Origin of the sequence: Rhodococcus sp. NPDC060176, from assembly GCF_042728675.1 — a bacterium.
Classification (GTDB): Bacteria; Actinomycetota; Actinomycetes; order Mycobacteriales; family Mycobacteriaceae; genus Rhodococcus_F.
This window is the reverse complement of sequence record NZ_JBHWYS010000004.1, coordinates 1-115,343: the sequence shown is the minus strand read 5'-3', so window position 1 is coordinate 115,343 and position 115,343 is coordinate 1. Positions and strand designations below refer to the sequence as shown.

The following is a 115,343-nucleotide window of genomic DNA, read 5'->3' as shown; positions in this document are numbered from 1 at the left end:
TTTGGCTTGCCCACCCCTGAACCCGTCAATTACCCGCGGCTGGTCGTCGATCTGGTCCGGTCGTCACGGAACGGCCAGGTTCAGAGCGATTGGCCCGGCAACGGAAGGATGCCGAGATTGGCATCGAGGCCCCCGTCGACGACGAGTGTCGTGCCGGTGATGTAACTCGCCGCGGGGGACGAGAGGAACCAGATCGCCTCTGCCTGTTCCACAGGTTCAGCGAAGCGGCCCAGAGGGATTCGTCGCTCGATAGCGGAAAGCACCGCCGGATCGGAGGTAACGTTCGCAGTGATACCGGTCCTGGTCAGACCGGGCGCGAGGGCGTTGATCCGAACGCCGACGCCGGCGTAGTCGATTGCGAAGGCGCGCACCAGATTCACGAGTGCGCCCTTGGTGGCGTTGTATGCCCAGTTGCCTGGATCGCCCCGCAGGCCGGCGACGGAGGCCGTGAAAACGGCAGAACCCTTGCTTGCGCGCAGGGCCGGAATCGCGGCCCGTAGTCCGTGGATGGGACCCCGAAGGTTGACGCCGATGATGCGGTCGGCATTCTCGACGGCATCGGGAGACTCCAGCGGAGGTGTGCCTCCGGTCCCAGCGTTGAAGACGGCAGCGTCGAGTCGGCCGAAACGTTCGAGTGCGGTATCGACGGCCGCCTTGTTGACCTGCTCCTCGGTGACGCTACCGACCACCGTGACGACGCCGTCGAGTCGATTCAGAGATTCCAGTCCGCGTTCGGAGACATCGACGGCCACAACTGCATGCCCGCGTGAGACGAACAGTTCGACGGTGGCCCTACCGATTCCCGAGGCGGCTCCGGTGACCAGAGCGACCCGACGTGTGTCGGCGGACGATGTATTCATGGTGCGCCCTTCTGCAGGTGGAATGGACCGGGAACAGCCGCTTGCAACGACTCTGCCGTCTCCACCGAGTGATACCACGTCGGCTTCGAGATTGTTCGGTCTCGAATCAATTGCACGGCGCGTGCGGCGACAGCTGCCGTCGCTGCCGACTGGCTCCGCCCCGAAACCCACAGCGCCGGACCGTTATCCGTTCGGGCCATCGCGACCCAACGATCCGAGCCCCACAGCTTCTTCGGTACTACCTTCCGGAGCGCGGGTACCCACGTCATGACGGCGAGCCCGAGCGTCGCAGCGGACGTATCCAATCGCAGGTACGTCCTGACCGGCACGCCGAGGTCGCGCGTCAACGCATGCTGGTCCGAAAAATCTGCCCGCACAGCAGGACCGGTGCGGTACCCGGTCGCGTCGGCCGGCATCCGAAACGTCTTCATCCCGGTGTAGTTCCGGATCGATCGACCGTCAGCGTCGAGAAAGCGGGTGCCCAACATCCCGTAGGTCCACGCCGTAGCGGCCGGCCCGTGTAGTTCTCCGCCGCCAAGTCCGATCACGATGTCCACTGGCCCGTCGCCGAGTCGGTGCGCCGCTGCTGCGAGGACACTGGTCAACCCCGGCGCCAAGCCGACGCCGATCAGAACGGGTCCGTCGACCGCTTCCAATTCTTCGCAGTAGCTCGAGGTCGCCGTGACGTCGACAAATGCTGCCCCACTACGCACCGCTTCTTCGGCCAGGCGAACGTCCTCGAAACCCGACGCGTTCACCACGACATCGAAGTCTCGAACCACTGCCGAAAACGCGCCTGGTTCTTTAAGATCAACGACGACGTCAGCGCGGACTGGATCGCGCCCGGCGGAGAACGCGGAGATTTCGGGGACCTTCGCGAGTTGTCTCATCAGGGGAATCCCGACGGCGCCATAGCCACCGAGTACAAGAACCTTCGTCATTTTTTCGCCTCCCGAGTCGCTAGAGTTCGACTCTAGAGTTAAACTCTAATCATGACTGAGGTTCTTCGGGAAGATACGTCGGCGCGGCGCAAGATCATCGAGGCAGCGCGCGAAGTTTTTGTCGATCCCGGCTACGCGGCCGCCACGATCAAACAACTTGCCGCAGCGGCGGGCGTGTCGGTGCAGAGTGTCTATTTCGTGTTCGGCAACAAGCCGAGCGTGCTGTCAGCACTGCTCGACGTGGCCGTGGCGGGCGATGAAGAAAAGACGGCAACTCTGGACCGACCGTGGGTGGCGGCGGCACTCGGCGCCCCACATCCCCTCGGGCAACTCCGGATTCAGGTTCACCACGGACGGCTGATTCTGGAGCGCACCGCGGACATCCTGTTGGCACTACGCGCCGCTGCTTCCGCGGACGACGATGCCGCCCGCTTGTGGCAAATCAACCGCACGCAGCGACGCACGGTGCAGGAACATCTGATGGTCGGCATCGTCGAAAAGGCGCCGACCGTCGACCTCGAAACAGCCGTGAACGTGGCACTCACACTGCTCAGCCCCGAGACGTACACAGACCTCGTGGTCGGCGCGGGTTGGACCGGCCAACAGTACGAAGAATGGGTGGTCAACACCCTTGCTGCAACCCTCGGCCTGGACCGAACCGTCAAATCCAGGAAGTAACTCGAACTACTTGGTGGGCTTGTCGTCGATGTGCCGTGGGTTGTTCCACAGGCGTTCCGTCAGATCGTGGAGGACGGCAAGGGTGATCGTGTCGTCGTCGCGGCGAAGCAGCGACTGGCTGACCGTCGCCCGCACCAAAGTGCTGTCCGAGTGCACGAACTCCTTGACCGAGCCCGGTTCGGAACTCAGTTCACGATGGGCCTGCTCGGCACTGACGTCGTCGGCATCCTTGTCGTAAAGAATGTCCTGCAAACGCAACGCCGAGACGGCCTTCTTGGGGTATCCCAGCATGTCAGCGAAGGACGGGTTGGCAAAAACGATGCTGCCGTCGCGGTGAACGGCCATGACCGGCACCGGAAGCCTGTCGAGGAGAATCAGGGCAGGCATCTGCTCCAGATCCGCAATCGGCGATTGTGGCGGCTGCGCAACGTTGCGGCGGCGTTCCATAACACGTCCTCTCAAGTTGCCCGAGTCGACAACAGTCTAACTGCCCAGCAAATCGCGGGTTGACTTCCCGCCCGGATGCAGTGACGAATGCCCGAATCGTGCCCGCCTGAGTTACGCCGCGAGCGCCTCCTGGTCCTCCGCCAAGGAACCGTCAACAACACGATAGACAGTATCCATCCGAGACAGGTGACTTCGGTCGTGTGTCACGAGAAGGGTTGCCGCCTCGTGTTCCCGCACAACCCCGATGATCAGATCCATGACGGCAGCACCGCGCTCCTGATCGAGCGCGCTGGTGGGCTCGTCGACCACCAGAAGCTGCGGATCGTTCATCAATGCCCGCGCGAGATTGACCCGCTGCCGCTGCCCGCCCGACAGCTGGGACGGCCGTTTTCCGCTCTGATCCGCCAGTCCGACAGCGTCCAGCAAATCCATCGCTTTTGATTTCACGGCCTTGCGACGGGCCCGCGACGTGAACACGGACTGCCCCAGATGCGCCATCACCTCGAGCTGTTCCAGTGCCGTCAACGACGACACCAGGTTGGACTGCTGAAAGACGATCCCGATGGACGAGCGTCGCAGCTCCGACGCCGCCCGCCGACTCAGCGCCGCGATGTCGGTGCTGCCCTCCGGCGTCCGGAGGTAGACGTGCCCGGAATCCGGACGGATCAGGGTCGACGCCACCGCCAACAGGCTGGACTTACCCGAACCCGAGGGCCCGGTGATCGCGGCGATCTCGCCGCGGTGCAGCCGCAGGGACACGTCGTCCAACGCTGTCACCCGCGATTGCCCGTCGGGAAACGTCAGGTCGACGTTCTGGATGTCGAGAACTGTGGTGCCGGTAGTCATGGTCATCGTGCGCTCCCCAATGCTGTGAGTGGATCGGTGGTCGAGAGGAATCGAAGTGCAAAGGCCGCGCCGAGCAGACCGAGTCCGATCAATGCCACGGCAGGTACGACGGTGGTGGATGCGTCCAGGACGAACGGCATGGCATCACCGATCAGCGAACCGGCAACCGCTGTCAGCCCGATCCCGACGGTGACTCCGGCGATCAACACGATGAGTGCCTGACCCAAAGCGTCGCGCACCAGAGAACCGGTAGTCGCGCCGAGTGCTTTCAGCGTCGCGATGTCCGGGGTTCGCTGGATCGTCCACACCGTGAAGAATGCACCGATCACCAGGGCCGAGATCGCGAACAACATGAGCGTCATCAACGTCAACGACCCGTTCTCCGACTTGTACGAACCGATCGCGTCGAGCGAACCGCTGACCGTAGTCGACGTCGTCGCGGCCGACTTGTCAGTTGCGGAAGCGTCAGAGGCTCCGCTCACAGCCAGCACCGTCGCGACTCCGCCGCGCGGATTGGCCGCCTGCCAGTCGTCAAGCGTCATCCAGACGACGGGTGAATGGCTGTACCAGTCGTCACCGCGAACGGCGCTGACGGTGAACTGCTGCGTACCGACGCTCACCTGATCGCCGGCGCTCGCCGCCAGATCGCGGGCGGCACCTTCGCTCAACACCACCGTGCCTGACGCCGACGGCGTCACGTCCCCGAAACCGCCGTCAGCACCGAACAGGGCGACCGACTTCTGATTTCCGCCGGCCAATCCTGCTTTCCCGCGGCCGATTCCAACGGGATCGACGTCCTTCGACGTGGAGGTCCAGGCGTTGACCTGGTCCTGCGTGAGCGCCGACTCGTCGAACGACGCACCCGCGCCAGTGTCGGCGAACACCACCGTGTCGGCATTCATGGCCTCGATGGCGGACACGTTCTGATGGCGAAGTCCCGCAGTCAAACCGCTGAGAAAACTGACCAGAAGTGCGACCAACAGAACCACCACGGAGATCAACGCGAATCGACCTCGCGCTGCCCGTAAGTCCCTCATTGCGACAAACACTGTGAATTCCTTTCCTGTGCTTGCCTCTACGCTCCCGCGGATGCAGACTCTTTCCATCGCACCTCGGATCGACATTCCAGCGCTCGAAAGAACCATCCCCGTTTACAACTTTTGATGGATGATCCGAGGCCGAACCTCGCTAAGCTGGGCGAGATGCACAGATCTCCGCTCACGCCTGTCTTCGCCGGCCTACAACTGGGCCTGCATGTCCTTGTCATGGCGCTGGCCGGTGTCGTGTTTCTCCGAGCGCTGATCGACGAATCCGACCTGACCGCAACCATCACCGCACTGTCCGTGATCTTTGTTGCCGTCTATCTGTTCGGGGTCGCCAAAAGGCTGCGCGGCAACGCTGCCCGCTGGTGGCTGAGCGTGCTGACCGTCGTCTGGATCGCGACGATGGCGGTATCCGCCGACGCAGCCTACCTCGCGTTCGGGCTCTTCTTCCTCTATCTCCATCTTCTGCGACGCCCCTGGAGCCTTCTCGCCGTCACCGCGGCTACGGCTGTCGCCGTGATCGGCACCGGCCTGCATCGTGGATGGACGATTGCCGGCGCCGTCGGTCCGATCATCGGCGCCGCCGTAGCCGTGGCAATCGGCCTCGGATATCAAGCGCTGTACCGCGAGGCAGCTGAGCGCGGACGTCTCATCGACGAATTGATGAATACCCGTGAAGAATTGGCATCGACGTCTCGCGATGCGGGAAAGTTCGCAGAACGTGAAAGGCTCGCGGCCGAGATTCACGACACCGTGGCGCAGGGACTTTCGAGCATCCAGATGCTCCTTCACGCTGCCGAGCGCGCCGATCCGGACAGCCCGGCCATCCGGCAGATCAGCCTCGCGCGCGAAACTGCCGCAGACAGTCTTGCCGAAACACGCCAACTCATAGCCGAATTGACGCCGGCGGTCCTCGACGGTCAGTCGCTCGCCGACGCGCTTCGTCGAATCTGCGAACGCGCGAGCAGTCCTGAACTGGAAGCTCGCTCCGTGGTCGAAGGCGAGGCCGCCCGGCTGCCGATGCCCCTCGAAGCAACATTGGTACGCATCGCTCAGGGCGCGGTGTCCAATGTTCTCCGCCATGCCGATGCAACCAGAATGGCTGTGACACTGACCTATTCTGACGACACCGTCAGCCTCGACGTGGTCGACAATGGTCGCGGCTTCGACGTGGCGGTTCTCGAACGTGGTCCGGCGGAATCTTTTGGTCTCAATGCAATTCGCCGACGCGTCGAACTGCAGGGCGGGACCTTCTCCATCGAGTCCGAGCCGGGACACACAGCCGTCGCAGTGACGTTTCCCCTCGAAGTCGGTGAACAGTGATCCGCCTGCTGCTCGCCGACGATCACGCGATCGTGCGCGCCGGGCTACGAGCGCTGCTCGAAAGCGAAGCCGACATCGAGGTAGTCGGCGAAGCGGGCACCGCCGAGGAAGCCATAGCCTTCTGCGCCACCACGCCGGTTGACCTCGTGCTCATGGACCTGCGATTCGGCCCCGGGAAGACGGGCGTCGACGCCACCCGCGCAGTGTGCGCGCTGCCGAATCCGCCGCACGTGCTTGTCGTGACCAACTACGACACGGATGCAGATATCTTGAGCGCTGTCGAGGCAGGGGCCAGCGGGTACCTGCTCAAGGACACACCGCCGGTCGAGTTGCTGTCCGCCGTGCGCGCCGCTGCGAGCGGGGACAGCGTTCTCTCCCCCGCTATCGCGTCAAAGCTCATGACTCGCGTACGTAAGCCCGAAACCAGCCTAAGCCCAAGGGAAATCGAAGTTCTGAAGCTAGTGGCGGCGGGTCGGTCCAACCGAGAGATCGGCAAAGAACTGTTCCTCAGCGAGACCACGGTCAAATCGCATCTGGTCCACATCTTCGGCAAGTTGGGAGTGAAGTCGAGGACGTCGGCCGTCGCCCGCGCGCGGGAGTTGGGTTCGATCTGACGTTTTGCCCGAAATGTCGAAAGTCGCTGAACAGCAGGAATTTTCACCTCACATTCTCTTGTGTTCGAAACTTTGTTCGAATATGATTGCTTCATGGACAGTCGGGAAGCGTGGCAGCTGGATGGTGAGGGCCTCAAGAGTGAGGTTCTGGATCTGGTGCGCGTCCGGCACGAGTTGCAGTCGCGGATGGTGCTGCTGATCGTGGAGATGTTTTCCCGGGAAACTGTGGTCGGGAAGGGTTTTCGGGCGATCGCCCAGTGGTTGCATGGTTCGACGAATCTGGAGATCGGTGAGTGCAGTCTGCTGGTCAGTCTGGCGCGGTTGCTGTTGCTCGAACCTGTTGTGGCGGATGCATTCCATCGCGGGGATGTGGATGCGCTAAAAGCCCGTCAGGTGGCGTCGTTTTGTCAGCATCCGCCCAAGAACATGACCCCGGCGGACGTCGACAAGGCCCGCGGGATCCTGCTTGACCTGGCATCGAAGAACATCGCGGATTGCGATGCGGTGCGGGCGGCGATCCGGCGGATCGAGAAGCAGTACGGCAAACGTGAGGACGGCGTCCCGGTCGGGGAGGATTCCGAACGTAACGAGTTCTACGCCTCGAAAGGCCTGTACGGGCGCGTGTCGATGAAGGGCGATCTGGATGCCGTCAACGGTGCCCGTCTGATCACGTTGTTGTCGAGTTTGTCGGCGCCGAAGCCGGAGAAGGACGGCGTGAAGGACACTCGCACTCCGGCGTTGCGGCGGGCGGACGGGTTCTGCGAACTGCTGCGACGGTACGAGCGGGCGGGACTGGGTCCGATCGAGGGTGGGGTGAAACCGCACATCACGGTCACCGCCAGCGCGAAAGACATGACGGATATGCAGGCGCTGAAGGATCTACTGCCGTCGACTCAGGAACTGGGGTTTGCGTGGACGGATTGGGTGGGGCCGATCAGCATCGATACCGCACGAATGTTGGCCTGCGACTGCACCGTAACGCGGATTTTGTTGGATGAGAATGGTGTTCCGCTCGAGTGCGGCAAGGAAGCAAGGACCGCGACGGTACCCCAGCGGCGGGCGTTGGCCGTCCGTGATGGTGGGTGTGCGTTTCCGGGGTGCGGGACGCCGTCGGGGTGGTGCGATGCTCATCATATTGTGCACTGGAACGATGGTGGCCCAACGGATCTCGACAATCTGATTCTGTTGTGTGGTCATCATCATCGGACGATGCACCACACCGAATGGAGGGTGGAGATCGGCCCCGATCGAAAAACGGTGTTCTATCCGCCGATGTCGATTGATCCGTATCAGCAGCCGATCGGCGGGAACAGTCCACCGACTGCGGCGTGAACCGACATAACTGAAAAGGCCAGCGTGTGCACCGGGGAAGAATCATGCCCCGGGGCATACGCTGGCCTTTTCGGCTGCGCTCGATGTCCGTCTTGCGACAGCATCTGTCTCCACTTCGACACGCCGGACCCATAGGGTCGAGGCATGTCTTTCTGCGAACCCGCCCGCGTTGTCACCGTCACGTCCCTGACCCCGCACATGCGGCGAATCAGCATCGAGGCAGAAGGCGACTGGCATTGGCCGACCGGCGGACAGGGCGACGAGCGCATCGACCTCGCGTTCCCGAAACCCGGTGAAACAGAAGCAGAATACGACTACTTCAACAATCCCGACTACGGCAAAGCCGACCTCGGAACCGAGCCACCGTGGCGGCATTACACCGTGCGCAAGGTGCACGACGGCGGCCGACGTCTGGACATCGACTTCGTCGTGCACCCTGGCGGTATTGCAGCAGATTGGGCCCTGCGGGCCGAACCAGGTCACCTACTCGGCGTTTTCTGGTCGGACAGTTCTCGTTCCCATTACCAAGCTCCGGCGGGTCCTCGCTGGCAGCTGCTGGTCGCAGACGCCACGGGTCTCCCCGGACTGGGCAGGATTGTCGAAGAACTTCGTGAAGGCGATGTCGCACAAGCGATCATCGAGGTCGAAACCGAAGAGGATCGACAGGAACTTGTCACTCGCGGCGATGTCACGTACACGTGGCTCGCGGGGAGTGGCCTCGGAAAGGCGCCGAGCGCGCTCTTCGAAGCTGTGGAGAAGGTCGAGTTTCCCGAATCCGAAACGGCCGACGTCTACGCGTGGGTGGCGTGCGAAAGCGCAACCAGCCGTCGTATTCGTAAGCATCTGAGGGAAGTTCGAGGAATTGCTCGCGACAAGCACAATGTTGTCGGGTACTGGCGAGAGGGCGCCGACGGCCACGTTTCCGGCATGAACAGCGAGGAAGTCACCGTCGGCGCCTGAGCGCCGTGATCACTCTGCCGGCAGTGTGTCGGTAGCTTCTGCGTCAGCAGCTTCTGCGGCTGTAGCTTCTGCGTCAGCCGGTTCTCCATCGGCCGGCTTTTCTGCCAGCATCTCGAACAGTGCTCGGCGTGCCTCGGCAAGGATTGCCTCAGCCTTGGCTACCTGCTCAGCGGTCCCACCTGCGGCTACCGCGACAGCGGCACCTCGGAGTAGGCCCATCGCGGGGCGGAGAGTTGCGCCGGCTTCACCGAAGTGAGGGCGGCCGTGTCCGCGCTGGTCGGGTCGACCGAATCCGCGCTGGTCGGGCCGGCCGAATCCACGCTGACCTCCGCGACTGCGTCGGCCTTCGGGGCGTCCTTCTTCTCGGTCTTCGAAGCGACCCTCGGGTCGCTCTCCCTCGAATCCTCGACGGAAACCGTGTCCACGATGCGGGCCTCGGCGGCCATGCTCGCGACGTTCTTGCATTTCTGGGTTGTTGTGTGGGGCGTACATGTTGTCCTCCTGGACTGTCTGTGTTTGTTTGACGTATCGACGATATATCGACAATAGATCGAACGCAAGGGTCCGGAGAATAATTCCCGCACCCTTGTCCGGATACGCTGAGGCCGTGAACATGGATCTACAAGCCCAGGCCGCAGACGTCCTACGCCGCCTCGCACTCGACGAATCCCTGAAAGAACGCACCATGGCGGACGCTGCGACGGCAGCACTCGCACGGAAAGTCGCCGCTCGCTACATCGGCGGCGAAACCATCGACGACGCTTTCGGTCGCCTCCCCTCGATCCTCGCGCGAGGACACAAGGCGAGCATCGAATACACGGGGGAAAGCGTCCGGGATCCCGAACTCGCGAACGCCGAAACCGATGTGTTCGTGGAATTGGCGGAACGGATCGGAACGTCGGGCGTAGACAGCACCGTGTCGTTCGACCTCTCGCACATCGGCTTGGTGATCGATCCGGAGCAGTGCTTTCGCAATGTCGTGCGCCTGGCCGAGACCACGGAACGCGCCGGTGCCGAACTGATCATCTCCGCCGAAGCGTCCGACCGCACCGACCTGGTCCTCGATATGCACGCGCGACTGGCCGAGCGGTTCACTCACGTGGGGATCACCGTTCAGGCCCGACTGCACCGCACCGCAAAGGATCTCGCCGCGCTGCTCGACCGGCCCGGTCGCATCCGGATCGTGAAGGGCGCCTTCCTCGAAGCCGAGTCCGTCGCCTACCCACGCGGTAGTGCCGAACTGCGCGACGCGTATCTCGACTACGCAGCCCGGATCGTCGACTCGGGTCACAAGGTTTCCATCGCGACACATGACCGCGACATCCTCGAAGCACTACGTGCCGAGCATGATTCGAAGCTCAGAGGCGAGCACGTCGAGTTCGAGATGCTGCTCGGCCTCGGCACCGAGCAACTGGACGCCCTCCGAGCAGCGGGCTTCACCACACGCGAATACGTCATCTTCGGAACACAGTGGTGGCTGTACGTACTCAATCGCATCGCCGAAGAACCGGAGCGTGTCTACACCGCGCTCATCGACGCTGCGCTCATCAGCACTGCAAACTAGATCTCCAACAACAGAAGTGGGGCCGCACTCGAATCGAGTGCAGCCCCACTTGTGTCAGTTTTAGCTCTCCAGAAACGCCTTGATGCGCGCCAGAGTAGTTTCCATTCCGGTCTGCATCAGCTGATCTCGACCCCGACCGAGTAGGCCGCTACCCGACATCATGCGCACGTAAAGTGCGGGCGTCGCGTAGATCTCACGAGTCTCGGTGAGCACAGTGCCCGTTCCCGAAGGTTCGAGCACGTAGGTCCACCGCGCTTTCGGCTCGTCCGATTCGAAGGAGAACTTCCGGCAGTCGACCACGTCGACCACCGTGCAGTGCGTGCTCCAGCGAATCAGACCATGTTTGTTGGTGCCCTTGAACTTTGCACCAACAGTGCCCGGAGTTCCGGAAGTCCACGTGCCGCCGGTGTTTTCAGGACTGAAGCGACCCATACCCTCGATGTCGCTGACAACCTTCCACACCGATACCGGCGTCGCCTCGATGTAGGCGCTGGCGGTCTCCACCCGCTACCGGCCCGGAACCCAGGACATGATCTTGATGGCGTGAGGCATGAGCTTTGCCCACACCTTGGCCGGAAGTCCGCGCGGTCCACCGAGATTCATGACGCGAGTGGTGGCAACGGTCTGCGGTTCGGTGTACTTGATCAGACCCTCGGCGCCGTGACGACGACCGACGCCCGAGACGCCCATGCCGCCCATCGGTGCTGCGGTGCTGCCCCAGGTGGGAGCGTAACCCTCGTCGACGTTGACGGTGCCGGCGTGAATGCGCGCTGCGATAGCTTCACCGGCAGCCTTGCTTCCCGCCCAAACACTGGCGTTGAGGCCGTATTCGGTGTCGTTGGCCTGAGCGATGGCCTCTTCGACGTCCTTGACCGGGTAGATCGAGACGAGCGGCCCGAAGGTCTCGTCGCGGTAGCACTCGGCGTCCTCGGGAACCCCGGTGAGCAGCGTGGGCTCGTAGAACAGCGGTCCGATGTCCGGGCGGGCCTTGCCGCCGGCAATGACGGTGGCGCCCTTGACGACTGCGTCGTCGACATGAGCGGAAATTGCCTTGACCTGCGCCTCGGAGACGAGGCTGCCCATCTCGATTCCGAATTCGTATCCGGCGGCGAGGTTCATCTTCTTGACGCGATCACCGAACATGCGGATGAACTCGGGTGCGATGGACTCTTCGACGTAGATGCGCTCGATGGAGATGCACAGCTGACCGGAGTTGGAGAAGCACGCACGCACAGCGGCGTCGGTGACCTCGCGCAGGTCTGCGCCGGCGGCGACGATCATCGGGTTCTTGCCACCGAGTTCGGCGGAGAAGCCGATCAGTCGACGGCCGGCCTGCTCGGCGAGGAGCTGACCGGTCGCGGTGGAACCGGTGAACATGAGGTAGTCGGTGTTCTCGACCAGCGCGGTGCCGACGACGGAGCCCGGTCCGGGAACCACGGCGAAGAGGTCGCGGGGCAGACCCGCCTTGTAGAGCAGTTCGACGCAGGCGAGCGCGCAGTACGGCGTCTGGCTGTCCGGCTTGAGGACAACGGCGTTACCGGCGAGCAGCGCGGCGACGGCGTCGGACACGGCCAGCGTCATCGGGTAGTTCCACGGCGAGATGACGCCGACGACACCCTTGGGCTGGTAGCGGACGACGGTCTTCGTCAGGCCCGGGAGCATGCCGGAGACGCGACGCGGACGCAGCAGCTTCGGCGCCACGCGTGCGTAGTGACGCGACGTCATCGAGATGTCGAGGACTTCCTCCTGAGCTGCGGTACGCGACTTTCCGGTCTCGGCCTGAGCCATGTCCATGAGTGCGTCGCGGTTCTCGAGGATGAGGTCGCGGTAGCGGTGGAAGACGGCAGCGCGATCGAGGACTGAGCGCTTGGCCCATTCCTTCTGAGCGACGCGCGCGCGGGCGATGGCCGCAAGTGCGTCGTCGGCGGTGCCGACGGGGATGGTCGCCAGCTCCTTGCCGGTGAACACCTCGGTGATGGACTTCGTCGGGCGATCGGCAACATTGTCGATGGCGATCAGATCGGCGAGCCGCGAGAAGGTCGCAGCGGACGGAGCAGGCATTTCAGTACCCCTACTGGTGAGTAGTTCTTGGAGTTACACACAACTTACCCCGTCGGTGGTACCGATCACAGTGCCGAATCAGACAGAGTCAACCAATACTGCCTCTTTCGGACGTTTTGCGATCAACAACGACATGACTGCAGCGATCGCGCAGAGCGCGCCGGCCACCAAGAAGGCAGCGTCGTACGAGCCGATCTGATCACGAACGAGGCCGGCCAAGAAGGCCACCAGACCCGCACCGATCTGGTGCGATGCCAGCACCCAACCGAACACGATGGGGGCGTCGGCACCGAAGTGCTGACGGCACAGCGCGACGGTCGGCGGAACCGTCGCCACCCAATCGAGCCCGTAGAAGATCACAAACGCGATCATCGGCGGATTCACGGTGTTGGCGAGCAGCAGCGGCAGGAAGAGCAGCGAGATTCCGCGGAAGAGGTAGTAGATGCCGAGAAGTTTTCGCGAGTCCATCCGGTCGGTGAACCAACCCGAAGCAATGGTGCCGACCATGTCGAGGATTCCGATCAACGCCAACAGGGACGCGGCCGTGGTGATCGGCATTCCGTGATCGTGCGACGCCGGAACGAAGTGCGTTCCGATCAGGCCGTTGGTGCTTGCGCCGCAGATCGCGAAGGTGCCGGCGAGAAGCCAGAACACCTTGGTCTTCGACGCCATGACCAGTACCGAGATCGCGCGGGCTCCGGCGCCGCCGCGCTGATAGACAGGCTTGGCCGGTGGGGTGTAGTCGGCGGGCGCACCGTAGGGCGTCGTACCCACGTCGGACGGGTAGTTGCGCAGGAACAGCAGAACGAACGGCACGACGGCCAGTGCGGCGAACGAGACCGTGAATGCGACGCTCTTCCAGTCGTAGGTTTCGGCGATCTTCGCCAGGACGGGCAGGAACACCAACTGACCGGCCGCACCACCGGCGGTGAGGATGCCGGTCACAAGACCGCGCTTCTCGACGAACCACCGATCGACGATGGTGGCAACAAACGCCAGCGCCATCGAACCCGTACCGAGGCCGACAAAGACACCCCACAGCAGGATGAGCTGCCAACTCGAGGTCATGAATATCGTGAGACCACTGCCGAGTGAAATGAGCGCCAACGCCGAGGTGACGACCGCCCGGATACCGAACCTCTCCATCAAGGCAGCGGCGAACGGAGAGGTCAGCCCGTACAGAATCAGGTTGACCGAGACTGCGGCGGAGATGCTGGCGCGCGACCAACCGAAATCCTCGTGCAGCGGATCGATCAGCACCGAAGGCGCGGCGCGGAAGCTCGCCGCACCGACCAACGCCAGGAACGCCACGATCGCGACGGACCAGGCGCGGTGAAAGCGCGGCGGGCTCACCTGCTGTTGGCCCGATTCGGGGAGAGCGGTCTCAGAAGTCACAGAGAAGATTCTGCAGTTCGGATTCGATCGAGAACAGTGGCCAGATTGCCAATATATGAAAGAATCAAGCCATGTCTGGTCCGCATCGCGTCGTCGTACTGGCTCTGAATGGAGTCATACCCTTCGAACTCGGCATCCCGGCGCGCATCTTCGGGCGCGCCCTCGACGTCGAGGATCGACCGCTGTACGAGATCCTGACCTGCACCGTCGATGGCAATCCCGTGCAGACCGATGCGGACTTCAGCATCTCGGTCGACCACGGGAGCGAGTTGCTCGCCACCGCCGACACCGTCGTCATACCCGCGTCGTACGAGTTGGGTCCGGCCTACGAAGACGGTTACCTCTCCCCCGAGTTGGCCGCAGCTTTCCAACACATCCGGCCGGGCGCTCGGCTGGTCTCGATCTGCACCGGGTCGTACATCCTCGCCGCGACAGGTTTGCTCGACGGACTCCGCGCCACGACGCATTGGCGCAACACCGACCATTTCCAACGTGTCTATCCCAAGGTGAACGTGGATCCGGACGTGCTGTTCGTCGACGAGGGCCACATCCTGACCTCGGCCGGCGTGGCGTCAGGCGTCGATCTCTGTCTGCACATTGTCAGGCGCGACCACGGCATGGAAGTGGCGAACACCGTCGCGAGGCGCTGCGTCGTACCGCCGTGGCGCGACGGCGGCCAAGCGCAGTACATCCGGCGCCCCCTGGCCGACAAGCCATCGGAATCGACTGCCGACGCTCGGCACTGGGCCCTCGAACATCTAGGCGAGCCGATCACCCTGGCGGACCTGGCGACGCGCGCCAACATGAGCGTCCGCACGTTCAGTCGTCGATTCCGCGACGAAGTCGGAACCACACCGAACCGCTGGTTGACCAGCAGACGCGTCGATCGCGCACGGGAACTTTTGGAGGAATCCGATCTGTCGATCGATGCAATTGCCGCTCGAACCGGCTTCGGGACTGCGACATCGATGCGTCAACACATGAACGAGGCCCTCGGCGTTTCACCGAGCGCGTACCGCCGCACGTTCAAGGCACCGGTGTAAGCGGCAGTACCAGGCACTATCCTGGAGGCCATGGCCGAACAGACTCGCCCGAACTTTCCTCAGTACTGCGGATACCTCCTGGGGAAGACGCTCCCCGACCGGTATCAGGACTGGGTTCGGAACGATCTGGTGGGCCCGGGCGCCCAGGCGCGCTACATCATTCGTTTCACCGTGCCGGCGACGCTGATTCTCCTGCTGTTCCTCTTGATTCCCGGACCGATCTGGATCCCCCTGGCCATGATGGCCTTGCTGCTCATCCCGCTCGCGTACTTCGTCGTGGCGCTCGGCACCATCTACCGCCGTCACCGCCTACTGAGCCACGGCCTCGATCCCGAATTGCTCGACGAGAAGGCCCAGCGTCGTGCCGATCGCACTCGCGAGGACTACGAGAAGCGGCACGGTCGCTGAGCACCCCTCAGCGGAACATCGTCACTGCGGCCTTGGCGAGGACCTTCGGATCCTTCTCGTAGTGATGCATCTTGGTGAGCTTGCCTTCCGGAATCCCCAGGAACTTGTAGACGGCCACTTGAGCGCAGCGCACCGAGTACTGCTCGGTGAACACCATGTCGAACGGCAACTCCGCGAACTGACTGATGAAGGCCAGATTCTTGGAGTGCTTCGGCACCACCAGAGGCCGGTCACCGACGGCGCGCCGATTGAACAGCGCACTGGCGTAAGGCATATGGCTGGGAATCGAATTGACGACGCTGCCGGTGATCTCTTGTCGGCGCGCGGCCAGCGCACCGCTCTCGTCGAGCGCCTCGAGGTGTCCGAGCGTCTCTTCCAGCATTTCCCGGCCGGTCATCTCGATGAACGGCTTCTTCACGTAGTCACCGTTCTTGCGCGGGAACAGACAGTAACCCCAGAAGACCCCTTCGTTCTCCTTCTGCGCGTGATAGTGCGGCTGATGGTGAACCACGATCGACAGAAGGACGTTCGAGTCCACGAACGTGTTGAGCGCATTTCCGGGGAGCTGCTTGGTGATTCGGGAAATCTCGTTGATGAGTTCGTGTGACGACGTGGTGACGGTGAAGCTGGTCCACTCACTCTGCTCCCGATCCCCGAAGAACTTGTCGGGATTCCCGAGGTCGTAGAAATGCTCGGTAGCCTGCTTCCACAGCAGTGCACTCGGCGCGTACCTCATGTCTTCCACGATCGAGGTATCCAGATCGCCGATCGACGAGCTGTCGGTGATGCTGCCGTTGGTGTCGAAGACGAAATCGCCCTCCGTTACGTCGATTCGGCCCTTCTCACCGGTGCGAACGTTCTCGTAATCGAGTCCCGTCACGACGATCTCGTCTCGAAGCGGGGTGTCCTTGAACACGAACTCCGTGATCTTCAGTTCGTTGACGAACTTCACGCCCTTGCCTTCGAGGAAGGTCCGCATCGGCAAGATGATGCTCTCGTACTGGTTGTACGGCGACCTGGTGACACCGGCGAGCGTCTGAATGCGACTGAACTCGAGAATCATTCGGTTCATGTACCGGCGAAGCTCCATCGCCGAACTCACCCGCTTGAAAGCAAATGTGGTCTCCCACATGTACCAGAAGTTGGTGGTGAAGAAGTGCGGAGTGTCCTCGAACCACTGCTCGATGCTGATATCGTCCAACTTTGCCTCGTCCGACTCCGGCAACGTCATCAGCTTCGTCAACAAGTAGCGATCCTTGTTGTCGAATTGCATGTGCTTGTAGTCGTTCTCACCCTTGTTGCGGATGCCGTCTCGGTCGATCAACCGTGCAACGTCGTGCGTCGGATGTGCGTGGTCGAAATCGAGGATGTCATCCGTTACCGATTTTCCCGGGTTGTCCAGCGACGGAACCGCACTCAGCACGTCCCAGAGGTTCTCGTAGGTCTCCTCGTTGAGCATACGCCCGCCACGGTTGATGAAACCCGCGTCGTTTCCGAGCTCGCGATGACCGTACTGGTGCTGGAAGGTAGCGGCAGATTCGCCGTCGTTCGCTCCGTGCATGTCCAGACCCATGATGGTGATGTCCGCACCATCCCACTCACCGTCTCGAATCAAATAGATCGCCGCCGAAAGGTTTCCGATGCCGGCGCCGATCATGTAGGCCTTGTGAGACAGCTTGGAAGACATTAGGTTTCGTTCCTTACTCAAGTCGCGGTACGGATACCTTCCAAGCATGGACCCGTTTGCGCGCAGGCGCATCACCCGAACCGGATGACGTCCGTCACGGTCGTCGGTAGCGAACCAGATCGAGCGCAAAACGCGCATAGTCGCGTGCGATTTCCTCGGGCGTTTGTGGTCCGCTCGGCCGATACCATTGCGCGACAGAGACACACATCACGACGATTGCACGCGCAGCCTGTCGCGGTCGATCCGTCCCGAACACACCGGCGGCGATTCCGTCGTCGACTTGCTTCGTCGTCAACCATTGCTGGTAGTTGCGTGATTCCGTGATGCGCAACCTGTTCTCGTCTGTGAGACTGCGCATTTCGCTGGCACCCAGGAAACCTTGATCGCGGCGATAGATATGGAACAAGGTCACACATTCGACGAGCAGAGCCAGCCTTTCAGAGGGACTTTCGCCCTCGTCGATTGCGGCCAACGATCTCGTGTTGAGTTCGGCCATGGTGAGGTCGAGAATTTCGGCCAACATTTGTTGCTTGCTGGAATAGTGGTGGTACAGACCCGGCACACTCATCTGCGCGCGCTTAGCGATCTCACGCATCGCAGCGCCGTGATATCCGGTCTTCACCATCTCCGCAAGCGCGGCCGCCAACACCGGATCGAACGAACTCGGGCCGAACCTTCGCCACACGTTCGGTCGCATAGGTGCGCTCGGGTCCGCGTCGTCGCCACCCCATCGTGGCTGTTCCGGCGGACGCACTATCGCGGCTGGGAGCAGTGCGTCGAAACGCACTCCGAGGATCCCCCCGATCGCCGCCAACCTGTCGACGCTGACCCTGGTCTTTCCGGTCTCGACGGCGCTGAGGGTAGCCGCGCTGACATCGAGACGCCTGGCCAATTCGCGCAGCGAGAGCCCGCTGTGACGCCGTGCCTGCCGGATCGACGCTCCAATCAGGACGGCATTCTCGATTTCGGTCACAGTGTTCAGTATTCCCGAACATTGGATTTCCAACAATGCGATGACCACGGCAATCGGTGAACATGTTGACTACTGATTATCGGCCTGAACATGATGTGGATCACAAAGACCCAGGTCCGCCCGAGCGATCGTTCGGTGTCGGTAGCGAGAGGATCGAATCACCATGACCGAGGCGCCATATCTTGGAGAACTCCTGCGCGACGCACCCAGCAACTGGGGCAAGTGGGGAGAGTCCGACGAGGTCGGTTCACTGAACTACCTCGACGCCGGACAGGTGCTTCGTGGCGTCGGAACCATCAAGCAGGGTTCCGTGTTCACGCTTCAACGGCTCATCGGCGACCCCAAGGGTGATCCGGCGTGGCCGGGACGCAGCCCTGCCGAGCGCACACAGATCTTCGACGAGAGCAGCTGGGACGGCGACGACGCCCCCAACTTCCCCGGCGGCCTGCATTACGCGGACGACAAGATCGACGCGTTCCTGCAGGGTTCGACGCAGTACGACGCGCTCGGCCACGTCTGGTACGACGGCGCCCTGTGGAACGGATACTCCGCTGACACGACTGTCGGCGGCCTCGAGAAGGCCAGCGTCGAACCGATTGCCGACCGTGGCGTCGTCGGACGCGCAGTACTTCTCGACATGGCAAAGTTCCGCGGCAAGGAAAACCTCGACAAGGCCGAAACATTCACGCACCATGATCTTTTGGCCTGTGCCGAAGCGCAGGGCGTCACCATCGAGAAGCGTGACATCCTCGTCATCCGCACCAACTTCCTCAAGCTGTTCTTCGACCAGGGCGAAGCCTTCTACGAGGGCTTCTGCGAGCCCGGCCTGATCTACAGCCCCGAACTCGTCCAGTGGTTCCAGGACATGGAGATCCCGAACCTGGTAACGGATACCATCGCCAACGAGGTCACCACCGACCCCGAAAACGGTGTGGCACTGGTACTCCACAACGCTCTGATGCGCAATCTCGGCGTGGTGTTCACCGAGATCTGCGATCTCGAGAAACTGGCTGAAGACTGTGCGTCCGACGGCCAGTACACATTCTTGTACGTCGCCGCACCACTCAAGGTTGCCAAGGCCAGCGGCTCTCCCGTGAATCCGGTTGCCATCAAATGACATACGAAGATCGCCCTTGGTTGGCGTTGTACCGCAACGACGTTCCCCCCGACATCGAGGTCGAGCACCCCACGATGCTCGAGATGTTGGCGACCACGGTCCGCTCTGATCCGGACGCCACGGCTGTGAAGTACTTCGACGGTCAACTCAGTTTCGCCGAACTGGATCAGCAGAGTGACGCCCTGGCCCGAGCACTCCGAGCCGGTGGACTGGTGGAGGGTGACCGCGTCGCTCTGTTCCTCCAGAACGTTCCGCAGTTCGTGCTCGCGCTCGCCGGAATCTGGAAAGCCGGCGGCGTCGCAGTCTCGATCAATCCCATGAGCCGTGAACGAGAATTGGGATACCAACTCGAAGATTCCGGAGCTGCCGTTCTCATCGCACTCGAGGGGCTCTACGAGTCCGTGGGCCGCAATGTCGTCTCCGACTCGCCGGTCAGGCGAGTTATCACCACCTCGGAACTCGAGTACCAAAGTCGCAACGATCCAAGGATTTTCGACGGAATCGTCAAGAAGGATCTCGGTACCGACGATCTTGCGACCCTGATCGACGAACATCGGCTCGGCGATCCGGTCACCACTGACGTCGCACCGGAAGACCTCGCGGTACTGACCTATACGTCGGGAACCACCGGTCCGCCGAAGGGGGCGATGACCTCTCACGCGAACATGACCTTCAACGCCCAGGTCTACCGTGACTGGCTGGGGCTCACCCCGAAAGACACCGTTCTCGGAGTTGCACCGCTCTTCCACATCACGGGGTTGATCGGTCACATCGCGGTGTCCGTCCTGGCGAGAATGCCGCTGGTGCTGGCCTATCGCTTCCAGCCCGAGGTGATGCTCGACGCGATTCGTGAGCACCAACCGACATTCACAGTCGGCGCCATCACTGCTTTTACGGCACTGCTCAACACTCCGGGATGCGCGCCGGAAGACTTCTCCTCCATGCGGTTGCTCTACTCCGGCGGCGCACCCATCTCGCCGACTGCCGCCGAGGCCGTCCGCGCCATGACCGGTGCTGCGCTGCACAACATCTACGGGCTGACCGAGACCACGTCGCCCACTCACGCCGTTCCCGTCGGGGCGGATACGCCCGTCGACCCCACGTCCGGGGCACTGTCCGTCGGCGTTCCAGTACCCAACACCGTGGTCCGCATCGAAGACGAGGGCGGTGCGGTCCTGCCGATCGGAGAGATCGGCGAATTGGTCGTCCGTGGTCCACAGGTGGTGCGCGGTTACTGGAACAAGCCGGAGGAGAGTGCGTCGGCCATTCGCGACGGGTGGTTCCACACCGGCGACGTGGGGTTCATGGACGAAGCCGGCTGGTTCTACGTCGTAGACCGTAAGAAGGACATGATCATCGCGTCCGGCTACAAGGTGTGGCCACGCGAGGTCGAGGACGTTCTTGCCGAGCACCCCGCAGTCCGTGAGGCGGCTGTCGTCGGTATCGCCGACGAATACCGCGGTGAGACGGTGAAGGCGTTCGTCAGCCTCGTCGCGGGGGCGTCGGTGACGCCGGACGAACTGATCGATCACTGCAAACAGCGGATGGCGGCGTACAAATACCCACGATCTGTGGTGCTCGTGGAGGAACTGCCGAAGACCGTTACCGGCAAGATACTGCGACGGGAACTGCGCACGATCTCTTGATCACAGGGCAGCGGGCGGACTTCGCGGTCCGCCCGCTGTCTGATCGCGCACAGTTTCCGGTCGACCGCGCCATTGGGGTAATGGAACAGTAATATGTGCTGAGTACCCACGGACAAACGGGAGACATCAGTGAGCAAGTTCGGACGTAAGAAGCAGCCCACACCCAAGAGCTACCAGTGGCTGGCCATGACCCTCATAGCGTTGTCGCTCTCCGTGTCGATCGGGATTGCCGCCAAACCCTCCTGAGCTCTCCGAATCCGAAACTTGTAACCCCGCGTCCATCTGCACATGGGCAAATAGGTGCAATTCGGACGCTTAGCTGTTCTAACTTTCCTTCCGTCGTGTCACCTCGGCACCGACGGAGAGGATCAACTCACCATGCGAAGCTCACGCTTCGGCGTGCTGGCCGCTGCCGGCGCTGTCGGACTAGTGCTTGTCACCAGCAGCGTCCAGTCCATCGCCACGGCGTCACCGTTCGGTTCGCTCGACGCTGGTTCGAGTTCCGGCTCGGCCGAGACCCCGGCGTCGACCGACGGCGGTTTCACCTCCAAGACGCCCTACACTCCCGGCCAGCGCATCGCCGACTATCAGGCGCCGCCGACGGGATACTCCCCGGTGTACACGGAAAGCGTTGCGCGCCATGGTTCCAGAGCGCTGTCGAGCCTGAAGTACGACGACCTGAGCCTGCAGCTGTGGGAAATCGCCGAAGCCGAGAACGCATTGACTCCCGTAGGCAAGGAATTCGGCCCGGCCCTTCGTGATCTCATGGCCGCCAACAAGAAGCTGGGGTACGGCAACCTCAGCGGACTCGGGATCACCGAACACAGGCAGCTCGGCGCGCGGGTCACCGAACGCCTCCCCCAACTGTTCGACGCCATCGCAGCGCAACAGGGCACCATCACTTTGACTTCGTCGGGCGTCGACCGTGCCGTGGACAGCGCCGAGAACTTCGCTCAGGGCCTGACCGGTGCGTTTCCGGCCGTCGCCGGCGATGTTGCACCGGTGACGACGGATGCCGATCTCCTCTACTTCCACGACTCGGATGCAAATGCCGACTACAAGGACTACGAAGAGTCCGATCCTCGACTGAAAGCCGTCGACGACCAGATCGCCGATCTTCCCCGCACCCGCGAGGTCTCACGGCACATGATGCTCAAGCTCTACTCGGAGAACTTCGTCAACCGCCTGAGCGCGGGCGAGTTCTCACTCGTCGACCGCGGCAAGGGTTCCAGCACGATCGACAACGAGGTCGACGCTGCATACATGCTGTACAACACGTACATCATCACTCCGGGCATGGCCGAAGAAGGCAAGTGGAATTTCGAGCGGTTCATCGAACCTGCTGACGCGCAGTGGCTCGCATACACGAACGATGCCGAGGACTTCTACGCCAAGGGCCCTGGCTTCACCGGTGAGGACGTCACCTACCGGATGGCTACCGTGCTCCGCGACGAGTTCCTGCGCGGCTTGCAGGAACACAACGGCGACGACGCCGTACCGGGAGCGGATTTCCGGTTCGCACACGCAGAAACGATCATCCCCTTCGCGGCGCTCCTGAAACTGCCGGGAAGCACCGTCTCGCAGGCGGAGGGCGACCTCTACACCTATGCGAACAACCCCTGGCGCGGAGCGCAGGTCAGCCCGATGGCTGCCAACGTGCAGTGGGATGTCTACGCCGGGCCGGACGGCAAGCGTCTGGTCCGAATGCTCTACAACGAGCGTGAGACAGCCTTTGCGGCGCCGTGCGCTCCGGTGAGCGCCGGAAGTTTCTACTACACGCCGGACGAACTGGCCCGCTGCCTACCGGAGATTTCATCGGCGGCCTGAGATCCGGCAACTCGGGATCCGGGCCGAGGTCGACGAGGGCGCGCCCATGCCTGATGCAATGCCAGCATGCGCGCCTTCTCGTCGTCTTCCATCAGCAAGGCGTCGCAGATCCTCACGATGACCGGAGCTGAAACACCCACGGACGTACCCTGTTCCAACCGCTGATAGTGATTGAAACTGATCTCGGCGATCTGCGCGACATCACGCCGACTGAGGCCGTGCATGCGGCGAGCACCCTCGCAGCGCATGCCGACCTTTTCGGGTGCAAGGCTGTTTCGTTTCTCGACGAGCATCTGGCTCATCAACTGACGCGCGCTCGACCCGTTCACGTCGCCACCTTTTCCATCCCTGAAATATGCCTTCACCTAACGTGTTTCAGAATATGGGATGGGATGGGCGCGGCGGTATCTCCGAGATGACAGATAATCACGCGATACCGCCAACTCTGTGCCTGCTCAGGCTGTGAACCGTGTGACGATCAGGCTATGAACCTGCCGATCGTCGGATTCGACTGACAGATGGGACTACTGCCCCAGTTGATCGAACCGAACGCCGTCGCAACGACATTGCCGACGCCGGTATTGACCGTCGCGGAGAGATACGGGTAAGTCCCCACCAGGTCGACGATTCCGGACTTGCCGGTGTCGGTGTTGACCCACGCAACGGTGACCTGTCCGGCCGCCGGGATAGGCGCAGCTGCCGGGAACGAATCGAAGCGAATGTCGCCCTTGGCAATGGGCGGATTGGCCTCCGGTCCGGACTGGCCGGTGAGACCGGTCAACGAGGCCAGCGACCCCTGATTCGGACACCCGATGGTGACGGCGGCGCCGCCGAAAGGATGTGGCGGATCAGCCGAGGCGACTCCGGCGAACATGACGCTCGCGGCAATCGGTAGTCCGATGGCCGCGAAAACCCCGGCCGTGCGTGTGACGCTCATAGCTGCTCCTCGGGTCGACAACACTTTCCGGATACCCCTGGTACAACGCCCGAAACGAAGGAAAGTCGACTATTCACACCCCCTAGACAACGCGTGTTGTCAGAACTACAGTCGGTGGTGCAGCTCACACCTACCTCTGCCGCGCGCAGACCAGTCCCAGGGAGTGTTCAGATGAAGCGCTACGACCTCCGCAGTCGCACGGATCGACTCGATCCCGAAACCGATTACGAAGAGATGTCGCGCATTCTCGCGGCACAGGAGTTTCCCTGGGACATCAATCAGGCGCTCAGCTTCGCGCTGTTTCGCACGTACGCAGTCCCCTCGATCGGCAAGCTCCTCTTCTCCACGGGCGAGTTCACCGACAAGGTTCAGAAGCGTTACGACGACACCAGCCTGATCCTCGACGCCATCCTCGAGCACGGCCTCAGCAGCACCGAAGGCCGCAAGAGCGTGCGTCGAATGAATCAGATGCACGGCTCGTACGACATCTCCAACGCCGACATGCTCTACGTCCTGGCCACCTTCGTCGTCACACCGGTCAGATGGCTCGACGCGTACGGCTGGCGAAAGATGACCGAGAACGAGATCGTCGGGTCGACGAACTACTACCGCCACCTGGGTCGGTACATGAACATCAAGGACACGCCTGACACCTACGAGGGGTTCGTCAAACTTCTCGACGACTATGAGCGCGAACACTTTTCATTCGACCCCGGCGCGCGAGCCGTCGCCGATTCCACCCTCGAACTGATGTGCACCTTCCCGCCCAACAACCTGGCGCCGAAGGCTCTGGTCAAGGGATTCGCGTTCGCCCTCATGGACGATCACCTACTCGACGCCTTCCACTACAAGCACCCGAGCACCGCGATGCGCGTCGTCTCACGCGGAGCGCTGAAAGTCCGCGCACGTCTGCTGCGGTTCTTCCCGGTGCGCACGAAGCGGAAATTCGCCCGCGAACTGCCCAACATCCGCAGCTACCCGAACGGTTACAAGGTCGAAGACCTCGGCACCTTCCCCGCCGGATGTCCGGTCAAGCACCTCCAGGCAGACCAGCAGGCTCAAGCGTAATAACGCTGTGCTGAATAGCCTCTGTCATGCCTGAATTATGGAGGCGTCGCGACCAGTACGACGCAGGGTGATCAATTCATGGTTTGTCTCGGCGTCGTGTCGACGCCCCTCTTCTTCGAAGTCCATCAGCTCATAGAACCTGCGGGCGCGACCGTTGAGGGTGTAGACCTCGAGTGTCACCTCGCCGTGCATGGTTGTGGCGTGTTCGACCAACGCCCGCCCGACACCCAACCCTTGTGATGCCGGCGCGACGAACAGTCCCCCGATTTCGGAGCCGATCATTCCCAACAGGCCAACGACTTCGGAGCTGTGCTCAGCCACCCAATTATCGGCCTGAATCAGATAAACCTCTCGCATCTTCTGCTCCCGTTCACCGGTCCCCTCACCCGCAAGGAACGGATGGGCTTCTCGTGCTGCGCGAGACCACAGGTCGACGACCACGTCCTCATCCGAGGGCTGGTAGCGGCGAATGATCAGATCCTGGTTCACAATCCGACAGTACCCTGCGGCATCAGACCACTTGCTGGTGCCGAACTGAACAATCTCGGATTTACCCAGACCGCGGAAGTCAGCACACTTCAAAAGATTTCGCACCGTTGTGCAGGAAACTGGGTGTCACGCAAAACGATGTGGCCGGTTGGCACGAGCGCGGATCCAGCAGCAAGCCGTAATCGCAATCCCGGTGTCAAGTCTCCGGGCAGTTGTTCACTTTAAGACGCTTTTCAGGTGCGGTAAGCATCGGAGCGGTGCGCGATCGAGGTGACCGTCACCCGGCGGGCGTCATCGTCGATCAAGTACAGCACCCGATACGTACCGCGCCGCGCCGAATACGCCGGAGCCAGCGGCGGATCGAGCCGCTTTCCGACCCGGTGAGGGTTCTCGAGCAACGGACCGGTGATGAACGCGTAGACCGCGACCGCAACCTTCTCGGGCAAGCCCGCTTTCAGCGATCGAGCCGCAGAACGCGCCACCGCCAGGACATAGGGTTCGTCAAAGCCGCTCACTCCTCGCTCTTACCCAGGAACGCAGCCAAACCGGCAGCATCGAGGGTGTCCCCGGCCTGCGCCTCAGCCACTCCCGCCAGATGTCCGGCCAGTAGCGATTCATCGGCCAGCACGGCGATCGTCTCGCGCAACGCGTCATAGTCGTCGGCGCCGAGCAGCACGGCGGCACGATGCCCGTTGCGGGTGATCTCGAACCGTTCGTGTGTGCGCTCGGCCTCGTCGACGAGACGAGAGAGCTGCGCTCGGGCGTCGGCCACCGGGAGAGTTGTCATGTACATAATTCTAGCGCACATAGGCTAAGGTGCGCTCGCCGCGTCGCAGGGCAACCTCCGGGATCGAGGCCCACCAGGAGTTCGATGGAGACCGGTACACCTTCGTTCAAGCGTTTAAGCAGCGTGAAACTAGCCGACGAGCTTTGACTTCAGAAGCGCGATCGTGTCCGGAGCGAGTCCGAGACCTGCGGTGAGATAACCATCGACGGTTCCGTAGTCGCTGACGATCTGCGCGAGACCTGCCTCCAGATACGAAGCGTCGACACCGAGAGCGGGCTCGAGATTGGTCGCCACCTGCGGGCTCAGGGCCTGAGAGATCTGCGCGAGAATCTTCTGGTTGGTCGCCTGAAGGTAGGTGTTGCTCAACAAATAGTCGTCCATGATCGTCTGGGCGGGAACACCGGCGATGGACTGCAGCAACATCGCGGTCCAACCCGTGCGGTCCTTGCCTGAGGTGCAATGGAACAACTGCACCCCGTCACTCGCAGCGATGTCCGAGAGAACCTGCTTGAAGCCGGCGCGGCGCACGGGGTCGGTGACAAAACTGCGGTTGGTGTCGACCAAGAACTGCTTGGCCTCCTCCGGCGACTTGATCGTCGTGGCGAGCTGAGTGAGATCCTTGAACTCGATCGGGATGTTCGTGTACGTCACGCCGTCCGGAAGCTTGTCTGCGCCACCGATGAACGGGTTGGAGATCTCGGTTGCACCGCGCAGGTCATAGGCGTCGGCAAGTCCGAGACCGGTGAGCGTCGTCTTGTCGGCGTCGCTGGTCGCGGTCAGCGCATTGGACCGGTAGATGACGCCGCGCTTGAGATGCGAGCCGTCTGCGGTGGCGTATCCCCTCCCGTCGTTGCCGGCGATGTCGCGAAAGTTGGCCACGGAGGCCAAGTTCGGTGTCGGCGCGAGCACCGGTTCGAGCGAGCCGAGATCGACCGACCCGAGCGATCCCGTGTTCAGAGAACCCAAGTCGAGCGGGATGGCCGTAGCGGGAGCGGCAAACAACAGACCTCCGGTGACAACCAGTGCGGCGGCCTTCGCAGTGCGAGCGAACAACATTCGTGTGCGTGTGGACATGTGGCAGTGCCTTTCTCTGTGTGTGGTGATCTGGAGTTACGGTGATCTGTAGTTAAGGTGCGACGTCACCGATGCCGGTAAATCCGTATCGCTGATGGGGTCCGATGACTGCTACCTCGAACAGGCCTGTCCCGATGCGGGTTACGCCGTCCTCGACGAGGGTGAACCGGGCAAGGTTGTCGACCGGGCACAGCATCTTCTTCCACGGTTCGATGTCCGAAACCTTTTCTCGCAGGCCTTGAACCACCAGTTCGCCCTGCCACATCCCGTGGCGCCAATCCTGCTCGAGTCCGTAGCCCGTGCCGACACCGATGTAGTTGGGCAGTATCGGTTCGCAGGTGATCTCCAGAATATGGTCGGGCTCGCCTGGTGCACCGGGGCGCCGGAAGTACAGAGTTCCGCTCTTCACCTCGCGTGTACCGGAGATGAAGGTGAGTTGGTGGTCCGGTCGACCCAACCACTCCGGCTCCCGCGAGCGGTCCGCCCAGACGCGAGTGGCATCCTCGAGGATTCGGCGGCCCTGCTGATCTTCTTGAACGATCGTGACGACGGTGAAGTCGCCGAATTGCATGATCGAGTAAATCCAGAAGAAGTTCTGACTGCCTGCTATCGCCGGATCCGCCTTGCGCCCAGGTGGTTCCGCTTCACCGACCGGTCGAACACCCCAAGACCGATCGCGATTACCCCGCCACGTCTCCGGCGTGACGGGAATGACGTCGCCGTCCACGGTCAGAGATCCGGACCACGTGCCTGTCTGGACGAATCGTTGGGTGTCGAAGGTGACTCGTTCCAGCTGACGGTGGAAATGCCTGGCCTCGAGATTGGCCGGACCGTCGGACTCGAAGGTGAGGTCGAAGCTCAGATCCGGCGCCTCGGGGCTCGGTTCCAACACCACACGCAGTCGGTGCAGACCCTCGATGATGTCGATTCGCAGCGGGCCTACTGACAGGTCCATTCGATCGTCACCCAAGGCTCGCGATGCCCGGAAGACTATATGGTCTTCGCCGCGCCGAAGAACCGCAAAGCCGTCGCATACACCAAGATTGGGGTACTGACCGAGACCGATGATGAGAAACAGCGGCTCGGTGTCGCCGTCGACGCCGGCATGAGCGTTGAAGTAGTAGCGATCGTAGAAGTTTCGATCCGAGGTGCCCACGTGGCGGATAGTCTCCGCGATCTGATGTACCGGGTAGTCGTCGAGCGGGGACAGTGTCATCGCGCTTCTCCTGTTGTGACCGGGGCTGATGTAACCGGTACTGTTGCGAGCGACTCCCAATAAGTGCCGTCGAGCATGGCTTCGAGCGTCTTGTGGTGCAGGATCATCTCGTCCGGGTTGTCGGGGAACTCTGCCTGACCGAAAGCCACTGCGCGGCTTTGAACTCGGAACATGATCACCGCATGCCGCAACGCGGCGTACACGATGTAGAAATCGAGATCCGCTACCTGGTGTCCGGACAGCGAGCGGTAGGCATCGGCCACGTCCTCACGGCGCAGGAAGTCCGGCATTCCGGGGAGGCCGGCCATGGCCGCAAGATCCTCGAAGAACCTGTGCTGGAAGATCATCCAGCCGAGGTCGAGCTCACGTGGCCCCAGCGTAGCCATCTCCCAATCGAGGACCGCCGCCGGTTCGAAGTCGCGGTAGATGATGTTTCCGATCCGCGAGTCACCCCAACTGAGCACGGCTGCACCGGCATCGGCGGGAAAGTTCGTCTCGATCCAGTCGAAACCACGCTCGATCAACGGGGACCCTGGTCCGTCGGCGGTTGCCCACTCGTAATAGCGGCGCTGCTCCTCTAGGTGCGCGCGAAGTGCCTCTGTGCCAGTCGGTTCGACACCGTCGCGACACAGTTCAGGGAGTGCGAGGTGCGGATCGGCCATCGCGTGCAACTCCGCAAGTACGCGGACCGATGACTGCTGGAGTCGAGAACAGTCGTCGGCTGAAGCCTCCGAGAGCCAGGATCCGAACGTGTACGGCATGACGTCGGGCGGGATTTCACCGTCACGCCGCTCCATCACGAAGAATTCGCCGCCGAGCGCGTCCGGATTGCTCTCGGACCAGTACACCCGCGGGACCGGCACCGAAGTGTGAGCGGCGACGGCGCTCATGACCTGAAACTGCTGGTCCAAGTTGTACGAAGGGAAGATCGGCACCGCACTGTCCCGTGGAGCGATGCGGGCGACAAGGCGGTGCTCGGCTCGAACCCCGTCCTCGATCCAGGTCGCATCGAAGAGCACAGTTTCGTTGGACATGCCGTTCGCGGCCGGCACCTCGACCGAGGTCACGGAAGGTTTCGAGCCTCGCCACAGCACGGTAGCGAGCCAGCTTTCGAGGCTGCGCCGCATCTCGGCTGGGTCGTTGCGGGATTCGCCGGGTCTGGCAAATTCGGCGTAGTCGGGATCTCCGCCTGAGGTTTCTGTTTCGGTTCGAAGGTTCATCACCACTCCTCGTGGTTCGGTGGCGCCGATGCGCACGCGCCGATTGTCGATACAATATGTATCGACTAAAGCCGTGACAGAATGTAACGGCCATCACAGCGATACCGCAAGGGATTTGCCAAAAATGTCCAAAGATTCCGAAACTCAGCACCGCCTGGGACCGCAGCGAAACCCTGCAATCGACGACGCAGTACTGGACGCGACCAGGCAACTGTTAGAAGAAAAGGGGTATGCGGGCACGTCCATCGACGCCATCGCCACCCGTGCGGGAGTGGGGCGCCCGGCGATCTACCGTCGGTGGCCGTCGAAGGCGCACATCGTCAACGACGCGATTTACCCGGTGCTCGACGTCGAACAGGGCGCCGACATCGACACCGAACTCGGCACCGAGGGCACGATCACGGATCAGATCCGCGCGCTGGTGCACGGCGCGGTTGCACTGTTCGCTGCTCCCGCCACTCGAGCTGCTGCACCCGGGCTGATGAGCGAAGTGCGAACAAACGCGGAATTGCGTGAGGTTCTGGTGGTGCGGCAACTGGCCGGAGTCCGCGTCGAGCTGAACCGTCGACTGGAAGCGGCGAGGGAACGAGGCGACATCCGAAACGGCGTCGACGCCGACGCTCTTCTCGACATCATGGCAGGTGCGGCCATCTTCGCGATGTCGGTTCGGGATGTCCCGGACCCGGGACCGTTCGCCGACTCACTCGCCGACATAGTGCTGAACGGCATCCTTCCCGACGACCGCTGAACCCTGAACCGTTGGTTTGCGCTGCCACGCGCGAAACGATGGACATAGGCATGGTCCGGACCAACTGACAGCACGCTCAGTGTTCATCCATCGACGTTCACCCATCGAGTGGGACCGTCTGTCGCTGCCTAACTTCTGCGATGTATTCACGGATGGCGTCGCGATTTTTCACCAGAAAGCTGATCTTCTCGTCAAGTCCCGACGCCTCCGCCTCGAGCATCGACAGCATCTCCGGTGTCACATCGCTCATGTGAATGACGCGTTCTTGGTCCAGGCAAGGAAGGATCTGCCGGATCACTCGCGTCGGGAAACCCATGTCCAACAACCCGCGTATCTGAAAAACCCGATCAACCATTCGTTCGTCGTAGTCGCGGTAACTGTTTTCGGATCGTCTCGGAGCAATCAGGCTTTGCTCCTCGTAATACCGCAAGAGACGGCGGGATACCCGTGTCGCTTCCGACAGCTCGCCGATCTTCATGTGGTCGCCGATGTTTCGAGCGACGCTGTCTGGAGACGCTCTCGCAACGTGCGCACCCGGGTGCTCGCCCCGAAGGCAGCGGGAAACTGTTCGAGGAGAAGTGGGATGTCCCGGCCGTTCACCGCTGGCCGCAGTCGCACGCCATGCGCGCCAGCCGATACGAGTTCGTCGATCCGGTGCATCAGTTCACCCACCGAACCGACAAAAATGTCGGTGTCGGACGAATACGGTCCGCCTGACAACTTGTCGAGGGCACGCTTCTGCTGCACCGCCTCAGAATGGGTCGCGCCGAGGAAGACCACGAGATCCACCAGGATCGCCAGCGGCTCATCGATCAAATTTCGCTGCACTGCAACACATTCAGCGTTGACAGCGTCGAGAACATCACCGATGGTGACACCATTGACACTCGGAGTTGGCGTCACCAGGATGACATCAGCCGAGGCAGCGGCCAACCGATAAGGAACTTGGGCGTGATGCGCCAGCGCGACAACGACAGGTCTCAAGCCTTCGGCAACAGGGACGGCGAGTGGCCCGGAAACCTCGAAATTCGTTGTCGAAATTGACTTGTCAGAGATCTTGTCGATATCGACGAATCGGCCATCGGCGCCTTCTTGGAGTGCGCCTTCGGTCCATGTCGACCACAATGCTCGGAGTATTTCGATCGACTCGGTCGCGCTCGAGAAGACCTGCTCCAGTCGGGTTCCAATCAATTCGGGGAAGTAGATGTCGGACTCTCTCAACTCCGGCACGGGTTGCGGACGAACGAAATGACGTCTGTCGATGCTTCGCGAAGTGATCTGGGCACGGAGGCCGACTCGGCCCCCGCTCAAGAGATTGAGCGATGCGATTTCGGTGGCGATACTGTATGGCTCACTGTGAGTCAGGTTTCTCGCGGCGATCACGCCGACTCTCTGCGTCCCGAAAACAGCCAGTGCCGTCAACGCTACCGGCGACAATCGACCACGGACCTGGTCTTCCTTGTCGTCGATTCTCCTGAAGTCCGACGACTGCAAACCGATCGATTCTTCGAAAGTGACAAAATCGACAACAGATGCATCTATGTCGCGCAACAACTCCGACCAGTAGTGAGCAGTGAAGAGTTCGGCAGGGGCATGCCCCTGCAATCGCCATGCCGCTGGATGCCAGCCGGCTGGTTCCAGCGCGATACCGATGACCGGCGGCGTTCGGATCGGCGACGTCTGGATCGGCGACGCTGCGTTCATGCGTGTACCTGACCTTCCTGATGGATTTGTGCGGGTGACCGGAACCCGTCTCCGCGTGCGGTCCACATGATCACCACGCAGAGCAGGGCGAGTATGGCCGTCCACCACGGGATGGATCGAGCACCGTTGAGAGACAACAGAACTCCACCCATCACCGCACCTGCTGCCATCGCACCGTTCCACAGCGTCGTGAGAACCGCTTGAGCCTCGTCTGCGTGTGAGCCCGCAGCAACCGCTGCCGAAGTTTGCAGCAGAGTCGGAATTCCACCCCACCCCAATCCCCATACGGCAGCTGCCAAGTAGACGAGCAGCGCATCCCCCGTGGTCATTGCCAGTATGGTTGCGGCGACCGCAATCAGGATGGCACCGACAAAGGCAAAGGTCCGTAGTCGCGTGTAGATTTGTTTGCCCACAACAACAATGCTGATCAGGCATGCCACTCCGAAGGTCAATAGAACGAGGTCATTGTCATCTCCCATTCCGATCGACTCGAGGAACGGAGCGATGTACGCATACAGGATGGTGTGGCCCAACACCACCGTGAACGTCACGATCAGAACTGCGTCGACACCGGGAATGCGCGCCGCCTCGAACATGCTTCGCCGTCTACGGTCGCGGGGCCGACCTGGACGATCGGGAACCGACACCGCGATTGCAACGAGTAGCGCAACGGCCAGTATCGACATGAGATAGAACGGTGCCCGCCACCCGGTAGCGTTGCCCAAGTATGTCCCGAACGGAACGCCGAGCGCGAGAGCGAGCGGGATTCCGGCCATCGTGAACGCGATGGCGCGACCCTCGAGATGTTTCGGGGCAAGACTTCTGGCGTATCCGGCGAGCAATGCCCAGGCGATACCTGCAGCAACTCCCGCAATGAACCGGGCGGTCATCGTCAGAAGATAGTCGGAAGAAAATGCAGTGACCGTGTTGGCGAACGCAAACCCGAGAATCGAATTCAGCAGTAACACCTTTCGTGACCAAGACGCCGTCGCTGCGATCAAGGGAATTGTCGTCAGCGCCGTCCCCAGCGCGTAGATCATGATCGTCTGCCCGGCGGCTGATTCACTGACATCGAGACCTTCACTCATTGCCGGCAACACTCCCGCTGGGAGCGTTTCCGTCAGGCTGGTGATGAAGACGGACACGAACAACGCCAGCAGGGGAACGAGCGGAAGTGTGTCCCCGCGATCATGTTCCGCAAGAAACTGTTTCGCTCCTGATGTGTGGTGCTTTGAATCGATGTCGTCTGCCATGAAACGATTGTCAACCTTCACACCAATGTGAAGGTCAAGCTCTCCGCGAAGATCGGACCGCGAATCAATCAATCTGATGCCGTTCAAGTTTGGTCTATCCAGTCGAGGAACTGCCCGTGTCCACCGGCTAGCCCGCGAGGTGTGCCGTCAAGAGAAACAACAAACTTCCCACGGCGCGCCTCTGGTGATGCCGTCAACTTGGCATCGACTTCGGGCAGAACCCCGAGACCTTCGTTCGCTATCCAGCGACATGGCAAAGCGCGAACAGCTTCTGCGAATTCATCTCTGGCAGTTGGGGTCAGGTAGTTGAGTACCGCACTGTGAAAGACCACGATCGTTGTTTCCCGTGGCGCACGTTCGACGAGATCGGCAACAGCTGACGTGAGATCTCCGCGAACCAGATGAGGCGGATCCGCACGAGCGAGTGCCGCTGCGTCGCGCAGTCGCCGCCGGCGGTGGTCCTGTTCCGGCCATACAAGACTCTCCAACCATCTCATGTCGTCAGTGTCGTTTACATCAAGCGGATTGAGGTCGATTCCCGCCCGGTACACCACGTCTGGGACTCTCTCCGGAATTGGCGGACTGCCGGTCGTCGCACACTCCAGCAGAACGGTGGACGGACCATCTACTGGATGCAGATACCTTTCGCCGTCGTAGAGAAAGCTGTAGCGGTCCGGATAAAGGCACAGGCCCGCCGAAGCACCGACTTCGATGAGGGAGAGCGGGCCCTTCAACAACCCGAGAACGGGAAGCAACACAGCAACGCGGTCTGCTTCATTGGTCTGTGTAGTCCGGATCCGCGCAAGTTGTTCCACCTCTGACCAGTTCTCGCTCAACCACCGGCGGAACGACGCGTACGGCTCAACCGGGGCACCGAGGTGACGGCTCGCCCCGAACACCAGGTTGGGTTGCCTGCGGGGTTCTGGAAGCCGATCGATCAGAGCGAGGACTGCTGGATCCTCCGATACGCCGATGCCCCATTCCTCGTAGATCGCTGAGTTCCCTCGAGCCTCCACTTCCGCGAACGATCGGTACCAGCGCGATGTGTCCACCGTCGATGTCTACCGGATGGCGTGTGGTGCGGAAAGGTTTTCGATCACGCCGACGCGTAACTCGAAGACGTCCCCCCCGTCAGGCGTGCGGGCCCGAGCACCCTCCCCGACGACAACCAGGCGCGAACCCCGCCGACTATCCTGTGGGGCATGACCGAGCCTGTAGCGACCGCTGACCTTGCCGACGAGATCGGACCCGACATCCGCAGCTGCGACACGCAGTTCACCCAGTTCGGTGGACGTGAAGTTTTTGCCGGCCCCATCACCACCATCAAGTGCTTCCAGGACAACCTGCTCGTGAAGCAGACCCTCAGCGAACCGGGCAACGGTGGAGTCCTCGTCGTCGACGGTGACGCAAGCATCCACACCGCCCTGGTCGGCGACATCATCGCCGGCCGCGGCGTCGACAACGGCTGGGCCGGCGTCATCGTCAACGGAGCTGTCCGTGACTCGGCGATCCTGCGCACCCTCGACATCGGCGTCAAGGCTTTGGGTACCAACCCGCGCAAGAGCACTCAGACCGGTTCGGGTGAGAAGAACGTGCCGATCGAAATCGGCGGCGTCACCTTCAACCCCGGCGAGATCGTCTACAGCGACCAGGACGGCGTCGTAGTTCGCGAAAGCTAGTCAGACGTCGCGGGATCAGGCGGGGGCTTCCACTTTGGCGGCCATCCCGCCGATCTCGACGACATCGCCGTCACGAAGCTGACGCCCACGGCGATCTTCGACCTCACCGTTGACCGAAACCATGCCGTCGGCGATCACTTCCTTGGCCTCCGCGCCCGATTCGATGAGGTTCGCAAGCTTGAGAAACTGACCGAGCCGAATCATTTCGTCGCGGATGGGTACTGCTGGAATGTTGTCGGTCATGTCAATCATCTTCCTCCTCCCACAAAACTGGACACGACAGACCACACTTAGCGTGAGGATCTGATCGACCGGTAGGAGAGGAAGCTCGATGGCACCATTGACCGAGGTATCGGACACCACTGCAGAGTTGGTGGAATCGCCACCCGAAAATCCGCGCCAGGCGCGTCGATTCCGCAAAGGGCGGTTCAGCCAGGTTCCCCATATCTCGGGACTGATCCTCGGAGTCTTCTCCGTACTGGTGTTCCTGTGGAGCATCTCGCCGGTACTGCGGCACATCCTCCGCGTCCCACGCGAATACATCGACAGCTACTACTTCGACGCACCGGATACGAGCCTGTCGTGGGCGCTCGTCGTCGCCCTGCTCGCCGCTGCCCTCGCGAGCCGCAAGCGCATCGCCTGGTGGCTGCTGACGATCTACCTGGCGCTGATCACCCTCACGAACATCGCCTCCGCGATCGTCGACAAGAACCCGAACAACGCCGTGGCAGTTGTGGTTTTGCTTGTCGTGATCGGAATCCTCATCGCGGCGAGGCCCGAGTTCTACACACGCGTACGACGCGGTGCCGGCTGGAAAGCTCTCGGCGTACTGATCGGCGGCATGGCTGTCGCGACCGTGATCGGCTGGGGCCTTGTCGAACTCTTCCCGGGTGACCTGCCGCAGAACCAACGATTCCTGTGGGCCCTGAACCGCGTCACCGCTGCGGCTTCGGTAGACAACGAGGTGTTCGACGGTCACCCGCGCGTCTTCGTCAACACGGTCCTCGGTCTCCTCGGTGCCATCGCACTACTCGCCGCCGTCATGACGCTTTTCCGCGCGCAACGCTCCAACAACGCTCTCACCGGAAACGACGAGTCCGCGATCCGCGGGTTGATCCAGAACTTCGGCGCCGACGACTCCCTGGCCTACTTCGCCACCCGCCGCGACAAGGCCGTCATCTTCGCGCCGAGCGGCAAGGCGGCCATCACGTACCGCGTCGAGATCGGCGTCTGCCTCGCCAGCGGTGATCCCATCGGCGATCCCGAAGCGTGGCCGCACGCCATCGAAGCGTGGCAGGGGCTCGCGTCGCAGTACGGCTGGGCGACGGCCGTCATGGGCGCCAGCGAAACCGGAGCGACGGCGTACAAGAAGGCGGGCCTGAGCGTCCTGCAACTCGGTGACGAAGCGATCCTGCGCACCCGCGAATTCAATCTCAACGGACGCGACATGCGCCCCGTCCGTCAGGCCGTCACCCGCGTGAGGCGCCACGGCGTCACTGTCCGGATGCGACGCCATCGCGACGTTCCGCCGGAGGACATGTCGGCCGTCATCATCCGCGCCGACGACTGGCGCGACACCGACACCGAGCGCGGCTTCTCCATGGCGCTCGGCCGACTGGGCGATCACCTCGACGGCGACTGCCTCCTCGTCGAAGCCGTCATGGGTGAAGGCACCGAGGACGAAAGCGTCGTCGGCATGCTCTCGCTCGTGCCGTGGGGACCGAACGGCGTTTCGCTCGATCTGATGCGTCGCAAGCCGACTGCGCCCAACGGAGTCATCGAATTGATGGTCGCGGAGTTGGCCACACGCTCGGACGAGATCGGCGTCGTACGGGTCTCGCTCAACTTCGCCGTGTTCCGCTCGGTATTCGAGGAAGGTTCGCGCATCGGCGCCGGCCCGATCCTCCGCATTTGGCGCTCGGTGCTCGTCTTCTTCTCGCGCTGGTGGCAACTCGAAGCCCTGTACCGCTCGAATGTGAAGTACCAGCCTGATTGGGAGCCACGCTTCCTCTGCTTCGAGGACAACCGCGAACTGCCGCGCGTCGGATTCGCGTCGGCCATCGCCGAAGGCTTTGTGGTGCTGCCCAGTTTCGGGCGCAAGTCGAGCCAGGTCGTCAAACACACCGGCACGCATGTGGCGGTGCCCGCCGCTCTGGTGACGTCCGAGGGACTGCACGCCGACGGCAGCCCGCCGGACTCGGCGCCGTCGTTCACGACCAACGGTCCGCGTCGACCCGAACAGGTCCGAGTGCGCATGAACAAGCTCGCGCAACTCGCCGACGAAGGGATCGCCGCCTACCCCGTCGCCTACCCGCCGACGCACACGATCGCTGCCGCAGCAAAGTCACCGGAGGGCACCCGTGTACGAATCGCGGGACGCCTGCTGAGGGTTCGCGACTACGGCGGAGTCGTGTTCACGGACGTGCGCGACTGGTCCGGCGACATTCAGGTCCTGGTCGACCAGGACAACGTCGGCCGCGAGAAGTTGGCGGAGTTCGCCGCCGAGTTCGATCTCGGTGACCTGATCGAAGTCAGCGGAACCATCGGACGCAGCCGCAAGGGCGAGCTGTCGCTCATCGCCGTCGAGTGGCGCATGAACGGCAAGTGCCTGCACCCGCTGCCGGACAAGTGGAAGGGCCTCTCGGATCCCGAGACCCGCGTCCGCCAGCGGTACCTCGACATCGCCCTCAACCCGAAGGCCCGCGAACTGCTCGAGGCCCGAAGCGCCGTCGTGAAGTCGCTGCGCGATTCACTCGGTGGTCGCGGATACCTCGAAGTCGAGACCCCGATTCTGCAGCAGGTGCATGGCGGCGCGAATGCCGCTCCGTTCCTGACACACATCAACGCGTACAACCTCGACCTCTATCTCCGCATCGCACCCGAGCTGTACCTGAAGCGCCTGTGCGTCGCGGGTATGGAGAAGGTGTTCGAGATCGGCCGCGTGTTCCGCAACGAGGGCGTCGACTTCAAACACAATCCCGAGTTCACGATCCTCGAGGCGTACGAAGCCCACAGCGACTACGAGAGCATGATGCGGATGTGCCGCGAGCTGATCCAGGCGGCGGCCGTCGCAGCGTTCGGTCGCGAGATCATCATGCGTCCCGGCCCGGACGGCGAACTGGTCGAGGTCGACATCTCCGGCGAGTGGCCGGTGAAGACGATGCACGGCGCCGTCGCCGAAAAACTTGGTGTCGACGTCTCCCCCGAGACAAGTCTCGAAGACCTGCAGAAGCTGTGCGACGCCAACGAGATCCCGTACCAGTCCAGCTGGGACACCGGCGCCATCGCGCAGGAAATGTACGAGCACCTGGTCGAGGACTACACCGAGTTCCCGACGTTCTACACCAACTTCCCCACCTCGATGTCGCCGCTCACCCGGCCGCACCGCAGCATCCCCGGCGTCGCCGAGAAGTGGGACCTGGTGGCGTGGGGCGTCGAACTCGGAACCGCGTACAGCGAGCTGACGGACCCCGTGGATCAGCGCAACAGGCTTACCGAGCAGTCGATGCTCGCGGCCGGCGGCGATCCCGAAGCGATGGAATTGGACGAGGACTTCCTTCAAGCCCTCGAACACGCGATGCCGCCGACGGGTGGTCTCGGGATGGGCGTCGACCGAATCGTCATGCTGATCACGGGTGGCAGCATCCGCGAGACGCTGGCCTTCCCCCTCGCGAAACCGCGTCAGTAGTCCGGATTCTCGCGTGCCGGAATTGTTCCACGTGAAACCACCGGGCGAGATCTTGCAGGTCGGCGAGAGCCGACTGCATGTTCTTGCCGAAGGCGACGGCCCCGTCGTCGTCCTGTGCGGCGGGCTGGCGGGCAACTGGTTCGACTGGGATGACTGCGCACGTCATCTGCAGTCGGACCACACCGTTGTCCGGTTCGATCGCCCGGGTTTCGGACTCAGTGAGCCGTCGTCCGAAGTGCCGACCGTGCACGGTGAAGCTCAGCGGATCCGCGATGTTCTCGACGCTCTGGGGTTGGCGCGGCCGGCCGTCGTGGTCGGCCACTCCATCGCCGGCTTCTACGTCGAAGGCTTCGCGCGCCTGTTCCCCGATCGCGCAGCGGGCATGCTCCTCCTCGATTCCAGTGCCGAGAAAGAGCCGAAACGTCTTTTCCCCCGCGACCTGCTGCTGATCGCCTCCCGAGCCGCCGCGGCTTCGTTCAGCACCACCGGGCTCCAACGACTCCTCGGCACCACGACGCGCAAGATCCTCAACCAGTCCGTGCCGCCGAGCGGGTCGTCCGAAGCCACTCTCGAATGGGTCCGGAAGATCTACCGCGAGCCTCATTATCTGGAAGCGGCGATGATCGAATACGTCGCGTACACCGATATGGCGCTGGAGCTCACCGCTTTACGACGCTCGAGAAAGCATCCACTGCCCGACATCGACCTCAGCGTCGTCGCCGCGCACACGGGCCACACCACTCCCTGGTCCATTGCCTGGATGGCAAAGCAGCAAAAACTCGCCACCTACCTCGGCGGGAGTTTTCACGTCCTGCGTCCGGCGCATCACCACGCCATGATCGATCAGCCCGAGGAGTTGGCGGACTTGATTCGGCGTCTCACGCAGCCGAACCGTCGAGGATGATGCTTCAACCTACAACTCGGACAGTAGCCGGATCATTGCTAGTCTCGGACAGCTTCTGCTTTCTACGACAGGCTGACCATGGACCGTTCGACACGTCGGGTGCGCTCGTGCCTTATTTTCGTGGCGATCCTCGTTGTCGCCCTGGCGGGCATCGCCGCCCGTCCACCCGGGTTTCTGTCGACCTTCTGGCCCGCCAACGCGATCCTTCTGGGCATTCTCCTCCGTAACCCTCGCTCGTTTGCGCCGATCGGACTCGCCGTCGGCGGCGCCGCGCTGCTGACGGCGGATCTTTCGACCGGAAGTTCGGTGCAGCGGGCATTCGAATTGAACGGCATCAATCTGGTCGGGGTGACGACGGGATTGATCGCCGCGAACTTGCTCGGCTGCTTTCCGAGGCGGATCCCCGAGACCAAGTACACAACCAGAATCTTCCTCGTCTCCGTTCTGGCGTCGTTCACGGCCGGGTCCGCGAGCGCGCTACGCACTCAACTTCACGAAGGAAGCGGTGCGGCAACGGAATTGGTGGGGTGGTTCTTCGCCGACCTGTGTACGTATCTGATCGTGCTGCCGATCGTCCTTTCTGCACCGACGCTCGAACACATTCGTAGGACTTTCGGGCCGTCCGTGCGGCAGAGTCTGCGCTTGCGGCGGCTCGCACAGATCCTGGCACCTCTGGCCGCTCTCCTGGCCTGTCTGCCACTCGCCCTGGAGGTTCAGGGAGCCCTTGCGCTGCTGCTGCCGATGCCGGCGCTCCTGTGGTGCGCAATGCGTGTCTCACTGTTCAGCACTTCACTCCTGGCAGCCGGATGGGGTGCGTGGGCACTGGTCATGGCAGGCCAGGGGCGACTGGCACTCGCAGATCCGGTTCATCTGCTCAGCGAGGGTGTGACCACCCGGATCTCCGTCATTCTGATGGCACTCTCCCCCATCGCCGTAGCCGTCGCCACGGGCGCACAGCGACGCGCCGAGCGAGAACTCCAACGCATCGCCGAGTGCGACGCTCTGACCGGAACACTGAGTCGCCACGCGTTCTGGACCCAATCGCAGGAACTCCTCGACGCCCAGCACGCGGCGCAACGACCGATCGCCGTCATGATGCTCGATCTCGACCACTTCAAATCGATCAACGACAACCTCGGCCACCTCGCCGGCGATTCCGTCCTCGAACAGTTCGGTAACACCCTCCTCGCCACTACCGAAGGCCTGGGACTTTCCGGCCGCCTGGGTGGTGAAGAATTTGCCGTCGCGATAGCCGACTGCACCTTCGAGGAAGCAATCCAGCTCGCGGAGAAGATTCGGCTGACTCAGGAGTCCCACGCGCGATCCATTCGCGGTTTCGCGGGGACGGTCAGTATCGGCGTCGCCTGGGTCGACCGGGCGATGCCGGGGATGGAGACTCTGCTCGACATCGCAGACAACGCGATGTACCAGGCAAAACGCGAAGGGCGAAACCTCGTGGTGGCGTTCGATCTCTACATGGCAAGGTGACGTAGGTGCAACTACTCCTGATCCGACACGCGCTCCCCGAACTGGCCGAGGTCACCGAAGGCCGCGCCGATCCCTCGCTGACCGACGAAGGCCGTGCCCAGGCACTTCGGCTGCCCGCAGCACTGGCGCCGTACCGGATCACCGGACTATTCAGCAGCCCGCAGAAGCGCGCACTCGAGACCGCGGCCCCGGTCGCGCAGGTAGTGGACCTTCCGGTAACCCAGCTCGAGGGTCTGGCGGAATACGACTACGAGCAGCCCCACTACATCCCGATGCACGAGGTCCTGGAGCGAGCGCCGGAAACCTATGCGCGCATCAAAGCCGGCTGGCTCCCGGAGTCGGTGGACGGCGACGCATTTCGTGCGCGAGTCCTCGGTGCGATCGACGAGATAGTCGCGGCGACCGACAACGACGCCACCGTGGCGATCTTCTGCCACGGCGGCGTCGTCAACATCGTTTTGCAGGAACTTCTCGGGCTCGAGCGCCCGTTGACCTTCCCGATCGAGTACGTCTCCGTCACGCGAATTCTTGTTTCCCGCAGTGGAAGCCGAAGGGTCGGGTCCATCAACGAAACAGGTCACGTGCGCAACATGTTGCGCGTCTAGCTCAACTCACACGTGATGGCACGCCACCTGATGGCCACCCTCGACGAGACGAAGTTCGGGAACTTCCTCGGCGCAGAGATCAGTGGCCAGCGGGCACCGCGTGCGGAAGCGGCAGCCGCTGGGCGGATTGAGCGGCGACGGCAGTTCGATGACCTTCTGCTCGACGTTCTGCGCCGCGGTGACGGTAGCGTCGGGATCGGGAATCGACGCCAGCAGTAGCTGCGTGTACGGATGCAGTGCGCGGTTCTGCATGTCTTCTGCCGGAACGATTTCGCACACGCGGCCGAGGTACATGATCATCACGCGGTCGCTGATGTTCTTCACGACGGCCATGTTGTGCGCGATGAACAGCAGAGACAGCCCGTGGCGCTTCTTCGCGTCCTCGAGCAGGTTCAGAATCTGCGCCTGCACGGACACGTCGAGGCTCGAGACCGGCTCGTCACAGATCAGGACCTTGGGGTCGAGCATCAACGCGCGGGCGATGCACACACGCTGGCACTGTCCGCCCGAGAGCTCGCGCGGCGTCCGGTCCCACACCATGTCCGGGTCCAACCCGACCTCGGCAAGAACCTCGCGCGCCCGAGATTCGATGGCGGCCTTGTCTTTTCCGCCCCAGATCGACGGACCCTCGGTGATGAGAGCCTTGACCTTGCGTCGCGGGTTCAGCGAGGAGATCGGATCCTGAAAGATCATCTGCAACTGAGTGCGGCTGCGACGCAACTCCTCCGCCCCGAGTGCCGTCATCTCCGTCTCTCCCAGGCGGATGGAGCCCGACGTCGGCGAAGGCAACTGCATGATCGCCCGGCCCGCCGTGGACTTGCCGCAGCCGGATTCACCGACCACACCCAAGGTTTCACCCGGAGCGACGGTGAAGCTGATCCCGGACACGGCGTGAACCGTCTGCCCCTTGCCGACGTTGAATTCGACGACCAGGTCCTCGACGGTCAAGGCCGCGTCCACCGTCTCGGGCTTTCTGGTATCCACTGATGCAGTCATCAGACCATCTCCTTCACCGCGAGCGTCAGGCCCGCTGCGGTAGTGCCGGCCTTCTCGTTGGCGACCAATGCCGTTGTGCCTTCCGGGGTATCGACCGGGTAGTGGCACGCGAACGTATGACTTTCGGTTGTGTTGTCCCCAGGTCCGCCGGGAGCCAGAGCAGGGTCGCCGGTCAGGCAGTCGTCCTGGGCGTACCGGCAACGCGCGGCGAAGCGGCAACCGGTGATCGGCTTCGTCATGTCCGGGAGTCCACCCGGAATTGTCTGCAGCACTGTGTGCGTCGGCGATTCGAGTCGCGGAATCGCGGCCATCAATGCTTCGGTGTACGGATGACGCGGACGAGTGAACAGCTCTTCGGTTGCCGACGTTTCCACGACGGAACCGGCGTACATGACGGCGACGCGATCCGATCGACCCGAGACCACACCGAGGTCGTGGCTGATCAGGATGACGGCCATGTTGAGCTTGTCGTTGAGCGAGGCGAGCAGATCGAGGATCTGCTTCTGGACCGTCACGTCGAGGGCGGTGGTCGGCTCGTCGGCGATCAGCAGTTTCGGCTCGCAGGCCATCGCCATGGCGATGACCACACGCTGTCGCATACCGCCCGAAAGTTCGTGGGGGTACTGATCGAGCCGACGCTTGGGCTCGGGGATACCCACCATCGACAGGAGTTCCGCAGCGCGATCACGGGCCGCGTCCTTCTTCAGACCAAGGTGGAACTTCAAGGATTCGGTGATGTGCGTACCGATGCGCTTGAACGGATTGAGCGAGGTCATCGGATCCTGGAAGACCATGGCGATCTCGGGTCCCCAGAAGTGCTTCATCTCCGACTTCTTCATCGTCGACATGTCGCGGCCGGCAAACGTCACCGTTCCGGTGATGTCGAGGGCCGGACCCTTCTGGAGCAGACCCATGATGGTGCGCCCGAGAACCGACTTGCCGGAACCGGATTCGCCTACGATGCCGAGAGTTTCACCAGCGGAGACGTGGATCGAGACACCGTCGACTGCTCGCAACTGGCCACGCGGAGTGGCGAATACGGTTCTGATGTTGTCCGCCTGCAGCAGCGGAACGCCGTTCTGAGATGAAGTGGTCACAGCTTACTCCGATACTTCTCACCGATGAGGTTGAAGGAGAACACCGTCAGGAAGAGGAAGACACCTGGTACCAGGACGATGAACGGATGCTTCTCCACGATCCCGCCCTGACCTTCGGCAATCATGTTGCCCCAGGTCGGATCGGGTTGTGCGATACCGAGTCCGAGGAAGCTCAGTGAGGCTTCCGCGACGATCAGACCGGAGACGGCCACCAAGCCGAGCGCAGCGACGGGAACGAGGACGTTGGGAACCAACTCGCGCCAGATGACACGCCATTTGGTGGCGCCCATGGCACGGGCGGCAAGCACGAACTCCCGTTGGGCGACAACGATGGTGTTGGCCCTCGCGATTCGAACCATGCTGGGAATGCAGAGAATCGAGAGTGCGAGCGTGATGTTGCGCAGGTTCGACGTGAGCACCGCGGCCAGTGCGATGAGCAGGACCAGGGAAGGAATGGCCAGCAGCGAGTTGGTCAGGATTCCGACGACGGCGTCGACCTTGCCGCGGAAATAGCCGGCCATGACGCCGATGGTGCCACCGATGATCATGCCGATCAGTACGGCGCAGATTGCCACGGTCAAGGATGCTCGAGCCCCGAACAGGGCGCGGGCGAGGAGGTCGAGACCGAAGTTGTTGGTACCCAACGGGTGCTCGGACAACAGGCTCGGCGAGGCGAAGCCCGGCTCGGCCAAGGTCTTGACCGTGTCCTTGTACTCACCGAGCGGCAACAGCGGTGCGAAGATCGCGGCCAGGATCAGGGCGACCAGCCAGATGCATGCCAACCAGTACGAGAGATCGAACTGACTGCCCCACTTGGACGTACCGAGTTTGCCGAGACCCTTGAAGAGGAAAACCAGAGCAACGAGCGCGAGCACGATGCGGACGGTCATCATGATGGCCGAACCGAAGAGTGCGGTGCCGAGCAGCGCAAAGCCGACCACCGTGAGAATCGACCCGATCAGGACCAGGTTCTTCGGCTGTTCCAGCGTTTCGACGGGACCGGGAGCCAGCAGGACTGTCTGCTGCCGGTATGTCATCACCTCGGACGGGGCCGGCGACGGGGCCGCTCCGTCTGGCGTCACTTCAGACATGGACACGACGACTCCTCGGGTCAAGATAGGTGTACAGAACATCGATCGCACTGTTGACGAGGACGTAGATGACCGCGATCACGACCACCGCGCCCAGCAGCATCGGCGAATCACCCTGCTGCGCTGCGCGGACGATGAGCGTGCCCATTCCGGGCAGTGAGAACAGCGTCTCGACGATCACGGTGCTGCCGATCATGCCGCCGAGAGCCAGACCCATCATCGTGATGAGCGAGAACGACGACGGGCGGAGCGCGTCACTGAAAAGCACTCGCAGCGTGGGCATTCCCTTGGCCTTCGACGCGAGGATGTAATCCTCACGGAGCGTCGTCACCAGGTCGGATCGGAGAACGCGAGTGAACATCGCCATCTCGAGGAGGCTGATGGTGATCGCGGGAAGTATTGCGTGTGAGAGGTTTCCGGACAGGCTGTCGCCGATGCGCACCCACTGTGATCGCGGGAACCAGCCGAGCCAGTTGACGGTGACCATGATCAGCAACAGACCGGCGAGGAAGCTCGGGACGGAAAGAACACCGAACGTCGCGGCGCTGATGACGCGGTCGATGACGCCGCCTTCGTGGTGCGCCGACCAGAGTGCCAGCGGAACTGCGACGACGAGGGCGATGACCAGACCCATCACTGCCAACTGAACGCTGACGGGGAGAGCGGAACTGATCGCCGTGAGGACGTCCTGCTGCGGGGGAACGAGCGAGTTGCCGAGATCGCCCTGCAGAGCACTGGTCAACCAGTCCCAATATCGAACCAGGAGTGGATCGTTGAGGCCGAGCTGCTGGCGAACTTCCTCGTACTCGGCGGGCGTGCGCCCCTCACCGAGGACGGAGACAGCGGGATCGCCGGGGATCAGTGATGCCAGCACGAAGGTTCCGAAGCTGACGATCAGGATCACAATGACGAGCTGGCCCAATTTCTTACCTATTGCGCCGATGTTCATCGATTTCGTCTCCTTCGGACAGCGAGCTCGCAATACACAGCAGTTCCTCTGATTTCATTTCTTCGTTCGCAGCCGGCCCCGATCCGCTGCAAGATGGGCGCGGGGCCGGCCGTGAACTTCAGGCTCTCCAGGACTTCCAGGCTCTCTAGGACTTCCAAGCTCCGTCGAAGAGCACGATTCCGTCGAGGCTCTGCTCGAGTCCGTGAACATTCTGGTTCCACACGTCGAGTGCGGCGACGTTGCCCCACACCTGCCACGGCACCGTCTCGTTGGCGCGTTCCTGGATCTGCGCCAGGACTGCCTTCTTGTCATCGTCGGTGGTAGCAACACCCAACTTGTCCAGGAGAGCATCCATTTCGGCGTCGGAGTAGCCGGTCGCGTTGTTGCGGCCACCGGACTTGATGCCCGTGTACAGACGCTCGTAAGGATCGGCCTCGGCGAGGCTCAGTGCTGCGGTGCTCATGTCGTAGTCGTGATCGGCATACATCCGCTTGACCAGATCACCTGCACCGGTGACGTATTCGATCTGAGCGTCGAAGCCGACTGCGTTGAGCATCGCCTGGATGGCCAGAGCCGTTGCCTGCGCGGACGGTTCCTGGATGGACAGGAACGTGATCTTGCCGTCGTACCCGTCGGCCTTGGCCTGATCGAGCAGTTCCTTCGCCTTGGTGGGGTCGACGCCGATCGGTGCGACGTCGTTGTGCCAGCGCGAGGTGTCCTGGAAGATCTCCTGGCCGGGCAGTCCCTTGCCGTTGTTGACGCGCGTGTTGAGCGTCTCCGGATCGACGGCCAGCGCCATCGCCTGTCGGACACGGACATCCGATCCGGGGCGGCCCGGGGCCATGTTCACGTTCGCGATGTAACCGAGCGACGGGATGTCGACGAAGCCGGGGTAACCCGACTCGATCAGATCCAGGATCGGGGTGAGCGTACGCATGTACGCGGCGTCGATGCCGCCCGTCTTGAGTGCTTCGGCCGTGGGCTGAGCGCCGACTATGCTGATCAGCTTGAGCTTGTCGATGTTCGGTGCGCCGTCGTAGTAGTCGTTGCGAGCAGCCAACAGCAGTTCCTCGTTGGGAGCGAACTTCTCGAGGGTGAACGCGCCGGCGCCGATCGGGGTGAACTGGTCACCTTGCTGGGCGCTCGGGGCGACGATCATGCCGGGTCCGGTGGCGAGCATCGACTGGATGCCTGTCCACGGATCAACGAGGTTGAAGACTACGGTCGTCGCGTCGGCGGTGTCGATCGAGGCAACCTTGGAAGCCCACAGGCTCGACTGCGGTCCCTTGTTGGTGACGTAGCGGTTGATGCTGTCGGCGACGGCCTTCGAATCGAAAGCTGTTCCATCGCTGAACTTCACACCGTCACGCAACTTCAGCGTCCAGGTCTTGCTGTCCGCACTCGCCTCGAGCGACTGAGCGAGCTTGGGCTCGAACTTCTGCCCGATGGGGTCGTAACGCATGAGCACGTCGTAGATGGCGCTGAGCTCGCTGCCACCGGTGGCGCCGGCAACCTGAGCCTTCGCGGGATCGAGAGTCGTGACCGCCGAGTAACCGCTGAACGTCAGCGTGCCGCCCTTGGTGGGAGTGCCGGGATCGGCCTGCTCGTTGACCATGCCGATCTTCAGCGAGGAACCGGAATCAGCGGATTCGCCGCCGCCATTGCTCGAGCCGTTGTCGGCGCACGACGCCAGGAACATACTTGCGGTGATCGCCAGCGCAGCCGCAGCCAATCTGCGACTTCCGCGGCGGGAACTACGACTCATTCGAATGCCTCCAAGGCGGGGTAAGACCATGACGTGATGTTGAACACGAAACAGTCTGTGACGGGAGGCACAGAAAATTGGATCGAGTCTCGCTCAGTGGAATCGGTTAAGTTGCAGGCCTCAACGGTCGGGTAAACCGACCCTGGCCAGCGAATACCCTCGCCGAGATCAGACCAGCCGGTCTAGTCCAGATCTAGTCGCGATCCAGCGTCGCTTCCTCGAGATCGAGCTCTCGAAGTACCTTTCGGAGCACCTCGTCGTCGATCCGGCCGGCATCGCGCTCGGCGATGAAGACACCTCGCTCGGCATCGATCATCTCGAGGCGCAGCGAGCGGAAGGCATTCGACGGGCTCTCCCCCAGATCCTCGTCGCTGCGCCCGAGTCGCTCCCACGCCGAGTTCGCGCGGTGGGTATTCCAGCTTCGCAAGATGTCTGCGGCACGATTGCGGACCTGAGGAACGTCGTCGGCGTCGGCTCCGACCAACTCGTCCAGCCGCGCCGCAGCGGCCCGCGCAGCCTTGTCCTGTGCTGCCGCCTCAGCGCGTGCGTCGGACTGCGCTTCGTTGCCCTGCACGCCGAGGACACGGATGACCCACGGCAACGTCAGACCGTGCAGCAGTAGCGTGCCGACCACAACGACAAAGGTCAGGAAGAGAATCAGCGAACGGCCGGGGAAGTCTTCGCCACTGTTGACCGTCAACGGAATCGCGAAGGCAGCCGCCAGTGACACGACCCCTCGCATACCGGCCCACGACACGACGAACACTGCCCGAGCCGAAATCTCCGGCTCCCTCGCTCGGATGCGAGGAGACAGCCAGCGCGGTACGTACGTGAACGGGAACACCCAGGCGATCCGCACCACCACCACGGTCACGAGAACGGCAACCGACGCCAAGACGACGATCGAGGTGCTGTACCCCTGCAATCCGTTGACGACGCTGGGCAATTGGAGACCGATCAGCAGGAAGACGAACGACTCCAGAATCAGGTCGACGGCCTTCCACACTGCCGTGTCCTGCAAACGCGTCGCATAGCTCGCACGGGTGGAGCGCTGGCCGAGGAACAACCCGGCCACGACAACCGCGATGACGCCCGACGCGTGGACCTCCTCCGCAGCCAGGTAGGTGAAGAAGGGCACCACCAGTCCGATTCCGCTCTCCATCACCGGATCCTGGAGCTTGCCGCGAACCTTCGAGATGACAAACCCCACGGCGAGGCCGATCGCCGTTCCACCGACCGCCGCGACGAGGAAGGTCTCGAAGCCGCCGATCAGCGTCGCACCCGTACCGACGGCAGCCGCGAGAGCGACCTTGTACGCCGTCAGAGCGGTGGCGTCGTTGAGCAGGCTCTCGCCGCCCAGCAGGGTCATGATTCGGCGTGGCAGACCGAGCTTGCGTCCGATTGCGCTCGCGGACACCGCGTCCGGCGGCGCCACGATGGCGCCGAGAACCAGCGCAGCCGCTATCGAGAACTCCGGCACGATCAGATAGGCGACAAAGCCCACCGCGGCCGTCGTCGCCAGGGGAAGCCCCACCGCGAGAAATCCGATCGGACGCAGATTCGAGCGCAAAGCCAGGTATGAACTGTCCAGCGCTGCCGAGTACAGAAGTGGGGGCAACACGACAAACAGGACGAGGTCGGGATCGAGTTCCAACTCCGGAACACCCGGTATCTGGCAGGCGATCAAACCGACCAGGACAAGGATCAGCGGCGAAGACAGCCCGAACCTTCGCGCGACCGCCGCCACCAGCAACGCCGCTACTACAACCCCCAGTAATATGCCGTTCACCCTGGCAGCATGCAGTATGGAAGGCGATGAAGAAAATCCTGAAGCGAGCAGCAGCTCGCACGCAGCAGCCCGCACCCGCTCCGACCGGTTGCGAGGAACTAACCAATGCGCCCGAAACGGACCCGGCGGCGCTGACGCCCGGCGTCTGCCAGGGGTGCGCCGAACTGGGCGAGGATAACTGGTCTCACCTGCGCATGTGCCTGTCCTGCGGCCACGTCGGATGCTGCGATTCCAGCCCTCACCAGCATGCAACCAATCACTACCGTGAAACCGGGCACCCGGTCATGCGCTCGCACGAGCCCGGCGAATCCTGGCGCTGGTGCTACGTCCACGATCTGATGGATTGACCGCGCGCGACTCGCAGTGCACTGAGCATTGTGCCCACCTGTCGCGGCACACAGCCCTCGGTGTTGCGCACATTGCTCAATCCAGTGGGTAGCTATTGCCCAATCTGTATGCCGATGATGGACTTTGACGCAGAATCTGCACAACAGATCGACAGGTGCGGCTGGATTTTGCCGCACCGAACGGTTCGGCCTCAGGAAGTCCTGCCAAACATCACAACCACATCGTCGGCCCCACGATCTGGGGTACAGGCGGTGCGGTGATCGATGTCCACTATTGAAGGCAGGACCGGCCGTGAACAGCCCCAGCATCAACCAGAACGCTCCCGAGTCACTGGCGGAGATCGAGAAGCGCGTTCTGTGGTTGTCGACCGCGATGATCCATCACGCCAACCGTGTTCGGCCGAATCCCAGTGGGCTCAAGGTCGGCGGTCATCAGGCCTCGTGCGCGTCGATGGTCTCGATCATGACGTCGCTGTGGTTCGGCCAACTTCGTTCCGGCGACCGGGTTTCCGTCAAGCCGCACGCGGCTCCGGTGCTGCACGGCATCAATTATCTGCTCGGTGAACTCGACGAGTCCTACCTGACGACGCTGCGCGAGTTCGGGGGCCTGCAGAGCTACCCGAGTCGATCAAAAGATCCTGATCCGGTGGATTATTCGACCGGATCGGTGGGCATCGGCGCGACGGCTCCCATCTGGGGCGCCATCGCTCGCCGATACGTCGACGCCTCCCTCGGCGGCGCCGGAACCGGGCGTCAGTACTCCCTTGTCGGTGACGCCGAACTCGACGAGGGCGCTGTGTGGGAAGCAGTTCTCGATCATTCGGTCGCCGAGCTGGGTGAGATTGTGTGGATCGTCGACCTCAACCGCCAATCACTCGACCGGGTGGTGCCGAACATCGCGGCAACTCGCCTGGAACGCATGTTCTCGGGTGCCGGCTGGCAGGTCATCACCGTGAAGTTCGGCGCTTTGCTGGAATCACTGTTCACCCGGCCAGGGGGCACCGCGCTGCGCGAACGAATCCTGGACATGCCGAATCCGGAGTACCAGCGTCTGCTGCGATGCACGGCCGACGAGGTTCGTCTGAGACTGCCCGGCGACGCGGCGGACGCCGACGCGATCACATCGCTGATCAACGACCTCGACGACGCCACGGTGCTCGAAGCCATCCGCAATCTCGGTGGCCACGACCTCGACGCTCTGCGAGAGGCCTACGCGCAGATCGACGACACCCGCCCCACCGTGATCATCGCGTACACGATCAAGGGCCGAGGCCTGCCGACGCAGGGCCACCCGCAGAACCATTCGTCGCTGCTCACCACCGAGCAGTACGAGCACCTGGCGGCGGAGCTCGGCATGGATCCGTCGAAGCCCTGGGAACGGTTCGAGACCGACAGCCCGTCGGGCCGTATCTGCGCCGAAACCGCTGGGCGCCTAGCTCGCCCGAAGGTGGAGCACCTGGTGCCCCCGGCAGTTCCGAAAGACGTCGGGCGTACGCCCTCCGGCACGTCCACCACTCAGGCAGCACTCGGCCGGGTACTACTCGACCTCAGCCGCGAAGCACCGGACGCCGCGAAACGTGTTGTCACACTGAGCCCGGACGTCAGTTCCACCACGAACCTGGCGGGGTGGCTGAACAAGGTCGGGGTGTGGTCACCCAACGAGCGGCACAACTGGTTTGCCGACGACGCCGAAACGATCATGCACTGGCGTGAGAAGCCCACCGGTCAGCACATGGAACTCGGTATCGCCGAGACCAACCTGGTCGGGTTGATGGGCGAACTCGGCGCGACGTGGAGTCGTTGGGGCCAGCCGCTCTTCCCCATCGGCGTGATGTACGACCCCTTCATCGAGCGGGCTCTCGAACCGTGGTCGTACGGCATCTACGCCGGCGGACAGTCGATCATGGTCGGCACTCCATCGGGCGTCACCTTGGCTGCCGAAGGCGGTGCGCACCAGTCGATCAAGACCCCGTCCATCGGTCTCGAACAGCCGGGATGCGTCAGTTTCGAACCGGCGTTTGCCGTCGACGTCGAATGGACGCTCCTCGACAGCATCGGACGCCTGGGCCGCTCCGATGGCAGCTCGTCGTATCTGCGTCTGTCGACCCGTCCGGTCGATCAGGCCCTGGCCGCAGTACCGACCGATCCGGCGGCGCGAGAACGCCGTCGACGTCAGGTGGTCGCCGGGGCTTACACGCTGCGGCAGAATCCTGATCCTGCCGTCACTCTGGTCGGCATGGGTGCCACCGTCACCGAAACACTTGTCGCAGCCGAAAGACTCGGCGAGCAAGGCATTTCCGCCGACGTCGTGTGCGTGACCAGCCCGGGCTTGCTCTTCGAAGCGCTCCAGTCTCGGCGCGGCCTCGCGGACGGCCCGTCGTGGATCCTGGATCAGGTCTTTCCGAGCAGCCGGTCCGCGCCGATGGTGACCATTCTCGACGGGCACCCGCACACCCTCGCGTTCCTGACGGGAATCAACAACGTCCCGGGCGCTGCGCTCGGAGTGAGCCGGTTCGGTCAGGTCGGTTCGCTCGAGGACGTCTACCGGTACCACGGCCTCGACTCCGACAGCATCGTCCGCGCTGCCCTCGATCTCACTTCTTGATCACTCTGATGCCGAGAAGCGTCCCCCGTGGGGGACGCCTCTCGGGTCTTGTCAGTTCTTCCAGGCCTTGTCGAAGAACATGATTCCGTCGAGGCTCTGCTGAATGCCGTGGACGTTCTGTCCCCACACACCGAGCCAGGGGGTGTTGCCGTAAACCTGCCACGGCACAACCTCGTTGGCGCGCTCCTGAATCTTGGCGAGCACCTCGATCTTCGCGTCGTTCGACGTCGCGACACCCAACTGGTCGAGCAGCGTATCCATCTCGGGGTCGGAGAAGCTCGTGGCGTTGTTCCGTCCACCCGACTTGAGATTCGAGTACAGACGCTCGAACGGATCGGCTTCCGCGAGGCTGGCGGAACCTGTTGCCATGTCGAAGTCGCGGTCGGCGTACAAACGCTTGACGACGTCGGCAACCGAGTTGACGTACTCGATCTGGAAATCGAAACCGACGGCGTTGGCCATCGACTGCAGTGCCAGAGCCATCGCCTGCGCCGAATTCTCCTGCAGCGTCAGGTATGTGATCTTGCCGTCGTAACCGTCGGCCTTGGCCTCGTCGAGCAGCTGCTTCGCCTTGGTCGTGTCGACGCCGATCGGAGCGACGTCGTTGTGCCAGCGGGAGGTGTCCTGGAAGATGACCTGCCCGGGCAGACCCTTACCTTCGTTGAGTCGGTTGTCGAGTGCGACGGGATCGGTTGCGAGTGCCAATGCCTGACGGATGCGCACGTCGGCACCGGGACGACCGGGTGCCGTGTTGACCAGCGACAGGTAGGACAGCGACGGAATGTCGACGAAGCCCGGGTAGCCGGAGTCGATCAGATCCAGCACGTTCGGTAGCGAACGCATGTACGCGACGTCCGTGCCGCCGCTCTTGAGCGATTCGGTGGTGGACTGCGAACCGACGATGCTGATCAACCGCAGCTTGTCCACGTTCGGGGCACCGTCGAAGTAGTCCTCCCGAGCGTCGAGGATCAATTCCTCGTTGGGAGCGAACTTCTCGAGGGTGAACGCACCCGCGCCGATCGGGGTGAACTGATCACCTTGCTGGGCACTCGGCGCGACGATCATGCCGGGGCCCGTCGAGAGCAGTGACTCGATACCGGTCCACGGGTCGACGAGATTGAAGACGACCGTCGACGGATCCGGAGTGTCTACCGACGCGACCTTCGACGCGTACAGACTCGACTGCGGTCCCTTGTTGGTGACGTAGCGATTGAGACTCGCCGAGACGGCCGCCGAATCCACCGGCGTCCCGTCGCTGAACTTCACACCGTCGCGCAGTTCGAGGGTCCACGTCTTGAAGTCCGAACTCGGCTCCATCGACTCTGCGAGCTTCGGAACGAATTCCTTGGACGCCGGGTCGTACCGCAGGAGCGTGTCGTAGATGGCGCCCAACTCCGAACCGGCGACCGAACCGGCGATCTGAGTCTTCGCCGGATCGAGATTGGTGACGGCTGAGTACCCGCTGAACGTGAGGGTGCCGCCCTTGACCGCGTCACCCTCGCCGGACTGCTCGTTGACCGGGCCGATGGACAACCCCGAACCGGAATCCGGTGCGTCTCCGCTCCCACCCCCGTTCCCGCTGTCAGCGCACGACGAGACGAACAGGCCGGCGGAGACTGCCAGCGCGACGGCGGCAACCTTGCGGTGACCGCGCCGAGAACTGCGACTCATTCAAAACCTCCAGGTCAGAAACTGTGATGTGAAGCATTGTCGAGACAGTTTGTGACTTAAGGCACAGGTATTAGTCGCAGGTCCCGCTCAGTGGAATGAAGCGCGACGATTGGTCAGTTTTCCAGCGACATTCGCAGGTCAGGCCCTTAGCGAAGGTCAGGAATTCATTCTGATTCAGGCGCCTTTCAACGGATGAATCGCCGGAGCGCCGTCGAGGAGCGGACCGGCAGCGGCCAGCGCAGCCTGCAAATGCGGGGACTGCATGTGGGCATCCAACTCCTCTTGCCCGCGCCAAGTTTCGATCGTGACGAAGGTGCCGGGCGCAGCCGCTGACTCGAACAGTTCGTACGACACACAGCCGTCCTCGGACCGACTCGCCTCCGCGAGAGTTGTCAGAGCCGATCGGACGTCGTCCTCGGAACCGGACTTGGCCGGGATGGTTGCAACTACACGAAGCTCGCTCATCGGATACCTTTCGCAGAGGGGAAGTCAGCTAGAGACACACGCCACAAACGTACACACGAAAAGGGCAACCAATGGGGCTACTGAAGGACGTCACCGGCTGGCGACGCGGAACGAAGTTGCAGCGTCGACTGCGCGATCTCACCGGCACGCTGGTGGTGATCACCGGTGCGGGCAGCGGCATCGGGCGTGAAACGGCCCTCGCCTTCGCCGCCCAGGGAGCTATCGTCGTGGTCTCCGACATCAATCTCGAAAGCGCGCAGGACACTGCGGCACTTGTAAACATCCCTTCGCAAGCCGGCGGCGCCGAAGCAGTGTTCGGTGGCGGTGCCCACGCCTATCAGGTGGACGTGTCCGACGAACAGGCCGTGATTCGGTTCGCGGAGACGGTCGCGGCACATCACGGTGTACCTGACATCGTCGTCAACAACGCCGGAATCGGGTTCTCGGGAACGTTCGCCGACACCGAGCAGCGCCAGTTCGAGCGCGTCATGGACATCAACTTCTGGGGAGTTGTCTACGGTTGCCGCGCCTTCACCCCGATGATGATCGACCGGGGAACAGGAGGGCACGTCGTCAACCTGTCCTCGGCCGCCGCGTACACACCACAGAAGGCCCTCACCGCGTATTCGACCAGCAAAGCAGCGGTATTCATGCTCTCGGATTGCCTACGGGCAGAGCTGCTTCCACACGGCATCGGCGTCAGCACCATCTGTCCCGGCCTCGTTCACACGAACATCCTCAAGACCACCGAGTTCGCCGGGACCACCGCCGAGGAGCAGCTCGAGAACCAGACCAAGGTCGACAACTTCTACCGCAAACGAAACTTCACGCCTGATCGAGTCGCCAGCGCCATCGTGAAAGCAGTTCGTACGAACAAAGCCGTCGTACCCGTCACCGTCGAAGCCAAGCTCGGACGCACGATCAGCCGGTTGTCGCCCGGATCGATGCGCGTCGGAGCTCGGTTCGAGATCTAGGTCAGCTGCCGAAGCTCAGGCTGCCCGTGAAACCCTGCTGCACATCGGCTTCCGAACGGGGAAGAACCTCGTAGGTGCTGGCGTACTGGCCACTGAAACCGGTGACGGTGATCGGGCGTCCCACTGCAATGGCGTCGACGTCGATTCCGGTCTGGGTGTTGACGAAGATGACAGTGTTTCCGTCGACGCCCGAGACCAGGATCTTGTGGCCGTACGGCAGATCGTCGACGACGGGTCCACTCACGATCCCGGACACTGTCACGAGCCGCCCTTCGCTGGCCTCACCGATTGCATTGAGCGGCAATCGCGCCGGGCTGACCTGGGTGGCTGTACCGATTACCTCGACGGCAGTCGGGCGGACGACGAGCAGGCCCTCCTGATCCGCGAGGACTCCGGTGACCTGAACCTGATCGCCGAGAGCAATCCCGGAATTGTTCGGATCACTGATGTAGATGCCGGAATTGCCGCTCTGGAGACCAAAGCCCTTGTCGTAGAAGCTGGATTCGAATACTCCCGACGGCGTTGTCGCGGTTCCCACGACGGTGACCGTCGTTCCGATGGCCTGAGTGCGCGCCACCGCGATGGAGTCCGCGGACACCTCACCGGCGACCGCTGTGGGCTCCGCCGTTGCTGCAGTGCCGACAAACATCGTGGCCGCGGCCGCCACTGCCAGTGCCGTCACACCCCGACGCAGGAGCGGACTGGCAAGAACGCTGTCTCGAAACATGTTTGAGGACTCCCCTGTGATTTCGTGGCCGCGCAGATCCTCCTGATGGAGTGCCGCCTTCGCCCACCCTGAGGCACAGGTTATTACAGGTCGGACGCCGCAGCGGTGGTGACATTCCGTCACCATCGCTGCGTTTGGGCATCCGAATTTCTAGGAACCGGAGCTTCCGGACGAACCGCTCGAGCCGCTGGAACCGCTGGATCCTGTTCCGCCGCCGAGATCGTCGAGAGGATCGCTACCGGTGAGCCCACCCGGGTACAGGTAGGCGTCGGAGATCGTGCTGAGCGAGGTTCCGGACGTGGCCGGTACCTTTGCTCGCCAGTTGACGATCGGATTCAGCACTCCGAACGGTCCGCAGCCACTGGCGGCGGGGAGCGCGAAGCCGGTGGCCTCGTTCCCAACCGGGCTCACCTTCAGCGCAGTCGACGGCAGCACCGTGTAGGTCGGTACCACCGACGGGTCAGGCGCGAGACGGAGATTCACCGGCGCAGCCGCGGAGCCCAGGTAGCAGTTGTCACCGAGGAACGCGTTGTTGATCTTCATCCGCACCGGGATGCTCAGATCCATGTCGGTGATGATGCCGTTGAGGGTCGGGGCAGCGGTCGCCTCCACCTCGGCGGTGACTGCGGCGAGGCCGAACAGATTGCCGAACGGCAGGTCGATTCCGAGAACTCCACCCGGAACGGTCAACGGCTTGGAGTAAACACCGTTATGTCCGTCGTCGCGAGGGAGTAGAACGGTGGACTCACCTTCACCGGAGCCGGCCTCGGCGGCGATAATCATGTCGCCTTTTCCGATCGGGAGGTTGAAGCCGTTGTTGTCGAAGGTTCCGCTCTGAACCACAACCGACACACAGGATTCGGCAGCAGCCGGACACACTGCGGCACCGGGTACCGAATTGTCGACCGGATCCTGAGCCGAGGCCATCGGCGCCGCGAACGCGAGGACCGCACCTGCGGTACCTGCAATAACGGCCACGCGCGTGCCGAGACGTCTGTTGCCGTTCTTGTGAGATTTCTGCACTGATTTCTCCCTGCCGTTTATGTGATGGGGGACGAAACTCGCAGTCATTGCTTGTGTTTCGACCGCCGCCGACAAGGTCTTGCGGTGTGCTCCTACTCACAAGTAACAACTGAACAGATGTATATCACAGGACTTCGACTTAAAAACAGGGCAAAAGGGAGTTTCCTTAAAACGGACAAACTAAGCGGTACGGTGTGTAACACTCACGGGTGATGAACACGAACAGACTGGTCCTCTGCGTCGCGGCAGCGGGCCTACTCCTCAGCGGCTGCAGCAGCCAATCCGACAGCGATGCAGCGGAATCCACATCTGCTGCTACCAGTACGTCGGTGGCGGCGACGTCGAGTTCGACTGCCCCCAGTACGCTGTCCGAGCTGCCGACCAGCCCGCTTGCCGTAACTCCGGAAGCCGCGCCGAGCGTCGTCGAATCGACGCCCCCACCGGTAGCGCCACCGGCAAACGCAGTGCCACAGCCAAACGCACCCATCGACGCACGGTCACCGGAAGAGATCGTCGCGAACGCAGGCGAGAAGGGGCAGCGGTACATCGCCGCTCTGCGCCTGGCCGGGATCCCGCCCGCCGGAATGGATTCCGCAGAGATCCTCTACGCCGACGGCACCTGCAAGGCTCTTGCCGACGGCATGCCTCGGTCCGAGGTGCTGGCGGAGTTCAACTCCGTGGGCGAGGTGTACTCGCAGATCACGCCGATGTCCTCGCAGCGCATCGCCGAGATCTACGTCGACACCGCGCAGCAGACGTACTGCTGATCAGGCCTTGCCGGCCAACCAGCCGTGCAGCCAGGATGTAGCCGAATTGCCCGCGCCGTCAACGACGTAACGCGTGTAGTCGGTGTGGACTTGCGAGCCGTAGAAGTCGACCAACTGATCGACGCGTCGCGAATTCGCGCCCGGATCGAGCTGAGCGATCAGTGCGGGGAGCCCGCCAGCGGTCACCAGATCGTTGACGATCACGGCGGCCTCGTCGCGCAGCGCGAGCGCACTTGCGGGAGTGGGATCGGACGCCTGAGCCATGAATCCAGCCAGACGCATCACAAAATCGTCCTTGGGCGTCGAGCAGTACAGGTCACCGACCGCGCACAGCGTCACCGTTTTGCCTGACAGCCAACCGAACCCGCCGATGCGCGGGCCACTTGCACCACTACCACCGACAGCAGGTCCGATCAGGACGTCGGACTCGGAACGACGGGGATCGGACAGCAAGCCGACGCCCTCCACGCGAGTCGGCGGAACAACGCCGATGCCGGTTCCGATCTCGGCGGCGAGATCGCCTGCCGCGTCGGCACCCTGGCTGTATCCGACGATGGCGAAGCGAGTGTCACCGCACGAGGCGGCCATGGCGCCGATCATGCCGCGGGCATTGTCGACAGCCTGCTGCTTCGACCTGGCGTAGACGTTGGATTCCCAGGGGAACGCCGTCGCCGAGTAGGTGACGTAGTCGGTGCGCACCGAGCCCGGAAGCCCGTTGGTCACCGGGGCGAGCATGCCGGCGCCGGGCCTGGTGCCCGAGGGCTCCCACGTTCCTGGGATGGCCACGACGTAGAGGCTGGGGCAGGGATCAGCCGACGCCACGGGAGCACTGACAACCGGTACCACTACTGCCGCAGCAAGTGCCGACAACACCGCAACGAGACGCCTCGCACGCATGAAACTCCCCTGATTTACCTGAAACAACCCTTACACCACTGTCGATGCTCAGGAATCATACTGCCTGGGCGGTATGTCTGTCCGATGCACGATTGATGAAGGTTTGTTACAGATCGTGCGAATTGCGGGCAGAAACAACACCGCACCCCACCGAATGCGGTGGGGTGCGGTTTGTAAGAGCCTCTAGCGCTGCGGAGCCGCTGTCGGGTGGATCGGTGATGGAAGGGCGGTGACACCCTCGAGGTAGGTGTCCACAGCCGCTGCTGCGGAACGTCCCTCGGCGATGGCCCAGACGATCAGGGACTGACCGCGGCCCATGTCGCCGGCCACGAACACGCCGTCGACGTTGGTGTTCCACTTCGACGTGCGGGCGACGTTGCCGCGCTCGTTCAAGTCGACACCGAGATCGGTGAGCAGACCCGGCTTCTCGGGACCGACGAAGCCCATGGCCAGGAGCACGAGATCGGCTTCGAGCTCGAAGTCCGAGCCCTCGACCTTCTCGAAGCGACCCGACTTCATCTCGACCTCGTGGGCCTTGAGTCCGGTGACCTTGCCGTTTTCACCGACGAAGTTCTCGGTGTTGACGGAGAACAGACGCTCGCCGCCCTCCTCGTGAGCTGAAGCCACGCGGAACATGAGCGGGTACGTCGGCCACGGAGTCTGCTCGGCGCGAGTCTCCGGCGGACGCGGCATGATCTCGAACTGGTGGACGCTGGCCGCGCCCTGGCGGTGCGAGGTGCCGAGGCAGTCGGCCCCGGTGTCGCCGCCGCCGATGATGACAACCTTCTTGCCCTCAGCGGTGATGGTGGGAGCGTCGAGGTCGCCCAACTGCACGCGGTTGGCGATCGGCAGGAACTCCATCGCCTGGTGGATGCCGTCCAGCTCGCGGCCCGGGATCGGAAGATCGCGAGCAGCGGTGGCGCCACCGGCCAGAACCACTGCGTCGAACTGCTCGCGCAGCTCGTCCGCGGTGATGTCCACGCCGACATTGACGTTGGTCTTGAAGACGGTGCCTTCGGCTTCCATCTGCTCGAGACGGCGGTCGATGTGCCGCTTCTCCATCTTGAACTCGGGGATGCCGTAGCGCAGCAGGCCGCCGATGCGGTCCGCCCGCTCGAAGACCGTCACTGCGTGACCGGCGCGGGTCAGCTGCTGCGCTGCAGCCAGACCGGCCGGACCACTGCCGACAACCGCGACCCTCTTGTTGGTGGCGTGCGCGGCGCGAACCGGCTTGACCCACCCTTCGTCGAAGGCCTTGTCGATGATCTCGACCTCGACCTGCTTGATGGTGACCGGATCCTGGTTGATGCCCAGGACACAGGACGCCTCACAGGGTGCGGGGCACAGGCGACCGGTGAACTCCGGGAAGTTGTTGGTCGCGTGCAGACGCTCGATGGCGTCGTGCCAGTGGTCCTTGTAGACCAAGTCGTTCCACTCGGGAATCAAGTTTCCGAGAGGGCAACCGTTGTGGCAGAAAGGAATTCCGCAGTCCATGCAACGGCTGGCCTGGGTCTTGAGGGTTTCCTTCGGGAACTCCTCGTAGACCTCTTTCCAGTCGAGCAGGCGCAACGGCACCGGCCGGCGAACCGGAAGTTCGCGCGACGTGTGCTTCAGGAAGCCGCTTGGATCACCCACGAGCTGCCTCCATAACTGCCTCGTCCACGTTCTTGCCATCCTTCTCTGCGGCCGCGATGGCCAAAAGAACCTTCTTGTAGTCGCGGGGCATCACCTTTGCGAAGTGACCCACCTGCTGCGACCAGTCAGCGAGGATGCGCGTGGCAACCTCGGAGCCGGTTTCGTCGCGATGACGTTCGATAGCGCCCTTCAACCAGGTGAAGTCGTCGCCCGAAAGATCCTCGAGGTCCACCAGTTCGGTGTTGAGGTTCTTCTCGAATGCCTTGTCGGGGTTGTAGATGTACGCGACGCCACCGGACATGCCGGCGCCGAAGTTACGTCCGGTGGCTCCGAGGATGACCACCTTTCCACCCGTCATGTACTCGCAACCATGATCGCCCACACCCTCGACGACGGCAGTGGCGCCGGAGTTACGGACTGCGAAGCGTTCGCCGACGACACCGCGAAGCAGAGCCTCGCCACTGGTGGCGCCGAACAGGATGACATTGCCACCGATGATGTTGTCCTCGGCGACAAAGCCTTCCGCTGCATCGAGCGGCGGGCGTACGACGATGCGTCCACCCGAGAGGCCCTTGCCGACGAAGTCGTTGGCGTCGCCGTGCAGGCGCAGGGTCATACCGCTGGGCACGAAAGCACCGAAGCTGTTACCGGCGGAACCGGTGAACGTGATGTCGATGGTGCCCTCGGGCAAGCCCTCTCCACCGAACGCCTTGGTGACCTCGTGGCCGAGCATGGTGCCGACCGTGCGGTTGACGTTGGTGATCGCGGACTCGAAGGAGACCGCCTCACCCTTGTCGAGTGCGTTGCGGGCCGAGACGATCAGCTGCTGATCGAGCGCCTTGTCGAGACCGTGATCCTGCGTTCCGGTGCAGTGGACGTCCTGGTCCATGAACGCGGACTCGACCTGGGTGAGGATCGGCGACAGATCGAGATTGCCTGCCTTGCTTCCCTTCCAGTGTTCGAGGGCGCGCTTGGTGTCCAGCATGTCGACCTGGCCGACCGCTTCGAGCAGCGTGCGGAAACCGAGTTCCGCGAGAAGCTCGCGAACCTCTTCGGCGATGAACATGAAGAAGTTCTCGACGAATTCCGGCTTGCCACTGAAACGCTGACGCAGCAACGGGTTCTGCGTCGCGACACCCACGGGGCAGGTGTCGAGATGGCAGACGCGCATCATGATGCAGCCCGAGACCACCAGCGGTGCGGTGGCGAAACCGAACTCCTCGCCGCCGAGCAGGGCAGCGACGACGACGTCGCGACCCGTCTTGAGCTGGCCGTCGACCTGCACGACGATGCGGTCACGAAGACCGTTGAGCAGCAACGTCTGCTGGGTCTCGGCGAGGCCGAGCTCCCACGGTGCGCCCGCGTGCTTGACGGAGGTCAGCGGGGTGGCACCGGTGCCACCGTCGTGACCGGAGATCAGAACAACGTCGGCATGTGCCTTGGAGACACCGGCCGCGACGGTTCCGACGCCGACCTCGGAGACCAGCTTCACGTGGATGCGGGCCTGCGGGTTGGCGTTCTTCAGGTCGTGGATCAGCTGAGCGAGATCCTCGATCGAGTAGATGTCGTGGTGCGGAGGCGGCGAAATCAGGCCGACGCCAGGTGTGGAGTGCCGAACCTCGGCCACCCACGGGTACACCTTGTGAGCCGGAAGCTGGCCGCCCTCACCGGGCTTGGCTCCCTGCGCCATCTTGATCTGGATGTCGGTGCAGTTGCTCAGGTAGTGCGAGGTGACACCGAAGCGTCCCGACGCGACCTGCTTGATCGCACTGCGTCGCAGATCGCCGTTCTCGTCCGGCGTGAAGCGCGACGGGTTCTCGCCGCCCTCACCGGAATTGGAGCGAGCGCCCAGACGGTTCATCGCGATCGCGAGCGTCTCGTGAGCCTCGGCGGAGATGGAGCCGTAGCTCATCGCACCCGTCGAGAAACGCTTGACGATCTCGCTGGCCGGCTCGACCTCGTCGATCGAGATCGACGGCCGCTTGCCGATGTTGAAGTCGAACAGACCACGCAGAGCGGCAAGGCGCTCCGACTGGTCGTTGACCATGGTCGTGTACTCCTTGAACACCTCGTACTGGCCTGTGCGAGTTGCGTGCTGGAGCTTGAAGACCGTGTCCGGATTGAACAGGTGGTACTCGCCTTCACGACGCCACTGGTACTCGCCGCCGACCTCGAGCTCGCGGTGAGCACGCTCTTCGGGGCGATCCAGGTATGCAACGGCGTGACGTGCCTGGACGTCGGCTGCGATCTGGTCGAGGCCGATGCCACCGAGCTGCGACTGCAGACCGGTGAAGTACTCGTCCGTCAGCTCCTGCGAGAGGCCGATGACCTGGAACAGCTGAGCACCGGTGTACGACGCGAGCGTCGAGATGCCCATCTTGGACATCACCTTCAGGACACCCTTGCCGGCTGCCTTGATGTAGTTCGCGATGCCCTTCTCGAGGGTCAGACCCTCGAGCTCGCCGTTCTGCAGGAACTCGTCGATGGTCTCGAAAGCCATGTACGGGTTGACCGCTGCTGCACCGAAGCCGATGAGGAGCGCCATGTGGTGCACCTCGCGGGCGTCGCCGGCCTCGACGATGAGGCCGACCTTGGTGCGCGACTTCTCACGAACCAGATGGTGGTGCACCGCTGAGGTGAGGAGCAGCGACGGGATCGGCGCGTAATCCTCGGTGGACTCACGGTCCGAGAGCACGACGATGCGCGCGCCACCCTCGATTGCCTGCGAGACCTGGTACTTGATGCCCTCGAGCGCACGACGGATACCGTCGCCGCCTTCCTTGACGGGGTACAGGCCGCGGATCACGACACTGCGGAAGCCCGGGAATTCGCCGTCGTCGTTGACGTGAACGAGCTTCGACAGATCGTCGTTGTGCAGGATCGGCTGCGGGAGCGCAATCTGCTTGCAGGAGTCCGCATTCGGGTGCAGCAGGTCGCCCTCGGGGCCGATGGTCGCGCCGAGGCTGGTGACAACCTCTTCACGGATCGCGTCGAGAGGCGGGTTGGTGACCTGAGCGAAGAGCTGCGAGAAGTAGTCGAACAGCATCCGCGGACGTGACGAGAGCACGGCGATCGGAGTGTCGGTACCCATCGAGCCCAGAGCCTCGGCACCGGATAGTGCCATCGGCTTGACCAGCAGGTTGACCTCTTCGCTGGTGAAGCCGAAGAGCTGCTGACGCAGAACGACGCGCTCGTGCGACATGTACGTGTACGGGCGGTCCGGCAGGTCGTCCATGTGGATCAGACCTTCGTCGATCCACTGCTGGTACGGGTGCTCGGCAGCGAGTTCGGACTTGAGCTCGTCGTCGCTGATGACCCGGCCCTGCGCGGTGTCCACGAGGAACATGCGGCCGGGCTGGAGGCGGACCTTGCGGACCACGGTGGACGGATCGATCGGCAGGACGCCGACCTCCGACGCCATGACGACGAGGCCGTCTTCGGTGATCCACAGACGCGACGGACGCAGACCGTTGCGGTCCAGCACGGCGCCGATGACGGTGCCGTCGGTGAAACACACCGACGCCGGTCCGTCCCAGGGCTCCATGAGGGCCGAGTGGTACTCGTAGAACGCCCGACGAGCGGGGTCCATGCTCTCGTGCTTCTCCCAGGCTTCCGGGATCATCATGAGAACTGCGTGCGGCAGGCTGCGGCCGGCGAGGTGCAGCATCTCGAGCACCTCGTCGAAACGAGCGGTGTCACTGGCGCCCTGGGTGCAGATCGGGAAGATCTTGTCCAGGTTCTCGCGGCCACCGAAGACGTCGCTGTCGATGAGGGACTCGCGAGCGCGCATCCAGTTCTCGTTGCCGGTGACGGTGTTGATCTCACCGTTGTGAGCGACCCGGCGGAACGGGTGCGCCAGCGGCCACGACGGGAACGTGTTGGTGGAGAAGCGCGAGTGGACCAGGCCCAGTGCGCTCTCGACACGATCGTCCTGCAGGTCGAGGTAGAAACCCTTGAGCTGCGGGGTGGTGAGCATGCCCTTGTAGACAAACGTCTGGCCGGACAGGCTGGGGAAGTACACGGTCTCGCTACCCGGGCCACCCTTGCCGGCGCCTTCGGAGCCGAGTTCGTGCTCGGTGCGCTTGCGCACCACGTATGCACGACGCTCGAGATCCATGCCGGTGTACTTGTCACCCTCGGAGCCGATAAAGATCTGACGGAACGTCGGCATCGCGTCGCGCGCCAGTGCGCCCAGCGAGGAGTCGTCGGTTCCGACCTCGCGCCAACCGAGAACCTTCAGGCCCTCTTCGACGACGATCTTCTCGACTGCAGCAGCAGCCTCGTGTGCATCGGCGTCGCCCTGCGGGAGGAATGCGATACCGGTTGCGTACGCGCCTTCGGCGGGCAGCGCGAAGTCCACGACAGCTCGGAAGAACTTGTCGGGAACCTGCAGCAGAATGCCCGCACCGTCACCCGTGTTGGGTTCGGATCCGGCAGCGCCGCGATGCTCGAGGTTGACCAGAGCGGTGATCGCCTTTTCGACGATGTCCCTGCTGCGGCGACCATGCATGTCGACAACAAATGCGACTCCACAGGAGTCGTGCTCATTGGACGGGTGATAGAGGCCCTGGGGGCCTGGAAGTTGCTTCATACCCAGCCTTCGTATGCCATAAAGATGCACCGACGACCAGCAGCGCTGATGGCCATCAACTTGCAATGCAAGTCCTTCAAAGCACCGACACGACGATGTGTTCGGTACCACCGAAGTAGCCGCCCTGCGCAGACGCGATGGTGTGCGTTCTGGCACCCGGCGACGTGAGTCTTCGGTCGGTTGAAACTTTTGTGAGTCAACCGTGTAACGAAAACGATAATTCAGAACCCCGGCACGGGCGCAACTAAGGTAGCCCTATAATTGCTCTGAACTGCGGCGATGCAGGGAGCCAGAAGGCCCCTCGACAGATTTCGGAGCTGCGTCTGTGCAGAGAAGTTCCGATTCACAGGATACCGAATCCGCAGGAAACAGGCGCGATGGGCGATGAATGCAACAACTGGCCGCAGCGATAAGAATCAGCTGCGGCCAGTGCGCCTCGAACTGTAACAAAAGTTGATCGATCAACCAAGGTCTAGGCCTGAATTGTTTGCTCGCAGAATGCCATCGCTGTAATTTCCGTAGGCTCACCCTTGAGAAGACGGGTGGCGAAGAGCAAATGACAACAGCAGTAGTGGTGGGCAGTGGCCCCAACGGCCTCGCGGCGGCGATCGAACTCGCCCGCGCCGGAATCGACGTCCATGTCATCGAGGGTGCGGACAAGATCGGCGGTGGCACCCGCAGTAGCGAATACATAGTCGACGGACTCGTCCACGACGATTGCTCCGCCTTCCATCCCACGGCCTTGGCGTCTCCCTACTTCAAGGAACTCGACCGCGAATTCGGGCTCGCCAAGCACGGCCTGACGTGGCTGTGGCCCGAGATCCAACTGGTCCACCCACTCGACGACGGCACCGCCGGGGTTCTGTGGCGCGACATCAACCGGACCGCTGACGGATTGGGTGTCGACGGTAAGCGCTGGCTCGACGTCTTCGGATACCTCGCCGAGAACTTCGACGAGTTGGTGCAGGACGTCTTCCAGCCGATCGTGCACGTTCCGAAGCACCCACTGATGCTCGCGCGTTTCGGGACGGGCGCTTTGCTTCCCGCGACGGGTTTCGCTCGGATGTTCAAGACCCCACAGGCGCGGGCGCTGTTCGGTGGCGTCGCGGCACACATGTTCGGGCGGTTGGACCTTCCCATGTCTAGCGCTGTCGCGTCGATGCTCACTGCGGCCGCTCATGCTCACGGTTGGCCTGTGGCACAAGGTGGTTCGGGCTCAATTGCAGCCGCCCTCGCGTCGATCCTGCGCAGCCTCGGTGGCACCATCGAAACCGGGAACTGGGTCACCAACTACTCCCAGATCGCCGACTACGACATCGTGATGCTCGATATCGCACCAGACGCGGCCGGTCGTCTGCTCGACGGCCGGCAGCCTGACCGCATTGCCCGGGCCTATCGCAAATTCCGCTACGGCACCGCCGCCTACAAGGTCGACTACGCCGTGCGTAGTGACTCTGACGGAAGCGTCGTGCCGTGGACGAATCCGCATGCCCGCAAGGCCGGCACCCTGCATCTGTCCGGGACGATTTCGGAAACTGCTGCTGCCGAACGCCAGACCGTTCGGGGTCAGATGCCGGACAAGCCCTTCATTCTGTTGGGTCAGCAGTTCTTAGCCGACCCCTCCCGATCTGCGGGAGACATCCATCCCGTGTGGGCGTATGCGCATGTGCCGCATGGCTATCCGGGTGACGCTACCGATGCGGTGACGCGTCAGATCGAGCGTTTTGCGCCGGGGTTCCGGGACCGGATCGTGGGCGTCCACGTGCGCAATGTGCCGCAGATGCAGGCGTACAACCCCAACTACGTGGGTGGCGACATCTCCGCGGGGGCGAACACTGCGCGGCAGATCATCGCGCGCCCCCGGTTCGGGCTGGACCCCTATGCCACCGGGGCCCCGGGCGTCTACCTCTGCTCGTCCGCGACTCCCCCAGGCGGCGGGGTCCACGGGATGGGTGGGTTCAATGCTGCGCGGGCGGCGCTGAAGGCGCGGGGTTGAGGCGTCCCCGATGGGGACGACATTTCGGACATACGTGAACCCATCGTCACTGTCCAAGGAAAAACGAAGAACTTTTGTCCGCCACTACCGATGATCCAAATACGGGCCGTAACTCGAGTGCGAATGCGTTCCGGCCGCCCCTCTGAACAAGAGGTTGAACTGACCCTGTTTGCGCGCTGGCTGCGTCGCTTCAGATCGAGCCCGGCGTAGCGACCGCTGGCGAGAAACTACTGGTATTGGTCCACATCGAGGACGAACCGGAAACTAGCGATGCCATCGCCCGCGAACGTTGTAGGGGTCCGAACGCCCGATCCCCGATGCGCTTCCCAGGTTCTCAGCTCGGTTCAACCCTGCCGTGTTGCCGCCGAGTAATGGCTTCGCCGCGGTCCAGATGGATACAAGATTTCGCACCTTCACAATGATCGAATCGGATCACGAAGTTAGAGCCGACCCTCCGTCGCCATGGCCACTCAAATATTCAGGTGGAGGATGACCGCTCACCAATCGCTTCTGTCCATCTCTGCCACACCGCCTCTGCGCGCTGACATGCGAACTGATCTGCAGCGACCGGGTTCGATCCCTTTAATGCCGTCGGAAACCCCGGACGCCCGCAGCGATTCGACGTTGATTGTCGACACGGGTTTTCGACACACTCCACCTGCGCAATCGCCGCGGCTGACCAGATGGCGAATATCGATCGATTTTCGACTGACGGTTGCGGATTCGGGTTCCTTCGTAATCGATCATCCCCAACGGGGCAAAGCGCAATCGCTGGGACAGTAGGTTGCGGCCGGCGCTGGTTGAAGCACTGTTTGCATTGTGAATTTTCATCTTGACTGAACTGTCGGTTAGTTCCAGAAGTTGTCTTCGCCGCGGTCAGCGAGATCACCGTGCATGATCAAGTACTTCTGGTTCTCGCTGGCGATCATGTCGAACGCGGCTGTCGCGGACATGCCCTCGACAGCCATCAGAACCATCCGGCGCGCAAGAGCGTTTGCGGCATCCTGATCTGCATCATCGAGCCAACCGAGCTGTAGCGCTTCTTTGTCGTCCGTCCACAGGACACCCAAGTGCGGAATCCGCTGCCAGCGACCCTCGCCCTCGGGCATTCCACCGAAACGTCGACCGACAGTCACATCCTTCATGGGGTAATCGATCAAAAACTTGTTGCTCCGCCGCCCGTGCGGTTGCGTGTCCATCGTTGCGTCCTCTCGGTGGTCAAGGTTTCGATCGTGTCAACGAGGGATCGACCCAAGGCGGGTACGACAAATATGCCACCTTCTCGGGCATAGTCGAGGGCAGCAGGAGAGGCCAGGACGATCCGAGCGGGTGCCGGCACATGATGTCGTCGAGCGGCCCGCGCCGAAATGTTGTGCCATCCTGTTGTCCGTCGTGGGGTCTCATAAGTCGTCCCATTGAACAACGGCGAGACGCCAGTTTTGGTACGCACTTCTGAGACGGGGTGAGCTGGGGCAACACCCGACTCCACACGCGAACGGGCTGGTGTCTCAATTCCAAGGGATGAGACAGAGACCTTCAGTGGTACCACTATCAGGCGCCTGGGCATCGGCAGTCTGGATGCAGTTGACCGCAACGACCACCTGATAGGCCCCGACCTGAGGTTCATTACTAGGCTGACGGCCGTGATCACCGGAGAGCTGAAGAGCAAGATCGACCGTGTATGGGACTCGTTCTGGTCTGGAGGCCTCTCCAACCCACTCGCGATCATCGAGCAGATCACCTACTTGCTCTTCCTCCGCAGACTCGACGACCTGCAGACTCTTGCTGAGAAGAAGGCCCGTGTCACCGGCGTTGCTATCGAGGACCCGAAGTTCCTGCCCGGCCAGGAGCATCTGAGGTGGAGCAGGTTCAAGAACAACGACCCTGACGTGATGTTCAAGGTCCTCGACGCAGAGGTCTTCCCGTTCCTCCAGAAGTACGGCGATCAGGTAGGCGGTGATGACTCCACCTACTCCGTCCATATGAAGGACGCCCGCTTTACTATCCCGACGCCGGCGCTGCTGAGCAAGGTCGTCGACATGCTCGACGACCTCCCGATGGCCGACCGGGACACCAATGGCGACCTCTATGAGTACATGCTCAGCAAGATCGCGACCGCCGGAACCAACGGCCAGTTCCGCACGCCACGCCACATCATCCAACTGATGGTAGCGCTGACCGCACCCACTCCCATCGACGAAATCTGTGACCCCGCCTGCGGCACAGCAGGCTTCCTCGTCGCTGCTTCAGAGTACGTGCGGGAAAAGCATCAGTCCGCGCTGACGGACGCCACCCAGCGAGCACACTTCCATCACTCGATGTTCCATGGCTACGACTTCGACCCCACCATGCTGCGCATCGGCAGCATGAACATGCTGCTGCATGGCATCGAGTCACCCGATATCCGCTATCGCGAATCGCTGTCGGAAGGCGCTGCCACGGACGCGGAGAAGTACACACTCATCCTCGCCAACCCGCCCTTCGCTGGGTCGCTCGATTACGAGTCCACCGCCAAGGACCTACAGCGGGTGGTGAAAACCAAGAAGACCGAGCTGCTATTCCTCGCTCTTTTCCTCAAGCTTCTCAAGCCCGGTGGTCGGGCTGCGGTTATCGTGCCCGATGGCGTGCTCTTCGGCTCATCGAAGGCGCACAAAGACCTGCGCAAGATGCTCGTCGAGGACCAGAAGCTCGACGCGGTGGTGAAGCTTCCACCCGGTGTATTCCGCCCATATTCCGGTGTCTCGACTGCGATCCTGTTCTTCACGAAGACCAACTCTGGCGGCACCGACGACGTCTGGTTCTACGACGTCCGTGCCGACGGGTTTTCACTCGACGATAAGCGCAACCCCATCGAGTCGAACGACCTGCCCGACGCACTCACTCGATGGTTTGCGCGGGCGACAACCGAACGCGGCCGCAACCGCACCGAGCAGTCGTTCTGTGTGCCTAAGGCTGACATCGTCACTCAGGGATACGACCTCTCTCTCAACTGCTACAAAGAGTCCGAGTACGACGAGATCGAGCATCGCCCCCCGCTCGAAATCATCGCCGACATCGAACAGCTCCAGGACGAGATCTCCAAGGGCCTGACTGAACTGAAGGCAGTGCTCTCGTGACCAGCGTGGCACTTGGAGAGGTTGTCGACTTCTACAGCGGTGGGACCCCCTCGAAGGGTAAAGCGGAGTTCTGGGACGGCGATGTTCCTTGGTTCAGTGCCAAGGACATGAAGCATCGGCGATTGACAGACTCCATCGATCACATTTCCGACGCGGTGTTTAGTTCGACCTCTTTACGCAAGCTTCCAGCAGGAACCGTCGCTATGGTCGTGCGCGGAATGATCCTCGCGCACACGGTTCCGATCGCGATCCTCGACGTGGATGCGGCGATCAACCAGGACATGAAAGCTCTTCTACCCCGCCGGGAAATCGAGCCTTCGTTCCTCGTCGCCATGCTCAGGGCTCAGCACGCCACGATTCTGGCTCAGGTAAGCACGGCTGCCCACGGGACCAAGAAGCTTGATTCCAGGGTCCTTGAGGAAGTCAGAATCCCGCTCCCACATCCAGACGAGCAGCGCCGCATCGCCGCGATCCTCGACCAGGCTGACTTCCTTCGCGCCAAGCGCCGCCAGATCCTGGCCCACCTCGATACCCTGACCCAGTCGATCTTTCACGACATGTTCGGAGCAGAGTCTTTCCCGGCGGTGACGGCCGGCGAGTTGATGCCCAAGATGCGAAACGGCCTATCTCCAGCAACGGCCGGTGAGTACCCGGCGGAGGTGCTGACACTTTCTGCAGTCACCCGGGGAAAGTTCAACCCGGCGGCGGTGAAGCCTGGAGCCTTCGCTATCAACCCCCCGGACGAGAAGCGTGTAACAGCGCTGGATTTCTTGATGTGTCGCGGTAACGGCAACAAGGCGCTCGTCGGTGCGGGAGCCTTCTCGCCAGAGGACCGCCCTGACCTTGTGTTCCCAGACACGGTGATCGCCGGGCGGGTCGACCGTAGCAAGGTCGCAATGCCATTCCTTAACGTGGCGTGGAAACAGTCGGGGGTGCGCCGCCAGATCGAGTCCGTAGCGCATACGACCAACGGGACGTACAAGGTGAACCAGCAGTCCCTATCGACCGTGACCTTGTTCCTGCCGCCGTTGAATTGCCAGCTTAAGTTTGCCTCCCGCATCGAGCACGTGAATGCCCAAAGTGAGGCAGTCGCCAGGGCTTGCATGGCTGATGACGAGATGTTCGACTCTCTCCAATCCCGCGCGTTTCGAGGTGAGCTCTGACATGGGTAACTTCGATTTCATCCGGGCTGAGTGGCCCGCCATCCACCATGACTGCGCCCGGGCAGAGTCCTACCTCTCGTCGGATCCGCGTTCGGCGTGCTTCTACAGCCGCCGCGCCGTGGAGGTGCTAGTTTCGCATCTTTTTGATGTATTCGATCTTCCTACGCCGTACAAGGATGACCTCGCTGCTCGTGTCAACTTCCCCGAGTTCAAGGCGCAGACCGGTAATGGAATTAACCAGAAGCTGAATCTGCTTCGCAAGCTCGGCAACACCGCCGTCCACGACACCAAGCCGATCCCGAATCACGCTGCGGTGCATGCATTGAGGGAGCTGCATCACGTGGTGGTGTGGGCGGCGTTCCGCTACTCGACGAGCCCGCAGGCGGTGCCGACGCAGGCACCGTTCGACCCGGCGTTGGCGGCAAAGGCGGCCCCGCTCGCGCGCCACGAAGTGGCGCAGCTGGCGGCGAAGTTCAAGACACAGGACGAGGCACACGCGAAGGATCTGGCTGAGAAGGACGGTCTGCTCGCCGCGCACGAGGCCGAAATCGCGAAGCTGCGCGAACAGATCAAGGCCGCCCAAGCCGCCAACGTAAAGAGCGACGATCACGACTACTCCGAGGCGCAAACTCGCGACCTGTTCATCGACGTGCTCCTCCACGAGGCAGGCTGGCCGCTCACCGATGACCGCGACCGTGAATACGAGGTCGCCGGTATGCCGAACGCCGACGGCAAGGGGTATATCGACTACGTGCTGTGGGGCGCCGACGGCCTGCCGCTCGCCGTGGTAGAGGCCAAGCGCACCACCAAGAGTGCAGCCGTCGGCCAGCAGCAGGCCAAACTGTACGCCGACTGCCTGGAGAAGCAGTTCGGCAGGCGTCCTACGATCTTCTACACCAACGGCTACCAGCATTGGATCTGGGACGACGCGGCCGGCTATCCGCCGCGCGAGGTGCAGGGTTTCTACACCCGCCCCGAGTTGGAGCTGATGCTTCAACGCCGCAACACCCGTTTGCTGCTCTCGTCGGCGCCGGTGAACGCAGAGGTGGCCGGACGGCCCTACCAGGTGCGGGCGATCAAGGCCATCGGCGACGTGTTCGACCGCAAGCAACGCGAGGCACTGTTGGTTATGGCCACAGGGTCGGGCAAGACCCGCACCGTCATCGCGCTGGCGGACCAGTTGATGAAGGCCAACTGGGTCAAGCGAGTGCTGTTCCTCGCCGACCGCACGGCCTTGGTCAACCAGGCCACGAACGCATTCAAGGCGCACCTTCCGGCAGCGACGACGGTGAACCTGGTGACCGAAAAGGTGACGGACGGGCGGGTCTACGTATCGACATACCCGACGATGATGAACCTGATCAACGAGGTCGACGAGTCGGGACGTAGGTTCGGGCCGGGCTACTTCGACCTGATCGTGATCGACGAGGCCCACCGATCCGTGTACGCCAAGTACGGCGCGATCTTCGACTACTTCGACGCCATGCTCGTCGGGTTAACCGCCACCCCGAAGGACGAGATTGACCACAACACCTACCGCCTGTTCCACCTTGAGGACGGCGTCCCCACCGATGCGTACAGCCTCGATGAAGCGGTCGCCGACGAATACCTGGTGCCACCCAAGGGGATTGCGGTCGGCACAAAGTTCCTCCGCCAAGGCATCCGATACGACGGTCTGACCGAGGAAGAGAAGGACCAGTGGGACGCTCTCGAATGGGGTGACGACGGGCCACCGACAGAAGTCGGCGCCGAGGGGATCAACCGGTTCCTGTTCAACGAGGACACCGTCGACAAGGTGCTCGCCAACCTGATGACCCAGGGCTACAAGGTCGCAGGTGGGGACCGACTCGGCAAGACGATCGTCTTCGCCAAGAATCAGGCCCACGCCGAGTTCATCCAGAAGCGGTTCGACCTCGGCTGGCCCGAGTACGCCGGCCACTTCGCACGGATAATCACCCACAACACCCCGTATGCGCAGAGTCTCATCGACGACTTCTCTATCAAGGACAAGGCGCCACACATTGCGATCAGCGTCGATATGCTCGACACCGGCATCGACGTGCCCGAGGTTGTCAACCTCGTGTTCTTCAAGATGGTCCGGTCAAAGTCGAAGTTCTGGCAGATGATCGGTCGAGGCACCCGACTCTGCCCGGACCTGTTCGGGCCGGGGCAGGACAAGAAGGACTTCTTCGTCTTCGACTTCTGCGGCAACCTCGAGTTCTTCAACCAGGATCTGCCGGGCTCGGAAGGCTCAACCCAGAAGGCGCTGTCGCAACGCATCTTCGAATCCCGGCTCGGCCTGGTCACCGCGCTCGGTAAAGCCGGAGCCGAGTCCGCCCTTCGCGTCTCGACCTCGGATGCGTTGCACGAGTTCGTCGCCGGGATGAGCCTCGACAACGTTCTCGTCCGGCCCCACCGCAAGGCGGTCGAGCGCTTTGCCGTGCGTGAGGCATGGGACACGCTGAACCCGGAGACCACGGAGGTTGTGCTGAGCCTCGCCGGGCTACCAACCGCGGCCAAGGACTCAGATGAAGAGGCCAAGCGCTTTGACCTGCTTATCCTGCGCAGGCAGCTCGCCCAGTTGCAGGGCGATGCGGTCACCGCAGAACAGATCCGGGAGACCCTGCAGGCCGTCGCCTCCGCCCTTCTGTCGAAGACCGCAATCCCGTCGGTGGCCGAGCAGGCGGTGTTGCTCGAATCCGTTGCAGGTGACGAGTGGTGGGTCGACGTCACTCTGCCGATGTTGGAGCTCGCGCGGTTGCGGATCCGTGGGTTGGTGCGCTTCGTGGAGAAGACGAAACGCAATCCCGTCTATACCGACTTCGAAGACACTTTCGTGGAAGCCACCGAGATCTACCTGCCCGGCGTGACACCAGGGACAAACTTCGAACGCTTCCGCGCCAAGGTCGCCGCGTACCTCGAGGAGCACGAGGACCACATCGCTCTCCAGCGTCTGCGCCGCAACAAACAACTCACGCAGGACGACCTCACCTCCCTTGAGGACATGCTCGCGGCGGCTGGCGGACAACGCATCGACATCGCCTGGGCGTCCGAACAGAATGGAGGGCTCGGGCTGTTCATCCGCTCGCTCGTGGGCCTCGACCATGCCGCCGCAACCGAAGCCTTCGCGGACTACCTCGACGACACTAAGTACACGGTCGACCAGGTGCGATTCATCTCCCTGGTCGTTGACGAACTCACCGCCAACGGCGTCATGGAGCCCGAGCGGCTCTTCGAGTCGCCCTACACCGACCACGCCCCAACCGGCCCCGACCACTTCTTCCCTGACGCCGACGTCGATGTCATCGTCGACATCCTCCGCGGCGTCAAAGCTCGTGCCCTGCCAACCAGCGTCGCCTGACCATACAGCCGACTCCGCTGAAAACTGTTCTGACACAATCGCGTGACGACTACACGGCAATCTTCGGTAAATGCGGATTGCGCTGTCAGCCTGGCCAGAAGCTCAACGTGAGGATGCAGAGACAGTGGAGGGCACGTGCAGATAGTTACTGTCCGGTTGAGTAACTTCCAGTCCTTTGGTCCCGGACCAACGTCGATACCCCTCAACGACATGACGTACGTCCTTGGGCCAAACGGTTCGGGCAAGACAGCTGTTCTCGAGGGGCTGTCGCGACTGTTCAGCCCGCTGTCGACCCAACGGAAGATCCACGTGGAGGACTTTCATGTCCCTGTCGGCCGTAGTGCCGGTGAAGTACATAGCGAAGGGCCGACGCTGTGGATCGAGGTCGATGTCGAGTTCCCTGAGGCCGGCACCGACGGGCAGCATGCATCTGTTCCGCCGAACTTCGCTCACATGGCGATCGACTCGGTCGATCGGGTACCTCGCATCCGGGTGCGACTTACCGCTGTGCTGGCTGCAGACGGGGAAATCGACGAGAAGATCGAGTACATCCTTCAAGTCGATGAAGCGGGTGAGCCGACTGATCGTGCCGACATGTCCCGCTACGACCGCGGGAACATCGAGGTGCACTATCTGCCAGCACGTCGTGACCCGGCTGATCACATCGCATACACAGCGTCTTCGCTTCTAGGGCGCACACTTCGGGCCGCCGACTGGACGCCGGAACGCGAGACCCTGAGGGATCTGTCCACTCGGATCACCGAGGCGATGGTCGGCAATAGCGCCGTGAAGAGCGTTGGTGTCCAGCTCGCGGGCGAGTGGAGCGGCCTGCATCGCGGAGTGTTCTTCAACGACCCGTCGATCGCTTTCGGGCGAGGAGATCTTGACGGGGTTCTTCGGCAGCTCACGGTCACCTTCTCGCCATCACCACACGGGGAGCCCTTGTCGTTCGAGCGTTTGAGCGATGGCCAGAAGTCGCTGCTCTACATCTCACTCGTCCTGGCATGGCAGTCCCTGGCCAGGCGAGTGCTTAGAGGGGACGAGGCCTCTCTCGACCCGAACCGACTGCGTCCCCCGGTCCATACGGTCGTTGCTCTCGAAGAGCCAGAGAACAGCCTCGCTCCGCAGTACCTCGGCCGCATCATCCGCCAGCTTCGCAATGCTAGCGATCAGGGAGACGTTCAAGCACTGATCGCGACCCATGCTCCGACTGTTCTCCGACGAGTAAACCCAGAAACGATCCGCTTTTTGCGACTGAACGGTCAGCGGGAGACGACGATCCATCGGATCGTGCTACCTGAGAACGACGAAACGGCGGCCAAGTACGTTCGCGAGGCCATTGAGGCGTACCCAGAGCTGTACTTCTCCCGACTCGTGGTGCTCGGCGAAGGCGACAGCGAACAAGTGGTCTTACCCCGAGTGCTGGCAGCGGCGGGGATCACGGAAGACGACGCCTCGGTGTCGGTCGTTCCGCTCGGCGGACGTCATGTCAACCACTTCTGGCGACTGTTGGCCGAACTCGAGATCCCGTTTGTCACCCTGCTCGATCTCGACTCTGGACGTCATTCTGGTGGGTGGGGGCGCATTCGCAACGCACTGAAGCAAGTCAACACCATCCGACCTGGCAAGTTCGCGGTTCGGAAGATCACCGATCTTCCGAAGTGGGACGCAGACCAGGACTTTCCGACTCTCATCGACCCGCTCTTCAAAGACGGTCACGGACCTATCGAAGCTCTGGAGGGAGAGGGCGTCTTCTTCTCAGGGCCCGTTGATCTTGATCTGATGATGCTCCAGGCGTACCCAGAGGCCTACAAGGTGGAGCGCGTCGAGCCTGACGTCACGACTGTCGTGGCTGTACTGGGCAAAAGCCATATCAACGAAGATCGACTAGGCAAAGAGGCGTTGACGTTGTTCGACGACTATCACGCGAAGTTTGATCTGAAGAGCAAGCCCGCCATGCACTTGGCGGCCCTGGCGAAGCTCAGCGACGAGCAATTGCTGGAGGACTTGCCCGATGTGCTGGAACGGCTGGTTGGGCGTGTGCGAGCGACGCTCGACGAGCTCCCCGAATGAATCACACAGAGATCTGGCGGCCGGTAGATGGCCTGGTTCTCGAGCCCAACGCATTCACAGCCGCCACCACAACGGACCAGAACGTCGTCGTCGCCGCAGGTCCCGGCTCGGGCAAGACGGAGCTACTTGCCCAGCGCGCCGACTTTCTGTTACGTACAGGCGCATGCCCGTATCCCCGTCGGGTCCTAGCGATCTCGTTCAAGGTTGACGCCGCCCGCAATCTCCAAGATCGTGTCCGTCTCCGTTCAGGCGGGCAGTTCGCTGTCCGATTCGACAGCTTCACCTTCCACGCGTTTGCGAAGCGACTCATCGACAACTATCGGCACGCACTGATTGGCCAAGACGCGCTAGGCCCGGATTATCGGATCGATCCTGACACTCGAATCCATGGTGAGCAGATCACCTTTCGTGACTTGGTCCCGCTCGCACGAAAGATCTTGGACACCAATGTGCATGCGCGGGGCGCGCTGCGCCAAACCTACAGCCACGTTTTCCTCGACGAGTTTCAGGACGCGACCAGTGATCAGTACCAGCTCGTCGTAGACGCGTTCGGTGAATCCGGTGCGTTCGTGACTGCAGTGGGGGACGTGAAACAGCGCATTATGGCGTGGGCAGGGGCACTTGACGGGATCCTGCAAACCTTCGCTGACGACTTCGATGCGATCCCTCTTCCTCTCTACCAGAACTTCAGATCAGCGCCGCGGCTACGCCGCATGCAGAACCGCATGATTGCGCAGATGGACCCGGCCGCCGTCAGCCCTGACGAAGACCTTGTCGGTGACAAAGGAACAATCCGTGTCTTGCATTGCGCGACTGATATTGAGGAAGCTCGCACGATCGCAGGTCTGGTTGAGCAATGGTTGTCAGATGGTGTGCCGCCGAAAGAGATCGCCATCCTGGTCCGGCAACAGGCCGGCCTGATTGCAAAGCCACTCATTGCAGAGCTGCGAACGCGCGGCATCCCCTGCCGGAATGAGCAAAATCGTCAGGATCTCAGTGCCGAACCGGCGGCAGACCTGGTTTTCAACTTCATCCGTGTGGTGGCCGACGACCGGCAGCCGCAGGCATACACCGAACTCATGCGGGTAGCCGGCCGCACCAGCATCACTGAGGAAGCGGCACTGCGCTTCGACAGTGAATTCAAGAGACTCCTGCGCGAAGCACGAAGCACAGCACGTAATGCGGACTTCGCCTCCGGCAGCCTGACCGCATGGGCCGCGCTCATCCACAAGTTCCTGCAATTCATCTCCAAGCCGGTTCTTGTTGCGCTCTCCTCGGCCTACCAACAGGGGACACGGCTCAACGATGTCCTCAATGAAGCGGTCGAGGCGTTCGGGCAGGAACTGGCCGCCGACGGGGACCCCGTCGAGGCACTCAAGCGACTGTCTGATCTGGACGCAGTGCGGATCCTGACCATCCACAAGTGCAAGGGGCTCGAGTTCGACAAAGTCGTGGTCCTTGGAGTCGAGAGGCAACTCTTCTGGGGTGACCCGACCGCGGCGATATCTGAATTCTTCGTCGCCACCTCACGCGCCAAGAACGAACTGGTTCTCACTCATGTTGACTTCCGAGCACGCCCCGATGAACCAGTGCAAGTTTGGAACCAACAGCGGATGGGCTACATCGAATTTATTGACTTCGCCGTCGGTGACTGACTCGACACCACATGGTGCTGGTGCAACGTCCAGACGTAGGACCTGACATAAGGGACGGTTATCGGCCGCCGGTCCACAGACTGAGGAAGGGCCTGACCTACGGGGCACGCCGCACTTGCCATGTGCAAGTGCGGGTGAACTATTTGGATGTTATCGAAGGTCCGATTCACGGGAAGGTCGACCCGTTCGAGTATCAGCTGTGGAGGATCCAGAGAAATGCACCGAACTCGGCGTCGGATGGGATGAGTCTTTCAAATCTGCGCGCGAACGTTCGATCGCACCCGTTGTTCGGTGCGTCGGCTGAAACCTGTCGGACTTATCTGCTTAAGTGAAGTTCTCATTAACACCGCCATAATTGGCGATCTGAAGAAGAGACCTATGAACTCGTTGAAGATCTTTGCCGCTGTCTCTGCTACTGCCGCGCTTCTCGTCGTATCGGGTTGTTCGTCCGATTCCTCCGATGGTGCTGCGGCTTCCTCCGATGAAATTACGACTACCTCCGCTGAAGCTACATCCGCCTCCTCTGGAGCTACGACGCCAGCAAGTGTGTGTTCACAAATCGAAGACGCCGGCATCGGCAAGAACTGCGTACCAGGAAGCACCACGGGGCTCGCAGTGGCAGCAACCGGTGCCTACGATTTCGATCTCCCCTCGGTGCCGGGCGAAGGCGGAACCGTCATGATCTTCGACAATGCCGACTTGTACCACAAAACAGTAAAAAGCTATGCCGATGCCGCTTTTCTGGCCGGACCACACCGCTACGGTTCGGAAAATGCGTTGATCTTCGTGCAGATCAACGAAGGACTCTCATCGAGTGATGGAGAAAAAGTCAAGGACATCGTTGACTCCCTGTAGCTCGATTTTGACGCAGCAATCATTTCCGAACTCTCTATCGGATGGTTCATAAACGAACATATTTGAAACACGGGAGAAGATTCTGGCCACCAGAACGAAGATATTCCTGGCCCCGTGTCCAAAACTGATGGTTCATTCACGAAAAATCTAGGCTACCTATTAAAGGGCCTTCGTTCACGCGAAAACTCGCGCGCAGTCCTCGCTCGACTTGAGAATCGACTCAGATCCGTTGTCCAAGCAACCGGTGCCGAACCACCCCACCATGGGGTGAATGTCCGTTATCTTCCTCGATAGTGGTTGCAATCTCCTGGCTGCTTGGCGTCCCGTGCAGGGATGCTGTCACCACGAAAGGGAGCACATCTGTGAATAGACCCGAAACGCCTACTCGTTTGTCCCGGACCACCGCGGCCCTCGGTGTCGGCGCGCTCGCTGCCGCGATCACCTTCGGCAGTGCAGTTGGTACTGCATCAGCCGATAGTCCGGTCGTCGACTTCGGCAGTATCTCGTTCTCGGTGACCAACGGTCCCGACAACACCATCTACGACATCAACGCCATCATTAATCTCCCGCCCGGCACACTGCCGCCAGGGATGATGAACCCTCAGATCACTGCGCCCGCCGAGACCCCTCAACCAGTCGGCGACCCGTTTGCGGGCACCGCATTGGACTTCGTTCTGAGCTTCATTGAGGCTGCGGCCAGTTAGCCGACAACAAAAACGAGGCTACAAACTCGCTAGAGTTTGTAGCCTCGTCTTGTGGTGGGCGAAGGGGGACTTGAACCCCCACGTCCCTAAGGACACTGGCACCTGAAGCCAGCGCGTCTGCCATTCCGCCACTCGCCCGAGCAACGCCGAAACATTATCACGACAAACTTTGAAAGTTCTATTCGTGCAGATCAGGGCACGAATCGATGAACACCGAGCACCCAAAAGCCCAGAACCGATACCATGCTGAAACAGCGGCCAGGTACTGCCGAAGCGACATTTGACAGTACCGTGGAACCTGTACAGCAGTTTGGACGACACGCGACAAGGCGGTGCCGGCGCTACTTGCCGAGCATTTTGCCGTCGTAGATGCGAGGCGAGAGGAGGGCCCGATGGGCATCGTGCAGCGTTTCGAACGAAAGCTCCAAGGAGCTGTCGGCGACGCATTCGCGCGGGTCTTCGGTGGTGGTGTTGTGCCGCAGGAAGTAGAGGCGGCGCTCCAGCAGGAGGCACGTGACCGCGTCGAGCACCTCGGCGGCGGAATCCTTCTCGCCCCCAACAACTATGTGATCACCATCAACAACTCCGATCACGAAGAGTTGGCAGCTGATCGCGAACTGACGACCAAAGCTTTCAGCCGACACCTGCAGGATTTCATCCGCGATCAGGGTTGGCAGACGTACGGCGACATCTCGGTCACTTTCGAGCCTTCGCCTACGCTCCACACCGGTCAGTTCCGCACCCGCGGAACCGTCGACCCGGATGGTGACGCCGAGCAGGCATCGCCGCCGTCGCATGTTCCGCAGGTTTCGTCGCGGCCGCCACAACGGCCGCCTCAGCGACCCGCACCGATTGTTCCCCCTGTTTCCAATCCAGTCCCGTCACAACCAGGAGCCGGCCCCATGACGCAGAACTCAGGCTACGAACCAAGCCGCGAACCGGCGGGTCGCCAGCCCGAACCGCAGCAGCCGGCACGGAACGGGTACTCCCACGACGACGGCGGTTATGCCGCTCCGCAGGGCCAGGAAGCGCCGTACCAGAACGGTTACGACCGCGGCGACGGTTACCGCACGGGCGACGACCAGCAGGGCTACAACCAGCAGCAGGGTGGCTACGACCAGCAGGCGTACCCGAACCAGCAGCAGCCGTACGAGCAAGCCGGTTACGACCAGCAGGGTTATGACCAGCAGGGCGGCGGCTACGACCAGCAGGGTTACCAGCAGCAGCCTTACGACCAGCAGGGCTACGGCCAGCAGGCGTACCAGGGTGGGTACGACCAGCAGGGCTACCAGCAGGGCGGTTACGACCAGCAGGGCTACCAGCAGCAGCCGTACAACGGCCAGTCCTACGATCAGCCGGGCTACGACCAGCAGAGCTACCAGCAGGGCGGCTACGACCAGCAGGCGTACACACAGCAGCCGTACGAGCAGGCCGGCTACGAGCAGGGCGGCAACTTCGAGCAGACGCAGGCCTACCCGCAGCAGGGCTATGCCCAGCCGCAAGGCGGTTACGCACCGACGGCCCAGAGCCTGACGGCAACCCTGCAGCTCGAGGACGGCAGCGGACGCCACTTCCAGCTTCGCGACGGCAGCAATGTCATCGGCCGCGGCCAGGAAGCTCAGTTCCGCCTCCCGGACACCGGCGTCTCACGTCGCCACATCGACATCCGTTGGGACGGCCGCACCGCGATGCTGTCCGATTTGGGATCCACGAACGGCACCACCGTCAACGGCGCACCGGTCCAGGACTGGCAGCTGGCAGACGGCGACATCATTCGTGCAGGTCACTCGGAGATTCTGGTTCGCATTCTCTGAGCTGAGAAACGGACGCCAGGATTTTTCCGATAACAATCGAACATTCGGCGGTCCGTCGGCGCGCCGCCGTCACGCGGCTGTCAGTATCGTGATCTTCGGGGCCCAGAGCCCCCTATGATGCTGCCAGTCGACAATGCTCGAACCCCGCTGCGGCGGGGCTCGAGCCATAGAAGGAGGTGGACAGCCGTGCAGGGCCTGATTCTGCAACTCACACGGGCGGGCTTCCTGCTCCTACTGTGGCTGTTCGTCTGGGCAGTCCTCCGCACTCTCCGCTCCGACATCTATGCCGGCTCCGGGGTCAGGGTTCCGCCGCGGTACACCCGCGCCGGAAAGGTCCTGCCCTCGCTGGGCAAGGCGAAGGTGCCTCGGTACCTGGTGGTCACGCAGGGCGCCCTCGCCGGTACCCGCATCACCCTGGGTTCTCAGCCGGTCATGATCGGCCGCGCCGATGATTCGACGCTCGTTCTCACCGACGATTACGCGTCGACGCGCCATGCGCGGCTCTCGCAGCGCGGCGCCGACTGGTACGTCGAGGATCTCGGTTCGACCAACGGCACCTATCTGGACCGCGCCAAGGTCACAACTGCGGTGCGCGTGCCGCTGGGCACTCCGGTTCGCGTCGGCAAGACGGTAATCGAGCTACGCCCGTGACCCTTGTTCTCCGCTACGCGGCGCGCAGCGACCGCGGTCTCGTGCGCTCCAACAACGAAGATTCCGTGTACGCCGGTGCCCGTCTGCTGGCCTTGGCCGACGGTATGGGCGGGCACGCGGCCGGTGAGGTCGCGTCACAGTTGATGATTGCCGCTCTGGCGCATCTCGACGACGACGAGCCCGGCGAGGATCTGCTCGGCAAGCTCGAGGCAGCCACCCGCGAGGGCAACGATTCCATCGCCGATCACGTCGAGGAAGAACCCGAACTCGACGGTATGGGCACCACGCTCACCGCGATCCTCTTTTCCGGCAGCAAGCTCGGTCTCGTGCACATCGGCGACTCGCGCGCCTACCTGCTGCGCGACGACCATCTGACGCAGATCACCCGCGACGACACGTTCGTGCAGTCGCTGGTCGACGAGGGCAGGATCACCGCCGAACAGGCACACACGCACCCGCAGCGATCCCTGATCATGCGGGCGTTGACCGGCAACGAGATCGAGCCGACGCTCACCGTGCGCGAAGCCCGCGCCGGCGATCGTTACCTGCTCTGCTCCGACGGCCTCTCCGACGTGGTCAGCGACGAGACCATCGAGAACACGATGCGCGAGGGCTCGCAGGAGCAGTGCGCCGACCGTCTCATCGAATTGGCGCTGCGCAGCGGCGGTCCCGACAACGTCACCGTCGTCGTCGCAGATGTCATCGACCTCGATTACGGCCAGTCGCATCCCATCGTCGCGGGTGCGGCGTCGACGGAAGAGGAAGAGGACTCCCCTCCTCCCAACACCGCTGCCGGCCGCGCCGCTGCCATGCGCCCGCCGCGCGCGACGCCCAAGCGAGTTGTCTCCCAACCCGAACCGGAACCGAAGAAGAAGCGGAACCGGTTGTGGTGGGTGGTCCTCGCCGTGGTGCTGATCGCACTGGTCGGCGTCGGCGCCGTGATCGGCCGCGCCGTCATCCGCAACAACTACTACGTCGGCGAAGACAACGGCCGCGTGACGGTGCTGCGCGGAATCCCCGGTTCGGTGCTCGGCTACTCGCTGCAAGACGCGGATCTGGTGGGTTGCGTCGGCGACGACGACGTCCTGACCCTCGTCTCCCCCGACGCGATTCCCAGCAACTGCAACATCCTCGAGGTCACCGATCTGCAGCCGTCGGCGCAGGAGCAGGTGCGCGCCGGGCTGCCGTCCGGCAAGCGTGAAGATGCGCAGAGCCAGATGATCCGTCTCATCGGCGGCGATCTGCTGCCTCGTTGTGAGCCGGTTCCGACGACGACGGCCGCGCCCACTCCCCCGCCGGCACCGGAGACCACGCCGCCCCCCGCACCGCCCGGCGAGCCTGCTGCGCCGACGACGGCAGCACCCACGAGTACGCCTACGCCGACCGAAGTTCCCGGTCAGACTTGCAGGACGGTCAACTGATGTCGTCCAACGCAGCTGCGGGGACGGCTTTTCCGAGTCCGCCCGGAGGTTTTGCCCCGGCGCCGGTCCAGTCGACCCGTCGAAACATGGAGCTGCTGCTCCTCGGCTTTGCCGTCATCATCACGACGGTCTCGCTTCTGCTCGTCGAGGCGAGCCAGGAACAGAAGATCACTCTCGACCTGGCCAAGTACGCGCTTGCGTATACGGGCTTGTTCCTGATCGCGCACTTGGCAATTCGGCGGTATGCGCCGTACGCCGATCCGCTGCTGCTGCCGATCGTCGCCCTGCTCAACGGCCTGGGGTTGGTGCTCATCCACCGACTCGACCTCGCCGACGAACAGACAGCGCTCTACAACGGCGTCGAGGCACCGTCACCGGATGCGAACCAGCAGGTCATGTGGACTGCACTGGCGATCACCGGTTTTGTGCTGCTGCTCGTGTTCTTGAAGGACTACCGCCTGATGGCGCGGTTCAGCTACACGCTCGGCCTCGCAGGCCTGGTGTTCCTGGCGATTCCCGCGATTCTGCCGGCGAAGTTCTCGAGCGTGAACGGCGCGAAGATCTGGATTCGCCTGCCCGGATTCAGCATTCAGCCAGGTGAGTTCGCGAAGATCCTGCTCATCATCTTCTTCGCGTCAGTGCTCGTCGCCAAGCGCGACCTGTTCACCTCGGCCGGTAAACACTTCCTGGGCATGGACTTTCCGCGTGCCCGCGACCTCGGCCCGATCCTGCTCGCCTGGATCGTCTCGGTGGGCGTGCTCGTCTTCGAAACCGACCTCGGTACGTCGTTGCTGCTCTTCAGCACCGTGCTGGTGATGCTCTACATCGCGACCGAACGTGTGGGCTGGCTGGTGATCGGCGGCGGACTGCTCGCCATCGGATTCTTCTTCGCCTACAAGATGTTCGGTCACGTGCGCGTGCGCGTCGACACCTGGCTCGATCCGCTCGGCGACTACGCCAACACCGGTTATCAGATCTCGCAATCGCTGTTCGGCCTGGCCACCGGTGGTATCGCCGGAACAGGTCTGGGCAGTGGCCGGCCCAACCAGGTCCCGTTCGCGAAGACGGACTTCATCATCGCGACCATCGGCGAAGAGCTCGGCCTGATCGGCCTGGCGGCTGTGCTGATGCTGTTCCTGCTTCTCATCGTGCGCGGCCTGCGTACGGCATTGGCAGTGCGCGACAGCTTCGGCAAACTGCTCGCTGCGGGTCTGTCGTTCACGATCGCGATCCAGATTTTTGTCGTCGTCGGCGGCGTCACCAAGCTGATCCCGCTGACGGGTCTGACAACACCGTTCATGTCGTACGGCGGCTCGTCGCTGCTCGCGAACTACCTACTGCTGGCCATCCTCGTCCGGATCTCGGACGCGGCTCGTGCGCCGGTAGTGACGAAGAAGAAAGGCCCGCCCCCAATCGCTGACGCCAATACCGAGATGATGCCGCGCGTATGAACACTCCACTGCGCCGCGTCGCGATGGCCGTCATGGTGATGGTCGTCGCGCTCCTCGCCAACGCCACGTACGTACAGGTCATCAAAGCTGACGACCTGCGAGCCGACCCGCGCAACTCACGGGTGCTGCTCGACGAGTACTCACGCCAGCGAGGTCAGATCTCGGCGGCCGGACAGGTACTGGCGGCCTCCCAGGCCACCGACGACCGGTACAAGTACCTGCGCCAGTATCCGAATCCGTACCCGTACGCACCGGTCACGGGCTTCTACTCGATGCAGTACGGCAGCGCCGGCCTCGAGCGCACCGAGGATCCGATTCTCAACGGCTCGGACAACCGGCTGTTCAGCCAGCGCTTCTTCGACTTGGTCTCCGGACGCGATCCGCGCGGTGGCAACGTCGTCACGACGCTCAATCCGGCGATGCAACAGGTGGCGTACGACCAGCTGACCAGCAAGGGCTACACCGGTTCCGTCGTCGCCATCGAGCCGAGCACCGGACGCATCCTGACGATGGTCAGCACCCCGAGCTACGACCCGAATCTGCTCGCCAGCCACGACGGCGCCGAAACCACACAGGCGTGGGACGAGCTCAACGCCGACCCCAACGATCCGCTGGTCAATCGCGCGATCTCGCAGACCTACCCTCCCGGCTCGACGTTCAAGGTGCTCACCACGGCCGCAGCTCTGGGCAACGGCGCGACCCCGGAAGACCAGCTGACCGCGGCGCCGCAGATCACGCTGCCCGGCACCAGCACGACCCTCGAGAACTACAACGGCAGCACCTGCGGCCCCAACCCGACGGCGTCGTTGCGTGAAGCGTTTGCGCGCTCGTGCAACACGGCCTTCGTCGAACTGGGCATCAAGGACGGCGCTGACGCCATCAAGGACGAGGCCAGCGCCTTCGGCATCGGACCCAACACTCCCGCGATCCCGCTGCCGGTCGCAGACAGCACCGTCGGCGACATCTCCGACGACGCTGCCCTCGGCCAGACCAGCATCGGCCAGCGTGACGTTGCGGTGACCCCGCTCGAAAATGCGGTGATCGCCGCGACCGTCGCAAACGGTGGTGTGCGGATGCAGCCCAACCTGATCTCCCAGTTGCAGGCACCCGATCTGACCGATCTCAGTACGCCGTCACCGGTGTCGATGGGTCAGGCGATCTCGCCGGCAGTGGCGGCAACGCTGACCGATCTGATGATCGGCTCGGAGAACTTCACCGGCGGCGACGGCAAGATTCCCGGCGTTCAGATCGCGTCCAAGACCGGTACCGCGGAGCACGGCGTGAACCCGCGCGAAACCCCGCCGCACGCGTGGTACATCGCTTTTGCACCGGCGCAGAATCCGACGGTCGCTGTGGCCGTCATCGTCGAGAACGGTGGTGACCGCGGACTCGCCGCTACCGGTGGCTCGGTTGCTGCGCCGATCGGTCGTGCAGTCATCGCAGCCGGAATCCAAGGGGGCTGAACCGTGGCGTTGAACAACGGCGCTTTGATCGCCGATCGTTACCGATTGATCCGTCTCATCGCCACCGGTGGGATGGGTCAGGTGTGGGAAGCCACGGACTCCCGGCTCAACCGTCGCGTCGCCGTCAAGGTACTCAAGTCCGAGTTCTCTTCCGATCCGGAGTTCTTGGAGCGCTTCCGCTTCGAGGCCCGCACCACCGCACAGCTCAACCATCCCGGTATCGCCGGAATCTACGACTACGGCGAGACCCGTGACAGCTCGGGCGATTCCACGGCGTACCTGGTGATGGAACTCGTCAACGGCGAGCCGCTCAACGCTGTCCTGGCACGCGTCGGCCGCCTCGCGGTTCCGCATGCCCTCGACATGCTCGAGCAGACCGGCCGCGCTCTGCAGGTCGCGCACGACGCCGGTGTCGTGCACCGCGACGTGAAGCCGGGCAACATCCTCATCACGCCGACGGGCCAGGTGAAGATCACGGACTTCGGCATCGCCAAGGCCGTCGAGAACTCACCTGTCACGCGCACGGGAATGGTGATGGGCACTGCCCAGTACATCGCGCCCGAGCAGGCTCTCGGTCAGGACGCGACCGCGGCGAGTGACGTGTACTCGCTGGGAATCGTCGGATACGAAGCACTTTCGGGTCGACGCCCGTTCACCGGTGACGGCGCGCTGACCGTCGCGATGAAGCACGTGCAGGAAACCCCGGCGCCGATGCCGGCCGACCTGCCGCCGAACATCCGCGAGCTCATCGACATCACGTTGACCAAGGATCCGGCCGGCCGTTACGCCAGTGGTGGCGAATTCGCCGACGCCGTTGCAGCCGTTCGGGCAGGGAGGCGTCCACCGCCGCCCGGTCTGCTCGCTACCGGTGCCGCGAGCGCGTTGCCGGCAACGGGTGCCACGCAGGTCATGCCGCCGACGTACGCGGGCCCGGCGACGGGCGCAGCTGTTGCGGACGACGCGGCAGCCGGCGGAATGACCAGTGGGCAGAAGGCCGTGGCATGGGCCGGCGGCGGATTGATCTTGTTGGCGTTGATCATCGGCGGAGTCTGGATCGCGACCGACGGTCCGAGCGACCCGACGCCGCCCGTCGTCACGTCCACGACATTGCCGACCACGACGACGACCAAGCCCACCACGACGACGACTCGGCCGACGACGACCACCACCGAGCCGACCACCACCACGACTCGGCCGACGACAACCACGACCGAGCCCACAACCACCACAACAACGCCGACCACGACAACAACCACTCCGACGACCACAACCACCACCACGACGACAACGACGACCACAACGACCACTGAGCCGTTGGCGGATCCCGGAGACGCTGAAGAACCGCTAGGACAAGACCAATGACGACACCCCGCAATCTCTCCTCCCGCTACGAGCTGGGTGAGATTCTCGGCTTCGGCGGAATGTCCGAGGTTCACCTGGCGCGCGACCTCCGACTCAGCCGCGACGTCGCGATCAAGGTGCTGCGTGCAGACCTCGCGCGCGACCCGACGTTCTACTTGCGGTTCCGTCGTGAGGCGCAGAACGCTGCCGCGCTGAACCATCCCGCAATCGTTGCCGTCTACGACACCGGTGAAGCCGAGACCGACGCCGGGCCGCTGCCGTACATCGTCATGGAGTACGTCGACGGCGACACGTTGCGTGACATCGTGCGCAGCACCGGGCCGATGACTCCGCGCAAGGCGATGGAAGTGATCGCGGACGTCTGTGCCGCTTTGGACTTCAGCCACCGCAACGGCATCGTGCACCGCGACGTCAAGCCCGCCAACATCATGATCAACCGCGCCGGCGCCGTGAAGGTGATGGACTTCGGTATCGCCCGTGCCATTTCCGACGCGTCGAGCCCGATGACGCAGACGGCGGCCGTGATCGGCACCGCTCAGTACCTGTCGCCGGAGCAGGCGCGCGGTGAACAGGTTGACGCGCGTTCGGACGTCTACTCGCTCGGTTGTGTGCTGTTCGAGATTCTGACGGGCGAGCCGCCGTTCAAGGGTGATTCACCGGTCGCCGTGGCGTACCAGCACGTTCGTGAAGATCCGCAGACGCCGTCGGAGATCAATCCCGACATTCCGCGCGAGCTGGATTCGATCATTCTCAAGGCGATGAGCAAGAACCCGGCCAACCGCTACCAGAGCGCCGGCGACATGCGCAGCGACTTGGTACGCGTCCTGGGCGGTCAGCGTCCGAGTGCGCCGATGGTGATGAACGACGAGGACCGCACCACCATCCTCGGCGCCGTCGGCTCCGACACCGGGAACTACCGCACTGCTCCCGATCCGGTCGAGCCGGTTCCTGCGAGGACAACTCGCGCTGCCGAGCCGCCCGCCAAGAAGAAGGGCGGACGTTACGCCCTGATGGGCATCGCGGCGCTTCTGGTGATCGGTCTGGTGACGTTCTTCCTGATCCGGGTGAACTCGCCGAAGGTCGAGATGGTGACCGTTCCGGGTGACCTGACCAACCAGCCCGCCGACGTCGCCGAGGCGACGCTGACCAACGCCGGATTCCAGGTGGAGCGTCAGCAGAAGACGGACAAGGTGATCGCCGCCGGAAACGTCATCACGACGCGTCCGGTTGCCGGGGTGCGTATCGAGAAGGGCAGCACCGTCACCATCGACGTGTCCACCGGCCCCGAGCAGGTCGCGATCCCGCGCCTGACCGGCCTGAGCCAGGACGACGCCGAGAAGAAGCTCAACTCCGTCGGACTCCGACTTGATCCGACCATCGGTAAGGCCGCGTCGACCATTGCCGAGGTCGACAAGATCGTCAATCAGGATCCTGCCGTCGGAGTGTCGGTTGTTCTCGATTCCGCAGTCTCGATCACCGTCGGCACCGGTCCGGAGCAGGTTCGTGTCCCGGATGTCACCGGTCAGCGTGAAGAGGTGGCGAGGCCCAACATCGAAGGTGCCGGGTTCGTCGTCCAGATCACGGAGATCGATTCGGGTCTGCCCAAGGGACAGGTTGTTTCGACCGACCCGACCGGTGGGACGTCGGCCACCAAGGGTTCGACCGTGACGCTGCGAGTGTCCAACGGCAACCAGGTCTCGATGCCTGATCTCACGAACAAGACTATTTCGGAGGCGTTGACCGCGCTTCGGGCCGCCGGCTGGGCGGGAACCGCATCGCAGCTGGTGCAGAACCAGACCACGACGCTCGTCCCGGAAATGGTGGGCAAGATAGCCTCGCAGACGCAGCCTCCGGGCTCGGAGATCTCCAAGGACGCGGTCATCACCGTCAGCGTCGGAGCGCTCGGAATCCCCGGCCGCTAGCAAAGTGAAAAAAGTGCCTCCCGGAGATTTCCGGGAGGCACTTTTTGTGGACAGGTGTCAGAGAATTGCGGGCAGGGCTCCACCGAGCGCCGACGCCACCTCGGCCTCGAGGGCTGCGACGAGCCCTTCCGGGGGCGCCTCACCGCAGACTGCGAGCCAGTTCGCGAGCATCCGGTGTCCACCCTGGGTGAGGACGGATTCGGGGTGGAACTGGACGCCGTGAATCGGCAGTTCGCGGTGACGCATCGCCATCACAACGCCGCTCTCGGTGTGGGCAGTCACCTCGAGTTCCTCGGGAATGGTGTCCTCGAGAACTGTCAGCGAGTGGTAGCGGGTAGCGGTGAACGGATCGGGCAGTCCGGCCAGAACACCGACGTCCTTGTGGTGCACCAGGCTCGTCTTGCCGTGAAGCAGTTCGGGCGCGCGGTCGACGGTTCCGCCGAAAGCCGCACCGATCGCCTGATGGCCGAGGCAGACGCCGAGCAGCGGGGTCTTGGTGTCGGCGCAGACCTTCACCAGATCCATCGTGGCTCCCGCGCGCTGCGGAGTTCCGGGGCCCGGGCTCAGGAGAATGCCGTCGAACTGAGCTACTGCACCCTCGAGGTCGGCCGTCAGTTGTGGATCGTCGTTGCGCCAGACCACGGCTTCGGTTCCGAGCTGGCCGAGGTACTGCACCAGGTTGAACACAAAGCTGTCGTAGTTGTCGACGACGAGAATCCTCATGAGAGCAGGGTAAACGCCTGTGCTATCCGCCGGTATAGGCGGGGACCGTGATCTGCGACGGCGTTGCCTGCGTGTACCCGAGGCCGAAGCGGGTCGCGTACTGCTTGTAGATCCGAATGCCCGGTTCGGCAGCGAGTGCCGCCTCGAGGCGCGCGACGTCGCCGATGGCACTCATCACGTAGGGCGGACTGTAGGTGCGACCGTGCAGAAGCAGAGTGTTTCCGATGCACCGCGGCGCCGACGTACTGATGATCCGTTGGTCCTGCATGCCCACCGCTTCGGCACCGCCCGCCCACAGTGCGTTCAGGACGCTCTGGACGTCCTGCTGATGCACGACGAGGTCGTCCGGGGTGGCGTCGACCGGATACTTGCCGTCGGCGTTGCGCGGAGCGTCCGTCATGGTGACCACGACGCCGGGGCCGGTCATCTCCGTCAGTCCCGCGTCGGCGGAGATGTTCTTGATGTCACCGAGCGCGGCGGCCACTCCGGCGTCGGACCGAGCGGCGTCTTGCTGCAGCGAATCGAGCTGGGCGGCAAGTTCGTCCCGGTCGGCCGAGACTTTTTCGGCATTGGCCTGGGCGCTGCGGACCAGATCGGAGAGCCTGGTGCTTTCGGTGACCTGGAGCTGGTTTTCCTCGGCGGATCGTTGCGCCGTGGCGACCATCAGACCGGCTACCAGGCAGACGGCAAGTACACCGATGTGCCAGACGGTTCGTGAAGATTCACCCGAAGACACGTGGCTCCTCCCGGATTGTGCAGGTCGGCCGGTGACCAACTGGACACAGCTACGTTAGCGTGTAGGTAACACATGCAGGTCACACCGTAGAGCGAGGACGTCATGCCCAAGTCGAAGGTCCGTAAGAAGAACGACTACACAGTCAACCCGGCAAACCGCACTCCGGTGAAGGTGAAGATGGGTCCGTCGAGCACGTTGTACGTCTCGGTGATGCTCGGATTCATGCTTGTCGGCCTGGCATGGCTGATTGTGTACTACTTGGCCGCGGATTCGATCACGTGGATGAACGACTTGGGAAACTATAACTTCCTCGTCGGCTTCGGTTTCATGGTTGTCGGCCTTGTCATGACCATGAGATGGCGCTGACCAGCGAGTATCTGATTCGACCCGGATCGTGACCGTCATTCAATTACATGGGTGTCATTCATCCCCATTGTGGATAACTCCTGTGGACAACCTAGGAAGTTATCCACATGCTCGAGGATGAATTTCATCCACAGCCTCGTGACAACGTCACGGAGGTCGTCTCGTGGGCCACTCCGATGGGTGTTGTCTACGCGATGTTCGGCGGCGGAATTGCCCTCGCGATCGCCTCGATCGTCGCGCCCACGGAGCCGGCCGGACGCTTCCTGCTCGCCCTCGCGGTGATCGGGCTGTTCGTGATGGGCGGTCTCGCTCTGCGTCAGCGTCCCCGCCTGGCCGTGATCGAAGACGGGGGAACCAAGTCGATCGCGGTGCAGCGACTGCGCGCCCGGCACACGTTTACCCGCGAACAGATCGACCGCGTGCGGCTTGTCCGCTACCCGCGTCTGGGTCGACGCGTCCCGATGCTCGAGATCGACATCGTCGACCGGCCCACCGACACCGAGAAGCTGTTGATCTTCGGACGCTGGGATCTCGGTACCTCGCCGGAGGACGTCCTCGACGTGCTCGCTATCCACGGATTGGTACCGCCCGAGAAGTAGGGTCGAGCGGTGAGTAGTCCAGAAGTTTCAGAGCGCGGTTCAGAGCGCGCGGAGCGCGGTTCAGAGCGCGCGGAGCGCGGCCGCCTTCTCGACCTCGCCGCCGACTACGTCCTCGAGTTCGGTGTCTCCTCGGCAACGCTTCGGGGGCTCAGCCGCGCACTCGGCTCCAACAATCGCATGCTTCTTTACTACTTCGGGAGCAAGGCCGGACTGCTCCTCGAAGCACTGCGCCGCGCCGGGCTTCGCTTTCCCGGGATCGCCCACCTCCTCGATCTGATCCGCGATTCCGAGATCCCCATCGCGGACCGTCTACACGACGCGTGGGGCATCCTCGCCGACCCCGAACTTGTTGCCTACCATCGGCTCTTCTTCGAACTCTTCGGTGTGGCCGCATTCGACTCGGAGCAGTACCGCCCGCTCCTCGAGGGCGTTGCCAACGAATGGGCCGACGAAACTGCCCGCGCCATAGCCGAAACCGGCGTCGACGCCGAGCTTGCCGAAACTCTCGGACACGAGATCGTCGCCGCCTGGCGCGGTTTCCAGATGACTCTGATCGGTGGCGGCGACCGCGCAGTGGTCGACCGTGCCGCCCGGCATCTGACGGAATCGATTGTTGCCACCGTGCAATCTGCGGCGAGGCCGATTACATAGCGAGCGCCGCCAGGTCTGGTTGCACGATGTCGAGAGCCTGCTGCGGCACTGCCACGGCGTCGCTCGACCATCCCCAGATCGAGTACAGCTCACGGCCGGGGTCGGTGTATCCGTCGCGGCCGTGCAGTACCCGGTAGTTGTCGATGCAGATCATCTCGCCGGCTTCGGCGCGGAACATCGGACCGCTGTCGCGCACGTGAATCACAGCCTCACTCCACTGCTTCACCAGCGGCCACTGCGCTACTTCCGATTCACCGGCGATCGGCGCGAGATACGGGTGATACCGAACCTGGTTGCGTCCACTCGGGACCGTCCTGGCGATCGGCGCAAAGGAGTTCTGCGGGAAGTTCGGCTCCGAATGGTCGATGTCTGTGCTCCAACAGAATTCGGCCAATTCAGCGGTTGCGGGATCGAAGGCGAGCAACCGCGTCAGTTTGAGCGCGTCAATGAGAAACGAGTCGCCCCCACTCGGATACGCCGGACGCTTGCACCACAGAAACAGATAGTCGGGCGCGTAGTCACCGAACGCAAAACCGTCGTTGTGGGCAGTCATCCGCTCGCCGGAGATGCCGAACGAGCGCTTCCTGCCGCGTTCGTCCACCGGTTGGGTGTCGACGACGGCGGCCTCGGCATCCTGACTTCTTGCGCTTGCCTCGAACTGTCGGCCGACGCGAATGTACTTCTCACCGAGCAACTTCGACGCAAAGGCAATCGCGTCCTCCTCGGTGTGCAGCCCGCCGTAAACCGCGGCGCCGTCGAGTGCGATCGCAGCCCGGACAGCCTCGACCGTGTCCACGCGCCGGGGAACGACACTTGCCTGCGTCAAGTCGGAAGAGAACATCCGTGACTCCTTACATCGAGTTGAACCAAGTGGTTCAACTCAGCGTAGGGACTCGCCGTTTCAGCGGTGTAACTGCGGAAACCGATTCGGTTACGGAGCTGGCTCTTCAGATCACCTTGCCGGGGTTCATGATTCCGTGGGGGTCGAGTGCCCCCTTGATTGCATGATGCATCGCAACAACCGCCGGTGACAGTTCTTGCGCGAGGCCGCCCATCTTCAGCAGGCCGACTCCGTGTTCACCGGTGACGGTTCCGCCCAACTCGAGAGCACTGTCGATGATCTCGGCAAAAGCGGCCTGAGCGCGTCGACGTGCCGCTTCGTCGTCGTGTGGCGTGATCAGCAGCGGATGCAGGTTGCCGTCACCCGCGTGCGCGATGTTCGCGATGTGCGTGTCGTGGCGGGCCGAGATGGCCTCGATGCGCGCCAACATTTCCGGGACCGCAGCCTTGGGAACACAGATGTCCTCGGTGAGCACCGGGCCGAGCCGCTCGAGGGCGGGGTACGCCAACCGCCGGGCGGAGAACAGTGCGTCGGCTTCCTCCTGGTCGGTGGACCTCGCGCTCCAGGTTGCCCCGGAACGGTTGAAGCAGGCCAACATTCGCTCGGCTTCGGCGTCGCCGATCTCGCCGGGTGTGTCGATGCGGCCGAGCAGTACTACCTCGGCGTCGGCCGAGAGGCCCATATTCTTCCAGGCATCGACGGCAAGCAGGCACTGTCGGTCGATCAACTCGAGGGCGGACGGCGTGAGACCGTCGGCGGCTACAGCTTCGACAGCCTTGCCCGCAGCGACGATGGAGTCGAAGTACCCGACGATGGTGCGTTCGGGATCGCGCTGAGGACGAAGTTTGACGGTCACCTCGGTGATCACGCCGAGAGTTCCTTCGGAGCCGACCATGAGCGCCGAGAGATCGAACCCGGCCACTCCCTTGGCAGTTCGACGCCCGAGCCGAACCAGCTCGCCGGTTCCGGTGACCACCTGCATGCCCAGCACGTAGTCCTTGGTGACGCCGTACTTGACGCAGCACAGGCCGCCGGCATTGGTCGCGACATTGCCGCCGATCGTCGACCAAGGCGCGCTGGCCGGATCGGGCGGGTACCAGAGTCCGTGCTCAGCGCAGGCGTCGCGGAGGTGATCGTTGACCACACCGGGTTCCACCACGGCCAAACGCTCGAGGGTGTTGATCTCCTTGATGGCATTCATCGCGTCGAAGGCGATCACGACGCCACCAGCGACCGCGTTGGCTCCGCCCGACAATCCGGTACCGGCGCCGCGCGTCACGACGGGCGCACCGTGGGCGATGCACGCCTGCACAACGGTCTGTACCTGCTCGGCTGTGCGCGGACGGACCACGGCGACCGGCATCTCGTACGGAGCCCACTCGGCGTCGTCGTGGATGTAGCTCGTCATGATGTCGGGGTCGGTGATCAGTCGATCCGCATCGATCTGCGAGCTGAGCGCCTCGAGGAGTGTCATGCCTCCACGATAGTGACGGCGGCTACACCGCCCCATGTAGATTTACTCCGAGAAACCGGAAACTGTATGGACATTCTCTCCATAGTCACCAGTGGTCTAACAAGGGAGCGCGGATGCACGAGAACTGGCTGCAGCTTCTCCTGGCCGAGGCATCCACCGAGGAACTGATCGAGCATCGCGATCAACTGGCCGCAGGCTCAGGCCCCGAGGCCGCCGCCGAGATCGAGCGAGAAGCCCGCTCGGCACTTCAGCTACGAAGTCTCCTGGCTCAGCGCCGACAGCGCGCCACCGAACTGGGAGCGCTCAACGACATCGCGTCTCTGCTCACCACGATGCACGATCACCATGCCCTCCTGCAAGAGATCGTGGACCAGGCCAAACGACTACTCGGCGTGGACCTTTCGTACCTTGCTCTGATTCACGACGACATCTTGATCATCGAGGTTACGAGTGGGGCGTACACGTCCCAGCTACTCGGCCTCACGGTTCCCTTTCGCGAAGGTCTGATTGGTCGCGTAGTCGAGAACTCTTCTCCCGCTTGGTCTTCCGACTACCGCAACGATCCCTCGTTTGCACACATCGGACCGGCCGACGACGCAGCGCGAGCCGAGAACATGCGCGGCCTGCTGGCCGTGCCACTGACATTGAACGGCAAGATCCTGGGTGCGCTGTGCGCCTGTAAGCGTCAGGAGCGTCGATTCGGCAATGAAGAAGTTGCGTTGCTGTCCGCACTCGCAGCCCATGCCTCGGTGGCCATCGAGAATGCCCGTTCTCTCGAACGCTATCGCGCGACGGTTGCGGAAGTGAACGCCGCGAACACCGAACTTGCTAAGCGCACAGCACTTCTCGAACAGACACTGACCTGGGACCGCTCGCTCACTCAGGTTGTCCTGCGCGGCGGTGGAGTCCGTGAACTCGTGGAGGAAACCTCGGCGTCGACGGGCTCACCGGTGTTCTTCGTGACCGGAACATCCGAGATCCCGCCAGGGTTGCAACGGGTGAGCGAGAGCGTGCATCAAGTCTTCGACATACTTTCCGCAGACCGACGCGAGCAGGAAGTGACGCTCGTCGTCGGTGAGCAGTTCCTGTTCGCCACCGAAGTGCGCAGTGCCGGTGACCAACTCGGAGTTCTGTTCCTGCTCGCACGGCAGGAACCCACTGCCGCCATGAGGTTGGCACTCGAAAGGTCTGCTCCCGCCATTGCGCTGGCGCTGGTCGGCGAACGGGCAGCCAGGGAAGCCACCCGCCGAGCACGCGACGCATTTCTGGTCGATCTGATTACCAGGCCTGCACCGACGCCGGCCGAAGTCACCGGGCAGTTCCGCCTGGCCGGACTCAACCCCGACCGCTCGTACACCGTCGTGGTGGCCCGCCCGGCCGATGCCGTCGACCGGACGCGTCGTAGCATCGAGGAAATTGCTTTTCCATCGGGAACCGTTGTTGCCGAGCATGGTTCACGGGTCATTGCACTCATTCCCGGAATGTCACCAACAGAGGTTGCGGCGGCGTGGGTGCAACCCTCAGAGAACCCGACCGTCGGAATCGCCGATCCGGCGGTTGGAGCAGAAGGACTGGCGCGGGCCTATGTCGAGGCGCAGCACACCGTCGACGTCCTCGAGACGCTCGGACGGGCCTCACACGTGGAACCGGCAAGTTCACTCGGCATCTACCGGATTCTCCTCAGCCGCACCGGCCGCGACGAACTGGAAGCGCTGACGCAGCGTTCCCTCGGCCCCCTCCTCGAGGAGGAGCAACGACGCGGGGTTCCATTATTGGACACCCTGGCGTCGTACCTCTCCCACAATTGCAAGCACTCCGCGACCGCCGCCGCGCTCGCGATTCACGCCAACACCCTGTACCAACGCCTCGAGTCCATCGACCGGTTGATCGGAACACAGTGGCGTCAGCCGGACCAGGCGCTCGATCTTGCGCTCCTGATCCGGCTGCGTGCCAGTGCGGGGAAACTCGGTCAGATCTGAGCAGGCTTGCTCGATCGTTTGGCCAGCACTACAACAAGGATTGCGGCACAGAGCATCACGGCGCCCACCACCCACAGCCCCGCCTTGGCATTTCCGGTCACATCGGTGAGCCAGCCGGTGATGTACGGAGCACCGAAGCCCGACGCATTGCCGATCGAGTTGATCATGGCAATACCCGCGGCCGCGCTGGCGCCCGTCAGGAACGTAGTGGGCAGGTACCAGAAGACGGGGAGCGCACACAGCACGCCGACAGCGGTGAGCGAGACGGCGATCATGACGGTGAACGGTGAATCCAGGTACAGCGCAATCGGAATGGACACCGCACCCAGAAGCGTCGGCGCTGCGACGTGCCACATTCGTTCACCGGTCTTGTCGGAATGGCGGCTCCACAGCACCATCGCGACGGCGCCGATCGCGTAGGGGACCGCCACGATCAGACCGGTCTCGACGAGCGAGAAATCGGTGTTGAACGTCTGCTTGAATCCCGCGACGATGCTGGGCAGGAAGAAGCTCAAAGCGTATAGACCGTAGGTGATTCCGAAGTAGACCAGACCGAAGCCGATGACGCGGGGATCGCGCAGGGTCTTACCGGCCGACTGGTGACCGGCGTCGCCGAGTTCCTTTTCCTCGTCGGCCATCGACTTCATCAGCCAGGTTCGTTCCTCGAGGGTCAACCACTTGGCGTCGGCGGGACGGTCGGTGAGGTAGAACCAGACGACAAACGCCAAGATCACGGCAGGCAGACCCTCGATCAGGTACATCACGCGCCATCCGGCCAGGCCGAACAGACCGTCGCCGTACTGGATGATGGCCGCCGAGAGTGGGGCGCCGAGCGCCGACGAGAGCGGAAGAGTCAGCAGGAACAGGCCCATCAGGCGTACGCGGTACTTCTTCGGGAACCAGAAGGTCAGGTAGAGAAGAACTCCGGGGAAGAAGCCGGCCTCGGCGATGCCCAGCAGGATGCGCAGGAAGTAGAGGCTGCCGACATTCGGCACGAATGCGAGCGCAGCGGCGAGGATGCCCCAGGTGAGCATGATGCGTGCGATCCACAGCCGGGCGCCGAAGCGGTGCAGGGCCAGGTTGCTCGGCACCTCGAACAGCAGGTAGCCGACAAAGAAGAGCCCGGAGGCGAGCCCGAACATCGTCTCGGTCATCCCGAGGTCGGCGCTCATGGTGAGCTTCGCGAAAGCGATGTTCGTACGATCCAGATAGTTCACGAAATAGAGCAGGATCAGGAAGGGAATCAGCCGTCGCGCTACCTTCTTCACCACGCGAGATTCGATCTCGCTCGGCGCAACCCCACCGTCAGTGGTGGTGCTATCGGTGGAGGTCATGGCAGGGGTACTCCTCGGAAAAGGTCAGCGGTGCTATCTACGAAGTGACTCAAGCCACAGTAGAAGCACGACCGAGCCCAACCTATGTGGACAATCTCTACAGAAGCCGTCTCTGCATGTGCGATTGCTCCCAAAGATCCGGCAGATAATCCCGGGCAGCCCGACGAACGTCCCTGAACAGTCGAAGGCGACAAACCCGTCTGAGCTGGGGGTTTAGAGCTACGAGCACCGAGTCAGTGGTTAGTGTTGTCGCCGAAATAGCCAGAGCAAGTGCGGACGCACCGCGTGACTTGAAGGACAGAACATGACGAAGATGGTTCGGACCACGATGACCCGCCGGTCCTCCACCGCTTTCGCTGCCACCATCGCGGCGGTCGCTCTATTCGCCTCCGCCTGCGGCAGCGACTCCGACAAGACTGGCTCGGACAAACCTGCCGCCGGCGCTTCGTCCGCTACGTCCTCGGTCACCGTCGGCGGGAAGGCGCTTGACGCCACGTTCGAGACGAAGTGCGCAAAGGACGGCGGCACGACAGTTATGACACTGCTCGACGCGGAAAATCCCACCTACGGCATGTTGACCGTCTCGGCCATCGTCGATGAATCCGGCACGGTTCAGACTGCTGGAATCGCCGGAAGCGAGGGTGGATCGAACGGTCTGCCGTACACCGCCGGATACGCACCGGGACTGCCCGGCGGATCTGCCAGTGCCAAGCAGAACGGCAATACCTTCGTGGTGACGGGCGAGGGAATCGGCGCCCGGGACAAGGGCAACCCGACGGAGACGTCGAGCTTCGAGATCACGTTCGCCTGCGAGTCCATCATCGGCGGCTGAGCCATAGAACGGCTGGGCCCTAGGATTCTTGCTAGCTGATTCCCAGCTGTTCGCGCAGTTGGACGACGCGGAGCACGATGACTCCGATTGTCACCACGGTGACGGCACCAAAAGCGATCCAGCCGATCCGCACTGCTTTCACGCGGTTCTCACCGGCGCCCAACCACTGCGGGGCGTACAGGAATGCAGCGGCCGTTGCGGCACCTGCCACCAGACCTCCCGCGTGACCCCAGAACGAGATCCCGGGCAGCGAAATGCTGATGATCACATTGATCGCGATCACCGAGATGATCGGGACCGGGCTTCGACGCAAACGCAATAGAAGGACTGCCTGTGCGCCCATGATGCCGAAGATCGCTCCCGACGCCCCAGCAGTCCAGGACAGGGCCGTGAGCGAAGAGAACACCGGCTGGAACGCCATCACCGAGGCGGAACCGCCGAGAAGCGAAACCAGGTAGATGCCGATGTACCGGGAGCGGCCCATCACAATTTCGGTGTCGCGGCCCAGGATGTAGAGGGCGTACATGTTGACCGCGAGGTGCAAGATGCCGAAGTGCAGGAACCCGGAGCCGATGAGCCGGAACCAGTCACCGCTGGCGACGAGCCCCGGATTGAGTGCCCAGTTCGCGAAGATCGACGAGCCGACCTGATTGTTCATGATGCTTCGCGACTGCGCGAAGGTGGCGAGGAACGCCAGGACGTTGAGCCCCATCAAGGTGTACGTCACGACCGGGACCGCGCGGGTCGGACTCACAGTGTTTCCGGCGACGCCCCGAACGGGACGGACATCACGCTGACCGGCAGCTACACAGTCAACACATTGGTATCCCACCGCCGCCTCGCGGAGACAATCCGGGCACGCGGGACGTCCACAACGATTGCAGGAAAGTGCGGTAGGTCGATCTGGATGGCGGACGCACCGCGGTTGGGGCGGGATGCCCTCACTCGCACCGCCGCCCCAACCGGGGTTCGTCATCTGCTTGTTTTACCTGTTCAGGAGATGGTGATGCTGTTGATCACGACGGGCTCGACCGGACGATCGCCACGATCGACCGAGGTGGAGGAGATGGCGTCGACAACCTTCTTGGAATCGTCGTCGAGAACCTCACCGAAGATGGTGTGGCGACGGTTCAGGTGCGGCGTCGGGCCGGTGGTGATGAAGAACTGCGAGCCGTTGGTTCCCGGGCCTGCGTTGGCCATGGCCAGCAGGTAGGAGCGGTCGAACTGCAGTTCCGGGTGGAACTCGTCACCGAACTTGTAGCCCGGGCCGCCGGTGCCGGTGCCGGTGGGGTCGCCACCCTGGATCATGAAGCCGTCGATGACGCGGTGGAAGATGGCACCGTCGTAGAACGGGCCGGTCTTGGTGCCGGCGGCGTTTGCGGTGGTGTACTCCTTCGAGCCGTCGGCGAGGCCGACGAAGTTCTCGACGGTCTTCGGCGCATGGTTGCCGAACAGAGCGATCTTGATGTCGCCGCGGTTCGTGTGCAGCGTTGCGGTTGCGGTCTGATGAGTTGAAGTCACACCACCATCGTGCCATTGCCGGCGTTCTCGCGGATGTCGCCCCGTAAAACTCTCCCTGTCCTCGCCTCGCTGTTATGGCACAGTGAAGTCATGACACGAGTGACCGAGTCCCTCAGCACGCAGTTGCCCGACACCTTCGATCACGCGCGCGCCCGCGTCGAGGACACCTTCGACGAGACCGCCGCCTACCTCGAAGAGACAGCGGCTCGTATCAAGGAGTCCGAGGCAGCCGACAACGCTCGCCGTATCGCCGCGGTGGTCGCGACGTCGGTCGCTCGCGGCGCTGGGCAGGTCGGGTTGTTCCTGGGCCGTCAGGGCAAAGTCCTCGCCAAGAAGGGCGTCGAGCGCGCAAAGGCTATCCCCACGAAGTCCGCGGAACGCACCGAGAAGCCTCGCGGCCGCAAGCGCGTCACGGTGTTCGTCATCGCCGGTGTCGCGGTGATCGGTGGCGCGGTGTTCTTCAAGAGCCGCCGACGCGAGCATCCGCCGGTCGCTTCCGCACCCCCTCGCCTCGAGGAGAACTCGGCCGAGAAGACCGCTTAGTCGAGATACGAAAAGCCCCGGAACAGATTGTGTTCCGGGGCTTTTCGATGTTCACGTTCAGCAGTTGGACGGTGCCGGGACGTTGTTGAAGCGATCGATCATGTACCCGACGGATTCGGGGGTACCGACCAGATACGGCGTCGCGTGATTAATTGCCAGTCCCGGAATGATCGGGGGCAGTTCGTTGACGGAGAACTGCACCGTCGCGCCCTTGCCGCACCAGTCTTGCGCCAATTGCTGTCCCTGGCCGAACGGAACGATGTCGTCGGAGCGGCCATGCTGAATGAGCACGGGCGACTCCGGCGTCAGCTTGCCGATCTTCTGCTCGTCGAGGATTGCCTGCGCCATGGGTAGACGCGCCAGAACTGCGGAGAGTGATTCACCGGAATTGGTGAAGCTCGACGACTGCTGGAAGCCGAACTGCAATCCACTTTCGGCGACACACTGGTTCTTGGTGGCGGCCAACATCTGTCGGCCGCGATCGTTGATCTCGGCGTCGAGCAGCGGCTGAACCTCGGGGTACTGCGCAAGGATCCCGTTGAGCGCGTAGCCGATCACTCCGGTGAGGAACGTGCCGTCGACCTGCTGCAGCGTCGCCGCCAGATCGGCGGGCGGTGCACCTGCGTACGTGCCCTTGAGATCAAGCTCAGGAGCATACGACGGCTTCAATTCCGTTGCGGCAGCGGCAGCTCCACCACCTTGCGAGTAACCCCACAGTCCGACGGGGCCGTCGGCGGGAATGCTCGTGCTCGGGAGTTGCTGAGCGGCTCGCACCGAGTCCAGAACGGCGTGCGCTTCGGCTTCACGGTTGACGTAGGTGTGATCGCCCGGAGTTCCGAGGCCCTCGTAATCGGTGACAACGACGGCAATGCCGTTGAGCAGCAACGTGTTCACCCAGATGGACTCGTAGCCGACCATGACGTCCGTCGGGAACTGGTACTCGATACCGGTGTTGAACAGCTTGGACGGAGCGCATTGATCGCCCTGCCCGTGCGTTCCCACCGCTGCGGCAACCAGTGGACGCGCCCCCTGCCCGGTCCACGGGTTCGACGGTTCGAGATAGGTGCCCGTCACGGCAACGGGGGCGCCCTTGGCGTCCTCGCTTCGGTACATGATCTTGGTGGCGGTTGCCGGCCACGCACCGTTCGATCCGGGCACGCTCAGCAGCAGTGGTGACGGCTCACTCTTGATGAGATCTCCGTTGGCACCTGCCGGAAGCTCGACCGGCGGCGTGTAGAAATCCGCCGGCTCCGCCGTTGCGGCAGGGGCCGTCACAGCACCCATGACCAGTGCCGCGACGGAGACCCCGGCCGCCCACCATGCTCTGCTCTTCACGTTTCGATCTCCCCACGTTCGCTTGCGCTGTGGCTTGGCACACAGCGAACGCAGAGTAACACATACCTCACGTAACACTTTTTCGTGAGGTTTTCGCCTTAACAGGCTGAATTACAACCGTTTACGACTACTTAGTGGGCTCCAGATTGGTGGTCAGCAGCGCACGAAGCTTGTCGGTATCAGCAGAGGTCCAGGCCTCGGGGTGCAGGATCTTGGCCCACATGTCCGCTGCATCCTCGCCGTAATTGTGACCGTGCCCGGACGGGACGTCAGCCGAGAAGACCATGTCGAGGGTTACCTGCCAGAAGGTCACGAGAGGAACCCATGTCATTCCCGGATCCACGTCGCGACCCAGCGGTTCCTTGAGCCAATCCGGCTTGTTGAGCAGCAGGTCGAAGGACCACCACGTGATCGGGTCGCTGGCGTGCTGCCAGTACACGATGCGGTCGTCGTCCCAATCCGACTTCAGCTCCAGATCCTCCGGATCACCGGCAAACCGAATGGCGCGTCCACCGTCGATCACCGGCAGAATTTCCTTCGAACCCGAGTCACGACTGTCCGTGATTTCCTGCCACTGAGCAGTGAAGTTGGGGGTTCCGACCCACAGTGCGCCGTCGACACGCGTCATCATGTCCTGAGCGCCGGCAAATGCGGCCTGGCCACCGTAGGAGCCGAGGCTCTCACCGAAGACAACCAACTCGGGGCGCGTCTCCACAGGCAGGTCGATCCACTTGGCGTACACCGCGTTGAACAGCGCGCGCCCGGCGATCATCGGCGTCTCGCGGTCGGCGATGAAGGCCAACGGACTAGGAAGGAACGAGTACTGCATCGACGCGATCGCCGTGTCGCCGCCCTCGACGTACTCGAACGCCGACGCGACGTCCTCGTTCACCCAACCGCGGCCGGTGGTCGTCACGACTGCGAGGGTTCCACGGTCGAATCCGCCGGTGCGCTCCAACTCGTCGACGACGCGCTGTGCCACCCCGTTGATCGAGTCCGAGGATTCCCGTCCGGCGTACACGCGGATCGGTTGCTTCGCTTCACGTCCGGTCAACGCAGAGATCTCGGCTGCGGTGGGACCGCTGCCCATGAAGGTTCGCCCCTCCTGGCCGAGAGAATCCCAGGCCTCGGCGGACATCGGTGAACCACTGCGCTCGGCGATCAATGGTTGTTCGATGCCGTCCGGAGTTTCGTGATCGGCGCCGGAGAAGCTCCAGTTCGCGAACGCGATGAGCCCGTTGTACAGCGCACCGTTCACGATGAAGATGCCGAGAGCGAAGATGACGATCAAGCTGCCGACCTTCGCCGCTTCGAGGGGAACGAACCGAAGCGCGACTGCGGTGAGCTTGTTGGTGGTGAACCTAAGACCACGACCAGCCTCGAGCAGGATGAACCAGATTCCGAGCGAAATCATCAGCACCAGAAGATAATTCGCCTGATTGGTGCGTGGAGCTTCCACGAGATCGCGAACGATCTGCTGCCACCACGAACCGAGGACCAAGAACGTCGGAACCAGAATGACGGCCGCGACCAGCAGGATTCGCCAGCCGATCTTCTTGGTGCGATCGGACCATTGCGGTTCGACGCCGCACTTGCGGATCATCCAGGCAACCGTGACGCCGACGCCGTATCCCATCGCGAGCGAGATGCCCGTCGCAACGCCCTGGAGGTACCACGCGCGCGGCAACAGGGACGGACTCATCGACCACGTGAAGAAGACCAGAGCAAAGGCAAGCCCGACCGGGTGCAGCGTCTTGCAGTAGAGGCGCAGCCGTTCCCACACACGTTTCATGCCGGAATCGTATGCGCCCGTGCCCGAATCAGGTCACGAGGCGCACACGCGTCCAGTCTGTTTACGGAGCGAAGCGCAAAATCGCGGCAACTGCGCCGCCGCCCGGAATGTCCTCCGCGCGAACAGCGAGCACCCGAGCGCCCGTCAAGAGCGAACGACGAGCGATCTCGTCGACGACACCGTAGGTGCTTCCGTTGGTCGACTCACCGGTCGTGAGAGCGCCTGTCTGGGGATCGAGACTTCCGGGTACGACGGAATCGATGTCGATGAAAACGGTGTCGACCTGTCCGTACGTCGCGGCTGTTGCCACGTCGGCGACGTCCGTCTGAGTGCGTCCCTGTTCCGTGCGCACATTGAAGGTGTCCCGCACCGCCGCCAGCTGCTCGGCGTGGAAGTCGTCGAGCGCCGGACGCGAACCGTCCGCCACTTCCTGCGTCGACAAGGCTTCCGGGTTTCCCTCGACGGTTTTGTCGACCAGGTGGCGGTACGAATTCACGGAGCGATACACCGACGCGATGGGTTCGGCAGCGGCCAGGATCAAGGGGACGTCACGGCCGGCGAGCACACCGCGGACCTCGTGATCGACTGCGCGGGCGTACTGATTGACGCGCAACTTTCGGCTGTCCGACCCCGACAACCGACCCGCTTCGGTACGGCTGTTGATCGACGACTTGCCCGCGTGATCCGCAGCGTTCTTCGGCATTCCCTGAACACGGACCTCGTCGGCGGGCTGATCGGCGGCGATCTCGATCAGCCGCACCGAACCCTCTGCCAGAGCGAGAACAAACGCCGTCTGGGGGAACGTCACCGAACGGAGCAGTGGCTTGAGGTGGAACCGATCGCTGACCGTTTCGAGCGCCTGCAGACGGTTGGGGAGACGGAAGGTCACCAGACGCTCCGGCGTCGCGTACGTGACCAATGAGCGCGACTGGAAGCGCCAGAAATCGTCGTCGTCGTCGAGCTCTGAGTATTCGGCCTCGAACTGCTTGCGCTCGGCGGGATCCTCCACCGACGCGAGTGCCGAGCGGACCTGGTCCTTGAAGGCTATGCGCGCTTTGTCGTATTCCTGAGGCGCATCTTCAGTCGGAGTAACGATGGTGATGCAGGTGGGCCCCTCCACCTCCGCGAGTGCGGCAATTTCACCGTGGCTGGGAATGTCGTTGTGAAGCACTACGAACCTCCTGAAATTGGGTTCTCCCCACGGTACGCCCAGCTGGTTATGACCACTAGACTTTCCGGAGAATTCGGGACGAACGGTCCATAGTGGGCGCGGTTCTGGCCACCCCACTCCGAGCGAACGGCATGTTCATCGCCTTCAGTGCGCCGAAAGTGCCGTTCGCTCAAAAACGGGGGCACACAAGTCGGGCACGACTGGGCAGACACGGGGTACATCGGCATACAAAAACACCCTCCCGGATCCCGGGAGGGTGTTTTCTTACTGTGGAGCCTAGGAGATTCGAACTCCTGACATCTGCCTTGCAAAGGCAGCGCTCTACCAACTGAGCTAAGGCCCCGTTCGGTTTTCTGACCGGAGTCAGAGTACCTAGGTTCTATCCTGTTTCCAAATCGTGCCAAACCTTGTCTCCGCGCTGACTTTTGATCAGCTTGGTGACCCCGAGAGCTACCAGAATTCCGGCCCCGACAAGCAGGAAAACCTTCATTCCAGCAACCCTTCTTCGGCACATGGGAGTGGGCCTAGGAGGACTTGAACCTCCGACCTCTTCATTATCAGTAAAGCGCTCTAACCACCTGAGCTATAGGCCCCTGAACCGATTCCAAAGATTACCCCACCGGGCCGCTGACACCAAAACGGGCCCGGCGGAGCAATGTTTTCGCAGGTCAGTCGCGGTCGGCGAGAGTTACCTCTACGCCGCCAACCAGGTCGCTGCAGAGGTTGTAGATGAACGATCCGATCGTGACGAGTGCCGTGAAAAGCACCATGTTCGCGATACCGATCAGCGCCGCGTAGCCGAACACCTGGCCCGCCGTCACCAGACCGTCGGAGCCGCCGTCGGCAACGATGTCGGTGAACGCGTTGTTCAGGCGATCCCAGACGCCCATGCCGTCGAGAACGACGTAGAGCAGTCCGACGGCCACCATCCACACGAAGAACAGCGACACCGAGATCACGGACGTGATCTTGAGCGTGGACCACGGGTCGATACGACGGATCTGCACCGTTGCGCGCAGCGGCGCACCGTCGACGGCCGAAGCTGATACGGCGTGAGTTTTCTCACCCTTCACCGCAGCAGGCAACGGATGCTTGGCCTCGGAGAGGTCAGGCATGTCCTTCGGCAGATCCTTGCGATCGATGTGCCGAGTGGGCCCGTCGATCGCAGCAGCCTTTGCTTTCGGATTCGCGACCGTGGGATTGGCGACTGTGGCGTTTGCAGCCTTGGGATTTGCGCCCGAGGGTGTAACAGCCTTGGCTGCTGCCGCGCCGGCGACGCCACCGGTAGCTGCGGCCGCCGCCGTTCCCGTCACGACGGGACGCGCCGAAGGGTTGCCGGCAGGGCGACCTGCCTGTGCACCGGCGGCAGGACGACCCGCTTGGGGCTGTCCCTTCGGCGCACCACCCTGCGCGGGGTTTTTGGCCGGGCCACCCTGCGCCGGGCCGGCCGCTGCAGGACGCTGCGGACCGGCAGGTGGCTTACCCCCGGCAGGAGCTGCCGGTCGACCCGCCGGAGCACCAGCGCCGGCTGGGCGCGTGATGTTGGTCTGCGGCTGACTTTGCGGAGCCTGATTCTGCGGTGCCTGAGCCTTGGATGCCGGACTCTGAGCGGCCGGACTCTGGGCAGCCGGACTTTGAGCTGGCTGCCCCTGCGGCTGCCCTGACGGCTGGGGTCCGCGCTGCCAAGGCGGTGCCTGGCTGCCACGAGCCTGATTGGCAACCGGTTGCGGCGGCGGAGCCTGACCGTCACCCTTCGCCGGAGTTACCGGCGCAGCCGGAGCCACAGAAGGAGCGGAAGGAGCCTGACCCTTGGCCGCACCCGCAGCGTCGGAAGCCCCACCCGCCGGCTTCTGAGCCGACGGGCCGCGAGGCGGCTCAGGTGCCTTGGGCGCCGGAGCTGCCTCGGAAGCTTTGGGTCCGCCGTCCGCTGGAGCTGCAGGTTTCGAGGTCTGCGGCCCCGCCGGAGCAGTTGCCTGCTCCGGCTTCGGTGGCGTCGAACCTGAAGGGCTTCCGCTCTTCTGGTCACTGCCCGGCTGGTTGGGAGTGCTCACTAGGACTCCTTAGCTCCATCGGCATTGTCTGCGTTGTCGGTGGTCTCTGCAGCGAGCTCTTCGGGCTCGTCGGCGTTGCGCGCAATCGCGAGCAGTGTGTCGCCTTCGCCGAGGTTCATCAGACGCACGCCCTTGGTCTGGCGTCCTGCCTTACGAACCTGCTTGGCCGCCGTCCTGATGACGCCGCCGCCCGAGGTGATCGCGTACAGCTCGTCGTCGTCGTCGACGATGAGCGCACCGACCAGAGTGCCACGTTTCTTGTCGTACTGAATCGTGAGCACGCCCTTGCCGCCGCGACCCTGCACCGGGTAGTCCTCCATGCCGGTTCGCTTGGAGTAACCGCCCGAGGTGGCGACCAGGAGGAACGTGCCTTCACGAACGACGTTGAGCGAGAGCAGCTCGTCGTCACCGTTGAAGCGCATGCCCTGGACGCCGGACGTTGCGCGACCCATCGGACGCAGTGCCTCGTCGGTGGCCGAGAAGCGGATCGACTGGCCCTGTGCCGAGACGAGAAGCAGGTCGTCGTCGGCGGAGCAGAGAACAGCGCCGACCAGTTCGTCTTCACCACGCAGGTTGATGGCGACGATGCCACCGCTGCGGTTGGAGTCGAAGTCGGTGAGCTTGGACTTCTTGACCAGACCGTTGCGAGTGGCGAGCACCAGGTAGGGCGCGTCTTCGTACGTCTTGATCTGGATGACGGACTGGATGCGCTCGTCCGGCTGGAAGGCCAGCAGGTTGGCCACGTGCTGACCGCGAGCGGTACGGCTCGCCTCGGGCAGTTCGTAAGCCTTCGCGCGGTAGACGCGGCCCTTCGTGGTGAAGAACAGCAGCCAGTCGTGCGTCGAGGTGACGAAGAAGTGCGAGACGATGTCGTCCTGCTTGAGGCCGGCGCCCTGAACACCCTTGCCGCCGCGCTTCTGCGAGCGGTAGAGGTCGGTCTTGGTGCGCTTGGCGTAGCCGGTCTCGGTGATCGTGACGACGACGTCTTCGCGGGCGATCAGATCCTCGTCGTTGACGTCTCCGTCGGCGGCGATGATGCGGGTACGACGGTCGTCGCCGTACTTGTCGACGATTTCCTTGAGCTCGTCACGAACGATCGCGCGCTGACGCTCCGGGCGAGCCAGAATGTCTTCGAGGTCCGCGATTTCGAGTTCGATCTCGGCCAACTCGTCGACGATCTTCTGACGCTCGAGGGCGGCGAGACGACGCAGCTGCATGCCGAGGATCGCGTCGGCCTGGATCTCGTCGACGTCGAGGAGTTCCATCAATCCGGCGCGAGCGATGTCGACGGTCTGCGACGCACGGATCAAGGCGATGACCTCGTCCAGAGCGTCGAGCGCCTTGACCAGACCGCGCAGGATGTGGGCGCGCTCTTGTGCCTTGCGAAGCAGGTACCTGGTACGACGAACGATGACCTCGAGCTGATGCGTCGTGTACAGACGGATCATCTGGTCGAGGCGCAGTGTGCGCGGCACTCCGTCGACGATGGAGAGCATGTTGCAGCCGAAGCTGGTCTGCAGCTGGGTGTGCTTGTACAGATTGTTCAGCACGACCTTGGCAACAGCGTCACGCTTGACGGTGACGACGATGCGCATGCCGACGCGGTCCGAGGACTCGTCGTGGATGTCGGAGATGCCACCGATCTTGGCGTCACGAACCTGCTCCGCGATGGAGGTGATCAGGTTGTCCGGGTTGACCTGGTAGGGCAGCTCGGTGATGACGATCGTGGTGCGGCCCTTGGCATCTTCTTCGATCTCGACGACGCCGCGCATACGAACGGATCCACGACCGGTGGTGTAGGCGTCCTGGATGCCCTGTCCACCGACGATGAGACCGTGCGTCGGGAAGTCGGGTCCCTTGATGCGCTCCATGACGGCCGCGAGGGTGGCTTCCTCGTCCGCCTCGAAGTTCTCGAGCGCCCAGTAGATGGCGTCGGCAACTTCACGCAGGTTGTGCGGCGGAATGTTGGTGGCCATACCGACGGCGATGCCGTTGGAACCGTTGATCAGAAGGTTCGGGATACGGCTGGGCAGAACCGTCGGTTCCTGCGTCTTGCCGTCGTAGTTCGGGGTGAAATCGACTGTCTCGTGGTCGATTTCGCGCAGCATTTCCATCGCGAGCGGCGTGAGCCTGCACTCGGTGTAACGCATGGCGGCTGCGCCGTCGTTGCCTCGGGAGCCGAAGTTTCCCTGACCGTCGACGAGCGGGTAACGCAGCGACCACGGCTGGGCCATACGGACCAACGTGTCGTAGATCGAGGAGTCGCCGTGGGGGTGGTAGTTACCCATGGTCTCGGCGACCGGTCGGGCAGACTTCACGTATCCGCGGTCGGGGCGATATCCGTTGTCGTACATCGCGTAGAGCACGCGGCGGTGCACCGGCTTGAGTCCGTCGCGGACATCCGGCAGAGCGCGACCGACGATGACGCTCATGGCGTAGTCGATGTAGCTGTTCTGCATTTCCTGCTGGATGTCGACCGGTTCGATCCGGTCGTGTTGCGGACCGTCCGGTGGCAACGTGGTGTCGGTCATGAGCTCACTTTCTTAAAAGAGGGGGCAAGCCCTTGTGCGCGGAAAAGGAGTCCGGGGACTCCTCAACCGATCACAGGGCCGCAGGCCCTACACGTCGAGGAAACGAACGTCCCGGGCATTGCGGGTGATGAAGCTGCGTCGTGCTTCGACGTCTTCGCCCATCAGCACGCTGAACAGCTCGTCGGCAGCAGCCGCGTCGTCGAGCGTGACAAGACGCAGAACGCGCACCGTCGGGTCCATCGTGGTTTCCCACAGTTCCTTGGCGTTCATCTCGCCGAGGCCTTTGTAGCGCTGGATGCCGTCGTCCTTGTTGATCTTCTTGCCGGACTCGAGGCCGGCCTTGACCATCGCGTCGCGCTCGCGGTCGGAGTACGCGAATTCCGGCTGCGCACCCTTCTGCCACTTGAGCTTGTACAGCGGCGGCTGCGCGAGGTAGACCTTGCCGTGCTCGACGAGCGGCCGCATGAAGCGGAACAGCAGCGTGAGCAGCAGCGTTGCGATGTGCTGACCGTCGACGTCGGCGTCGGCCATGAGCACGATCTTGTGATAGCGCAGCTTGGCGATGTCGAACTCGTCGTGGATGCCCGTGCCGAACGCGGTGATGATCGACTGGACTTCGGTGTTCTTGAGGACGCGATCGATACGCGCCTTCTCGACGTTGATGATCTTTCCGCGGAGCGGGAGGATCGCCTGGTACATCGAGTCTCGGCCGGACTTGGCCGAGCCGCCTGCGGAGTCGCCCTCCACGATGTAGATCTCGGACTTCTCCGGATCGTTGGAGCGGCAATCGGCGAGCTTGCCTGGCAGGCCACCGAGGTCGGTCGCGCTCTTACGACGGACCAGCTCACGCGCCTTACGTGCGGCGACGCGGGCCTGCGCCGACGAAACAGCCTTGTTCACAATGGTTTTCGCGTCGGCCGGGTTCGCCTCGAACCAGTGCGCGAGGTGCTCGTTGCACGCCTTCTGCACGAAGGACTTGACCTCGGTATTGCCGAGCTTGGTCTTGGTCTGACCCTCGAACTGGGGTTCGCCGACCTTCACCGAGATGATGGCCGCGAGTCCTTCACGGATGTCGTCACCGGTGAGCTTGGGATCCTTGTCCTTGAGCAGCTTCTTTTCGAGCGCGTACTTGTTGACCGTTGCGGTCAGTGCGGCGCGGAAGCCCTCTTCGTGGGTACCACCCTCGTGGGTGTTGATGGTGTTGGCGAAGGTGTGGACGGACTCCGAGTAACCGGAGTTCCACTGCATTGCGACCTCGAGCTCGTGGCCGGTGCCCTTGGCGGTGAATCCGACGACCGAGTTGTGGATCGGGGTCTTGCTCTTGTTGATGTGCCGGACGTAGTCCTCGAGTCCACCGGGGTAGTGGTAGACGCGGGTCTTGGACTTACGCGGCGCTGCATGAGCAGCTTCTTCGGCTTCTTCGGCAGCAGACTTGGGAGCCTCGGCCACCTCGGCAGCTTCGTCGTCGATGACCTCGGCGCGCTCGTCGGTCAACGTGATGGTCAAGCCCTTGTTGAGGAAGGCCATTTCCTGCAGACGACGCGCAACGGTCTCGAAGTTGTAGCGGGTGGTCTCGAAGATCTCGGGATCAGCCCAGAAACTGACGGTGGTGCCGGTCTCCTTCGTCGGATCGCCCTGTACGAGCTCTCCCGGCTTGGAATCGGTGTACGTCTGCTGCCACCGGTAGCCGTCGACCTTGATGTCGACGTCGAGCCGGGTGGAGAGCGCGTTGACCACCGAGATGCCGACGCCGTGCAGACCACCGGAGACGGCATAGGAGTCGGAGTCGAACTTGCCGCCGGCGTGCAGCTGGGTCAGCACGACCTCGACGGTGGGTACTCCGGAGGCGTGCATGCCGACCGGGATGCCACGGCCGTCGTCGATGACGCGGATTCCGCCGTCTTCGAGGAGGGTGACCTCGACTTTGGTGGCGTGTCCGGCCATCGCCTCGTCGACCGAGTTGTCGACGACCTCCCAAATGAGGTGGTGCAGGCCGCGTTCACCGGTGGAACCGATGTACATGCCTGGACGCTTACGTACCGCCTCGAGTCCTTCGAGGACGGTGATGGACGACGCGTTGTAGTCCTTGCTGGAAGTGCTTGTATCTGACTTCTGGGCAGCCACGGGTGGGTAGCTCTCCTTCTCCGTCAATACTCGAGCGCAGCCGTCAGCAAGCCCTTGCGGGTGTCGTCGGAGCGGGTTCGAGAATGTTGCCGCTAGTTACCGTTGACCATCTTACTGGTAAGCACCGACTAGAAGCGGCCAATGACACCCCTGGCTGCGCCGCAGACGAATTTTTACGATCCCCTGAAGGTGAAACGCTAGGAACTTTGCTTCTCCGAGCGACGCTCTCTCAGGCTCGCGATAAATGCCCGCGCATGTTCGGCAACCTCGCCCGGATGTGAAAACGGCGACCAGTGTCCCGCGGGAATTTCACGTCGCTGCAGGTCGGAGACCCATTTTTCGGCGTCCTCGTATCCCACCGGACGAACGGCTTTGTCGTACTTGTTCAGAATGAGCTGAACGGGCACGTCCGTGTACCGATCCCGCGGCTTGCCGAGAGACGGCCGGATGTTCGCGCGATAAAGCTTGAGTCCGTTCACCATGTCGTCGGCGATGGTGGGCGCGGTGTTGACCACACGGGGGTCCAGACCGTCGAAGAACCCCAGAAATGCCGGCCAGTGCTTGGAGAACCACAGACGCAACGGAAGGGTGCACAGGCCGGGAATCTGGAACAGAACGGTGTAGGCCGACGCGATTCCCTGCGCCGCCGGGCCGAGGAAACGACGCTTGGATGCGCTCGCCCGGATCCACTTACCGAGATGATCGAGATTCGGGCCCGAGATGGAAGAGAACGACGCGATCTTCTCTTCGGCACCCGGCTCGCAGACTGCCTCCCAGGTTTCGACGGATCCCCAGTCGTGTGCGAGGACGTGCACCGGCTTACCCGGGCTGACCGCGTCGATGACGGCGAACAGATCGCCGGCCAGTGCGCTCAGTTGGTAGTCCTGCACCCTCGAGGGGATCGTGCTCTCGCCGGCCCCGCGGCTGTCGTAGCTGACGACGCGGAAGTCGTCTGCGAGCAAAGGCACGACGCGGTTCCACAATTCATGGGTGTCGGGCCAACCATGCACCAGGACGATGGTCTCGCCGTCCGCCTTGCCCTGCTCGAACACGGCCAGGCTGACGGAACCGTTGGTCACCCGACGCGCGGTCACGGCATGGACAGGAGAGTGCTTGGACATTGTTGAACCCTTCGGAGTTAATCCTTCGGACTGGGAAATCTAGAGATCGAGAACGAGACGTCCACCGTCGGAACGGGATACGCAGATGAGCATCTCCGTTTCCTGCTCGGTGTCGGTCAGACGCCTTTCGCGGTGATCGGGTTTACCCGCGAGCACCTTCACACGACAGGTTCCGCAGAAACCCTGCTGACACGAGTACCCGACCCCGGGCAACGTCTTCTTGATGATGTCGAGCGCGGACTCGTCGGCCGGCACGGTGAGCACCTGACCCGAATTGACCAGCTGCACTTCGAATTCCTTGCCGTCGATCACCGGCGGAGCCCCGAACCGCTCGAAATGCAAAGCGGCAGAGGGTGTATCGCGGAATCCACGACGGACGGCGTCGAGCATCGGCGTCGGGCCACAGCAGTACACGGCACCGCCGACCGGCGCTCGTCCGAGAAGATCTGCGGTGGTGGGCAATCCGAATTCGTCGTCCGGGCGCACGAAAACACGTTCGGGATCCCAGGTCGCGATCTCGTCGAGGAACGGCATGGATTCACGGGATCGGCCCGAGTACACGAAGTACCAGTCCATCCCCAATTCTCTTGCCGCACGGACCATTGCGATGATCGGTGTGATGCCGATACCGCCGGCGACGAACAACGCGCTGCCTTCTCCCACAAAGGGGAAGCCGTTGCGAGGTCCGCGTACCGTGACGTGCTCACCGGGCTGCAGGGCGTGCATCTCGATGGAACCGCCACCGCCGTCGGGGATCCGGCGCACCGCGACGCTGTATCCCGTGCGATCGGCCGGGTCGCCGCACAGCGAATACTGACGCCGCAGACCCGAAGGTAGATGGAAGTCCAGGTGCGAACCCGGATGCCACGGCGGAATCGGTGAGCCGTCGGCGGATTCGAAGCGCAGGCGAACGACGTTCTCGTCGGTAGCCACCACCTCACGCGTGCTGACCACCATGTTCATGGCCGTGTCAGGGTTGTGGCCCGCGATCTCGGGGTTGTAGTCGTAGGCCGTCAACACCCGAAGGTACTTGTCCGCCAACAACTCCGTGATGCGCATGGCGCGGTCGGGACGGTTCTTACCGGACAGATCGGGTGGCGCCGGAAACCGCGGCAACCCGTCGTGACCGGAAATGACGTCCTTGACCCTCGAGAGTGAAATCACCGTGCAGCCGCCTGTGCTGCGGGTGACGACGCGAGGTACTGCACCGCCTGGGCGGTCGAGCCCTCTTTGCTGGGGTGGTACGACTTGCTGAAGTACGTCGACATCCGCTTGACCAGCTCGAACGAGGTGGGAACCGTGCCTCGCTTACCCGCCGCGATGAAATCGGACAGGTGGGGGCGTCGACGGCTGGGAGCCTGAGCGGCAAGTTCGGGATCGTTGCGCATGAGGAACCTGGTGCCACGAATCCACAGCCACACCAGTACCGGTGTGACGACGATCTGCGTTCGGATGCGGCGTGTCTCGCGCTTGTCGAAGTAGCGCATGACGTCGTACGCGACGGAGCGGTGTTCGACCTCTTCGGCGCCGTGCCAGCGGAGCAGATCGAGCATGGTCGGGTGCATGCCGGCTTTGTCGAGTCCCTTGGCGTTGAGCAC

General features: G+C 62.8%; 98 protein-coding genes and 3 tRNA genes. 43 read left to right on the top strand and 58 right to left on the bottom strand.

The genetic code is table 11. From position 1 onward, the window contains the following. Positions 1-80: 80 nt before the first annotated feature. On the bottom strand, positions 81-860 hold the full coding sequence (locus ACFWEM_RS20160; protein WP_378536353.1) for an SDR family NAD(P)-dependent oxidoreductase: 780 nt from the start codon (positions 858-860) through the stop codon (positions 81-83). After that, entirely contained in the window at positions 857-1,801 is a 945-nt protein-coding gene (locus ACFWEM_RS20155) for a hypothetical protein (RefSeq protein ID WP_378536351.1), read from the bottom strand. The genes ACFWEM_RS20160 and ACFWEM_RS20155 overlap by 4 nt, the downstream gene beginning before the upstream one ends. A gap of 51 nt (positions 1,802-1,852) precedes the next feature. On the opposite strand from ACFWEM_RS20155, the gene ACFWEM_RS20150 reads away from it, so the two are divergent. Then, entirely contained in the window at positions 1,853-2,479 is a 627-nt protein-coding gene (locus ACFWEM_RS20150; protein WP_283305739.1) for a TetR/AcrR family transcriptional regulator, read from the top strand. Between the two features lie 6 nt (positions 2,480-2,485). On the opposite strand, the gene ACFWEM_RS20145 is transcribed toward ACFWEM_RS20150, so the two are convergent. The 3 genes from ACFWEM_RS20145 to ACFWEM_RS20135 form a co-directional block, all read right to left on the bottom strand. Beyond that, the gene (locus ACFWEM_RS20145; protein ID WP_003943598.1) at positions 2,486-2,926 is read right to left on the bottom strand and encodes a PAS domain S-box protein; all 441 of its coding nucleotides are present in this window, start codon (positions 2,924-2,926) and stop codon (positions 2,486-2,488) included. Between the two features lie 111 nt (positions 2,927-3,037). Continuing rightward, entirely contained in the window at positions 3,038-3,778 is a 741-nt protein-coding gene (locus tag ACFWEM_RS20140; protein ID WP_214887181.1) for an ABC transporter ATP-binding protein, read from the bottom strand. Continuing rightward, entirely contained in the window at positions 3,775-4,821 is a 1,047-nt protein-coding gene (locus ACFWEM_RS20135; RefSeq protein WP_378536349.1) for an ABC transporter permease, read from the bottom strand. Before ACFWEM_RS20135 ends, ACFWEM_RS20140 begins: the two co-directional genes overlap by 4 nt. A 114-nt stretch (positions 4,822-4,935) precedes the next feature. Between ACFWEM_RS20135 and ACFWEM_RS20130 the strand changes: the two genes are divergently transcribed. The 4 genes from ACFWEM_RS20130 to ACFWEM_RS20115 all read left to right on the top strand — a co-directional run bounded on the left by ACFWEM_RS20130 (position 4,936) and on the right by ACFWEM_RS20115 (position 9,044). Then, entirely contained in the window at positions 4,936-6,138 is a 1,203-nt protein-coding gene (locus ACFWEM_RS20130) for a sensor histidine kinase (protein ID WP_378536347.1), read from the top strand. Then, positions 6,135-6,752 carry a response regulator transcription factor gene (locus ACFWEM_RS20125; protein WP_003943536.1) on the top strand — a complete coding sequence of 206 codons (618 nt, stop codon included), beginning with the start codon at positions 6,135-6,137 and terminating at the stop codon, positions 6,750-6,752. Before ACFWEM_RS20130 ends, ACFWEM_RS20125 begins: the two co-directional genes overlap by 4 nt. A gap of 93 nt (positions 6,753-6,845) precedes the next feature. Then, on the top strand, positions 6,846-8,084 hold the full coding sequence (locus ACFWEM_RS20120; protein WP_378536345.1) for a DUF222 domain-containing protein: 1,239 nt from the start codon (positions 6,846-6,848) through the stop codon (positions 8,082-8,084). A 144-nt stretch (positions 8,085-8,228) separates the two neighbouring features. Continuing rightward, on the top strand, positions 8,229-9,044 hold the full coding sequence (locus ACFWEM_RS20115; RefSeq protein ID WP_378536343.1) for a siderophore-interacting protein: 816 nt from the start codon (positions 8,229-8,231) through the stop codon (positions 9,042-9,044). 9 nt (positions 9,045-9,053) lie between these two features. Here the strand turns inward: ACFWEM_RS20115 and ACFWEM_RS20110 are convergent, their stop codons facing one another. Both ACFWEM_RS20110 and ACFWEM_RS20105 read right to left on the bottom strand, forming a co-directional pair. Continuing rightward, complete coding sequence (locus ACFWEM_RS20110) at positions 9,054-9,263, bottom strand: hypothetical protein (RefSeq protein WP_378536341.1); 210 nt, start codon at positions 9,261-9,263, stop codon at positions 9,054-9,056. After that, positions 9,230-9,490: a hypothetical protein gene (locus tag ACFWEM_RS20105; RefSeq protein ID WP_378536339.1), complete on the bottom strand. Its 261-nt coding sequence runs from the start codon at positions 9,488-9,490 to the stop codon at positions 9,230-9,232. The genes ACFWEM_RS20110 and ACFWEM_RS20105 overlap by 34 nt, the downstream gene beginning before the upstream one ends. A gap of 167 nt (positions 9,491-9,657) precedes the next feature. Between ACFWEM_RS20105 and ACFWEM_RS20100 the strand changes: the two genes are divergently transcribed. Beyond that, a complete protein-coding gene (locus ACFWEM_RS20100) occupies positions 9,658-10,608 on the top strand; it encodes a proline dehydrogenase family protein (RefSeq protein ID WP_378536337.1) in 951 nt (316 codons plus the stop codon). Between the two features lie 60 nt (positions 10,609-10,668). Here the strand turns inward: ACFWEM_RS20100 and ACFWEM_RS20095 are convergent, their stop codons facing one another. The 3 genes from ACFWEM_RS20095 to ACFWEM_RS20085 all read right to left on the bottom strand — a co-directional run bounded on the left by ACFWEM_RS20095 (position 10,669) and on the right by ACFWEM_RS20085 (position 14,064). Beyond that, positions 10,669-11,112: an SRPBCC family protein gene (locus tag ACFWEM_RS20095; RefSeq protein WP_019746286.1), complete on the bottom strand. Its 444-nt coding sequence runs from the start codon at positions 11,110-11,112 to the stop codon at positions 10,669-10,671. A gap of 3 nt (positions 11,113-11,115) precedes the next feature. Beyond that, on the bottom strand, positions 11,116-12,669 hold the full coding sequence (locus tag ACFWEM_RS20090) for a succinic semialdehyde dehydrogenase (RefSeq protein WP_378536334.1): 1,554 nt from the start codon (positions 12,667-12,669) through the stop codon (positions 11,116-11,118). Positions 12,670-12,747: 78 nt separating this feature from the next. Continuing rightward, positions 12,748-14,064: an MFS transporter gene (locus ACFWEM_RS20085; protein WP_378536332.1), complete on the bottom strand. Its 1,317-nt coding sequence runs from the start codon at positions 14,062-14,064 to the stop codon at positions 12,748-12,750. A gap of 71 nt (positions 14,065-14,135) precedes the next feature. Between ACFWEM_RS20085 and ACFWEM_RS20080 the strand changes: the two genes are divergently transcribed. Both ACFWEM_RS20080 and ACFWEM_RS20075 read left to right on the top strand, forming a co-directional pair. Next, the gene (locus tag ACFWEM_RS20080; RefSeq protein ID WP_378536326.1) at positions 14,136-15,107 is read left to right on the top strand and encodes a GlxA family transcriptional regulator; all 972 of its coding nucleotides are present in this window, start codon (positions 14,136-14,138) and stop codon (positions 15,105-15,107) included. Positions 15,108-15,137: 30 nt separating this feature from the next. Then, complete coding sequence (locus ACFWEM_RS20075) at positions 15,138-15,515, top strand: DUF5313 family protein (RefSeq protein WP_003943558.1); 378 nt, start codon at positions 15,138-15,140, stop codon at positions 15,513-15,515. Between the two features lie 7 nt (positions 15,516-15,522). Here ACFWEM_RS20075 and ACFWEM_RS20070 read toward each other — a convergent pair whose 3' ends face one another. Beyond that, positions 15,523-17,202: an oleate hydratase gene (locus ACFWEM_RS20070; protein ID WP_378536324.1), complete on the bottom strand. Its 1,680-nt coding sequence runs from the start codon at positions 17,200-17,202 to the stop codon at positions 15,523-15,525. Between the two features lie 94 nt (positions 17,203-17,296). Continuing rightward, positions 17,297-18,175 (bottom strand): TetR family transcriptional regulator, encoded by an 879-nt coding sequence (locus ACFWEM_RS20065; protein WP_378536322.1) that lies wholly within the window; start codon positions 18,173-18,175, stop codon positions 17,297-17,299. Positions 18,176-18,338: 163 nt separating this feature from the next. Here ACFWEM_RS20065 and ACFWEM_RS20060 point away from each other — a divergent pair, with 163 nt between their 5' ends. The 3 genes from ACFWEM_RS20060 (at position 18,339) to ACFWEM_RS20050 (ending at position 22,765) form a co-directional block, all read left to right on the top strand. Beyond that, the gene (locus tag ACFWEM_RS20060; RefSeq protein ID WP_378536320.1) at positions 18,339-19,292 is read left to right on the top strand and encodes a cyclase family protein; all 954 of its coding nucleotides are present in this window, start codon (positions 18,339-18,341) and stop codon (positions 19,290-19,292) included. After that, the gene (locus tag ACFWEM_RS20055) at positions 19,289-20,938 is read left to right on the top strand and encodes a class I adenylate-forming enzyme family protein (protein WP_378536318.1); all 1,650 of its coding nucleotides are present in this window, start codon (positions 19,289-19,291) and stop codon (positions 20,936-20,938) included. The genes ACFWEM_RS20060 and ACFWEM_RS20055 overlap by 4 nt, the downstream gene beginning before the upstream one ends. A 378-nt stretch (positions 20,939-21,316) precedes the next feature. Then, entirely contained in the window at positions 21,317-22,765 is a 1,449-nt protein-coding gene (locus ACFWEM_RS20050) for a histidine-type phosphatase (protein ID WP_378536316.1), read from the top strand. Here ACFWEM_RS20050 and ACFWEM_RS20045 read toward each other — a convergent pair. Next, positions 22,711-23,094, bottom strand: a complete 384-nt coding sequence (locus ACFWEM_RS20045) for a helix-turn-helix domain-containing protein (RefSeq protein WP_378536314.1) — start codon at positions 23,092-23,094, stop codon at positions 22,711-22,713. The two genes, ACFWEM_RS20050 and ACFWEM_RS20045, sit on opposite strands and share 55 nt — an antisense overlap. 149 nt (positions 23,095-23,243) lie before the next feature. Beyond that, entirely contained in the window at positions 23,244-23,702 is a 459-nt protein-coding gene (locus ACFWEM_RS20040; RefSeq protein ID WP_230816135.1) for a hypothetical protein, read from the bottom strand. Positions 23,703-23,873: 171 nt separating this feature from the next. On the opposite strand from ACFWEM_RS20040, the gene ACFWEM_RS20035 reads away from it, so the two are divergent. After that, on the top strand, positions 23,874-24,770 hold the full coding sequence (locus tag ACFWEM_RS20035; protein ID WP_378536312.1) for an oxygenase MpaB family protein: 897 nt from the start codon (positions 23,874-23,876) through the stop codon (positions 24,768-24,770). A 24-nt stretch (positions 24,771-24,794) separates the two neighbouring features. On the opposite strand, the gene ACFWEM_RS20030 is transcribed toward ACFWEM_RS20035, so the two are convergent. The 6 genes from ACFWEM_RS20030 to ACFWEM_RS20005 form a co-directional block, all read right to left on the bottom strand. After that, on the bottom strand, positions 24,795-25,259 hold the full coding sequence (locus ACFWEM_RS20030; protein WP_378536310.1) for a GNAT family N-acetyltransferase: 465 nt from the start codon (positions 25,257-25,259) through the stop codon (positions 24,795-24,797). A 233-nt stretch (positions 25,260-25,492) separates the two neighbouring features. Next, positions 25,493-25,774 (bottom strand): type II toxin-antitoxin system RelE/ParE family toxin, encoded by a 282-nt coding sequence (locus ACFWEM_RS20025; protein WP_378536308.1) that lies wholly within the window; start codon positions 25,772-25,774, stop codon positions 25,493-25,495. After that, positions 25,771-26,046 (bottom strand): type II toxin-antitoxin system Phd/YefM family antitoxin, encoded by a 276-nt coding sequence (locus ACFWEM_RS20020; protein WP_374105663.1) that lies wholly within the window; start codon positions 26,044-26,046, stop codon positions 25,771-25,773. Before ACFWEM_RS20020 ends, ACFWEM_RS20025 begins: the two co-directional genes overlap by 4 nt. Before the next feature lie 129 nt (positions 26,047-26,175). Next, positions 26,176-27,120 carry a tyrosine-protein phosphatase gene (locus tag ACFWEM_RS20015; RefSeq protein WP_378536305.1) on the bottom strand — a complete coding sequence of 315 codons (945 nt, stop codon included), beginning with the start codon at positions 27,118-27,120 and terminating at the stop codon, positions 26,176-26,178. A gap of 52 nt (positions 27,121-27,172) precedes the next feature. Next, entirely contained in the window at positions 27,173-28,336 is a 1,164-nt protein-coding gene (locus ACFWEM_RS20010; RefSeq protein WP_378536303.1) for a hypothetical protein, read from the bottom strand. Beyond that, on the bottom strand, positions 28,333-29,556 hold the full coding sequence (locus tag ACFWEM_RS20005; RefSeq protein ID WP_378536301.1) for a phosphotransferase family protein: 1,224 nt from the start codon (positions 29,554-29,556) through the stop codon (positions 28,333-28,335). Before ACFWEM_RS20005 ends, ACFWEM_RS20010 begins: the two co-directional genes overlap by 4 nt. Before the next feature lie 124 nt (positions 29,557-29,680). Between ACFWEM_RS20005 and ACFWEM_RS20000 the strand changes: the two genes are divergently transcribed. Then, the gene (locus ACFWEM_RS20000; RefSeq protein WP_378536299.1) at positions 29,681-30,304 is read left to right on the top strand and encodes a TetR/AcrR family transcriptional regulator; all 624 of its coding nucleotides are present in this window, start codon (positions 29,681-29,683) and stop codon (positions 30,302-30,304) included. Positions 30,305-30,401: 97 nt separating this feature from the next. Here ACFWEM_RS20000 and ACFWEM_RS19995 read toward each other — a convergent pair whose 3' ends face one another. The 4 genes from ACFWEM_RS19995 to ACFWEM_RS19980 form a co-directional block, all read right to left on the bottom strand. Next, positions 30,402-30,782, bottom strand: coding sequence for a MerR family transcriptional regulator (locus tag ACFWEM_RS19995; RefSeq protein WP_007735825.1), 381 nt, complete (start codon positions 30,780-30,782; stop codon positions 30,402-30,404). Beyond that, positions 30,779-32,008 (bottom strand): LLM class flavin-dependent oxidoreductase, encoded by a 1,230-nt coding sequence (locus ACFWEM_RS19990; RefSeq protein ID WP_378536296.1) that lies wholly within the window; start codon positions 32,006-32,008, stop codon positions 30,779-30,781. Before ACFWEM_RS19990 ends, ACFWEM_RS19995 begins: the two co-directional genes overlap by 4 nt. Next, entirely contained in the window at positions 32,005-33,261 is a 1,257-nt protein-coding gene (locus tag ACFWEM_RS19985) for an MFS transporter (RefSeq protein ID WP_378536294.1), read from the bottom strand. Before ACFWEM_RS19985 ends, ACFWEM_RS19990 begins: the two co-directional genes overlap by 4 nt. 83 nt (positions 33,262-33,344) lie before the next feature. Then, positions 33,345-34,313 (bottom strand): DUF2332 domain-containing protein, encoded by a 969-nt coding sequence (locus ACFWEM_RS19980; RefSeq protein ID WP_378536292.1) that lies wholly within the window; start codon positions 34,311-34,313, stop codon positions 33,345-33,347. 150 nt (positions 34,314-34,463) lie between these two features. On the opposite strand from ACFWEM_RS19980, the gene rraA reads away from it, so the two are divergent. Next, a complete protein-coding gene (rraA, locus tag ACFWEM_RS19975) occupies positions 34,464-34,940 on the top strand; it encodes a ribonuclease E activity regulator RraA (protein ID WP_003943552.1) in 477 nt (158 codons plus the stop codon). 15 nt (positions 34,941-34,955) lie between these two features. Here rraA and ACFWEM_RS19970 read toward each other — a convergent pair whose 3' ends face one another. Further along, complete coding sequence (locus tag ACFWEM_RS19970; RefSeq protein ID WP_003943569.1) at positions 34,956-35,183, bottom strand: RNA-binding S4 domain-containing protein; 228 nt, start codon at positions 35,181-35,183, stop codon at positions 34,956-34,958. Positions 35,184-35,271: 88 nt separating this feature from the next. Between ACFWEM_RS19970 and lysX the strand changes: the two genes are divergently transcribed. The 4 genes from lysX (at position 35,272) to ACFWEM_RS19950 (ending at position 41,625) form a co-directional block, all read left to right on the top strand. Continuing rightward, positions 35,272-38,628, top strand: a complete 3,357-nt coding sequence (gene lysX / locus ACFWEM_RS19965; protein ID WP_378536290.1) for a bifunctional lysylphosphatidylglycerol synthetase/lysine--tRNA ligase LysX — start codon at positions 35,272-35,274, stop codon at positions 38,626-38,628. 13 nt (positions 38,629-38,641) lie between these two features. Further along, entirely contained in the window at positions 38,642-39,532 is an 891-nt protein-coding gene (locus ACFWEM_RS19960; protein WP_378536288.1) for an alpha/beta fold hydrolase, read from the top strand. Between the two features lie 78 nt (positions 39,533-39,610). Continuing rightward, entirely contained in the window at positions 39,611-41,020 is a 1,410-nt protein-coding gene (locus tag ACFWEM_RS19955) for a diguanylate cyclase (protein ID WP_378536286.1), read from the top strand. Positions 41,021-41,025: 5 nt separating this feature from the next. Then, on the top strand, positions 41,026-41,625 hold the full coding sequence (locus ACFWEM_RS19950) for a histidine phosphatase family protein (protein ID WP_378536281.1): 600 nt from the start codon (positions 41,026-41,028) through the stop codon (positions 41,623-41,625). A 6-nt stretch (positions 41,626-41,631) separates the two neighbouring features. On the opposite strand, the gene ACFWEM_RS19945 is transcribed toward ACFWEM_RS19950, so the two are convergent. The 6 genes from ACFWEM_RS19945 to ACFWEM_RS19920 form a co-directional block, all read right to left on the bottom strand. Beyond that, the gene (locus ACFWEM_RS19945; protein ID WP_378536279.1) at positions 41,632-42,621 is read right to left on the bottom strand and encodes an ABC transporter ATP-binding protein; all 990 of its coding nucleotides are present in this window, start codon (positions 42,619-42,621) and stop codon (positions 41,632-41,634) included. Next, on the bottom strand, positions 42,621-43,718 hold the full coding sequence (locus tag ACFWEM_RS19940; RefSeq protein WP_378536277.1) for an ABC transporter ATP-binding protein: 1,098 nt from the start codon (positions 43,716-43,718) through the stop codon (positions 42,621-42,623). Before ACFWEM_RS19940 ends, ACFWEM_RS19945 begins: the two co-directional genes overlap by 1 nt. Beyond that, complete coding sequence (locus tag ACFWEM_RS19935; RefSeq protein WP_378445764.1) at positions 43,715-44,809, bottom strand: ABC transporter permease; 1,095 nt, start codon at positions 44,807-44,809, stop codon at positions 43,715-43,717. The genes ACFWEM_RS19940 and ACFWEM_RS19935 overlap by 4 nt, the downstream gene beginning before the upstream one ends. Next, positions 44,802-45,758 (bottom strand): ABC transporter permease, encoded by a 957-nt coding sequence (locus tag ACFWEM_RS19930; protein ID WP_003943571.1) that lies wholly within the window; start codon positions 45,756-45,758, stop codon positions 44,802-44,804. The genes ACFWEM_RS19935 and ACFWEM_RS19930 overlap by 8 nt, the downstream gene beginning before the upstream one ends. Before the next feature lie 145 nt (positions 45,759-45,903). Beyond that, positions 45,904-47,523, bottom strand: a complete 1,620-nt coding sequence (locus ACFWEM_RS19925) for an ABC transporter substrate-binding protein (RefSeq protein ID WP_378536274.1) — start codon at positions 47,521-47,523, stop codon at positions 45,904-45,906. Positions 47,524-47,716: 193 nt separating this feature from the next. Beyond that, positions 47,717-49,312 carry a Na+/H+ antiporter gene (locus tag ACFWEM_RS19920; protein WP_378536272.1) on the bottom strand — a complete coding sequence of 532 codons (1,596 nt, stop codon included), beginning with the start codon at positions 49,310-49,312 and terminating at the stop codon, positions 47,717-47,719. A gap of 26 nt (positions 49,313-49,338) precedes the next feature. Between ACFWEM_RS19920 and ACFWEM_RS19915 the strand changes: the two genes are divergently transcribed. Together ACFWEM_RS19915 and ACFWEM_RS19910 are read left to right on the top strand one after the other, a co-directional pair. Continuing rightward, positions 49,339-49,659: a UBP-type zinc finger domain-containing protein gene (locus tag ACFWEM_RS19915; RefSeq protein WP_317553788.1), complete on the top strand. Its 321-nt coding sequence runs from the start codon at positions 49,339-49,341 to the stop codon at positions 49,657-49,659. A 292-nt stretch (positions 49,660-49,951) separates the two neighbouring features. Further along, positions 49,952-52,264: a pyruvate dehydrogenase gene (locus ACFWEM_RS19910; protein WP_378536270.1), complete on the top strand. Its 2,313-nt coding sequence runs from the start codon at positions 49,952-49,954 to the stop codon at positions 52,262-52,264. 51 nt (positions 52,265-52,315) lie between these two features. Here ACFWEM_RS19910 and ACFWEM_RS19905 read toward each other — a convergent pair whose 3' ends face one another. Then, positions 52,316-53,935 carry an ABC transporter substrate-binding protein gene (locus ACFWEM_RS19905; protein ID WP_378536268.1) on the bottom strand — a complete coding sequence of 540 codons (1,620 nt, stop codon included), beginning with the start codon at positions 53,933-53,935 and terminating at the stop codon, positions 52,316-52,318. Between the two features lie 174 nt (positions 53,936-54,109). Then, positions 54,110-54,400 (bottom strand): putative quinol monooxygenase, encoded by a 291-nt coding sequence (locus ACFWEM_RS19900; protein ID WP_003943546.1) that lies wholly within the window; start codon positions 54,398-54,400, stop codon positions 54,110-54,112. Between the two features lie 71 nt (positions 54,401-54,471). On the opposite strand from ACFWEM_RS19900, the gene ACFWEM_RS19895 reads away from it, so the two are divergent. Continuing rightward, the gene (locus ACFWEM_RS19895; protein WP_003943614.1) at positions 54,472-55,374 is read left to right on the top strand and encodes an SDR family NAD(P)-dependent oxidoreductase; all 903 of its coding nucleotides are present in this window, start codon (positions 54,472-54,474) and stop codon (positions 55,372-55,374) included. 1 nt (position 55,375) lies between these two features. Here the strand turns inward: ACFWEM_RS19895 and ACFWEM_RS19890 are convergent, their stop codons facing one another. Then, positions 55,376-56,101, bottom strand: coding sequence for a hypothetical protein (locus ACFWEM_RS19890; protein WP_378536266.1), 726 nt, complete (start codon positions 56,099-56,101; stop codon positions 55,376-55,378). A gap of 150 nt (positions 56,102-56,251) precedes the next feature. Next, positions 56,252-57,124 carry a hypothetical protein gene (locus ACFWEM_RS19885; protein ID WP_378536264.1) on the bottom strand — a complete coding sequence of 291 codons (873 nt, stop codon included), beginning with the start codon at positions 57,122-57,124 and terminating at the stop codon, positions 56,252-56,254. Between the two features lie 212 nt (positions 57,125-57,336). Between ACFWEM_RS19885 and ACFWEM_RS19880 the strand changes: the two genes are divergently transcribed. Then, entirely contained in the window at positions 57,337-57,891 is a 555-nt protein-coding gene (locus ACFWEM_RS19880) for a DUF732 domain-containing protein (protein ID WP_378536262.1), read from the top strand. On the opposite strand, the gene ACFWEM_RS19875 is transcribed toward ACFWEM_RS19880, so the two are convergent. The 3 genes from ACFWEM_RS19875 to gltB all read right to left on the bottom strand — a co-directional run bounded on the left by ACFWEM_RS19875 (position 57,892) and on the right by gltB (position 65,014). Next, positions 57,892-58,788 carry a cutinase family protein gene (locus ACFWEM_RS19875; protein ID WP_378536260.1) on the bottom strand — a complete coding sequence of 299 codons (897 nt, stop codon included), beginning with the start codon at positions 58,786-58,788 and terminating at the stop codon, positions 57,892-57,894. A 183-nt stretch (positions 58,789-58,971) separates the two neighbouring features. Beyond that, the gene (locus tag ACFWEM_RS19870) at positions 58,972-60,423 is read right to left on the bottom strand and encodes a glutamate synthase subunit beta (RefSeq protein ID WP_378445324.1); all 1,452 of its coding nucleotides are present in this window, start codon (positions 60,421-60,423) and stop codon (positions 58,972-58,974) included. Continuing rightward, positions 60,416-65,014 (bottom strand): glutamate synthase large subunit, encoded by a 4,599-nt coding sequence (gene gltB, locus ACFWEM_RS19865; RefSeq protein WP_378445322.1) that lies wholly within the window; start codon positions 65,012-65,014, stop codon positions 60,416-60,418. The genes ACFWEM_RS19870 and gltB overlap by 8 nt, the downstream gene beginning before the upstream one ends. Before the next feature lie 556 nt (positions 65,015-65,570). On the opposite strand from gltB, the gene ACFWEM_RS19860 reads away from it, so the two are divergent. Then, positions 65,571-67,010: a phytoene desaturase family protein gene (locus ACFWEM_RS19860; protein WP_378536258.1), complete on the top strand. Its 1,440-nt coding sequence runs from the start codon at positions 65,571-65,573 to the stop codon at positions 67,008-67,010. A gap of 848 nt (positions 67,011-67,858) precedes the next feature. Here the strand turns inward: ACFWEM_RS19860 and ACFWEM_RS19855 are convergent. After that, on the bottom strand, positions 67,859-68,209 hold the full coding sequence (locus ACFWEM_RS19855; RefSeq protein WP_378536256.1) for a hypothetical protein: 351 nt from the start codon (positions 68,207-68,209) through the stop codon (positions 67,859-67,861). A gap of 444 nt (positions 68,210-68,653) precedes the next feature. On the opposite strand from ACFWEM_RS19855, the gene ACFWEM_RS19850 reads away from it, so the two are divergent. From ACFWEM_RS19850 to ACFWEM_RS19820, 7 genes are all read left to right on the top strand, one after another. Further along, entirely contained in the window at positions 68,654-70,126 is a 1,473-nt protein-coding gene (locus ACFWEM_RS19850; RefSeq protein WP_378536254.1) for an N-6 DNA methylase, read from the top strand. Further along, positions 70,123-71,289, top strand: coding sequence for a restriction endonuclease subunit S (locus ACFWEM_RS19845; RefSeq protein ID WP_378536252.1), 1,167 nt, complete (start codon positions 70,123-70,125; stop codon positions 71,287-71,289). The genes ACFWEM_RS19850 and ACFWEM_RS19845 overlap by 4 nt, the downstream gene beginning before the upstream one ends. Position 71,290: 1 nt before the next feature. Further along, positions 71,291-74,650: a DEAD/DEAH box helicase family protein gene (locus ACFWEM_RS19840; RefSeq protein WP_378536250.1), complete on the top strand. Its 3,360-nt coding sequence runs from the start codon at positions 71,291-71,293 to the stop codon at positions 74,648-74,650. Positions 74,651-74,860: 210 nt separating this feature from the next. Further along, the gene (locus tag ACFWEM_RS19835) at positions 74,861-76,723 is read left to right on the top strand and encodes an ATP-dependent endonuclease (RefSeq protein WP_378536248.1); all 1,863 of its coding nucleotides are present in this window, start codon (positions 74,861-74,863) and stop codon (positions 76,721-76,723) included. Beyond that, positions 76,720-78,378 (top strand): UvrD-helicase domain-containing protein, encoded by a 1,659-nt coding sequence (locus ACFWEM_RS19830; protein WP_378536246.1) that lies wholly within the window; start codon positions 76,720-76,722, stop codon positions 78,376-78,378. The genes ACFWEM_RS19835 and ACFWEM_RS19830 overlap by 4 nt, the downstream gene beginning before the upstream one ends. 378 nt (positions 78,379-78,756) lie before the next feature. After that, positions 78,757-79,233 (top strand): hypothetical protein, encoded by a 477-nt coding sequence (locus ACFWEM_RS19825; protein ID WP_290283649.1) that lies wholly within the window; start codon positions 78,757-78,759, stop codon positions 79,231-79,233. A gap of 362 nt (positions 79,234-79,595) precedes the next feature. Next, positions 79,596-79,937, top strand: coding sequence for a hypothetical protein (locus ACFWEM_RS19820; protein ID WP_378536243.1), 342 nt, complete (start codon positions 79,596-79,598; stop codon positions 79,935-79,937). A 52-nt stretch (positions 79,938-79,989) separates the two neighbouring features. Here ACFWEM_RS19820 and ACFWEM_RS19815 read toward each other — a convergent pair. Further along, a tRNA-Leu gene (locus ACFWEM_RS19815) sits at positions 79,990-80,075 on the bottom strand. Positions 80,076-80,329: 254 nt separating this feature from the next. Between ACFWEM_RS19815 and ACFWEM_RS19810 the strand changes: the two genes are divergently transcribed. The 7 genes from ACFWEM_RS19810 (at position 80,330) to pknB (ending at position 90,021) form a co-directional block, all read left to right on the top strand. Then, positions 80,330-81,751: an FhaA domain-containing protein gene (locus ACFWEM_RS19810; RefSeq protein ID WP_378536241.1), complete on the top strand. Its 1,422-nt coding sequence runs from the start codon at positions 80,330-80,332 to the stop codon at positions 81,749-81,751. 186 nt (positions 81,752-81,937) lie between these two features. Continuing rightward, positions 81,938-82,402, top strand: coding sequence for an FHA domain-containing protein (locus ACFWEM_RS19805; RefSeq protein WP_003943418.1), 465 nt, complete (start codon positions 81,938-81,940; stop codon positions 82,400-82,402). Beyond that, positions 82,399-83,823: a protein phosphatase 2C domain-containing protein gene (locus ACFWEM_RS19800; RefSeq protein ID WP_378536239.1), complete on the top strand. Its 1,425-nt coding sequence runs from the start codon at positions 82,399-82,401 to the stop codon at positions 83,821-83,823. Before ACFWEM_RS19805 ends, ACFWEM_RS19800 begins: the two co-directional genes overlap by 4 nt. Continuing rightward, the gene (locus ACFWEM_RS19795) at positions 83,823-85,274 is read left to right on the top strand and encodes an FtsW/RodA/SpoVE family cell cycle protein (RefSeq protein WP_007735775.1); all 1,452 of its coding nucleotides are present in this window, start codon (positions 83,823-83,825) and stop codon (positions 85,272-85,274) included. Before ACFWEM_RS19800 ends, ACFWEM_RS19795 begins: the two co-directional genes overlap by 1 nt. Continuing rightward, positions 85,271-86,737 (top strand): peptidoglycan D,D-transpeptidase FtsI family protein, encoded by a 1,467-nt coding sequence (locus tag ACFWEM_RS19790; protein WP_378536237.1) that lies wholly within the window; start codon positions 85,271-85,273, stop codon positions 86,735-86,737. The genes ACFWEM_RS19795 and ACFWEM_RS19790 overlap by 4 nt, the downstream gene beginning before the upstream one ends. Before the next feature lie 3 nt (positions 86,738-86,740). Beyond that, a complete protein-coding gene (locus ACFWEM_RS19785; RefSeq protein WP_378536235.1) occupies positions 86,741-88,099 on the top strand; it encodes a protein kinase in 1,359 nt (452 codons plus the stop codon). Then, the gene (pknB, locus tag ACFWEM_RS19780; RefSeq protein ID WP_378536233.1) at positions 88,096-90,021 is read left to right on the top strand and encodes a Stk1 family PASTA domain-containing Ser/Thr kinase; all 1,926 of its coding nucleotides are present in this window, start codon (positions 88,096-88,098) and stop codon (positions 90,019-90,021) included. The genes ACFWEM_RS19785 and pknB overlap by 4 nt, the downstream gene beginning before the upstream one ends. Positions 90,022-90,078: 57 nt before the next feature. Here pknB and ACFWEM_RS19775 read toward each other — a convergent pair whose 3' ends face one another. Then, positions 90,079-90,744: an aminodeoxychorismate/anthranilate synthase component II gene (locus ACFWEM_RS19775; RefSeq protein WP_003942537.1), complete on the bottom strand. Its 666-nt coding sequence runs from the start codon at positions 90,742-90,744 to the stop codon at positions 90,079-90,081. Between the two features lie 22 nt (positions 90,745-90,766). Beyond that, positions 90,767-91,480, bottom strand: a complete 714-nt coding sequence (locus tag ACFWEM_RS19770; RefSeq protein ID WP_003942461.1) for a DUF881 domain-containing protein — start codon at positions 91,478-91,480, stop codon at positions 90,767-90,769. Positions 91,481-91,582: 102 nt separating this feature from the next. On the opposite strand from ACFWEM_RS19770, the gene crgA reads away from it, so the two are divergent. The 3 genes from crgA (at position 91,583) to ACFWEM_RS19755 (ending at position 93,096) form a co-directional block, all read left to right on the top strand. After that, positions 91,583-91,846: a cell division protein CrgA gene (crgA, locus tag ACFWEM_RS19765; RefSeq protein WP_003942576.1), complete on the top strand. Its 264-nt coding sequence runs from the start codon at positions 91,583-91,585 to the stop codon at positions 91,844-91,846. Positions 91,847-91,953: 107 nt separating this feature from the next. Further along, on the top strand, positions 91,954-92,445 hold the full coding sequence (locus ACFWEM_RS19760) for a PH domain-containing protein (protein ID WP_378536231.1): 492 nt from the start codon (positions 91,954-91,956) through the stop codon (positions 92,443-92,445). A 9-nt stretch (positions 92,446-92,454) separates the two neighbouring features. Further along, complete coding sequence (locus tag ACFWEM_RS19755) at positions 92,455-93,096, top strand: TetR/AcrR family transcriptional regulator (protein WP_378536229.1); 642 nt, start codon at positions 92,455-92,457, stop codon at positions 93,094-93,096. Here the strand turns inward: ACFWEM_RS19755 and ACFWEM_RS19750 are convergent. Then, entirely contained in the window at positions 93,089-93,937 is an 849-nt protein-coding gene (locus ACFWEM_RS19750) for a TauD/TfdA family dioxygenase (protein ID WP_378536226.1), read from the bottom strand. The genes ACFWEM_RS19755 and ACFWEM_RS19750 overlap by 8 nt on opposite strands. Positions 93,938-94,043: 106 nt before the next feature. After that, the gene (locus ACFWEM_RS19745) at positions 94,044-95,411 is read right to left on the bottom strand and encodes an FAD-binding oxidoreductase (protein ID WP_378536224.1); all 1,368 of its coding nucleotides are present in this window, start codon (positions 95,409-95,411) and stop codon (positions 94,044-94,046) included. Between the two features lie 113 nt (positions 95,412-95,524). Between ACFWEM_RS19745 and ACFWEM_RS19740 the strand changes: the two genes are divergently transcribed. Continuing rightward, positions 95,525-97,390, top strand: coding sequence for a helix-turn-helix domain-containing protein (locus ACFWEM_RS19740; protein ID WP_378536222.1), 1,866 nt, complete (start codon positions 95,525-95,527; stop codon positions 97,388-97,390). Here ACFWEM_RS19740 and ACFWEM_RS19735 read toward each other — a convergent pair. Next, on the bottom strand, positions 97,381-98,724 hold the full coding sequence (locus ACFWEM_RS19735; protein WP_095969324.1) for an MFS transporter: 1,344 nt from the start codon (positions 98,722-98,724) through the stop codon (positions 97,381-97,383). The two genes, ACFWEM_RS19740 and ACFWEM_RS19735, sit on opposite strands and share 10 nt — an antisense overlap. 304 nt (positions 98,725-99,028) lie before the next feature. Here ACFWEM_RS19735 and ACFWEM_RS19730 point away from each other — a divergent pair, with 304 nt between their 5' ends. Continuing rightward, entirely contained in the window at positions 99,029-99,556 is a 528-nt protein-coding gene (locus ACFWEM_RS19730) for a lipoprotein LpqH (protein WP_378536221.1), read from the top strand. 31 nt (positions 99,557-99,587) lie between these two features. Here ACFWEM_RS19730 and ACFWEM_RS19725 read toward each other — a convergent pair whose 3' ends face one another. Further along, the gene (locus tag ACFWEM_RS19725; RefSeq protein WP_042453365.1) at positions 99,588-100,532 is read right to left on the bottom strand and encodes a rhomboid family intramembrane serine protease; all 945 of its coding nucleotides are present in this window, start codon (positions 100,530-100,532) and stop codon (positions 99,588-99,590) included. A gap of 17 nt (positions 100,533-100,549) precedes the next feature. Next, entirely contained in the window at positions 100,550-101,077 is a 528-nt protein-coding gene (locus ACFWEM_RS19720) for a peptidylprolyl isomerase (protein WP_283305660.1), read from the bottom strand. 90 nt (positions 101,078-101,167) lie between these two features. Here ACFWEM_RS19720 and ACFWEM_RS19715 point away from each other — a divergent pair, with 90 nt between their 5' ends. Continuing rightward, positions 101,168-101,620 carry a hypothetical protein gene (locus ACFWEM_RS19715; protein ID WP_042453366.1) on the top strand — a complete coding sequence of 151 codons (453 nt, stop codon included), beginning with the start codon at positions 101,168-101,170 and terminating at the stop codon, positions 101,618-101,620. Positions 101,621-101,677: 57 nt separating this feature from the next. Here ACFWEM_RS19715 and ACFWEM_RS19710 read toward each other — a convergent pair whose 3' ends face one another. From ACFWEM_RS19710 to ACFWEM_RS19660, 11 genes are all read right to left on the bottom strand, one after another. Beyond that, complete coding sequence (locus tag ACFWEM_RS19710; RefSeq protein WP_378536218.1) at positions 101,678-102,955, bottom strand: lipase family protein; 1,278 nt, start codon at positions 102,953-102,955, stop codon at positions 101,678-101,680. 127 nt (positions 102,956-103,082) lie between these two features. Further along, on the bottom strand, positions 103,083-104,747 hold the full coding sequence (locus tag ACFWEM_RS19705) for an alpha/beta hydrolase (protein WP_378536216.1): 1,665 nt from the start codon (positions 104,745-104,747) through the stop codon (positions 103,083-103,085). A gap of 61 nt (positions 104,748-104,808) precedes the next feature. After that, a complete protein-coding gene (locus ACFWEM_RS19700; RefSeq protein ID WP_378536214.1) occupies positions 104,809-105,918 on the bottom strand; it encodes a hypothetical protein in 1,110 nt (369 codons plus the stop codon). Between the two features lie 270 nt (positions 105,919-106,188). Then, positions 106,189-106,261: transfer RNA gene (locus ACFWEM_RS19695), tRNA-Ala, on the bottom strand. Positions 106,262-106,437: 176 nt separating this feature from the next. Then, positions 106,438-106,511: transfer RNA gene (locus ACFWEM_RS19690), tRNA-Ile, on the bottom strand. A 75-nt stretch (positions 106,512-106,586) separates the two neighbouring features. Further along, the gene (locus tag ACFWEM_RS19685) at positions 106,587-107,969 is read right to left on the bottom strand and encodes a DUF3566 domain-containing protein (RefSeq protein WP_378536212.1); all 1,383 of its coding nucleotides are present in this window, start codon (positions 107,967-107,969) and stop codon (positions 106,587-106,589) included. Beyond that, positions 107,969-110,500: a DNA gyrase subunit A gene (gyrA, locus tag ACFWEM_RS19680; protein WP_378445279.1), complete on the bottom strand. Its 2,532-nt coding sequence runs from the start codon at positions 110,498-110,500 to the stop codon at positions 107,969-107,971. Before gyrA ends, ACFWEM_RS19685 begins: the two co-directional genes overlap by 1 nt. An 87-nt stretch (positions 110,501-110,587) precedes the next feature. Beyond that, positions 110,588-112,624 carry a DNA topoisomerase (ATP-hydrolyzing) subunit B gene (gene gyrB, locus ACFWEM_RS19675; RefSeq protein WP_378445277.1) on the bottom strand — a complete coding sequence of 679 codons (2,037 nt, stop codon included), beginning with the start codon at positions 112,622-112,624 and terminating at the stop codon, positions 110,588-110,590. Positions 112,625-112,821: 197 nt separating this feature from the next. Then, positions 112,822-113,745 (bottom strand): alpha/beta fold hydrolase, encoded by a 924-nt coding sequence (locus tag ACFWEM_RS19670; protein ID WP_378445275.1) that lies wholly within the window; start codon positions 113,743-113,745, stop codon positions 112,822-112,824. A gap of 39 nt (positions 113,746-113,784) precedes the next feature. After that, on the bottom strand, positions 113,785-114,906 hold the full coding sequence (locus ACFWEM_RS19665) for a PDR/VanB family oxidoreductase (RefSeq protein WP_378537143.1): 1,122 nt from the start codon (positions 114,904-114,906) through the stop codon (positions 113,785-113,787). After that, positions 114,906-115,343: metal-dependent hydrolase (locus ACFWEM_RS19660; protein WP_378536210.1), on the bottom strand; the 438-nt coding region annotated here is incomplete at its 5' end. The genes ACFWEM_RS19665 and ACFWEM_RS19660, both read right to left, overlap by 1 nt.

Bases quoted from the DNA above. Each gene is read 5' to 3' on its own strand.
- ACFWEM_RS20010 (WP_378536303.1), bottom strand. From the start codon at position 28,336: ATGACACTGTCCCCGCTCGACGACTACCCGGTACATCAGATCGCGGAG.
- ACFWEM_RS20160 (WP_378536353.1), bottom strand. From the start codon at position 860: ATGAATACATCGTCCGCCGACACACGTCGGGTCGCTCTGGTCACCGGA.
- ACFWEM_RS19670 (WP_378445275.1), bottom strand. From the start codon at position 113,745: ATGTCCAAGCACTCTCCTGTCCATGCCGTGACCGCGCGTCGGGTGACC.
- ACFWEM_RS20100 (WP_378536337.1), top strand. From the start codon at position 9,658: ATGGATCTACAAGCCCAGGCCGCAGACGTCCTACGCCGCCTCGCACTC.
- ACFWEM_RS19760 (WP_378536231.1), top strand. From the start codon at position 91,954: ATGCTCGAGGATGAATTTCATCCACAGCCTCGTGACAACGTCACGGAG.
- ACFWEM_RS19900 (WP_003943546.1), bottom strand. From the start codon at position 54,400: ATGAGCGAGCTTCGTGTAGTTGCAACCATCCCGGCCAAGTCCGGTTCC.
- ACFWEM_RS20035 (WP_378536312.1), top strand. From the start codon at position 23,874: ATGAAGCGCTACGACCTCCGCAGTCGCACGGATCGACTCGATCCCGAA.
- ACFWEM_RS20110 (WP_378536341.1), bottom strand. From the start codon at position 9,263: ATGGGCCTACTCCGAGGTGCCGCTGTCGCGGTAGCCGCAGGTGGGACC.
- lysX (WP_378536290.1), top strand. From the start codon at position 35,272: ATGGCACCATTGACCGAGGTATCGGACACCACTGCAGAGTTGGTGGAA.
- ACFWEM_RS20050 (WP_378536316.1), top strand. From the start codon at position 21,317: ATGCGAAGCTCACGCTTCGGCGTGCTGGCCGCTGCCGGCGCTGTCGGA.
- gyrA (WP_378445279.1), bottom strand. From the start codon at position 110,500: ATGACCGACACCACGTTGCCACCGGACGGTCCGCAACACGACCGGATC.
- pknB (WP_378536233.1), top strand. From the start codon at position 88,096: ATGACGACACCCCGCAATCTCTCCTCCCGCTACGAGCTGGGTGAGATT.
- ACFWEM_RS20055 (WP_378536318.1), top strand. From the start codon at position 19,289: ATGACATACGAAGATCGCCCTTGGTTGGCGTTGTACCGCAACGACGTT.
- ACFWEM_RS19750 (WP_378536226.1), bottom strand. From the start codon at position 93,937: ATGTTCTCTTCCGACTTGACGCAGGCAAGTGTCGTTCCCCGGCGCGTG.
- ACFWEM_RS20155 (WP_378536351.1), bottom strand. From the start codon at position 1,801: ATGACGAAGGTTCTTGTACTCGGTGGCTATGGCGCCGTCGGGATTCCC.
- ACFWEM_RS19725 (WP_042453365.1), bottom strand. From the start codon at position 100,532: ATGACGAACCCCGGTTGGGGCGGCGGTGCGAGTGAGGGCATCCCGCCC.
- ACFWEM_RS19895 (WP_003943614.1), top strand. From the start codon at position 54,472: ATGGGGCTACTGAAGGACGTCACCGGCTGGCGACGCGGAACGAAGTTG.
- ACFWEM_RS19810 (WP_378536241.1), top strand. From the start codon at position 80,330: ATGGGCATCGTGCAGCGTTTCGAACGAAAGCTCCAAGGAGCTGTCGGC.
- ACFWEM_RS19735 (WP_095969324.1), bottom strand. From the start codon at position 98,724: ATGACCTCCACCGATAGCACCACCACTGACGGTGGGGTTGCGCCGAGC.
- ACFWEM_RS19990 (WP_378536296.1), bottom strand. From the start codon at position 32,008: ATGAACGCAGCGTCGCCGATCCAGACGTCGCCGATCCGAACGCCGCCG.
- ACFWEM_RS19875 (WP_378536260.1), bottom strand. From the start codon at position 58,788: ATGCGTGCGAGGCGTCTCGTTGCGGTGTTGTCGGCACTTGCTGCGGCA.
- ACFWEM_RS19790 (WP_378536237.1), top strand. From the start codon at position 85,271: ATGAACACTCCACTGCGCCGCGTCGCGATGGCCGTCATGGTGATGGTC.
- ACFWEM_RS19935 (WP_378445764.1), bottom strand. From the start codon at position 44,809: ATGTCTGAAGTGACGCCAGACGGAGCGGCCCCGTCGCCGGCCCCGTCC.
- ACFWEM_RS19795 (WP_007735775.1), top strand. From the start codon at position 83,823: ATGTCGTCCAACGCAGCTGCGGGGACGGCTTTTCCGAGTCCGCCCGGA.
- ACFWEM_RS20075 (WP_003943558.1), top strand. From the start codon at position 15,138: ATGGCCGAACAGACTCGCCCGAACTTTCCTCAGTACTGCGGATACCTC.
- ACFWEM_RS19730 (WP_378536221.1), top strand. From the start codon at position 99,029: ATGACGAAGATGGTTCGGACCACGATGACCCGCCGGTCCTCCACCGCT.
- ACFWEM_RS19945 (WP_378536279.1), bottom strand. From the start codon at position 42,621: ATGACTGCATCAGTGGATACCAGAAAGCCCGAGACGGTGGACGCGGCC.
- ACFWEM_RS19985 (WP_378536294.1), bottom strand. From the start codon at position 33,261: ATGGCAGACGACATCGATTCAAAGCACCACACATCAGGAGCGAAACAG.
- ACFWEM_RS20060 (WP_378536320.1), top strand. From the start codon at position 18,339: ATGACCGAGGCGCCATATCTTGGAGAACTCCTGCGCGACGCACCCAGC.
- ACFWEM_RS20000 (WP_378536299.1), top strand. From the start codon at position 29,681: ATGTCCAAAGATTCCGAAACTCAGCACCGCCTGGGACCGCAGCGAAAC.
- ACFWEM_RS20130 (WP_378536347.1), top strand. From the start codon at position 4,936: ATGGATGATCCGAGGCCGAACCTCGCTAAGCTGGGCGAGATGCACAGA.
- ACFWEM_RS19955 (WP_378536286.1), top strand. From the start codon at position 39,611: ATGGACCGTTCGACACGTCGGGTGCGCTCGTGCCTTATTTTCGTGGCG.
- ACFWEM_RS19970 (WP_003943569.1), bottom strand. From the start codon at position 35,183: ATGACCGACAACATTCCAGCAGTACCCATCCGCGACGAAATGATTCGG.
- ACFWEM_RS19740 (WP_378536222.1), top strand. From the start codon at position 95,525: ATGCACGAGAACTGGCTGCAGCTTCTCCTGGCCGAGGCATCCACCGAG.
- ACFWEM_RS20145 (WP_003943598.1), bottom strand. From the start codon at position 2,926: ATGGAACGCCGCCGCAACGTTGCGCAGCCGCCACAATCGCCGATTGCG.
- ACFWEM_RS19890 (WP_378536266.1), bottom strand. From the start codon at position 56,101: ATGTTTCGAGACAGCGTTCTTGCCAGTCCGCTCCTGCGTCGGGGTGTG.
- ACFWEM_RS19915 (WP_317553788.1), top strand. From the start codon at position 49,339: ATGAAGAAAATCCTGAAGCGAGCAGCAGCTCGCACGCAGCAGCCCGCA.
- ACFWEM_RS20070 (WP_378536324.1), bottom strand. From the start codon at position 17,202: ATGTCTTCCAAGCTGTCTCACAAGGCCTACATGATCGGCGCCGGCATC.
- ACFWEM_RS20080 (WP_378536326.1), top strand. From the start codon at position 14,136: ATGTCTGGTCCGCATCGCGTCGTCGTACTGGCTCTGAATGGAGTCATA.
- ACFWEM_RS20005 (WP_378536301.1), bottom strand. From the start codon at position 29,556: ATGAACCTTCGAACCGAAACAGAAACCTCAGGCGGAGATCCCGACTAC.
- ACFWEM_RS20120 (WP_378536345.1), top strand. From the start codon at position 6,846: ATGGACAGTCGGGAAGCGTGGCAGCTGGATGGTGAGGGCCTCAAGAGT.
- gltB (WP_378445322.1), bottom strand. From the start codon at position 65,014: ATGAAGCAACTTCCAGGCCCCCAGGGCCTCTATCACCCGTCCAATGAG.
- ACFWEM_RS19925 (WP_378536274.1), bottom strand. From the start codon at position 47,523: ATGAGTCGTAGTTCCCGCCGCGGAAGTCGCAGATTGGCTGCGGCTGCG.
- ACFWEM_RS20020 (WP_374105663.1), bottom strand. From the start codon at position 26,046: ATGACAACTCTCCCGGTGGCCGACGCCCGAGCGCAGCTCTCTCGTCTC.
- ACFWEM_RS19905 (WP_378536268.1), bottom strand. From the start codon at position 53,935: ATGAGTCGCAGTTCTCGGCGCGGTCACCGCAAGGTTGCCGCCGTCGCG.
- ACFWEM_RS19855 (WP_378536256.1), bottom strand. From the start codon at position 68,209: ATGGACACGCAACCGCACGGGCGGCGGAGCAACAAGTTTTTGATCGAT.
- rraA (WP_003943552.1), top strand. From the start codon at position 34,464: ATGACCGAGCCTGTAGCGACCGCTGACCTTGCCGACGAGATCGGACCC.
- ACFWEM_RS19835 (WP_378536248.1), top strand. From the start codon at position 74,861: ATGACGTACGTCCTTGGGCCAAACGGTTCGGGCAAGACAGCTGTTCTC.
- ACFWEM_RS19745 (WP_378536224.1), bottom strand. From the start codon at position 95,411: ATGACACTCCTCGAGGCGCTCAGCTCGCAGATCGATGCGGATCGACTG.
- ACFWEM_RS20115 (WP_378536343.1), top strand. From the start codon at position 8,229: ATGTCTTTCTGCGAACCCGCCCGCGTTGTCACCGTCACGTCCCTGACC.
- ACFWEM_RS20105 (WP_378536339.1), bottom strand. From the start codon at position 9,490: ATGGCCGCCGAGGCCCGCATCGTGGACACGGTTTCCGTCGAGGATTCG.
- ACFWEM_RS19825 (WP_290283649.1), top strand. From the start codon at position 78,757: ATGAACTCGTTGAAGATCTTTGCCGCTGTCTCTGCTACTGCCGCGCTT.
- ACFWEM_RS19995 (WP_007735825.1), bottom strand. From the start codon at position 30,782: ATGAAGATCGGCGAGCTGTCGGAAGCGACACGGGTATCCCGCCGTCTC.
- ACFWEM_RS19860 (WP_378536258.1), top strand. From the start codon at position 65,571: ATGACAACAGCAGTAGTGGTGGGCAGTGGCCCCAACGGCCTCGCGGCG.
- ACFWEM_RS20040 (WP_230816135.1), bottom strand. From the start codon at position 23,702: ATGAGCGTCACACGCACGGCCGGGGTTTTCGCGGCCATCGGACTACCG.
- ACFWEM_RS19705 (WP_378536216.1), bottom strand. From the start codon at position 104,747: ATGAAACGTGTGTGGGAACGGCTGCGCCTCTACTGCAAGACGCTGCAC.
- ACFWEM_RS20150 (WP_283305739.1), top strand. From the start codon at position 1,853: ATGACTGAGGTTCTTCGGGAAGATACGTCGGCGCGGCGCAAGATCATC.
- ACFWEM_RS19830 (WP_378536246.1), top strand. From the start codon at position 76,720: ATGAATCACACAGAGATCTGGCGGCCGGTAGATGGCCTGGTTCTCGAG.
- ACFWEM_RS20090 (WP_378536334.1), bottom strand. From the start codon at position 12,669: ATGCCTGCTCCGTCCGCTGCGACCTTCTCGCGGCTCGCCGATCTGATC.
- ACFWEM_RS19775 (WP_003942537.1), bottom strand. From the start codon at position 90,744: ATGAGGATTCTCGTCGTCGACAACTACGACAGCTTTGTGTTCAACCTG.
- ACFWEM_RS19880 (WP_378536262.1), top strand. From the start codon at position 57,337: ATGAACACGAACAGACTGGTCCTCTGCGTCGCGGCAGCGGGCCTACTC.
- ACFWEM_RS19715 (WP_042453366.1), top strand. From the start codon at position 101,168: ATGACACGAGTGACCGAGTCCCTCAGCACGCAGTTGCCCGACACCTTC.
- ACFWEM_RS20140 (WP_214887181.1), bottom strand. From the start codon at position 3,778: ATGACCATGACTACCGGCACCACAGTTCTCGACATCCAGAACGTCGAC.
- ACFWEM_RS19930 (WP_003943571.1), bottom strand. From the start codon at position 45,758: ATGAACATCGGCGCAATAGGTAAGAAATTGGGCCAGCTCGTCATTGTG.
- ACFWEM_RS19840 (WP_378536250.1), top strand. From the start codon at position 71,291: ATGGGTAACTTCGATTTCATCCGGGCTGAGTGGCCCGCCATCCACCAT.
- crgA (WP_003942576.1), top strand. From the start codon at position 91,583: ATGCCCAAGTCGAAGGTCCGTAAGAAGAACGACTACACAGTCAACCCG.
- ACFWEM_RS20015 (WP_378536305.1), bottom strand. From the start codon at position 27,120: ATGTCCACACGCACACGAATGTTGTTCGCTCGCACTGCGAAGGCCGCC.